The organism is Pseudoxanthomonas sp. GW835-FHT14C01 (assembly GCF_058793715.1).
The window spans coordinates 874901-986450 of sequence record NZ_JBXAGB010000002.1 but is presented as its reverse complement, the minus strand read 5'-3'; the positions used below and the strand labels follow the sequence as shown (position 1 = coordinate 986450).

Below are 111550 nucleotides of genomic sequence, written 5' to 3'. Positions count from 1 at the left end.
CGCCCAGGTCCCGGCCTTTACCGGCGGCAACCAGACCAGCACCGTGTTCGACACCGCCGGCCGCGCGGCGATCAATCGCACGGGACGCACCCAACTGCGGTTGCGCTTCAATGCCAACCAAACCGCGACGAACTACCTGTGGATCGACCGGGGCGCCACCGCGAAACTGTCCATCACCTACACGCTGCCGTAAGCGAGTCGGTCCTGCCGCTGCCTCACGGCGGCGGCAGGATCTTCCAGAACATGCCGGCGCCCAGCTTCACCGACTGCAGCGGCTTGCGCTGCGCGGCAGGCTGGTTTGCGCGGAACATCTCGCGGATATCGCCCATCACCTTGTCCGATTCCATGAAGTAGGAGTGGGCCAGCATGCTCTGGTCCACACCGGACACATCGATGGTGTCCACACCGTTCACCAGCACCACGCCTTCGCTGGTGTCGCCGGCGCGCGGGCCGCGGTTGACCTGCTTGGACGCCTTCAGCGCCATGTCCTCCGATGACGCATAAAGCGTGACCCTTCTGCTGGCGGCACTCATCGCCGGTGCCAGTTCGGTGCGGAACACCTTGGCATCGATGTCCGGCGCCGCCAGGATGATGCCTCGGAACCGTCCGCGCAGATCCGGCCGCTTCGCCACCAGGTTGCGGATCGCCTGGGTGACGCCGCGCGTGCCCATGCTGTGGCCGATGATGTAGAGGTTCTGCGCACCGGACCGGTCGGCCATGTCGGCCAGGAAGCCTTCGATCAGCGGCGCCGAACGCGCGATGCTCTGCTCGTCGGTGAAGTAGCCCGCCAGGGCCGCCTGCGACGGCCAGCTGTAGAACACCGGTGCGCCATCGAAGCGCAGGTCGTAGGCCAGTTGCGCGGTGCGCCGCGCCGCGTCACGAAAGCTGACGTTGTAGCCGTGCACGAACACGAAGGCGTTGCTGCCGCGTGATTCGCCGACGCGTCCATACAGCCTGGCGAAGAACGCATCGCGCGGAAGACGGGCCACTTCCTGCAGGATCACGTGCTGCTTCGGGTCTTCCTTGAACTCCAGCAGGTACCAGCGCGGCGATTCCAGTTCGCCTGCGACATGTGACGTCGGAATGCTGATGCGCGCGGTGCCGTAGGTCAGTTCGCGAGCCAGGCCGGCGGTGAAACGGTCGTCCGCCGGCAGCGTGGCGAACGCGGGCGCCGGCATGCGGTTGGTGGCGTAGAACACGTCGACGTTGACGAAATCGGCCTTCGGCACCGGCGGCGTGACACGCGGCGTGGGCGGCGGCACGGTGCCCGACGGCGGAGGCGGAGGCGGAGGCGGAGGCGGCGGAGGTGGTGGTGGTGGTGCCGGGATGTCCTCCGGAGGCGGTGGCGGCTCGTGGACGACCCGTTTCGAACAGCCGACCAGCACCAGGGCCAGCAGGACCAGGCAGAGAACTCGCCGCATCGATCACCCCATGGAAAGACGTCCGGGGCACCCCTCCCCGGGATGCCCGACGTTTCGATGGTATAGCAGCGCCATCGGCACGCGCGAGCGCCCTGCCCGGCGACGCCCTCCGCATGCCTGCCCGCGCACCGCGACCGCTCGACGGGCATAGGCGTCGCTCATAACCCCTTGAAACACGGCCGCTCGACGGGGCCACTGCCCTCGGATGGCGGATGCGGGCTATCGTGTGCGCCTGTGGACGGCCTTCGGGCCCACGCCTACCTCCCTCTGCCGAGCACCTCCCTCCATGCCGAAACCCAACTACTCCTTCGAGAAGCGCCAGCGCGAACTGGCCAAGAAAAAGAAGAAAGACGAAAAGGACGCCAAGAAGCGCGCCGAACGCGACGCTGCCCGTCCCGACGCTGACGCCGACGCCGACGCAGCGGACCCCGATCCCGCCGGATCCGACACCGCCGAATGACCGGCGCGGTGCCCGTCCCCCAGGTCTGGGTGGATGCCGATGCCTGCCCCGGACCGGTGAAGGAGATCCTGTTCCGCGCCGCCGAGCGCGCGCAGGTGCAGGTCACGCTGGTCGCCAACCAGTGGCTGCGTACTCCGCCGTCGCGCTTCATCCGCGCTCTGCAGGTCCAGGGCGGCTACGACGTGGCCGACGACGCCATCGCCGAGCGCGCGACGGCCGGCGACCTGGTGGTCACGCAGGACATTCCGCTGGCCGCCCGCGTGCTGGCCAACGGGGCCGATGCGGTCAATCCGCGTGGCGATCGCTTCACGCCCGACAACATCGCCGAACGCCTGTCGATGCGGAACTTCATGGACGAGTTGCGCGGCGCCGGCGTGCAGACCGGCGGTCCGGCGACGTTCAATGCGCGCGACCGCCAGGCGTTCGCCAACCAGCTCGACCGCTGGCTGGCTTCGCGGCGCTGAGCCCGCCATGCCCGATGTCGAGATCCGCGCCCCGCTCCACCTGCTGCTGCACGTCCTCGTGCCGCTGGGCGTCGCGCGGCTGTGCTGGCCCAAGGACTGGAAACGCGCCGCGCTGTGGATGCTGGCCGCCTGGGCGATCGACCTCGACCACCTGCTGGCGGACCCGATCTACGCACCCGGCCGCTGCAGCATCGGCTGCCATCCGCTGCATACGTGGCCGGCGATCGTGGTGTACGCCGGATTGACGCTACCGAAGAAGACCCGCTGGTTCGGCGTCGGCCTGCTGATCCATATCGTGCTGGACGGGATCGACTGCCTGCTGATGTGACTCCCCGTGGTGGCGTGGACGCTACGTCCATGCTGGAATGCAGGCACTGATCGCAGGGGATCCCCATGTCACGACTGACGGTATGCCTGCTCATGGCAACGCTGCTGCCTGCGGCCGCCATGGCGCAGGACGGCGAGGCGAAGACCATCGCATCGCGCACCACGTTCCAGAACCTTTGCGACACCGGGGTCGCCCTCGGCATCGCCACGCTGGTGCAGCAGCAACGGCTGGCGCCGGAAGGACTGCTGGCCAAACGGCAGCAGATCAGCGCCGCGAGCTGCGCCCAGGTGCCCGTCGCGCAGATCGACGAGCTCATGGCACGACAGGGCTCGATGTCGCTGGCGCGCAACGTCGGGGGGATGGCGGCGGCGCAGGCCGTGGGGCTCGAAGGCGCGGATCGCGAAGCCTACGTCGCCGCCTATCGCGACATGCTCAAGGAGCGTGGCCAGTTTGGGCTGCGAGCGCAGGAGGGCCACCTCACCCATCTGGAAAACACCCAGGGCGGCGCGCCCAGGCCGTCCACCGCATCGGCACCCATGACCGACGCGCAGCGCCTCGACGAGCGCTTCGTGCAGATGTGCGTGGCCGGTGCGCAGGGCGCGCATCAGGTCTACCGGCTGGATGCCGTCGGACAGGTCAAACCTCCTCCCGCCGAGGATCGGCTCGATGCGGCGTGCCGCAGCCTGGTCGCGACCGCCGAGATCCGCCAGCAGTGGATCGACAGCTACCGCACGGCGGAAACACGGGATCTTTCCGCCTGCGCCACAGGCGCACTCGTGTCATGGCGCGCACTCGGCGTCGAGCCCGTTCCCGCGCAGGAAGCCGAGACACAACGCCTGTGCGTGGGTTACCGCGCGCTGCCGACCCGGGACATGTTGACGGCGCCCTCCGCCCCACGCTGACCGCCCCGGCAATCCCCAAGGCGATACCCCGCTCACGCGCCTGAGCGGCACGTTCAGTTCCAGCCCTGTGTTTCAGGCGGGATCGTGGCCAAGGGCGTAGGATGGCGGCGTTCCATCTCTTCGCGTCCCGTCCGACCGCCGACAACGTCGCCCGCTGCGCTTTCCTTCACGCGTCCTGTCTTTTCCCGGCCGGATGCCCCCACGGGAGCGCCCATGCCGGGCTACCAGGTCCGCGAGACCCGCCATGCCGTCGGCGGCCACGTCTATCGCCTGCGCGTGCTGAGCGACAAGCAGCAATACGTCGATCCCGATGGCCATGGCACGCGGATGGGCATTTCCGCCGCGCAATGGAGCCTGTTCGGACAGGTATGGCCTGCGGGCCGTCTGCTGGCGCAGGCCATGCATCGCTTCGACATCGCCGGCAAGCGCATCCTGGAACTGGGATGCGGCATCGGCCTGGCCAGCCTGGTCCTGCAGCAGCGCGGCGCCGACGTGGTGGCGTCCGATGTACATCCGCTGGCGGAGGTGTTCCTGGCCTACAACGCCGCGCTCAACGACCTGCCCGCCCTGCACTACCGGCAGCTGCGCTGGGACACGCCGCTGCCGACGCTCGGGCTTTTCGACCTGATCATCGCCAGCGATGTGCTGTACGAGCGCGACAGCGCCGACGTGCTCAGCCATGTCGTCGAACGGCATGCCGAGCGTCGCGCCGAAGTGCTGATCACCGACCCCGGCCGCGGCAACAGCGCGCGCTTCAGTCGCCTGCTCGGCGAGCAGGGCTTCGATGTCGCGTCCGAGCCGTGCCCGATGGACGACGGTGACACGCCGCCGCATCGCGGACGCCTGCTGCACTATCGCCGCGGGCTGGACGCATGAACGCCGTCGTCGCCCCCAAGCTGCCGCTGTGCGCGCGGTGCGATGCCGTGTGCTGCCGGCTGACCGTGGTGCTGCAGCCCGAAGACCGCATTCCTGCGCACCTGACCACGCACACCGGAGCCGGCCTGCACGTGATGGCGCGCGACGAGGAAGGCTGGTGCGTGGCGATCGATGGCGCGCGCATGTGCTGTTCGATCTACGACACCCGTCCGGAGATCTGCCGACGCTTCGTCATGTCCGGCGCGTACTGCCGTGACGTCCGTGCGGATTACCTGGACCGCACTTCGCGCGGCATCCCGCTCACGCTGTACTGAAGGAACTCCCGATGGGCCGTCCCCGCAAGAACGTTTCAGATACCACGCCGACCGACGCCGCGCGTGGTCCCAGCCGTGTCTTCGCGCGTCGCCCCGCAGGCGAACGCGGTGCATTGACCCATGACACCCTGACCGCCGACCTGGATGCGTTCCGCCGCGCAGGCGGCACGATCGAAGTACTGGGGACAACGCCGGTACTGCGGAAGATCGGGCAGCCGGCGGTTGCGGTCCCCTCGCCTGAGGCGCATGCCGTCAAGGCCGTCAAACCCCGTCGCTGACCACGCCCGAGGCACCGGCAAGCCGGTGAACGGCGTCAGGCCGCACACCGGCGCCGGGCCCTGGGTCATCCGCCCTCGAACACCGGCTCCAGCATCCGGAACGTCCCTGCATCCGCATCCATCTCGATCCGGCCGCCGACCGGCACGATGAACTGCTGGCGGATGTGACCGATCATCGCGCCGCGGTAGGCAGGGATCTTCAGCGGCTTGAAGTAGTCGTCGAAGATCTGCGGCAGCGTCAGCGAGCCATAGCCGCCACCGGGATCGCACTCGGTGCATTCGCCGAAGATCACGCCTTTGACCTTGTCCAGCGCGCCCATCAGCCGCAGCGTGCTGAGCATGCGGTCGATGCGGTAAGGCGCTTCGGACACGTCTTCGAGGAACAGGATCTTGCCGCTGAAGTCCGGCAGGTACGGCGAACCGGCCAGCGCGGTGAGCACGGTCAGGTTGCCGCCCACCAGTTCGCCCTGCGCCTTGCCGCCGGTGATGGTCACCGTGCGGTTGCGACGCTGCACGAGTTCGTCGCCCTTGTCGGCGCTGTTGGCATACTGCATCCGCTCGCGCTGGAAGAACACGCGGCGGAACTGGTCGGCATTGAACGCATTCCAGCTGCCGATGCCGATGGGACCATGGAAGCTGACCAGCCCGGCCTGCGACAGCAGCGCGTTGTGCAACGCGGTAATGTCGGAGTAGCCGAGCAGGATCTTCGGGTTGCGACGGATCGTCGCGTAGTCGAGCAGCGGCAGCAGGCGCGCGGCGCCGGAACCGCCACGCGCGCAGACGATCGCCCTGACTTCGCGGTCGGCGAACATCGCATTGAGATCGGCCGCCCGGTCCGCATCGTGGCCGGCAAGATGGCCGTAGCGCGACGCGAGATGCGGCGCCACCTTGACCTTCAGGCCCAGCGCTTCCATCGCTTCGCGGGCGAGCTGCAGATCGAACGGTTCATCGGTGGCACCGGACGGACTGACCAGCGCGACCGTATCGCCCGGGTTGAGCGCGGGCGGCAGCACGCGCGGACGCAGCGTGGCGGCCGAGGCGCGGGAACCGATCGCCAACGGTACCGTGGACGCGGCCGCCATCAGCGCCGCACTGCCGAGAAAATGTCGCCTGTTCATGCCACCTCGATTGGACATCGCATGGATCGGACCTTCATCCTAACCGCTGCGGCCTGGCCGGCGCATGCGCTCCGCATGTCCGCCGGAAAGCCGCTTTGTCGTGAACCTCTGGTAGTCATCCGAAGGCGCAAAGGGAGGGAAGCCCGTGGCAAGGATCCAGCGACCGTTCTATCCGATCATCTATGTCCGCGGCTACGCGATGACGCGCGACGAGGTGCTGCAGACCACGTCCACGCCCTACATGGGCTTCGAGGCCGGCTCCACGAAGATCCGCCAGGCGCAGGACGGGCGCATCGTGAAGTTCGTGTTCGAGTCGCCGCTGGTGCGGCTGATGAAGGACTACGATTACCGCGACACCTATGCCGCCGGTGCGGAGAACGCCGGCAAGCTGTCGCCGCGCAGCATCGTGATCCACCGCTACTACGATGCCGCCGATCCCGCGTTCGGCGACGGCAAGGCGCTTTCGATTCCCGATGCCGCCAGGGCGCTGGCCGAGCGCATCGTCGACCTGCGCGAGCGCATCTGCGGCAACAACCAGGCCGACCGCCAGGCGTTCCGCGTCTACCTGGTCGCGCATTCGATGGGCGGGCTGATCTGCCGTTGCCTGCTGCAGAATCCCGAGGTCGCCACTGCCGAGGTGCGTGGGCTGGTCGACAAGGTGTTCACCTACGCCACGCCGCACAACGGCATCGAGGTCGGGGGCATCAACGTGCCCAGCCTGCTGTCGATCAACGACATGAACAACTTCAACCGCGGCGTGATGGCCAAGTACCTCAAGGTGCCCAAGGACAAGGTGAACACGCTCGGCGATTCCGGCTTCCCGCCGGAGCGCTTCTTCAGCCTGGTCGGCACCAACAGCCGCGACTACGCGGTGGCGCACGGCCTGTCCGCGATGGCCGCCGGGCAGATGAGCGACGGCCTGGTGCGGATCGAGAACGCCTATGTGGCGAACAGCCCGCGTGCTTTCGTCAACCGCAGCCACAGCGGCTTCTTCGGCATCGTCAATTCCGAAGAGGGCTACCAGAATCTCTCGCGCTTCCTGTTCGGCGACCTCAGCGCCACCGCCCGGCTGGACATCACCGCCCTGCCCTTCCCGCCCGAGATCGAACAGGCGCGCAAGCGCGGCAGGAAGATCGCTTCGTCGTACTACATCGAAACGACGGTCGCGCCGCGCGGCGCCTACACCTACGACCTCACCTCGCGCACCAAGGCGCACGAGAGCGCGGTGCGACGCGAGTACGCGGAGCTGTTCGACCAGGACGGCAACCTGATCCGCAACGCCCGCGCGCCGACGCTGTTCTCGGTCTATCTGGACAGTTCGAAAATCACCGCCGGCAGCGAAGTGTCTTTCTCGATCGACTTGGCGGTGTCGACCGCCGGCTACGAGGTGGACGGCGCGCTGTTCCTCAAGCAGCACATCCCCGGCGAATACCTGTTCCGCGACACCCTGGTGCTGTTCGCCAAGCGCAACGACGACGGCAGCTGGGCGCTGCGCTACGTCTGGGCCGACGAGCACTGGGCCACCGGACCCAAGAACGCGGCCGAGGTGGCGCGCATGGGCAAGAAGGCGGTCGGGGTGGCGCAGACCGCACCGACCCTGTTCGCCGTGCCGGTGGCCTCGACCAAGGGCTTCCAGGCCCAGCTGAGCATCGCGCTGTCGCCCTGGGCGTAGGCCGCGGGGCCACCCGTCGGGCACTGCCGGCGAACGGAGGCGGCGAGCGTGTCGATTCGGCCCGCGCCCGTTCGTCGCAGGGACAGGAGGCGGACATGACGATCCGCCGGGACGCACGACATGGGCAGACTCATCGCGGCCGTCATGGTCAGTCTCGACGGCATCATGCAGGCCCCGGGAGGGCCGGACGAGGACACCAGCGGCGGTTTCGCCCACGGCGGCTGGGTATGGCCCTACGCCGGTGACGACGACGCGATGGATGGCCTGTTCGCGCAGCCGTTCGCACTGTTGCTGGGGCGGCGCACCTACGACATCTTCGCCGGCTACTGGCCGCAGGTGCCGAGCGACGCCCCGCATGGCGGCATCGCCGATGCCTTCAATGGCGCCACCAAGTACGTGGCCACCCATCGTCCCGCGTCGCTCGCCTGGCAGCACAGCCATGCGCTGGGCGCCGACATCGTGTCGGCGGTGCGCGCACTCAAGCACCGCGACGGACCGGACCTGATCACGCAAGGCAGCAGCGACGTGCTGCACCAGCTGCTTGCCACCGATCTGGTCGACGAACTGCGCCTGCTGGTCTATCCGGTGCTGCTCGGACGCGGCAAGCGGCTGTTCGACGACGCCACGCGCGCGTCTGCATTCCGCCTCGACACGTCGCGCAGCACCGCCACCGGCGTGGTCGTCAGCCGCTACCTCCGCGATGGCGACGTGCGGACAGGTTCGTTCGTCCACGACTGACGGTGCGCTTCACCCTGCCTTCCCCCACGGGCGCGATGATCGCCCCCATCACCTTTCCCCTTGTCCGACAGCGGAGAACCGCATGACCCCGAAGAACACGATCTGCCTCTGGTACAACAATGACGCCGAAGAAGCCGCGAACTTCTACGCCAGCACCTTCGCCGACAGCGAAGTGAAAGCCGTGCACCGCGCGCCGGGCGACTACCCCTCCGGCAAGGAAGGCGACGTGCTGACGGTGGAGTTCACCGTGTTCGGCATTCCCTGCATCGGCCTGAACGGCGGCGATGCCTTCAAGCACAGCGAGGCCTTCTCGTTCCAGATCGCCACCGACGACCAGGAAGAGACCGACCGCCTGTGGAACGCCATCGTCGGCAACGGCGGGCGCGAAAGCGCCTGCGGCTGGTGCAAGGACAAGTGGGGTCTGAACTGGCAGATCACCCCGCGCGTGCTGACCGACGCCATGGCCCACCCGGACCGCGCGGTGGCCAAGCGCGTGTTCGACGCGATGATGACGATGCACAAGATCGACGTGGCGAAGATCGAGGCCGCCGTCCGCGGCTGAGTACCTTGTTCAGGCGTGCGTCGAGGGCAGTGCCGTTTCCGCGTCGGCGCCGGCGATATCGCCCGTCGCCCCTTCTGCCCGGCAGGCCGCGCGGTACGTGCTGGGCGTGCAGTGCATCGCCGCCTTGAACGCCCGGTTGAACGGACCCAGCGAGGCGAAGCCGGCATCGCCGCTGATGTCCAGGATGCTCGCTTCGTCGTCCGGTTTCGCCAACCGGCGGCAGGCATAGGCGATGCGATGACGGTTGATCAGCTGGTTGAAGTTCTTCTCGCCCAGCACCTGCGTGATCAGCCGGCTCAGCCGATGCTCCGGCACGCACAGGCGCTCGGCCAGGTCCAGCACTTTCAATTCCGGCTCGCGATAGACCTGCAGCACGTCCAGCTGATGCTGCAAGGCGGCGGCCAGGCGTATGTCTTCCGCCGTCATCGGGCCATGACGGGGCGGGATCGGCGGTTCCGTGCCGCTCGTTTTTTCCGCATCTTCGGCGGGCGCCGAAAGCGGCAGGCGTCGACGGTGGTGCAGCGCCACGTGCGTGAACAGCACCATCGTGATCGCGCACACCGCGATCACTCCGTGTCGCGTGTCGGCGATGGACGGCCAGGCCTTGCCCAGCGCGCCGACCAGCGTTGTCGACAGCACGCAGCCCGCGAACACCCCCATGAAGGCGAGACGCAGCCGGCGTTCAGCCCGCGGCAGCCGCGGTGACCAGCCACGCAGCGCTTCGACGAAGGTCAGCACCAGCAGGGTCGAACTGGCCAGCGTCAGCAAGCTATCCAGTACCGATGCCCAAGGCGAGGCGTCACCCTTCGCGCCCAGACTGGCGATGCGGTAGCCAGCGATCAGCAGTGCCACGCCCGCCGCCACGCCCACGTGCCGCCGGCCCACCCCGCCGTCGCCGCGGAACAATACCCGCGACACCAGCCAGAACCCGTTGCAGGTCGCGCTACCGCCGATGGCGACCGCCCACAGCATCCAGGTCGGCGCCCCGTGCATCCAGGGCGACATAAGCGAGAGCGCCATCGAGCCGCTGACCACGGCGAACAGCGTCTCGGCGTCGCGCCGGGACCGCTGCGCCAGCAGCACGAACAAGGACACCGTCGCCACCGCGACCGCGATTCCCGTCGCCATTGCCTGCCACCCCTCGTGCATCTCGCCATCCTCCCGTGGTCCTGCGCAGCGTCGGCGACGGGCCCGCCCGCGGCAAGCGCCATCGGTCATGGCCGACCCGGACGTGAACGTCGATTTTCCATGGCCGATCCGGCTGGCCGAATCGCGAATCGGCAGGACGCGCCTTCCGGCCATCGCCATCGTGCGGGCTTTCCACTCCGGAGACGTCCCGTGAATGCTTCGCTTCGTCCACCCTTGCCGTCGCGCGTGCTGTCCGCCGGCGCCACCCTCTGGTTCATCACCGCCACGCTCGGACAGCTGGCGTTCGTGGCGTTCATCGTGGCGTTCTTCGGCGGCGCGCTGGCCACCGGCGACCTCGCCGGGCTCAACGCGAAGCCGCACGTCACCGGCTACGTGTCTGGTGATGTCGTCGGCAACACCCAGTTCCTCGGCCATGCGGTGCTGGCGGGGCTGGTGACCTTCGCCGGCCTCTGGCAAGGGGTGCCCGCCCTGCGCCGACGCTGGCCCGCCGCGCACCGCTGGAACGGTCGCGTGTTCCTCGGCGTCGCGCTGGTCGTCACGCTCACCGGCTTCTGGCTGGTCTGGGTGCGCGGCTCGCGGCTGGGCATCGGCAGCGACGTGTCGATCAGCCTCAACGGCCTGCTGATCCTCTGTTTCGCCGTCCTGGCATGGCGCAGCGCCCTGCGCCGCGACGTCGCGCGACATCGCCGCCACGCGTTGCGCGCCTGGCTGCTGGTCAACGGGGTCTGGTTCCTGCGCATCGGCATCATGCTGGCGGGGCTGCTGCTGGCGCCCCTCGGCATCAAGATCGACTATCAGGGGGCGACCTTCATCCTGGTCAGCTTCGGCAGCTGGGTCGTGCCGCTCGCCGTACTGGAGCTGTACTTCCGCGCCGAGCGCTCACGCCACGCGCTGGCCAAGACCGCCATGGGCCTCGTGTTCGGCCTGCTGGCCACCGCCACGCTGGCCGGCAGCCTCGCGGCCGCAGCCTTCATGTGGTGGCCTGTGCTGTGAAAGCGCCTATCCGGCCGGCTTCGGCGGCGACAGCGTCAGGGTGAAGCGGTTCTGCGGGGCGAGGTTGCGGCAGCCCAGCACCGGCGAGTAGTCCTGCACCTGGACCGTGGTACGGTCGGGCTGGAACTCCAGCAACCGCAGCCAGCCGTCACCGCCGTTGGCGCGCATCTGGAAGTTGACCAGCAGCTGGTGCACGTCGCGACCCGCGGAAGTCTGCGAAGTCAGGCGTGCCAGGCCATCGCCGAGCACGTGCCCATTGAAGGTCAGGATGACGTTCTCGTGCCGGCTCACCAGTTCGCGCCACAGCGTTTCCCCATCGGACACATCGCCGCCGGTGGACTTGGCCACCGGATAGCTGTGCGGATTCCAGCGCTGCGCCGCGCCCTTCGTCGCCCAGTCGTAGCGGGTGCCGTCGTCGTAGAGGTATGCGTGGGTGACCAGGATCGCCTCCCAGTCGGGATGCCGGTGCAGGACCTCGTTCGCCCAGCGCACCACGTCCGCGCGCGGACCGAACTCCAGCGCCAGCACCAGCAGCCGGCGCCCCTTCACCGACAGCAGGTGGAAGCTGTTCTCGATGCGGTCCGGCTCCCGGTCGTAGGTGCCCCCCAGCGTGGCCTGCCGAGCGAAGCGCGCGACCGGGAAGTAATCGTTGATCAGGGTGGTGCGATCGGTGCAGCGCCCGCGCTCGCTGTAGTCGTGGTTGCCGGGCACCACGACGTAGGGCACCTTGCCGTGCAGCACCGCCATCGCGTCGGCGGCGCGCTGCCAGTGCTCGGGCGTGTTGTGGTCGGTCAGGTCGCCCAGGTGGAGCACGCCGACGATGTTGCGCGCCTGTTGCTGCGCGGCGATCCATTGCGTCTGCGCCATGAAGTGTTGCGGGAAAGAACGGGCGTAGTACTGCGTGTCCGGCAGCACCACCAGCGTGAAGGCACCGGTGGCGGGCGGCGGGGGTTCGCCCTCCTCCAGCACGGCATCGGTGTACGGCACGACGGGATCGTCCGCCAATGCCGGCGACGCCAGCATCGTCGGCGCCAGGAGGACGGAGGCGCCACCGGCTTTCGACAGGTCACGTGGGGGCATCGTCATACGGGCGCCTTCATCGCGCAGCATCGGGGTGGGTCCCTGGCGCTCAATCCCTCGCCAGCGCCGCCGTTATCAAGGTTACTGATAGCATGCAGCGTCACCGGTGGGGGGGCCGATGCCTGGAATTCCGCATGTTCCTTGATGCGCGGCGCACCAGCGCCTTGCTGGCCGGCATGCTGTGCGCGTTCCTCCTGCTTCCTGCACGGGCGCTCGAGCCGCAGCGGGCGATCGGCCAGTTCACCCACGTCTGGTACGAGAACGAACTGCCCCAAGGCACGGTGCTGTCCATCGCCCAGCAGGCCGACGGTGCGATCTGGCTGGCGACCTACGGCGGGCTGGCGCGCCACAGCGGCGACGGCTTCGAGACCATCGACCCGCGCGTCGCGCCGGCGCTGAAAAGCTCGGCCATCACCGCGGTCAGCGCGGATCGTCGTGGCGGCCTGTGGGTCGGCACCCTCAACGGTGGCCTGTACCACCGCCAGGGCCGCAGCCTGGAACCCGTCGCCCTGCCCGAGGGCATCGAAAGCGTGTTCGGCATCGTCGGCGACACCGCGGGTGGCCTGTGGCTGACCACCAATGCCGGCGTCGTGCGGATCGCGGACGGGAAGCCCCGCCTGCTCGGCGATGCCGATGGCTTCCCGCCGCGTGGCTTCTACCGCGCCATCGTCGCCGACCGCGCAGGCGGCATCTGGATCGCGGCCGACGGCGTGGGCGTGGTGCATTGGCGGGCCGGCAAGGCGCGGCTCTACGACGAGCACGACGGCCTGCCCAGCAACGCGGTGTACAGCCTCGCCGTGGATGCCGCCGGCACCGCGTGGGTCGGCACCCAGGCCGGACCGGCCTTCTTCCGCGACGGCCGCTTCCAGCGCGACCCGCGCGCGGCCGCGCTCGACGGACGCCGCATCTACAGCCTGTACGGCGATCGCGACGGCACCGTCTGGTTCGCACCGCTGGACATGGGCCTGTGCCGGCTGGTGGCCGGCGACTTCAGCTGCGACAACACGCTGGCGGGGCTGCAGGGCGAAACCGTGCGGTCGATGTTCGAGGACCACGAAGGCAACCTGTGGATCGGCACCACGTCGAGCGGCCTGCACCGGCTCAGTCCGTCCAAGCTGGTCACGGTGACCGGGCAGATGGTGTCCAATGCCGTGCGCGCGGTGCATCAGGTTCCCGGCGGCGCCCTGTGGATCGGCACCGACGGCGCCGGCCTGTCGCGTTACGCAGGATCGGCGCTGCAACCGGCCACCGACTACAACCGCCAGCTGCCCAGCCAGTTGGTGCGCGCCATCCTGTCGGACGCACGGGGCCAGCTGTGGGTCGCCGGCACCGAAGGCGTCACCCGCTTCGACGCCGACGGCCGGGCACGCACCTTCAGCCTGGCCGAAGGCTTGCCGGGCACCATCGTGTTCGCCTTCGCACCGGCCCGTGAGGGCGGCATGTGGACCGGCACGCTGCAGGGCGTGGCCCGGATCGACGGCAGCAAGGTCGAGGTGGTCGAAGGGACCCGCGGCGACGACACCCGCGCCCTGTATGAAGCCCCGGATGGCCGCCTGTGGATCGGGTTGCGCAGCGGCCTGCGCTGCCTGACGCGTGGCACCGTGGATACCTGCGGCACCGATGGCCTGCCCGGCGCCAGTGTGTTCGCCTTCCATCCCGACGCGGACGGCAGCCTGTGGCTGGGCACCAGTGTCGGCATCATGCGCGTGCACGAGGGCAAGGTCACCCGCTACCTGGAGCGCGCCGGCTTCCACGGCGACGCGGTGTTCGCCCTGCTCGATGACGGCCGCGGAAACTTCTGGTTCAGTTCGAACCGCGGTCTCGGCCGGCTCGCCAAGGCCGACTTCACCGCCCTCGACCGCGGCCAGGTGCAGCAACTCGCCCCCCGCTGGTACGGCACCAGCGACGGCATGCTCAACGCGCAGGGCAATGGCGCCTCGCAGACCCCGGCCGACCGCAGCGACGACGGCCGCCTGTGGTTCGGCACCGCCAAGGGCGTGGTGATCGTCGACCCGGACCGCATGCAGGGCAATCCGCAGCCGCCGCCGGTCTCGATCGAGCGCCTGCTGGTGGACGGCGGGGACGTGGATCCGCAGGCCGCAGGCCGGCTCGGCCCCGGCGTGGAGCGACTGGAACTGCAGTTCGCGGCGATGAGCTATGTGGCGCCCTCCGCCGTGCGCTACCGCTACCGCCTGGATGGCTTCGACCGTGCCTGGAGCGAACCCGGCACCGGCCGCGCCGCCTACTACACCAACCTACCGCCCGGCGATTACGTGTTCCGCGTCATGGCCAGCAACAACGACGGCGTGTGGAACGAGCAAGGCGCACAACTGCGCTTCACCCTGCTGCCGCAATGGCACCAGACCTGGTGGCTGCGCACGCTGGCGGTGCTGTTCGCGCTGGGTGCATTGGCCGCGCTCGTGCGGTTGCGCCTGCGCGCGGCGCGCGAACGCGAGCGCGCACTGACCCACGAAGTGGCCCAGCGCACCGACGCGCTGCGCGAAGCCAATGCACGGCTCGAACGGCTGGCCGCCAGCGATGCGCTCACCGGCATCGCCAACCGGCGCGAGTTCACCCGCTGCCTGCAGCTGGCCTGGGACGACCACGCCGCGCGCGACGCATCCCTGGCGGTGCTGCTGATCGACGTGGACGAGTTCAAGGCCTACAACGACAGCTACGGCCATCTGGGCGGCGACACCGCACTGGCCACGCTCGCCGCGCGGCTGGCCGCCGGACTGCGCAGCAGTGCCGACCTTGCGGCGCGCTATGGGGGCGAAGAGTTCGCGGTGCTGCTGCCGGACTGCGATGCCGACACCGCGCTCGCGCTGGCGCACCGGCTGGTCGCCGACGTGCGGCAGCTCGCGCTGCCGCATCGCGCCTCGAGCGTCGCGGACATCCTCACCGTCAGCATCGGCGCCGCCAGCCAGCACCCGGCGCGCGGCGGCACACCCGATGCGCTGCTGCATGCGGCCGATGCCGCGCTGTACCGCGCCAAGGCCGAAGGCAGGAATCGCGCGTTACCGGCGCAAACATCCCCGTAGGGCGGGCTCAAGCCCGCCATCGCGGACCGTCCGATATCGGGGCACTCCGCCGAGGAACACCACGACGGACACATCGACATGGCGGGCTTGAGCCCGCCCTACGTCACGGCCACGACCTGCCGTTCGCGGCGATGCAGGCCTGCCGTCATTCGCCCGCCCACTCCCATGGATACACGCCACGGGCCGCCCATCGCCGGAACGAGGAATGCGGCCAGTCGCGGGCAAGCGCCACATGGCCGTGCTTCACCGGATTGAGATGGACATAGTCGACGTGACGGCGCAGATCGTCCTCGTCGCGGATCAGGTGCTCCCAGTAACGGCGTTGCCAAAGACCGCGTTCACGCCGAGCGGCCTGCTGCTGCGAGCACGATTCGCGCTTCGGCAGCCGACGACCGACATGCGATTTGATCTGCGCCCAGCGGTTCGCGTTGTCGGCATCGCCTTGCGGCAATCGCCAGATGCAGTGGAGGTGCTCGGGCAGCACGACGATCGCCAGCATGTCGAAAGGACGCGCACGCCGTGTCTCACGGAATGCCGTCCGATGTGCTCGACCAGCAGGCAGCGACGCCGATCCAGCAGATTCACGGTGAAGAAGTACGTGCCTCCGGGCACCCCCATGCGGCGATAGTTCGGCATGCGGGGAGCGTGGCGCATCACTGGGCGCGCGCACCTGGTCCGATGCCGCGATGCTTCGTCGGGGAATCCCTCGGCGGATGCATCGAGATAGCGGGCTTGAGCCCGCCCTACGGATCACAGCCTTGGGACGGGCTCAAGGCCACCGTCGCGCACTTCCCTTCGAAGGATCAGAACCCCGGGGGCACGACCAGCGCCACCGCACGCGGACGGGCACAGAATTCGCCGCAGGTCGGTCAGGGAAGGTCGGCATCGAAGGGGGTTGGCGCCCTGCCACACCTGGCTGGCCATACGCGCCGACCAGGTGACTTCCGGCAGGTCAACGGCATGACCTCTGCGCCATGAAGCTGTCGTATCGCTCTGTATACTCGATCACACTCGGCGGGTACCCCTACCCGTCCACGAATCACGGAGCGATGTCATGGGTCTTGTGCAGGCGGTGGTGGGTGCGGTCGGTGGCGTGCTGGGCGACCAGTGGAAGGATTTCTACACGGTGCCTCAGGGCCTGCCGTCCACGGCGGCGCTGTTCGCCGCGGTGCCGCAGGGCACCAATGCCGGTCGCGGATCCAATACCAGCGGGTCGACCAACATCATCACCAACGGCTCGAAGATCGTCGTGCCCGAAGGCTACGGCCTGCTGCTGATGCAGGACGGCGCGATCACCGCGTTCGTCGCCGAGCCGGGCGGCTACGAGTGGCGTTCGGACGACATCAACTCCAAGTCGATCTTCGCCGGCGACGGCATCGTGTCGACCTTCATCACCCAGAGCTGGGAGCGCTTCAAGTTCGGCGGCCAGCCGGGCTCGCAGCAGGCGGCGTTCTTCGTCTCGCTGAAGGAACTGCCGGACAACCGCTTCGGCACGCAGTCCGAGATCTACTGGGACGACGGCTTCCTCAACACCCAGGTCGGCGCGGTCACGCGCGGCTCGTACACGCTGAAGATCGTCGACCCCATCCTGTTCGTGAAGAACTTCGTGCCGGCCGCTTACCTGCAGCCGGGCAAGGTGTTCGACTTCACCGACCTGGACAATGCCGCCGCCACCCAGCTGTTCAACGAAGTGGTCGGCTCGCTGGCGCCGGCCTTCAGCCTGTACACGAACGATCCGTCCAAGGGCAACCGCATCACCAAGCTGCAGCAGGATTCGCTGGGCTTCGCGCAGAGCCTGTCGGCGGCCGTCGAACAGGGCTACCAGTGGAGCTCCAGCCGCGGCCTGGCCATCGTCAAGACCGCCATCGTCTCCATCGAGTACGACGCCAACACGCGTGAACTGCTGAAGACCGTGCAGCGCGCCGATGCGCTGTCCGGCTCGCGCGGCAACTCCAACCTGCAGGCCAGCGTGGCGCAGGGCATCCAGTCGGCCGGCGAGAATGGCGGTGCGGCGGGCCTGATGGGCATCGGCATGGCATCGGGGATGATGGGCGTGGGCGGGCTGCAACAGCCGGCCACCCCGGCCGCTCCCGCGGCCGACGATCCGGTCGCCAGGCTGAAGAAGGCCAAGGAGATGCTCGACCTCGGCCTGATCACGCAGTCGGACTACGACGCGCTGAAGGCGAAGGCCCTGGGCCTGTAAGCGGAAGCACGCATGTCCACCCCGCACCGTCCGGCGCCACCGCCGTTGCCGCCGGTGCCTCCCGCGCTGGGCCCTGGCTCGCCGCAGGAGGTGCCGCCGTTGCCCGGGAGCTTCCCGGTCGACCCGTCCACCCTGCCCGCGTCGATCCGGGCGGAAATCGAAGCGCCCGATCCGGTCGCCCTCGATACCGCGTCGGCCGAACTGAAGGACGGGCAGAACCGCTGCCCGAAGTGCGGCGCCACCGACATCCGCCACAAGCCGGGCACCGACGTGCTGGTCTGCCTGTACTGCCGCAACGAATGGGTCGGCGAGCGCGTCGAGGAGGCGTTCGGCTTCGGCGAAGGCATCGCCGACCTGCGCGGCACGGTCATTGCCTCCGGCGCACGCGATATCCAGGCCGACGCCGCCGTGCTGATGACGTTCAAGTGCACCGGCTGCGGCGCCGAGGTCACGGTGAATACCGAGAACGCGATGACGGCGCGCTGCCACTGGTGCCGCCACGTCTTCGGCGTCAACGAGCAGATCCCCAACGGCGCGGTGCCCGATGCGGTACTGCCGTTCCACATCAGGAAGGACGACGCGGTCGCGCGCATCCGCCAGTTCGTCGGCAAGCGCAAGCTGTTCGCGCTGAAGGCGTTCAAGGACGAGTTCTCGCCGGAGAACGTCGTCGGCGTCTACCTGCCCTACATGATCGTCGACGGCAACGCGAGCGCGAGCGTCAGCGGCAAGGGCGAGATCCAGACACGCAAGTACACCCGCGGCACCGACAACAACAAGAAGACCTACTACGACGCCGACATCTACCGGGTGGAACGCGCGGTGGACTTCACCGTCGATGACCTGCCGCTGGAATCCTCGCGCGAGCGCGGGAACCTGGACACCAAGGTCAACACGCAGAACATCATCAACACGATCCTGCCGTTCGACACCAAGAACGCGGTGAAGTGGAACGCGTCCTACCTGTCCGGCTTCACCTCGGAGAAGCGCGACACCGACGTGGAGCAGCTGCGGCCGCGACTGGAAGACCAGCTGCTGTCGATCGCGCGCGCGCAGGTCGAGGGGTCGGTACGCCGCTACGACCGCGGCGTGCGCTGGGAACAGGAACGCCTGGACGTGCACGGCACGCGCTGGGTGTCGATGTACCTGCCGGTGTGGCTGTACTCGTACCACCAGCCCGGCAAGAACGGCGGCCTGCTGCATTACATCGCGGTCAACGGCCGTACCGGCGAGACGATGGGCAGCGTGCCGGTGCAGCAGTGGAAGCTGCTGCTCACCGCGCTGACCGTGGGCACGTTCCTGGAGGGCATCGCCCTCTGGATCATCTGGGCAGGATCATGAGCGACGACAACGGCCTATGGCTGCTGGCCCTCGGCCCCACCGGGGCCGCGGCCCTGTACTGGGCCATCTACCGGTACTACCGCAACACCGACAAGTCGCACGCGTTCGAGCATGAGACCGACGTCGTCGCCAAGCCGGTCACCGGCGACGACCGCAAGGTCGACACCGTCACCGGCACCCAGCGCACCCGCATCGACGGCGACAACGTGCGCGCGTACCGGCAGCGGGTGCAGCGGGTGAAGCGCGACTCCTCGTAGGGCGGGCCTTGGCCCGCCGTCGTACGCCATCACTTTCCTGGCCACTCTCCTGCGCCCAGGATCGCCGACGGATCGGCCGCCCAATCTTCCGGATACGCGCCGCGCGCGACCCAGCGCCGGAACGATGAGTGCGGCCAATCGATGGCTCGCACTGCATGGCCATGCTTCACGGGATTTAAATGCACGTAGTCCACATGGCGACACAGATCGTCTTCGTCGCGGATCAGGTGTTCCCAATACCGGCGCTGCCAGATGCCGCGCTCGCGTCGATCGATACGCGGCGATGATCGATCTTCCCGTGCTGGCAGTCGTCCGGTGAAGACCCCTTTGATCTGTGCCCAGCGCCTCGCGTTGTCGGCATCGCCCTGCGGTAGCCGCCACACGCAGTGAAGGTGGTCCGGCAGCACCGCAATGGCGACAAGATGGAACGGCCGCGCCGCCCTGGTGATCCGGAAGGCTTCACGCAGCGAGTCGACGTGATCCACCAACAGGCCGCGATGACGTTCACGCAGGTTCACGGTGAAGAAGTACGTGCCGCCCGGCACAAGCACGCGACGATAGTTTGGCATGCAGGAAGATTGCCGAAGCCCTCCTCGACATAATGTAGGCGCATGCCACCGGCGCTTGTCAGGATACCGAGCCCAGGATGGTTCGCGGCGCGGTGGGCCAAGGCCCACCCTACGATGCACTGCCTCGCATCCCGTAGGTCGGGCCCTGGCCCGCCATCGCACGGCCGGACGTCGCGCCGGCGCCCGCCCTCCACCCACCGCCCGTGCAACGTAATGCATGTACCGGACGCCGGTCCCTGCACGCCGCGCCCGGTTCGGGCACACTGCGCGCCCATCGCGCGCTCCCGCCGCGAGCCCGTTCACGCAAGGAATCCGTGAAGACCCCTCCCAGCCTGCTGATGCTGATCGACGAAGGCGTCATCGACGAGGTGCTGCGTCCGCTGAAGAGCGGCAAGGAAGCGGCCGTGTACGTGGTGCGTTCCGGCGACGATGTGCGCTGCGCGAAGGTCTACAAGGACATGGCACAGCGCAGCTTCCAGAAGCGCGCGCAGTACCAGGAAGGCCGGACGTCGCGCGGCAGCCGCGAGGCGCGTGCGGTCGCCAGCGGCAGCCGCTATGGCCGCAGGCAGCAGGAAGCCGAATGGAAGAACGCCGAGGTCGACGCGCTGTACCAGCTGCGTGAGGCCGGCGTGCGCGTGCCCGAGCCGTATGGCTTCTTCCACGGCGTGCTGGTGATGGAACTGGTTACCGATGCCGACGGCTTCTCGGCCCCGCGCCTGGGCGAGGTGGAACTGACGCCCGAGCAGGCGCGCGACTACCACGCCGTCCTCGTGCGGCAGGTGGTGCGGATGCTGTGCTGCGGCCTGATCCACGGCGACCTGTCGGCGTACAACGTGCTGGTCGGCCCCGACGGTCCGGTGGTGATCGATTTTCCGCAGGTGGTCAGCGCCGCCGGCAACAACGCCGCGCGCACCCTGCTGCTGCGCGACGTCAACAACCTGACCGCCACGCTGGGCCGCTGGGCGCCGGAACTGCTCGATACCTGGTACGGCGAGGAGATGTGGGCGCTGTTCGAGGCCGGCACGCTGCTGCCGGATAGCGTGCTGACCGGGCAGTTCACCCCGGACGAACGCAGCGTCGACCTCGACGGTGTGCGCGATGCGATCAACGACGCACGCGAACTGGCACTGATCCGCCAGCAGGGCCGCGAGGCGCAGGACGAGGATTGATCGCGCGGATGCCGTAGGGCGGGCTCAAGCCCGCCATCGCACGCCACGACGACATCCGTAGCGCCGATCGAAACGACCCGATCAGGCTTACGCCTGACCCGCCCTCACCGCATCCGCCAGCCGCGGATACACAGGCTGGAAGCCGAGGTCGTCGCGGATGCGGCGCCCGTCCATCACTGCGGAGAACGCCTTCGCACGTTCCGGATCGGTGCCGTCGGGCGCCGTTTCGCCGACCGAGGCGAACAGCGTCGCCAGATCCGGCGCTTCCTCGTCCACCACGTTGTAGATCCGGTGCGCCGGCGACGGCGCTGCCAGCAAACGGATCACCGCCTGCGCCACGTCGGCATGGTGGCCGATCGACATGCGCTGCGCCGGCGAAAACGTGCGCATGAACGGCACCACGTCCCGGATGTGCGGGTCGCCATCGCCATAGACGAACGGCAGGCGCAGGATGCGCACGTCGAGCCCATCGATCGCCAGCAGCATCTGTTCCGCCGCCAGCTTGCTCTGCGGGTAGGCGTCGATGGGCGCACAGGCGTCGTCTTCACGCGACAAGGCGCCGCCGTTCGGCCCATAGACCAGGCCGGTGCTGGTGAACACGAAACGCCCCACGCCCGCCTCGCGCGCGGCCTGCGCTAGGTACTGCGTACCCAGATTGTTCACCGCATGCGCCTCGTCCGGTGTCGCGCCACGGAAGAATGCGGCGCAGTGCACCACCGCATCCACACCTTGCATCGCCGCCGGCAGGGTCGTTGGTTGCAGCAGGTCACCGGTTATCAAGGTGACGCCGTGATCCGACAGGTCTGTGGCACGGGCAGCATCGCGCACCAGGGCACGCACGGCGTGCCCCTGCTGCACCAGCCGCTTGGCGAGTCTGCTTCCCACTTTTCCGGTCGCGCCGGTGATCAGTATGTGTTTGTTCATGCCGGCTACGATAATCGGCGACGATCGCGGCGCATTGGAAAAATCGGCCATCGGCGCCGGGTTGCGGCCTGCCGGAGGCGACGGCCACAATGGCCGCATGCCCCTGCTCTCGCCCGCGCCTCCATGATCGCTGCCGGTGCTTCACTGCACCCGATCGTGGCGATGACGGTGAGCGACTACCTTTGCGACAAGCAGCGCGTGGCGATCCCGCAGGTGGAAGCGCAAATCGTCGTCAGGTTCGGCCCGACCTTGCCGGACGGCGTCGACGTGCATGCGATGGGACCGCGCCGGCAGGTCCATCGCAAGTTCATCCGCGGCGGACAGCGTGCGGTGATCGCGCGTCTGCGACCCGGCACCTACGAAGCGGCCTTGGGTGTCTCCGCGATGGAACTGCAAAGCGCGCCGGTGCCGCTGGAAGCGTTGTGGAGCCCTGCTCGCGTGCAGCGATTGCGGGAGCAATTGGCAGAAGCTGCGGATACGCACGCCGCCGGCACGCTGCTGGACGCCGCCGTGTCGGCACGTGCATCGCGGCAGACGACCGTGGGTGTTTCGCCGGCCTTTCTCCATGCGGCACTGGAAAGACTGCAGGTCGGTAGCGTCGGTCAGGCTGCGCGCGCGTTGGGCGTCAGCGAACGCCATCTGCGTCGCGTGCTGCACGACGCGCTCGGCCTCAGCCCGAAGACGTATACCCGCCTGAAGCGCTTCACGTCCGCGGTGCACGCCGCGCAGTCGCACGACGACGCCAACTGGTCCGCGATCGCCGCCGATACTGGCTACTACGACCAGGCCCACCTGATCGCCGACTTCCACGCCATCGCCGGCAGCACGCCGCGCGCCTTGCTGGCGGAGTTGCGCCAAGGCGATATCACGGGATAGCCCGCACCGGTTCTCCACGACGGCGCCGTAGGGCGGGCTCAAGCCCGCCCTGTGGATGTATCCGCCAAGGTGTTGCTGAATATCGCGATGCCGGACGCTCCGCGGCGGCGGGCTTGAGCCCGCCCTACGCCCGCCCTACGCCCTGCGCTTGCGCGGCGCGCTCTTCCGCCTGCTGTTGCACGGGCGTCTGCGGTTCGTGCTTCTCCAGGAACGCGACGCCCTCGGGCGATCGCGTGTAATCGCGCAGGGCGCGATCCGCCGCCGCCTCGTCGCCCGCGCTGACGGCGGCCAGCAGGCGGTTGAGGTACGGACTCTCGAAGGTGGGCGTCGGCACGTTTTCCGCGTGCCGCACCGGTGCGTCCGCGCCGGGAACGGCCGGATCCTGCAGCGTGCCTGCATCGGCACGCAGCGCCGGTGTGCGGGGATCCACGCGCAGCAAGGGTTCCTGTCGCCCGTTTTCGTCGATGGTCAGCGTCGTGGTGCCGTCGGCGTTGCGCGTCCGCGTCACGTTGTCGGGATCGATGCTGCGCCATTGCCCGCCGATATAGGCCTGGCCCTCGCCGTTCCGGTTCCAGTGCACGAAATCGTTGCCCGACACATAGAAGCCCGCTTCGCGGCGGCCATTGGCATTCGGCTGCGGATTGCCTTCGGCGAGCGAGCCGCCGTTGTCAAGCGCGGTGATGAAGCGTTGCGAGGCTTCCGGCGTGAGGAACAGCGAGCGCACGGTGTCGTACTCGTGACCGAGATTGGGATTCTCCGCGTTGGGCTGGTGCGCGGCGACCGGTCCGATCAACGGATTCGCCGACACGTTGGTCCACGCACGCGACAATGGACTCTCCGGATCGGCACCGCGCAAGGCATTCAGCACCTCAATGCCGCGCAGCGTGTTGTCCGCCCCGCTCTCCAGATAATCTGGATTGCCATTGCGCTGATTGGGCAGGAAGCCATCGATGGCCGTCTTCACCTCGTCCGGCGAGGTCAGCGTGCCCGCTTCCACCTGGTCCAGCAGCCCCGGCCAGCGGTTACGGCCAGCCTGGTTCTGCAGCTTCATCATCATGCCGGCCAGTTCGGCCTGGTCGTCGCCGGTGCTGTTGCGGTACAGGTCCGTGCGTTGCAGACGTTCGAGTGCCGAATCGCGATTGCCGACGACCTCGTCCGTCGCGGTGACGCCGTTGACGTGCTCGGTGTCGAGACCATGCACGAACGTGCGCCCCGCATCGGACGCCAGGAAGCGGTTGATGCGCGAGCGGTCGATGTCCACCGCGTTGTCCGCGCGCATCTCGCGCCCGGTGCGCTGCAGCGACTGCAGCGTGGTGCCGTATGCGTTCTGTCCCAGCTCGAGCGTGGCGCGGTCGGGCTGCGTGCGCGCCCAGGTCTGGTAGCTGTCCAGCAGGTCGCGCGCCACGTCGGGATGTTGTCCCAGGTCGATCTGCAGCGTGCCGAACGAGTAACCGCTGTTGGCCACCGGTTCCATGCGACCACCGGCGCCGACGTTGCCGGCGAAGCTCAGGCGATAGGCGACGTCACGGCCCGCGATGCTGCCTTCCGAGGTGACGCCGACGGCGAAGTACGCCGCGGCCTGCAGTTCGTTGTCGGTCAGGGGATTCGGATTGGTCATGATTCCGCTCCTTTGGGTGCCACGTCAGGGTCGCGCGCCAGGCATTCCTGTACCCAGGGCGCTGCCTGCAAGGCGTCGCGTACTTCGTTGGCCAACGGCACGGCCCGGTAGTCGGCGAAGCAACTGCCATCGGCGCGCGTCAGATCGCCGAGCTTGCCATCGCAGATCCGCAACGGCTTGTCGATGGTTTGCCAGCCGTCTTCGCATTCGGTGTCGGTCTCGGAACCGGGACGGCCACAGACATGCGTGCGTCGTGCCTCGGTGGGCGACGTAGCGCGCGCGATGACCCTGCCCTCGTATGAGTCGTTCGTGGCGAAGTAGGACCAGGTACCGCAGATGCGGTCGCCCTGTTGCAGCAGCACGTAGCGGCTGCATTCATCCGGTGAGGTCGTGCCTTCGCACGCCTCCCATTGCCCGGCAAACGCACCGCTCGCTTGCGGTGCTTCAGGTACTGCGGCCACTTCCTCCGCCACGGGTGCCGCGGACGCCTCCGCTTCGCTGCCCGCCTGCCCGTTGCTGACGCCCGTACAAGCCACCAGACCCAGCAATACCAGCATCATCGAACTACGCATCCAGAATCCCTCCCGACCGGCGTTGTCCGATGCTACGACGCGACTCTCTCACCCACAACCGCATGCATTCACGGTCGTGATGAACCGCTTCAGATTGATGATGACGGCGACGCGTCATCACGCGCGTTGCTGCATGCGTTTACCACGGCGGATGGTTGTCCTTCACGAACACGATGCTCGTAGGGCGGGCCTTGGCCCGCCATCGCGGACCGTCCCGCATCGTGAAAGCTCATCGACGAACGCGCGCGATGTTCCGCCGACCAACATCGAAACGGACACATCCACATGGCGGGCTTGAGCCCGCCCTACGCGGGGTGTTTACGTCACGGTTCGCCCGACAGGCATTCCTGCATCCACGGCTCCGCCAGCAAGGCATCGCGCGCATCGTCGGCCAGAGGAACGGATTGGTAGTAGGCGAAGCAGCTTCCATCGGCGCGCGTGCTGTCGCTGAGTTTTCCATCGCAGATCCGCAGCGGTTTGTCGATGGGCTGCCAGCCGTCGTCGCATTCGGTATTGGACTCGACGCTCTGACGACCGCAGACGTGCGTGCGCCGCGCCTCCGTGGACGAGTCCGCGTGCGCGACGATCCTGCCTGTGTACGCTTTTCCAGTTGCAAAATAGAACCAAGTACCGCAAATGCGGCTGCCACGTTGCAGCAACAGGTAACGGCCACATTCCTCCGGCGCGGTCGTGCCTTGGCACGCCTCCCACTCACCCGCGAACGTGCCGCTTGCACCATCGGAGGCAGCTGCCGCTTCATCGCCCGCCTGCCCTGCGCGCATTCCCGTACATGCCACCAGACCCAACAGCGCCACCATCGTCCATCTACGCATACAGAATCCCTCCCGACCGGCGTTGACCGATGCTACGACGCGATCCGATCGCCCACAACCGTACGCACTCATGGTCGTGATGATCTGCTTCAGATTGATGATGAGGGCGGCGCGTGTGACACACGTTGCTGCACGCATTTACCACGAAGGATGTTTGTCCTTCTCGAACACGATGCACGTAGGGCGGGCCTTGGCCCGCCATCGCGGTCTCTCCGATATCGGGATGACACGTCTAGGAATACCTCGAAGTAAACATCAACACGGTGGGCCAAGGCCCACCCTACGTCAGCGCCCGAACAGCTTCATCGCATTGCCGCTGCGGATCTTCGCTTTCTCTTCATCGCTCAGGTCGAGGCGGTCCAGCGCGTTCGCGGTGACGCCCAGGCCGATCTGCGGGTAGTCGGAGCCGAGCAGCACGTGGTCGAGGCCGACGTTGCGCAGGGTCCACAGGAACTCTTCTTCGACGGGCGAATCGGCCACCACCAGCACGGTGGCGGAGATGTCGAAGTAGAGGTTCTCGAAACCGAAACCGTCGGCGGTGCGTGCAAGGGCGAGGATGTTCCAGAAGCGGAAGTTCAGGCCGCCGATGTGGGCGAGGATGAACTTGGTCTTCGGCACGCGCACCACCAGGTTGAACAGCTTTTCGCTGTCGCCGGGCAGGATGTTGGCGTTGTCCATCAGCACGGCCACGCCGAGTTCACCGGCGCGGCGCGCGAGGGTTTCCACGCGCGGATCGGACACGTCGAAGCCCTGGGTGTGGGCGTGGATCTTCAGCACCTTCACGCCGGCCGCGGCGACGCGCGCCAGTTCGGCCAGCGCGGCGTCGCCGTCGTAGGGGTGCACGGTGGCGATGGGCAGGACGTCGGGACGCTTGGCCGCCAGGGCGATGACGCGGTCGTTGCCGGCGCGGATCTTGTCCAAGTCGCCTTGCCTGGCCTGATGCGGGCCGCCGAACCACATCACGCCGATGCCGGACAGTTCCAACCCGGCGGCGCGCACATCGTCGCGGTACTGCTGCAGCGAGGTTTCGCCATCGCGCAGGTGGACGTGGACGTCGAACACGGGATCGGCAGCGACAGCCACCGGGGATATCAGGCAAAGCGACAGGACCAGCGTGCGCAGCATGCGTCGTCTCACAACAAAGGGAAGGCGCGCATGGTGCCACGGCACACTCCGACGGACGGCGATTGACACATTTCGATGTTTAGCTAACTATCGCATCATGAGCCAGGTCTTCCGCGCCCTTTCTGACCCCACCCGCCGCCAGGTGCTGCAGTTGCTGCGCAAGGGGCCGCTGAGCGCGGGCGAGCTGAGCGACCAGTTCGACGTGTCGAAACCGACGATGTCGGCGCACTTCGCGGTGCTGAAGGAGGCCGACCTGGTGCATGCGGAAAAGGTCGGCAAGTCCGTGATCTACCACCTGAAGCTGTCGGTGCTGGAAGACGCACTGCTCGGCTTCGTCCACTCGTTCGGTGCGGGCACTGCCGCGCCGGCGTCCAAGAAGGGGTCCGTGAAATGAACAGAGAAGTGACGACCAGCCTGGCCTGGGGCATCGGCATCGTGGTGCTGGCGCTGTGCGCCACGTTCGCCCGCTCGCGGGGATACATCGAGGGCGCGACGGTCGACCGCATCGTGATGGGCGCGATCGGCTTGATGGTGGCGTGGTTCGGCAACCAGATGCCGAAGCGGTTCGTGCCCAGTGCCCGCGCGCGGCAGGCGCAGCGGGTGGCCGGCTGGTCGATGGCGCTCAGCGGGCTGGTCTACGCGGGGCTCTGGATCGCGGCGCCGAAGCACGTAGCGGTGATCGGCGGTTCGCTGGCGATCCTGCTGGGCATCGGCGTGACGGCCGCCTACTGCCTGTCGCTGCGGAACAAGGCGCGAGTGTCGGGTGCCTGAGGCGGGCGCCGGCGGACAGTGTTCCGCGCCAACGCGCAGAGCACCCGGTCGCCGCGGCCCTCAATGTGAAATGAACCGCCCGATCCGCCGCCTCACCCCGCCTGGGCGGGCGGGTCGCTGGGGGTCCCGGTCGTCACAGGGTCGTTTTGAGCCGGCATTGGATCTTTCCGATGCAACGCTGGATCGTTTCGATGGTGCGTTCGATCTTTTCGATGGAACGTCGGGTCTCAGTGTTAGACGAATGCCTGTGTTCGATCCAACGTTGCATCGTTTTGATGGAACGTCGGGCTTTCCTGTTAGATGAGCCGATGTTTTTGATCCAACGTTGGATCTTTTTGATCGAACGTTGGATGTTTTTGATGGAACGTCGGGTCGCGGGGATGGACGACGCGCCGGTCAACGGGCGACGGGGCGTCTTTGTGTGAGACGCGACGAGGCGTCCGATCAGCAGGACAGGCGCGTCCCCGTCACGCGGCAGGGCGTGGTGTCAGCGCGCGGTGCGGGGGTGAGGCGGCGGCGGGCCGAGGCCCGCGCTACGCGACATTTGGCGTGGCGTCGCCCGCACGCGGGTCAGCCGCTCGCCTGCCCTGCCCCTCTCGTTCACTGCGCACGGTCAGCGGCAGATGAAGAAGCAACCCAGCATCGACTTGTCCAACGTCACCTGCAGGGTCTCGCCGTCCTTGAGGTGCACGGTCTTGGAGAAGGTGGTGTTCTTCCTGACGTCCTCGAACCAGTAGGCGACCTAGTCGTTGGAGCCGATGTACCGGTTGCCGGCGTACACGTCCGTGCGGCCCGTCACTTCGCTGCGGGTCACCGTCTCCTGGTAGGAGAAGTCGGCGATCAGCAGGTACTCGCCGGGCGGCAGTCTGGTGAAGCGGAAGCCGCCCTGGTCGTCCAGGATCGTGGCGAACATGAAGTGCCTGGCGATGCGCTCGGGGATCCGGTCCGGCATCTTCTGGCTCTGCTTGACCGCCTCGAACCACTGCTTGAACGCGTCGCTCATGTGGATCAGGCCCACCCGCTGGCTGCCCTTGGGCGGGTACTGCTTCCTGGCCAGTACCGCGCCCTTGTAGAAGGCGGTGCCGGCGATGGCGCCGGTGCCCACCAGGCGGATCTCCGCGGTCGCCTCGGCCAAGCTCTTGCCGCCGGTGAAGCGCTTGCCGGCCAGGCAGTCGAGCATCGCGCTGCGTGCCTGGTCCAGGCCGTCGTAGGACAGGCCGAATACGTCCACGCCGTCCACGCGCACGGTCATGCCGGTTTCCTTGGGACGCATGGAGGCCATGGTCTGCTTCAGGTCGCCGACCGGGACCATCAGGAACCCGCCGCGCTGGGCGCCGCTGGCCGGCATCAGCGCGCCGCGCATGGTCGCGGGCGGCAGGCCGTCCTGCTGCAGTTCGAGGGTGACCTCGCGCGCGGCCGGGGGCGTGGTGATGCGGGGGCCGTGCATCAGGATGGCGGCGGTGGGCGATGTCGCGGTGGGGCCGACGAGGGCCAACTGGGACGCGTCTTTCTTCGCGGTGGTGAAGCGGGCCACGCAGCCCTTGCCGGATGCGCCCTCGGGTTGCTGCAGGAACCAGGCGCCGTCGGTGTTGCGGGTGATGAGGCGGCCTTCGTCGTCGGCGCCGGGGGTGGCGGCGTGGGCGGCAAGGCCGCCGCCTGCGGTCAGCAAGCCCAGCAGCGCGGTGCGCAGGAAGGGTGACGTCATCGCGTTCGTCCGGGGTGCAGAGGGGCTCGATTGTGCGGCTTCCGCGGACGGGTCACGGGGCCGTTGGTGGCCTGTTGCGGGGCGTTGGTCACTGGAACGAGGGTCGGGGTGCAAACGGTGGGTGATCGCTCAGGTAAGCGATGTCTTCCAGCGGGTGCCGACGCGGGCCGCCACGTCGGGGTGGTGGCGGTAGTAGATGGCGTTTTCGTGCAGGTCGTCCCAGCGTTGGTGGTCGTCCAGCAGGCTGGCCAGGTGCAGGTTGAGGTGGAGGACGCGGTCGCAGGCGTCGGCCGGGGGCGTGCGCATCAGCAGCATGCCGGTGCAGTCCACCAGGCAGCGGATCAGGTCCAGGCAGTCCTGGCTTTTGCGTTGGGCGGCGGTGGCGACGCGCTGCAGCTGGTCGGCGGGCAGCCGGGCGAGTGCGGCGTCGGGGCACTCGTGGTCCTCGCCTTGGAGGAGGTCGAGGATGGTCGTCAGTGGGGTGTCTTCGATGTTGCGTGCAGCGGCCGCATCCTGCGGCGGCGTTTCAGTCGCGGTGAAGTCCGTCATTCCTTTGCTCCTTGCCGCTTTGGGCGTTGGTTTCCTGCCCTCCAGCACAGCGGCTGGAAGGCAGGGCAAAGGTCTTATGGAAACTTTGGTGCGTCTACTACGAAGTTCGTAGCAAGTCCGCAGACTGCGTGAAGCGCGAGAGATCAAGAACGTCTCTCAGAAGGCATGGGATCGAAGTACATCGCGACGAATTCATCGCGAATCGGCCTAGGTGCAAAAAAATTGCAATTAGCCGCGACTGAGCAATCCAGAGGCATGAGCGGCAATGAAAGGAGGCGGGAGTGCGTTACCTATCATCAGCGCTATCGACTCTTTTCCATGACGCACATCAAACAGATAAGAAGCAGGAAAACCTTGCAATAGCGCTGCCTCTCTCAATGTGATGGTTCTATCCTCGGACGGATGGAGGAAACGCCCCTTTGAAGGATTGTGGCAACCACTTGTAATCGTAGGGGCGACCCAGCGGAGGAGGCGATGGCAAGGGAGCCATGTCATCACCGGCAACAATCTTGGTCGGCTCCCAGTAGTCGAGTTTGGTCCCACTCTTCACCCTGGCCTTTCGTGTCTCGACGTAAGCGCCGATGCCAGCGTTCCAATGCGAGTAGATGTAGCGCGAGGGGCCAAGCCCCTTACCCTCTAAGATGGGATCTAGCTCGGTGGAGAACCAGAAGTCCCGAGTTGTTTGATCCTTGGGCGCACCATAGAGCGCATGCAGAATTGAACTTTTGCCACTTCCGTTTGCTCCCACCAGCACTGTTAGTGGGAACGGAAAGTTGATCTCGGTGCCTGGCTCTATGTTCTTGAAATTTGGAAAGCGAATCTTGCCGATGTAAGCCATCAAAGGCTTACCTGGCTCGAACTTACGAATTTTCTCAACCAACTCCTCAATGCTGTGCATCCTGCCCCCTTCCTCGGACTCTCCACGCGCACATCTTGACGTTACACACCCCAAACACCTCACGCAGCAAATTTAATGCCTCGCCGCCACATTCTCCTCGCCGAGTACGCCACGAATCTCTACAGAACAGCGCACCTATAATGGCATCAACGCCTCACATCTTCTCCCCATGAAGCCCCCCACCCCCGCCCTCCCCCAAACGCGAGCGACGCGCCACCCCGCATGCCCGCCGCGTTGAATCGCCCGCTAGACAGGGAAGACGTCTACATCAAACGGAACGAGCGCAGCATCGCCTCCCTGGTGAGCCTGCTGGTGCACCTTCTGTTCCTGGCGGCCCTGCTGTACTCCTCCAAGATGGAACTGTCGCAGCCCGAAAGCGCCAGCGCCGGCGGCGCGCGCGTCAAGGTCGACTTCCTGGGCGACCCCACCGACGCCACCCCCAATCCCCCCGTGCCCCCGACCGGCACCCAGAACCCCAGCGAACGCCCCAAACCCCTCAAACCCCTGGTCACCACCCCCGTCACCTCCCCGGTGGACGCCACCCGCGTGACCGAGGCCGAGAACCCCGTCGCCCCCGACGAAGCCCAACCCCAGCCCCCCGCCAGCCAACAGGCCATCGCCCCGCCCCAAGACCGCGCCCCGTCCAGCCCACCCGCCTGGCGCCGCTCCGCCCGCTGGGGCCAGCCCCCCGGCATGCTCGCCCAGGACACCGCCCCCGAAAACCTCGGCCCCACCGTCGGCGCCGGCCAACGCCAGGGCAACAACCAGGGCAACGCCGCCACCCCCAGCATGGAAGTGGACGGCCACCAGATCTATTACGACCTGCGCAACGAACGGAAGATCGCCGAATGGCAGCTGCAGGGCATGAAGGAGATCTTCTTCCCCCTGCCCGGCCGCGCCGACCTGATGGTCTGCGCCCTGGAGATCGTCGCCACCCGCGGCTCCGGCGGCTGCCGCCTCGTCCAGCCCGGCGACCCGCAACTGGAAACCATCGGCGACGCACGCGACGTGGTGGACGTGATGCGTATCTACCGTCGCGGCGAACTGATCTGGCGCGGACCGGGCGTATACCGATAGATCCGTTAGCCGTCGCTATTCCCTTCTCCCTGCGCAGCGGGGGAGCAACGACGCACCTCGGCCGGCGGACTCACTCGCCGTCGGCGCGCACCGTCACCCGCATCTCGCGCGCGAACACGCGCTCATAGCCGTGGTACGGCAACGGACTGGCCGCCCACACCGCGTCCTCCACCGATCGCCGGCCGGCCTCGTCGAACGCGCAGTCGCGATGCGCTTCCACATGCAGCACGTCCCCACCGGGCAACTGCCGTACCAGCACCGGGCACGTACCGGTGACGCCTGCTGCCGGCGGCATCCAGTGCGCACGGATGGCCTGCCGCACGGCCTGCGAATAGGCGCGATGCAGGTCGGCGTCCTCGGAGACGGGTTGGGCCGTGGCGGCGCTGGCGAACAGCAGCACCAGGGCGGCGGCAAACGTCCGACGGGAGACAGGCGTCATGGCGGGAGGTTCCTTCTTGCGGGGCGCCGCCGGCACGGCGCCCGGCCGATCACATGTTCCGCCGGTACTCGCCACCCACGTCGTACAACGCGTGGCTGATCTGCCCCAGGCTGTGCGTCTTCACCGCCTCGATCAGCGCGGCGAACACGTTGCGGCGCTCACGCGCCGTGCGCTGCAGATAGACCAGGCCGTGGCCGTCATGCACCTCGGGTTCGGCGTGTTCTTCCAGCGCCGAGGCGTGGCTGTGGTCGGTCTCGCCTTCCGGCGCCAGCGCATTGCGCGAGGCCTGCCAAGCACGCACGTTGGCGATCTGCTGGCCCTTCTCGTCCTCGGTCGAACGGATCAGTTCGATCTCGGTGGCGATCTCGCCGCCGTGCTCGCGCGGCAGGAAGGTGTTCACGCCCACCAGCGGCAGGCTGCCGTCGTGCTTCTTGTGCTCGTAGTACAGCGACTCTTCCTGGATCTTGCCGCGCTGGTACATGGTGTCCATCGCGCCGAGCACGCCACCGCGCTCGCTGATCGCCTCGAACTCCTTGTAGACCGCCTCTTCCACGATGTCGGTGAGCTGGTCGACGACGAAGCTGCCCTGCCACGGGTTCTCGTTGAAGTTCAGCCCCAGCTCCTTGTTGATGATCATCTGGATGGCGACCGCACGGCGCACGCTCTCTTCGGTCGGCGTGGTGATCGCCTCGTCGTAGGCATTGGTATGCAGGCTGTTGCAGTTGTCGAACAGCGCGTACAGCGCCTGCAGCGTGGTGCGGATGTCGTTGAACTGGATCTCCTGCGCGTGCAGCGAGCGGCCGGAGGTCTGGATGTGGTACTTCATCATCTGGCTGCGCTCGTTGGCGCCGTAGCGCTCGCGCATCGCGCGCGCCCAGATGCGGCGGGCGACGCGACCGATGACGGTGTACTCCGGGTCCATGCCGTTGCTGAAGAAGAACGACAGGTTGGGCGCGAAGTCGTCGATCTTCATGCCCCGCGCGAGGTAGTACTCCACAATCGTGAAGCCATTGCTCAGCGTGAAAGCCAGCTGGCTGATCGGGTTCGCCCCGGCCTCGGCGATGTGGTAGCCGCTGATCGACACCGAGTAGAAATTGCGTACGCCGTTGTCGACGAAGTACTGCTGGATGTCGCCCATCATGCGCAGGGCGAATTCCGTGCTGAAGATGCAGGTGTTCTGCGCCTGGTCTTCCTTCAGGATGTCGGCCTGCACCGTGCCGCGCACGGTGGCCAGCGTCTCGGCCTTGATGCGCGCGTACGTTTCCTCATCGAGCAACTGGTCGCCGGTGATGCCGAGCAGGCCCAGGCCCAGGCCGTCGTTGGTCGGCGGCAGCTCGCCGTGGTACTGCGGGCGCTCGCGGCCCTGGAAGAACGCGTCGATCTTCTGCTGCGCCTCGGCCCAGCGCGCGTCGTCGGCCTTCAGGTACTTCTCCACCTGCTGGTCGATGGCGGTGTTCATGAACATCGCCAGGATCATCGGCGCCGGGCCGTTGATCGTCATCGACACCGAGGTGGTGGGCGCGCACAGGTCGAAGCCGGAGTACAGCTTCTTCATGTCGTCCAGCGTGGGAATGTTGACGCCGGAGTTGCCGATCTTGCCGTAGATGTCCGGACGCGGCGCGGGGTCTTCTCCGTACAGCGTGACGCTGTCGAAGGCGGTGGACAGGCGCGCGGCCGGCTGGCCGACCGACAGGTAGTGGAAGCGGCGGTTGGTGCGCTCCGGCGTGCCTTCGCCGGCGAACATGCGGATGGGATCCTCGCCGGTGCGGCGGTACGGATACACGCCGCCGGTATACGGATAGCTGCCGGGTAGATTCTCTTTCTGCAGGAACGTCAGCAGTTCGCCCCAGCCCTGGTACGGCGGCGGCGCGATCTTCGGGATCTGCTGGTGGCTGAGCGAGGTGGTGTAGTTGTCGATGCGGATGGTCTTGCCGCGCACCTGGTACTCGTTGACCGGATCGGTCACCGCCTTGTGGCGGGCCGGCCATTCGCGCAGCAGCTTCAAGGCTTCGGACGACAGCGACTGGATCGCGTCGTTGTAGCGCTGGCGGAGGGTGAGCAGCGAGCGGTCGACGTGCCCTGCCCCTTCCCCCGCCTGCGGGGGAAGGCTGGGATGGGGGCCTGCGTCATCGCGATTGCCCCCATCCGCCCTCCGGGCACCTTCCCCCGCAGGCGGGGGAAGGAGGCTGTCAGCCGAGTACAGCTCCAACGCCTTCGGCAGCGCCGCATCCTCCAGATCCTTCAGCGCATTCCAGTAATGCTGCGCGCGGCTGGCGGTCTCGGCTTCGGTCTCGATGCGACGGTTGATGCCGCGGCCCTGCTCGGCGATCTCGGCCAGGTAGCGCACGCGGCTGCCGGGAATCAGCACGGTGGCGCGCGGCTCCTTCAGCTCGGTGTCGAGCGCGGGCGTCCACTTATCCGCGGGGAGCTGCAGCTTCTCGCGCAGCAGGCGGCACAGGTTGGCGAACATCCAGCTGACGCCGGGGTCGTTGAACTGGCTGGCGATGGTGGGATAGACCGGCACGTCGGCGTCCGGCGTCTGGAACGCCACGCGGTTGCGCTTCCACTGCTTGCGCACGTCGCGCAGGGCGTCCTCGGCGCCGCGCTTGTCGTACTTGTTCAGCACGATCAGCTCGGCGAAGTCGATCATGTCGATCTTCTCCAGCTGGCTGGCCGCGCCGTAGTCGCTGGTCATGACGTACATCGGGAAGTCGACCAGGTCGACGATCTCCGAATCGCTCTGGCCGATGCCGGCGGTCTCGACGATCACCAAGTCGAAGCCGAGCGACTTGAGGAACGCGATGCAGTCCTTCAACACCGCGTTGGTCGCCACGTGCTGGCGGCGCGTGGCCATCGAGCGCATGTAGATGCGCTCGCTGCGCAGCGCGTTCATGCGGATGCGGTCGCCGAGCAGCGCACCACCGGTGCGGCGACGGGTGGGATCGACCGAGATCACCGCGATGTGCATCTGCGGGAAGCAGGACAGGAAGCGGTTCATCAGTTCGTCGGTGACCGACGACTTGCCGGCGCCGCCGGTGCCGGTGATGCCGACCACCGGCGTGGGCCGTGCGGGAAACGGCGCATGCGGGCCCTTGGCCCACTGCGCGCGCAGCTTTTCCAGTTCGGCCTCGGTGTAGCGGCCGTCCTCGATGGCGCTGAGTACGCGGCCGATGCCGGCTTCGTCGGTCAGCTTCGGTGCGGTGGGTGCGGCGTCTCGCTCGGTCGCGGTCTGCACGCGACCTTCCTCGGCGCGCTTCACCACGTCCTGGATCATTTCGACCAGGCCCATCTTCATGCCGTCGTTCGGGTGGTAGATGCGCTCCACGCCGTAGGCCTGCAGTTCGGCGATCTCCTCCGGCGTGATGGTGCCGCCGCCGCCGCCGAACACGCGCACGTGGCCGGCGCCGCGTTCCTTCAGCATGTCGACCATGTACTTGAAGTACTCGACATGCCCGCCCTGGTAGCTGGACAGCGCGATCCCGTCGGCGTCTTCCTGCAGTGCGGCGCGGACGACGTCCTCGACGCTGCGGTTGTGGCCCAGGTGGATGACTTCCGCGCCCTCGCCCTGGATCAGGCGGCGCATGATGTTGATGGCCGCGTCGTGCCCGTCGAACAGGCTGGCGGCGGTGACGAAGCGCAACGGCGTGGCGTCGGCCTGTGCGGCGGGAAACTGGCTGGCGGGTGTGCTCACGCGTGCCCTCACTCACGTGCTGATAGACCCGGGATTGTAGCCGCTCGCGTGTCGGCACCTCACCAAAGGCATACCAGTGGGCACGAACCGCACACCCTACGGGGGCGTGCGGTGGCGCGTATCAGCACAGGCCGAACGGCAACTCGCGCGTGGAGACGACGCGCTGGCCGACCGATTCGCCGCGCAAGAAACGCAGCGACGCGTCCAGCGTTTCCGGCGCGATGGTCACGCGGTGGTGGCCCAGACCGGTGGTGCTGACCAGCCTGGCCTGCGGCCAGTAGCGCGCATAGCGTTCGCCTTCGCACCACGGCACGTCGGTGTCTTCCAGGTCGTGCACGATCAGGCCCGGCCGCGCGATCTGCGGCGCGGTCGCTTGCGCGTGCAGGTCGCGGATGTCGTGGGCGGTCAGTTCCTGGTATTCGTCGAACAGGCGCCGGCTGAGGAACTGCGCCAGTCCGACCATGCCGCCGAAGCGACGCGCGGCATCGAAGGGATCGGCCGCCGGCGCGAGCAGGATCACCCGCTGCGCCTGCAGGCCGCGCGCCATCGCGATCGCCGTCGCGGCACCGCCCAGCGAATGGCCGACGATGGCGGCGAGCGGGCCGACGCTGTCGGCGACGCGTCGTGCGGCCTCCGCGAACATCGGCAGCGTGGCGCGCCGTCCGCTGCTGCGGCCGTGCGCCGGCTGGTCGAAGGTCATCACCGCATAGCCGGCACGGCGCAGCGGCTCCACCCACGGCAGGAAGCGCAGGCCGAAACTGGACCAGCCGTGTACCAGCAGCACCGTCGGCTGGCGCTGCGGATCGCCCCAGGTGTAGGTGGCCAGGCGCTCGCGCCCGAAGGCGAGTTCGCCGAGGCGCGCGCCGCCGGTATCGGCCTGGCGTGCGCGGCTACGGGCGCCGGGCATGGGGGTGCAGAACACCTGGAAGGCGCGCGCCAGTGTGCTGCGCGGCGCGACCCAGCTGCCGACGGTGAAGCGGGCGCTGAGCAGGGACAGCCTCCATGATTTGCGAACGGTCGTGCTATTTCTCGGGGCAGAGACAGCGGCCATGGCGGAGACCTCGGGGGGAATCAGGCGGGGGTGGAAACAGCGGGGGCGCCGTAGGACGCCAGCAGGCGGTCCAGCGAACGGCGGGCGAGCAACGGCGCCTGGGCGGCGTCGTAGAGGCGGGCGTCATGCAGGCCCTGTGCGATGGCGAACAGTTCGAACGCCAGCAGCAGCGGATCGGTGGTCGGCGCGAGTTCGCCGGTATCCACGCACATGCCGATGGCCTTGATCAGCTGCTGGCGCAGCTGCAACAGCCAGTCGACGATGCGGTCGTGCAACAGGCCCGGGCGGGCGTCGTACTCGTGGGCGGCGGCCAGGATCACGCAGCCGTCGGGGTTGTCGCAGACCCAGCGGAACCAGTTCTCCATGATGGCGCGCAGCCGCGGCAGGCCGCGCGGCAGCCCCACGACCGGGACGATGACGGTCCGGGCGTAGCGCTCGGCGGTCCACTCCAGCACGGTCAGCTGCAGGTCCTCGCGCGAGCCGAAATGGGCGAACACACCGCTCTTGGACATGCCGGCCGCCGTGGCCAGCTCCCCGATCGACAGCCCTTCCAGGCCATGCTTGGCGGCGATGTCGTAGGCGCGCGCGACGATCATCTCGCGCGTGGCATTGCCCTTGTGGGTGGCGGCTTGCGGGGTCATGTACATACGAATAGCACGGTCGTTCTATTCCGGCAATAGCTCGGGCGCCTCCCGTGCGGGTGCCCCTGTGTCATCTCGGCGCTCGGCGACTTGGATTAGACTGGCGCCCTGCGACGACCACGGTGTGATCCGGAAACGTCGCTTTTTTCTTTTCTGACCACCCGTTAGCCGCCCAGCAGGCAAGCCCGCGCCGGTCCCCACCCGCGCACCGGAGCCCACCCATGATCTTCGAAACCCTCGACACCTCCGGCCACGAACAGGTCGTCTTCTGCCACAACCCCGATGCCGGGCTGAAGGCCATCATCGCCATCCACAGCACCGTGCTGGGCCCTGCGCTGGGCGGCGTGCGCATGCGCCCCTACGCCGACAGTGCGCTGGCGCTGACCGACGCGCTGCGCCTGAGCCGCACGATGACCTACAAGAACGCACTGGCCGGCCTGAACGTCGGCGGCGGCAAGGCGGTGATCATCGGCGACAGCAGCGCGGACAAGACCGAGGTGCTGTTCCGCAGCTTCGGCCGGTACGTCGACTCGCTGGGCGGACGCTACATCACCGCCGAAGACGTGGGCACCGACGTCAACGACATGGAGAACGTCTACCGCGAGACCGAGTACGTGGTCGGCGTGCACCAGGTGCACGGCGGTTCCGGCGACCCGGCCCCGTTCACCGCCTACGGTGCGCTGCAGGGCCTGATGGCCACGTTGAACCGCAAGTTCGGCAACGAGGAGATCGGCAAGTACAGCTTCGCCGTGCAGGGCCTGGGCCACATCGGCATGGAGTACGTGAAGCTGCTGAAGGAACGCGGCGCCAAGCTGTTCGTCACCGACCTCAATCCGGCACTGGTCGAGCACGCGGTAGAGGAGTACGGCGCCGAGGCGGTCAAGCCGGACGAGATCTACGACCTGCCGGTGGATGTCTTCAGTCCGTGCGCGCTGGAGTACGCCGTCAACGAGCAGACCCTGCCCCGCCTGAAGGCCAAGGTGATCTGCGGCACGGCCAACAACCAGATGTCGCATGTCACCGGCGTGGAAGCGGCCAAGCGCGGCATCCTGTATGCGCCGGACTACGCGGTGAACGCGGGCGGCGTGATGAACGTGTCGCTGGAGATCGACGGTTACAACCGCGAGCGCGCGATGCGCATGATGCGGACGATCTACCACACGGTCGGCAAGATCTTCGACCTGGCGGAGAAGGAAAACATCGCGCCGCAGTACGCCGCCGACCGCATCGCGGAAGCGCGCATGACCGCAATCGGCAAGCTCAAGCTGCCGCTGGGCCGCACCGCGCCGCGCTTCATGGGACACCTGCGCGGCGAGCACTGAGGCGCGTCAGGCCATACCTTCGACGCTGCACGCTCGCCCTCCCGTCGCAAACCGCCCTTCCCCCCTTACGTGGGGCAAGGAGCGCATCACGCCTTTGCGGCCTCCATGTCCGTCGAGGCGATCACCTGCATGCTGCGGTGCAGGCCGGCATTTGCCGCGCCGCCCGCTACACTTCGCGCAGGGCCGCACGCAGCGGCCGTACTTTTGGGCATGAGGACGGGGAAGCCATGCAGGCATTCGCACTGGGGGAAGACATCGATGCGCTGCGCGAAGCCGTGCAGCGGTTCGCGCAGACCGAGATCGCGCCGCGGGCCGCGCAGATCGACCATGACAACGCGTTCCCGCAGGAGCTGTGGCCCAAGCTGGGCGAACTGGGCCTGCTGGGCATCACCGTCGACCCCGAGTTCGGCGGCAGCGGCATGGGCTACCTGGCCCACCTGGTCGCGATGGAAGAGATTTCGCGCGCTTCGGGTTCGGTCGGCCTGAGCTACGGCGCGCACTCCAACCTGTGCGTGTCCAACCTCTACCTCAACGGCAATGCCGCGCAGCGCGCGAAGTACCTGCCGAAGCTGTGCAGCGGCGAATGGAAGGGCGCGCTGGCGATGAGCGAGCCGGGCGCCGGTTCGGACGTGGTCGGTTCGATGAGCTGCCGCGCCGAATTGCGCGATGGCGTGTGGGTCGCCAACGGCAACAAGATGTGGATCACCAACGGGCCGGAAGCGGACGTGCTGCTGGTCTACATGCGTACCGCTGGCAAGGACGCGGGCAGCAAGTGCATGACCGCCTTCATCGTCGAGCGCGGCATGAAGGGATTCTCCACGGCGCAGAAGCTGGACAAGCTGGGCATGCGCGGCAGCAACACCTGCGAACTGGTGTTCGAGAACTGCGAGATCCCTGCCGAGAACGTGCTGGGCGAGGTCAACCAGGGCGTGCGCGTGCTGATGAGCGGCCTGAATACCGAGCGGCTGGTGCTGAGCGGTGGTCCGATCGGCCTGATGCAGGCCGCGCTCGACATCACCCTGCCCTATGTGCGCGAGCGCAAGCAGTTCGACGCCGCCATCGGCACGTTCGGCCTGATGCAGGGCAAGCTGGCCGACATGTACACCGCGCTGCAGTCCAGCCGTGCGTTCGCCTACCAGGTGGCGCGCGGCTTCGACGAAGGCCACGGCTCGCGTGCCGCGGCGGCGGGCTGCCTGCTGCACGCGTCGGAAGCGGCCGTGCAGGTGACGCTGGAAGCGATCCAGTCGCTGGGCGGCAATGGCTACATCAACGAGTACCCGGCCGGTCGCCTGCTGCGCGACGCCAAGCTGTACGCCATCGGCGCCGGCACCAACGAGATCCGCCGCATGCTGATCGGGCGGGAACTGTTCGACGGCCGAGGCTGATCGACCCGGCGATACCGTAGGGCGGGCTCGGCCCGCCCTCCCGTACGTCCATCCACCGCAGGGCGGCTCGAGCCCGCCCTGCGCAATCCGTCGCGAAGCCGTCAGAACCCTACGCGCAGCCGCGACGACCATTGCCGGTCGCTGCGCTCGTCGCTGCCATTGCGCAGGTCGTAACCGAACGACAGCATCGCTTTCTGCCAGGGCGACAATTCCACCGCCACGCCCATGTGCGTGCTGGTGCGCTCCTGCAGGGCCAGCGGCGCCCAGCTGTCGACGCCGACGAAGGTGGCGTCGACGTCCAGGCCGCGCCCGTCGAGCGTACGCTGCCACTCGGCATACGCCTGCAGCGAAACGCTACCCCACCGCGATGTTTCCCAGCCGTGGTGCGCACGCGCGCCCGCCAGCGCCTGCCACCGGTCCGTGCGGCTGTCGCGCGTGGTCAGGCCGAAACCTTCCGCGCCCCGCTCCATGAAACCGTCGCGCTGCAGTCGGGTGAACTCGAGCCCTGCATACGGTGTGACCCACGCGCGCTGGCCGCCCATGCGATGGCCCGCTTCCACGCTCGCACTGACATAGCGTCCCGCGTAACCGGTAGCGACACCCTGCATCCTGTCGCCGAGCAACAGGCCGCGATCGACCTGCCGATCGAATCGCCCTGCCCCGAACAGGCCCAGCACATGCGTGCCGTTCCAGTCGGCGCCCGCATACGCCATCGCCTGGGTCTGGCGATCGCGCCCGCGATCGCGGCCCGCTTGCGCACCGCCGCTGGCCCGGGCCTCCCCGAACGCCATGCCGGCAAAACCATGGCCCCCCAGTTGCCCTCGCTGCCCAGCAACCAGCCGTCGGCCTGGTAGCGGGCAACACCGAGTGCCCCCTGGCCGGGCGCGCCCAGGACCTGGTACCAGTCGTGACCGAGGGCATCCCCCGAGGCATGGCGTTCGGCGCGCGCACCCACCGCCCGGCGGCCGGCCCCGATCACGTCGTAGGTCATCGCGTCGGCGACGGCATGCAGGTCGCCGGACAGGCTCCGCAGCGAAGCATCGGCCGAGGCCACGGTGTCCGCGCGCTGGATCGCGCCGGCCGCATCGATGAAGCCCTGTCCGATCCCGTCGTGCTGGCTGGCCAGTTGCCGGTCGATGGCCGACATGGCCGCTTCGACACGGACTGCGGATGCCTGGCTGGGCCGGGGCAATGCCAGCGCCGCGACCGCGCGCGAGACATCGATGCGATTGATGTTGAGGAAGACGTTGTTCGGATCGTAGGACAGCGACGCATCGAGGAACACGTTCGGCGCCCCGCGCAGACTGCTGAACGTCCCGCTCACGCCACCGAACGCGGTCAGCAGGGTTTCCCTGGCCTGCGTGACGTAACCGCTTCTGACGCCTAGCACCGAGAGCTGCCCGTTGAGGCTGGCGGCGCCCCCGACCCTCAGCGGGCTGCCCAGCCAGATGCCCAGGTTGCCCGTGGCCGACTGGGTGAAGCCGTGCCCGTTGTCGATGGAGGCGACGTTTTCCGCGCCGTTGAGGAACAGGCCGCTGTTCTGCACGTTGCCGTTGATGCCACCACGTGCCCACACCGTGGCGCCGCTGGCGATGCTGAGGTTGGAAGACAGTCCGTAGCGGATGTCCAGCCCGCCCTGCCGCACCTGCGTGTCGCCGGTGTAGGACTGGTAGTTGAGCAGCGTCAGCACGCCACTGCCCGACTTGATGAGGCCACCGGCACCCACGATCTCGTTGCGCCACACCGAATGGCCGGAGAACGACACGCTGACGTCGCCCCAGGCGAAATTGCCCGGGCCGTTCGCCGCGCGGCTCACGTCCAGCAAGCCCCAACCGAACTCGGGATCGACGCCGGCGGCTCCCATGTCGCGCGCGGTGCCGAGCAGCGTCTGCCGCACCAGGTCGTTGGTGAAGTACGGAAACGCCGACCAGACCACGGCCGCGGCCCCGGACACCTGCGGTGCCGCGTAGGAGGTGCCGCCGCCCCGGTATAGGTCGTAGCTGGCATCGCCCGTGCGCGCATCCGGATCGACGAACACCACGTTGCCCGGCGCCGCCAGGCAGTAGTTCATGGCGATGCCGCAGGCCTGCGAGTAGTCGGTCAGGCGAAGGGGGTTGTCCGGATCCAGGGCCGCGACGGTCAGCCATCCGCGCTCCAGGTCCGCCGCCGCGGCGGACAGGCTGGGCAAGGCGGCGTTGTCGGACGGATTGGCGCGCAGTGCGGGGATATCGCCGGCGTTGCCGTTGGCGAACACGATCAGGCCACCGCGGCCGATGACGAAATCGCGATAGGCGGACGCCAGTTCGGTCGTCAACGCCGCGTCGTTCCAGTACAGCCCGCCCCACGAGTTGTTGATGATCCGTGCGCCCGCGCCGGCCAACTGGCTGTTGATGCTGCGGAAGAAATCGCCGTAGCCCTGGCCGGCACGGATCTCGTTGCCCTCGCCCGTGCCATCGTCGTCCGGGCGCGTGTCGTTGATGATGCGCGAGGACACAATGGTCGCGCCCGGCGCCACGCCGCCGCCCCAGCTGCCGATGCCGCGTCCGGCGGCGATCTGCGCCACGACGGTGCCGTGCCCCACCACGTCGTCGACGCTGGTGTTGTTGGTCGCGGGATTGACGTTGACGAAGTTGGCGTTGACCCGTCCACTGAGCGCAGGATGGTTGCGGTTGACGCCGGTGTCGACGAAACCGATGGTCACGCCCTGCCCGGTCAGGTTGTTGCCCAAGGCACCGGCAGCGCGGATCAGCTGCAGGTGCTGGCTGTACTGCGGCAGGCTGGCCGGGGGATTCTGGTTCGCCACCGCCGGGGCATTCACCTGGGTCAGCGAACTGTCGATGACCACGTTGGGCGTGAATCCCACGCCCGTCGGCGGTGGCGGATCCGGCCGCACGGTCGAACCTCCGCCGCCGCCCCCACACGCGGCCAGCGACCATGCCAGCATCCCCGCGGCTGCCGCGCACACACGGCCGTGCATTCCGCCCTGCGTTCCCTTCATCCCCGTTCTCCCTGCCGGTGGCGACGCACCCCTGCCTCGCCCGGACCGACTTTACCGCGCGGCCTACTCCAGTGCAGCCCAGGCGGACGCATCGAGCGTTTCCCGGTAGCCGTGCCAACTGGCGTACGCCAGCCAGGGCATGAGGATGCCCAGGCCCAGCAGTGCGGTGGCGAATCCGATCGCCGTCAGCGCCACCAGCAGCAGGCCCCAGACGACCATCACCCGCCTGTTGCGCATCACCGCGTGCACGCTGGAGACGGCGGCCGTGACCATGTCCACGTCGCGGTCGGCGATCATCGGCAGCGAGAACGCGGTGACGGCGAAGGTGAGCGCGGCGAACACCGCACCGACCGCCGAGCCCAATGCCAGGAACTCCCGGAACGCCGTCGGATCACCGTCGTCGAACGGGAAGAACGCACTGACCATCATGCCCGCGCGCGACCACAGCAGGATGATCACGCCCTGCCCCAGCGCGTACACGCCGGCTTGGCCTAGCACGCGCTTGGCCAGCACGAACGAGTCGCGCAGGCGTGGCGTGCGTCCCTGTTCCAGACCGCGGCTGACGCAGTACAGGCCCACGCAGATCAGGGGCGCCACGAACACGAACCCCGACAGCAGCGTCGCCAGCAGGGCGAACCGCCCAAGCAGGTAAGCCAGCCAGGAGATGCCCAGGCTGAGCAGGACGATCGCCGTCCCGAACAGCAGGGTGAGTCCGGGCGCGCGGCGCACGTCCCGCCACCCCGCGCGCAGCCATCGCCAAGGCGCAGCCGCATCCAGATGCGCGCACGGCACGACGAAGGGCCGTGCGCCCGGTTCCGTCGATGATCGTTCCGTCATGCTCCCTCCCCTGCCGGCAGCATACGCCCGGGGTCATCGCGGAGCGCCCCTGTACCAACGGCCGATTTGCCGCGCGTCATCCCGGGGCGGGATAATCGGGATCTCACTCCACGCGGGAAGCCTCCATGTCCGACATCGTCATCGCCGCCGCCAAGCGCACCGCCATCGGTTCGTTCCTTGGCCAGTTCAACGGCGTCCCCACCCCGACGCTGGGCGCCACCGCCATCGCCGCCGCGCTGGCGCAGTCCGGCATCCCCGCAGACGATGTGTCCGAAGTCATCATGGGTTGCGTGCTGCCCGCCAACCTGGGCCAGGCACCCGCCCGCCAGGCCTCTCGCGCCGCCGGCATCCCGGACGTGGCGGGTGCCACCACCATCAACAAGGTGTGCGGCTCGGGCATGAAGGCCATCATGCTGGGCCATGATCTGATCAAGGCCGGTTCGGCCAGCATCGTCGTCGCCGGCGGCATGGAATCGATGAGCAATGCCCCGCACCTGATTCCCAACTCGCGCACCGGCAACCGCTACGGCAACTTCCAGGCGGTCGACCACATGGCGTGGGACGGCCTGACCAGCCCCTACGATGGCCAGCCGATGGGCGTATTCGCCGAAGCCACCGTCGCCAAGTTCGGTTTCACCCGCGAGGAGCAGGACGCCTATTCGATCGAATCGGTCACGCGTGCGCAGGCCGCGCAGGCGTCCGGCGCCTTCAACGACGAAATCGTCCCGGTCAAGGTCGCCACCCGCAAGGGCGACATCGAGGTCGCCACCGACGAACAGCCCGGCAAATCCGACATCGCCAAGATCCCCACGCTGAAGCCCGCCTTCAAGAAGGACGGCAGCGTGACCGCCGCCAGTTCGTCCAGCATCTCCGACGGCGCCGCCGCCACCGTGCTGCTCAGCGCGGACGAGGCCGCCAGGCGCGGCCTGCAGCCGCTGGCCAGGATCGTCGGCCACGCCACGTACTCGCAGGCGCCGGAATGGTTCACCACCGCGCCGGTCGCCGCCATCGACAAGCTGCTCAAGCAGGTCGGCTGGACCGTGGACCAGGTGGACCTGTTCGAAGTCAACGAGGCGTTCGCCGTGGTCGCCATGGCGCCGATCAAGGAACTGGGCATCCCGCATGCCAAGGTCAACGTCAACGGCGGCGCCTGCGCACTGGGCCATCCGATCGGTGCCTCCGGCGCGCGTCTGGTGGTGACCCTGATCAATGCACTGCGCGTGCGCGGTCTCAAGCGCGGTGTCGCCACGCTGTGCATCGGCGGTGGCGAAGCGACCGCGATCGCGGTCGAAATCGTCTGACCGGTTTGCGCACTTTCCGTGGGCGGCGCGCGCCGTTTTCGTTCCGCCCATAGGGTTTAACAACGGATTGACAAAGATAACCGGCCAACCGCTTGACACGGGTAACGGGCTTGTCATCATGTTGCAGGCGCGCAATTGCGCGTTGCCTAACTAACGACGAGGAAATGCAACGATGACCATGAACAAGGCTCTGATCGCGCTGGCTCTGGGTTTCGCCCTGGCTGCGTGCTCGAACCAGGAACAGGCCGCCGACGCCGCTGCTGACGCCGCTGCGACCGCGACCGAAGCCCAGGCTGCCGCTGACGCCGCCGCTGCCGCTGGCGAAGTGACCGCCGACGCCGCCCAGCAGTCGGCCGACGCCGCTGCCACCGCCGCCGACGCTGCCGCCACCGCCGCGACCGACGCTGCCGCCGCCACCACGACGGAAGCCGCCGACGCTGCTGCCGACGCCGCTGCTCAGGCTGCCGACACCGCCGAAGCCGCGACCGACGCTGCCAAGGAAGCCACCAAGCAGTAATCTGCTGGTAGCCGCCTTGTTTGGCGTTACACTGAAGAAGCCGCCAGTTCGCTGGCGGCTTTTTCTGTATCCGGGCCTGGCTCCCCGGTTCGCCACTCTTCCGAGAACGAACGGACGTCGCCGTCCCGGCGCCACCTTTCTTCCACACCTATCGATTTGGGGATCCACATGAAGATCAAGACCACCGTCCTGCTGGCTGCCGCCGTCCTGGCCCTGAGCGCCTGCACCAAGAGCGAGAACACCGACGCCGCCGCTGCGGACGCCGCCGCTGCCGCCGACCAGGCCGCCGCCGCTGCGGGTGATGCCGCCTCGGCCGCCGGCGACGCCGCTTCCGCTGCGGGCGATGCCGCCGCTGCCGCGACCGCCGACGCCGCTGCTGCCGCGACCGCCGCCGCTTCCGACGCCGCTGCCGCCACCCAGGCCGCTGCCAACGACGCCACCGCCGCTGCCGCTTCGGCCACCGCCGACGCTGCCCAGGCGACCGCCGACAAGGCCGCCGAAGTCGCCGACAAGGCGGAAGCCAAGGCTGAAGAAGCCAAGAAGTAATCGACTCGCGTCATCGCGAATCGGACAGGGCCCGCGCAAGCGGGCCTTGTCGTTTGCGGGCGTGCGCGTCATGGATGCCACGCTCCGGTCCGTCGACATGCAACGGTGGCGGGTACCGCCTGCTTTTTTGCACTGCGGTTTGGCGCATGCGGGGCTTTGTGGTCTGATGCCGCCTTCCCCGCATCGTCCTGCCGCATGCCTGCCATCGCCTCGCAACTCGATCCTCGCTCGCCGGATTTCACTGCCAACGCGGCCTACCATCGCGTACTCGTACAGGAGCTGGATCGCCGGCTGGCGCGTGCCGCCGACGGCGGCGGCGAGAAGGCCCGCCACAAGCACACCGAACGCGGCAAGCTGCTGGCACGCGACCGTATCACCGCACTGCTCGATCCCGGTTCGCCGTTCCTCGAGATAGCACCGCTCGCCGCCGAAGACATGTACGACGGCGCCGCGCCCGCGGCCGGCATGGTCTGCGGCATCGGCCGCGTGATGGGGAACGACGTCGTCGTCGTGGCCAACGATGCGACCGTCAAGGGCGGCACCTATTTCCCGATGACGGTGAAGAAGCACCTGCGCGCACAGGAGATCGCACGCGAGAACCGCCTGCCATGCGTCTACCTGGTCGACTCCGGCGGCGCCTTCCTGCCCCTGCAGGATGAAGTCTTCCCCGACAAGGAACACTTCGGCCGCATCTTCTACAACCAGGCGCGCCTTTCCGCCGAGAACATCCCACAGATCGCCGTCGTGATGGGCAGCTGCACCGCGGGCGGCGCCTACGTGCCGGCGATGTGCGACGAAAGCGTCATCGTCAAGGAACAGGGCACGATCTTCCTCGGCGGTCCGCCGCTGGTGAAGGCGGCCACCGGGGAAGTGGTCGATGCCGAAGCGCTGGGTGGCGCCGACGTGCACACGAGCGTTTCCGGCGTGGCCGATCATTTCGCCGAAGACGACCGCCACGCGCTAGAGATCGCGCGCGGCATCGTCGGCCATCTCAACCGCAGGAAGACGGTGCCAGTCGCCGTGCGCGAAACGCGCGAGCCGCTCTACGCGGCCGATGAACTCTACGGCATCGTGCCGAAGGACACGCGCCGTCCGTTCGACATCCGGGAGGTGATCGCGCGTATCACCGACGGCAGCGAACTGGACGAGTTCAAGGCCCGCTACGGCAGGACGCTGGTGACCGGCTTCGCCCACCTGCACGGCTACCCGGTCGGCATCGTCGCCAACAACGGCATCCTGTTCGGCGAAAGCGCACTGAAGGGCGCGCACTTCATCGAGCTGTGCAACCAGCGCGGCATCCCGCTGGTGTTCCTGCAGAACATCACCGGCTTCATGGTCGGCCGCAAGTACGAGAACGCGGGCATCGCGAAGGACGGCGCGAAGATGGTGACGGCGGTGGCGTGTTCCAGCGTGCCGAAGTTCACCGTGGTGATCGGTGGCAGCTTCGGCGCGGGCAACTACGCGATGTGCGGCCGTGCGTACGGCGCGCGCTTCCTGTGGATGTGGCCGAACGCACGCATCAGCGTGATGGGCGGCGAACAGGCGGCCAGCGTGCTGGCGACCGTGAAGCGCGATGGCATCGAGGCCGCAGGCAGGACGTGGGCCCCTGAGGAAGAGGATGCCTTCAAGGCCCCCATCCGCGACCAGTACGAATCGCAGGGCAGTCCGTGGTACGCCACCGCACGCCTGTGGGACGACGGCATCATCGATCCCGCCGATACCCGGCGCGTGCTCGGCCTCGGCATTTCCGCCTCGCTCAACGCGCCGATCGAACCGGCGAAGTTCGGCGTGTTCCGGATGTAACCGTGGCGCGGCAGATCGTGCTGGTCACCGGAGGAAGCCGTGGCATCGGCGCGGCGACGGCGCTGCTCGCGGCCGGACGCGGTTACGCAGTAGGGGTGAACTACCGCCGCGATGCGGAGGCGGCGGCCTCCGTCGTGCAGCGGATCACCGCCGTCGGCGGGCACGCCGTTGCCGTGCAGGCCGATGTCGCGGACGAAACGGACGTGCTGGCGATGTTCGAGCGGCTCGACGACGCACTCGGGCCGGTGACGGCGCTGGTCAACAACGCCGGCATCCTCGAAACGCAGATGCGCGTGGATGCCATGGACGCCGCGCGCATCGGCCGCATCCTCGCCACCAACGTCACCGGTACCCTGCTCTGCTGCCGCGAAGCCGTGCGGCGCATGTCGACGCGCCATGGCGGCGGCGGGGGCGCGATCGTCAACGTGTCGTCGGTTGCGGCGAAGACGGGTTCTCCGGGCGAGTACGTCGACTACGCGGCGTCCAAGGGCGCGATGGATACCCTGACCGTCGGGTTGGCGCAGGAAGTCGCGCAGGAAGGCATCCGTGTCAATGCGGTCCGGCCGGGCTTCATCTACACCGGCATGCACGCCGATGGCGGCGAGCCAGGACGGGTCGACAGGGTGAAGGCCTTCGTGCCGATGCGACGCGGCGGGCAACCGGAAGAGGTGGCGGAAGCCATTCTGTGGCTGCTGTCGCCACAGGCGACCTATACGACGGGGACGTTCATCGATGTCGCGGGCGGACGCTGATATCCACGCAACTTCAGGCATGTGAGCGGATATAGACAATCCCGGCTGGGACATGAACCAGCATGTCGCTTGCGGCATCGCGTCGCCATTTGGCAGGCGTGATCACAGCGTGAGGTCCGCAGGATTGGCCATAGTCCAAGGCCCTGCCACGCCGGAGCATCCCCTGCATGTCCATCTGGAAAGACCAAGGCGCCGTCAAGAAAGACGGTGTTCCGCCGCCGCCCGAGCCGGTGGCGACCCCGCCGCGCGATGCGCCGGCCGCCGACTTCTCGCCCGCCGTGACCGCGCCTCCGGGGACGCGTCCGGTCGAGCGTGCCGCGCCGCAGGAGGCGCTCAAGGAATCGCTGATCGCCGCGGACCTGACCATCGAGGGCAAGATCGAGGGCACGGGCCACATCCGGATCGCCGGCAAGTTCAAGGGCGACGTCAACGTGCAGGGCGATCTGACCATCGAGACCGGCGCCAAGCTCAACGGGGGCGTCCGCGCGAAGAAGGTCACCATCGCGGGCGAACTGGAAGGCAACATCGAATCCGCATCGCGGGTCGAACTGCTGTCGTCCGGCGTGCTGGTCGGCGATGTGAAGGCCGGAGCGCTCACGGTCGCGGCCGGTTCGCGCATGCGCGGCAACGCCGAGTTCGGCTGGGATGACGTCCCGGCCAAGAGCGGCAAGGCCAACGGCACGGAGCCCGGCGCCGCCGCATGAGCCAACCGCGCCCCGGCAGCGCCGGCGCCACCCGCACCTGCCCGCACTGCAAGGCGACCATTCTGGAAAGTGCGGCGGTCTGTCCGGGCTGCCGCCATCACCTGCGCTTCGAACCCGGCGCGGGTGCCCAGGCGGCGCCCGCGCTTACGCCGTTGCGTATCGAGGGCACGCTGCAGCCACCGGCCGAGGGAGCTGCCTGGGAATACAGCGTGGTGCTGTCGATCCGCAACGATCGTGGCGAAGAAGTGACGCGCCAGGTGGTGGGTGTAGGCGCCATGCAGCCCCACGAACAGCGCAGCTTCGTGCTGTCGGTGGAGCTCAATCCCGCCACGGGCAAGGCGGCCAGACGTACGCGACACTGACGCGGTGGCGGGCGCCTAACGCTTCCTGTTGCCAGTATCGCAGCTGTCGCATCCGCCACAGGCCGCACCGGTACCCGAGGCGGGCGGCGCGACCCACCTCCCGAGACGGCGCCGCCATCCCGCATTGCCCTCCCGCAACAGCGGCAACGCCAGCGCCATGCGCAGCTTCCGCAGCGGACCCGGGAACTGCTTCTTCAGCACCACCCACGCACTGACCACCACCGCGATCGCGATGACGGCGTACTGCAGAGTGAGCGAAGCGTCCATCGATCAGCCCGCACCGAGTGCCCTGGCGACCTGGTAGGTCACCAGCGAAGCGAGATACGCCAGCGCGAACAGGTAGAACGCCGCGAAGCCCATCTGCTTCCACGAGCCGGTTTCGCGCTTGATCGTGGCCAGCGTCGAGATGCACATCGGCGCGTAGATGAACCACACGAGCAGCGACAGCGCGGTGGCCAGCGACCAGCCGTCGCTGATGACCGGCGTCAGCGCCTGGATGGCCGCATCGTCGTCCGCCGCCGACAGGGCGTAGATCGTCGCCAGCGAGGCGACCGCCACTTCGCGCGCCGCAAGTCCGGGGATCAGCGCGATGCAGATCTGCCAGTTGAAACCGAGCGGCGCGAAGAACACCGCCATCGCATGGCCGATGCGGCCGGCAAAGCTGTAGTCGATCGCCGGACCGACCGCGTCCGCCGGCGCCGCCGGGAAGTTCAGCAGGAACCACAGCAGGATGGTCAACGCCAGGATGATGCCGCCGACGCGCTTGAGGAAGATCATCGCGCGCTCGTACAGACCGATCAGCAGGTCGCGCGGATGCGGGATGCGGTAGGACGGCAGTTCCAGCAGCAGCGCATGCTCGCTCTTGTCGCGACGCCACTTCTTCATCACCCACGATACGAGCAGTGCGCTGGCGATGCCGGCGGCATACAGGCCGAACAGCACCAGGCCCTGCTGGTTGAAGATGCCGACCTTCTCGTTCGGCACGAATGCGCCGATCAGCAGCGCGTACACCGGCAGCCGCGCCGAACACGTCATCAGCGGCGCCACCAGGATCGTCGCCAGGCGGTCGCGAGGATCCTGGATGCTGCGCGTGGCCATGATGCCGGGGATGGCGCAGGCGAAACTCGACAGCAGCGGAATGAAGGAGCGACCCGAAAGGCCGGCCGAAGCCATCATGCGGTCGAGCAGGAACGCCGCGCGCGGCAGGTAGCCGCTTTCCTCGAGCGCGAGGATGAAGGCGAACAGGATCAGGATCTGCGGCAGGAATACGATCACGCCACCGAGACCGGCGATGATGCCGTCGACGAGCAGGCTGGAAAGCGGACCTTCCGGCAATACCCCGCCCGCCCATGCGCCCAGTGCGCCGGTGCCGGCCTCGATCAGGTCCATCAGCGGTGTGGCCCAGGCGTACACCGCCTGGAAGATCAGGAACATCACCACCGCCAGTGCCAGCAGACCGAAGACGGGATGCAGCAGCCAGCGGTCCAGCGCATCGTCGATCTTCGCCGTGCGCGTCGGCATGGTGACCGCCATCGACAGCAGGCGGCGGGTTTCCGCATGCAGGTCGGCGCCCTCCGCCAGGCGCGTGCGGGGCTCGTGCGGCTGCGCGGCGACGGCGTCGATGCGCTCGACCAGCGCGCGCGCGCCGCCGTGCTTCACCGCGATCGTCTCCACCACCGGCACGCCCAACTCGCGCTCCAGCGCGGCCAGATCGATGGCGATGCCGCGGCGCTGCGCGGCGTCCATCATGTTGACCGCCAGGATCATCGGCCTGCCGAGCTCGCGCACTTCCAGTGCGAAGCGCAGGTGCAGGCGCAGGTTGGTGGCATCCACCACGCAGACCAGCACGTCCGGCGCCGGCTCGCCCGGATAGAAGCCGCGGCAGACATCACGCGTTACCGCTTCGTCCAGGCTGGCGGCATGCAGGCTGTAGGCGCCGGGCAGGTCGAGCACGGCATAGCTGCGCCCCGACGCCGACGATTGCAGGCGACCTTCCTTGCGCTCGACGGTGACACCGGCGTAATTGGCGACCTTCTGGCGGCTGCCGGTCAGCTGGTTGAACAGCGCGGTCTTGCCGCAGTTCGGATTGCCCACGAGCGCAAGCCGCAGGGTCGATGCCTCGGCGGCGCTCATGCCCCCACTCCCTTGCGCAGTCGCACGCGGGCCGCTTCGGACCTGCGCAGCGCGAAGCGGGTGAACCCCACCTGCACCAGCAGTGGCTCGGCGCCCAGCGGCCCCTTTGCCACGATCTCGACCTCCTCGCCGTTGACGAAGCCCAGTTCGCGCAGGCGACGGGCGATTTTGTCCTGCGGTCCGTGGTCCTCGACGGCGTCGACGATGGCGGGGGTGCGCCAGGGAAGGTCGGTCAGGATCACGAGCAGCCTCAAATGCGAACTGTTCTCATTGTAGCATCGCCGCACTGCACGACGGCCGCAACGGACTGTGCCGCTATCATTCCGGGACTTCGCAGGGAAAACGGCAGGAATGGCGGCATCACCGCAGGAACACCCCCTCGTACTGGATCGCACGGGCGCCGTGGCACGCATCCGGCTGGATCGGCCCGCTCTCCACAATGCCTTCGACGCCGCCCTGATCGCGACACTCACCGAGACGCTGGATCACGTGGCGGCCGACGACGACATCCGGGCGGTCGTGCTGGAAGGCAGCGGCGTCTCGTTCTCCGCCGGCGCGGACCTCAACTGGATGCGCGGCATGGCCGCCGCCAGCGAGGCGGCGAACCGGGACGATGCCCTCGCCCTCGCCCGCCTTATGCGCACGCTGGACGAACTGCCGAAGCCGACCGTGGCACGCGTGCACGGCGCCGCGTTCGGCGGAGGCGTGGGCCTGGTCGCATGCTGCGACATCGCCATCGGCGTACCCGAGGCGAAATTCGGCCTGACCGAAAGCAGGCTCGGTCTGCTCCCGGCGGTGATCTCGCCCTACGTCATCGCCGCCATCGGCCCCCGCGAGGCACGCCGCTGGTTCGCCACCGCGGAGATCTTCGATGCCGCCACCGCACTGCGGATCGGCCTGCTGCACGAGGTGGTCGCCGCCGACGCGCTGGATGTCGCCATCGAACGCCAACTGGCCCTCCTGCTGAAAGCCGGTCCCCGGGCGGCGGCCGGGGCGAAGCAGCTGGTCGCGCGCGTGGCGGGCAGCACGGACCGCGACCGGCTGGATGCCGACAACGCCGGCCTGATCGCCGGACTGCGCGTGTCGCCGGAAGGCCAGGAAGGGCTCGCCGCGTTCCTCGACAAGCGCGCACCGGCGTGGACCACCAAGGAGTGAACCGATGATCGACCACCTGGGCATCGAAGTCGCCGACTACGCGCGCAGCCGCGACTTCTACGACCGCGTACTGGCCACGCTCGGCCATGCTGTCGTCATGGAAGTGACCCTCGAGATGACCGGACATTACGAAGGCTGCGGCTTCGGGCCAGCCGGCCGGCCGCATTTCTGGGTCGGCAAGGGGCGCGGCACGCCCAGCGGGGGCTCCCACATCGCCTTCAGCGCGCAGACCCGCGCGCAGGTGGATGCCTTCCACGCCGCCGCCCTCGCCGCCGGTGCGCGCGACAACGGCGCCCCCGGCCTGCGCCCGCATTACCACCCCCACTATTACGCCGCCTTCGCCATCGACCCGGATGATCACAACATCGAAGCGGTGTGCCACGTCCCGGAATGACAGGCCGCCGCGATCCAGAGTCCTCCCCTTCAAGGGGTCAGGTTTTGGAACAATGACGTTTTCGACAACATCGAAGGGGTGGTTGAAGTGATGCTCGACTCGTTGATCCCGCAAACAGCCGCGCCATCCCCACCCAACCCTCCCCTTGAAAGGGAAGGCTGACCGCATGTTCTCCAAGATCCTGATCGCCAACCGCGGCGAGATCGCCTGCCGCGTCATCCGCACCTGCCGGCGACTCGGCATCCGCACCGTCGCCGTGTATTCCGACGCCGATGCCGATGCGCAGCACGTGCGCCAGGCGGACGAGGCCGTGCGGATCGGCGGCCCGCGTCCGGCCGACAGCTACCTGCGCGGCGACGTCATCATCGAGGCGGCGAAACGGACCGGCGCCCAGGCCATCCATCCCGGCTACGGCTTCCTGTCCGAGAACGCCGACTTCGCCGATGCCGTCACGGCGGCCGGCATGGTGTTCATCGGGCCTTCCGGCGCGTCGATGCGCAAGATGGGCAGCAAGGCCGGCGCCAAGGAACTGATGGCGGCCGCCGGCGTACCGGTGGTGCCCGGCTACACCGGGGAGGACCAGTCCCCGAACACGCTGTCGCGCGAAGCCGCGCGCATCGGCTTCCCGCTGATGATCAAGGCCGCGCATGGAGGCGGCGGCAAGGGCATGCGTGTGGTGCATCGGCTGGAGGACTTCATCGCCCAGCTGGAGAGCTGCCAGCGCGAAGCCGCCAATGCGTTCGGCCGTGACCGCGTGCTGCTGGAACGCTACGTGCAGTCGCCGCGCCACATCGAGATCCAGGTGTTCGCCGACACGCATGGCCACACCCTGCACCTCAACGAGCGCGAGTGCTCGGCGCAGCGCCGCTACCAGAAGGTACTGGAAGAATCGCCCTCGCCGTTCCTGACCCCTGCCCTGCGCATGGCGATGGGCGACGCCGCGGTGCTGGCGGCGCAGGCCATCGATTACGCCAATGCAGGCACGGTGGAATTCATCGTCGATCCCGATGGCCGGTTCTATTTCATGGAGATCAACACCCGCCTGCAGGTGGAGCATCCGGTCACCGAGATGGTGACGGGTCTCGACCTGGTGGAATGGCAGCTGCGCGTGGCCGCGGGCGAACCGTTGCCGCTGGCGCAGGACGCCATCGCGCAGCGCGGCCACGCCATCGAAGTCCGCCTGTATGCGGAAGATCCGGAGGCCGGCTTCCTGCCCGGCTCCGGACGGCTCGAATCGCTGGTGCTGCCGACGCCCTCGGCGCACGTGCGCCTGGACGCCGGCGTGGTGGAAGGCGACCTGGTCACGATCTTCTACGACCCGATGATCGCCAAGCTGATCGTCTGGGGCGAAGACCGCCCCACCGCGCTGGCCCGTTTGCGCGACGCCCTGGCGGACTGCGACATCGTCGGGCCGAAATCGAACATCGGCTTCCTCGAACAACTCGCCCGGCACCCTGCGGTGGTGGAAGGCCGCATCGATACCGGGTATCTCGACCGCCATCTGGACGAGTTCATGCCGGCGCCTACCCTGACGACGGAGCTGCAGGTCGGTGCCGCCGTGGCGGCGCTGCTGGACCAGGAAGCCTCCGCCCGCCGCGCCGCGGCGGCATCGGCAGACCCCGGATCGCCCTGGGCCATCGCCGATGGCTGGCGCCTGGGCCATGCCGGCCGCCGGCCACTGGCCTTCCAGCACCGCGATCGGCGCTGGGAAGCACGGGCTCATGGCCACCACGGACGCTATGCCATCGAAATCGACGGCGCGACGCACCCTGTCGAGGGCGCACGGTTGACCGCCGGGCTGCTCGAATTGCGTATCCATGATCAGGCACGACGCCTGCGCGTCCATCGCCGTGGCCATCGGCTCACCCTGCACGACGGCGACCGGCGCGCGACGCTGGAGACGGTGCCGGCGTATCGGCGGACGGCGGGCGGGGATGGTGGCGGCGACAGCCGCATCATCGCGCCGATGCCGGGCCGCGTGGTCATGGTCAAGGCGCAGGTGGGGGACAGCGTGGAGGCAGGACAGGAGCTGCTGGTGATGGAAGCGATGAAGATGGAACTGGCCGTCAAGGCGCCGCGTGCCGGCGTGGTGGCGGAAGTGCGTGCGGCGGCCGGCGATTTCGTCGAAGCCGACACCGTGCTGGCGGCGCTGGAGTGAGGTCGGCCCTGCATGCGTCATGGCGCGTCGCCGCCGCGCTGCTGGTAGCCGGCGCACTGGGCGGCTGCGTGATGTTCGAACAGCCGCCGGCACCGCTGGCCTGCGATCCCGCGCTGGTCGGGCGCTGGATTCCCCTGCCTGGCAGCCCGCAGGACCGCGTGCCGTTGGGCAAGGACGACTACGCCGAGGTCGATGCTGCCTGCCGCGTACGCCTGCACGATGCCGGACGCGCCGATGCGCCGCAGTTCGACGCGCTCGGCTTCGAACTGGACGGCGACCGCTACCTCGCGCTCGGTTTCAAAGATCTGGAAGGCCTGTTCGGCACCGGCAAGGCCGCCGCACCGCCCATCCCGGACGGCATGCCGGCCGCTGCGGTCACGCTGCTGAAGTACCGCATCAGCGACGATACGCTGCAGATCGCGATGCTCGACACGGTGGACATCATGCAACGCGTGCAGCAGGGTTCGTTGAAGGCGCGCGAGGCCGATGCGAGCAGCTACGTCTTCGAAGGCGCGCCGGCGCAGCTGCGCGCGCTGCTGCAGTCCGAGCCCGACCTCTTCGACGCCTTCGATGGCCGCGACAAGACGTTGCGCATGCGCCGCGCCAAGGAAGGGAAGCGCTCATGAGTTCCCTTCCCTCCTCCAGCATGGATTTCGTCCGCATCGTCGAGGTAGGACCGCGCGACGGCCTGCAGAACGAAAAAAACCTTGTGGCCACCGCCGACAAGGTGGAACTGATCGACCGGCTGTCGCGTACCGGCCTGCTCAGCATCGAGGCGACCAGTTTCGTCAGTCCCAAATGGGTGCCTCAGCTGGCCGATGCCGCCGAGGTCTTCGCCGCCATCCAACGACGGCCGGGGACGGCCTATCCCGTACTGGTGCCGAACGAGACGGGCTACGACCGCGCACGCGGGGTCGGGGTCGAGGAAGTGGCGGTGTTCACCGCCGCGTCCGAAGCCTTCACCCGCAAGAACATCAACGCCTCCATCGACGAATCCATCGAACGTTTCCGCCCGGTGCTGGAACGCGCGGCGGCCGATGGCGTGAAGGTGCGTGGCTACGTCTCCACCGTGCTCGGTTGCCCGTACCAGGGCGAGGTCCCGGTGACGGACGTGGTCCGCGTGGCCCGCCAGCTGCACGCGCTCGGCTGCTACGAGATCTCGCTGGGCGACACCATCGGCGTCGGCACCCCGCGCAAGGCCGCCGAGATGCTGGCGGCCGTCGCCAGCGAGGTGCCGATGCCAGCGCTGGCGGTGCATTTCCACGACACCTACGGGCAGGCGCTGGCGAACATCCTGGCCTGCCTGGACGGGGGCGTGCGGGTGGTGGATTCCGCCGTGTCGGGCGCGGGCGGCTGCCCCTACGCGAAAGGCGCCAGCGGCAACGTCGCCAGCGAGGACGTGGTGTACCTGCTGCACGGCCTGGGCCTGCGCACCGGCGTGGACCTGGATCTGCTGGCGGACACCGGCCGCTGGCTGGCGGCGAAGCTGGGGCGCGAAACCGGCAGCCGCGTCGGCAAGGCCCTGGCGGCCGCATGAGCCACGGCCCGGCCAGCGACGTCGACGTGAGGGCGTTGGCCGCTGCACTCGAACACGCGGCCGGGGCCAACGGCGCCGATCCGGAAACGGCGGACCTGCTGCTGCAGGCACGCGACGCGATCGTCGCCAAGCAGCACGAAGCGGACACGGAACGCTCGCGCTACCGCAACCTGTTCGACGCCGTCCCGGACCCGGTCAGCATCATCGCCGAGGACGGCACCATCCTCGACCTCAACCGCGCCGGGACGACGGCGTACAAGCGGCCACGCGACGAAATCGTCGGCCGCAACATCAACGTGCTCAACCCCGATCTGCCGCGCGACCACCTGGTGCCGGTCTGGGAAACGCTGAACCGTGGCGAGACCTACGTCATCGAGGTCACCAACATGCGCGGCGACGGCACGCGCTTCCCCGTCGAAGTGCATTCGGCCAACATCAACTTCGATGGCCGCAAGAGCATCGTCGCCGTCGCTCGCGACATCAGCAGCCGCCGGCTGGCGGAGATGCGCTACCGCGAGTTGATGGAGACGATCGACAAGGGCATCGTGGTCCAGAACCGCGACCTGGAAGTGCAGTACTGCAATGGCGCCGCCATGCGCATCTTCGGCATCCGCGAGGACCAGCGCGCCGACCAGGAACTGGCGCTGGGCCGCTGGCACATCGTCGACGAGCACGGGCGCGAGATGGCGCGCCACGAACTGCCCGCCCAGCGCGCGCTCGACAGCGGGCAGATGGTCGAAAGCGTGCTGCTCGGGCTTTACCACCGCGAGAAGAAGCAGTTGCTCTGGCTCACCGCCACCTCCGTCCCGCAGTTCGCGCCGGGCGCGAGCGTGCCGGCACAGGTGAGCACGCTGTTCAGCGACGTCACCGAACTCAAGCGCGACAGCGCGCTGTTCGACCGCGCGCAGTCGCTGGCGCACATCGGCGGCTGGGAATGGGACCTCGGCCGCGACCGCATGTACCTGACCGACGAAGCCCAGCGCATCCTCGGCGCGGCACGGCCGCTGGTCACGCTGGCCGACATGCTGTCGTGCCTGCGCGAGACCGACCGGCGGCGCCTGCGCAGCGCGCTGGACCTGATCACCGCCGGTGGACAGGGCTTCGATCTGGAATTGCAGGGCACGCAGGCCGATGGCCATCCGTTCTGGATCCGCGTGATCGGCGATGCCGAGCCGGGCGATCCGGGTGCGTCGCGCATCACCGGCACCATGCAGGACATCTCGCAGGACAAGCAGGCCGAGGAAATGCTGCGCATCCAGGCGCGCACCGACCCGCTGACCGGGCTGATGAACCGCGACGCCGTGCTGACCGAACTCGGCGCGCGGCTGTCCGATCCCGAACGCTCACGCGTCGCCGTGCTCTACATCGACCTCGACCGCTTCAAGATGGTCAACGATGTGCTGGGCCACAACGCCGGCGACGAACTGCTGGTGCAGGCCTCCGACCGCATCCGCGGCGCGGTCGGCACCGACGGCATGATCGCGCGCTTCGGCGGCGACGAATTCCTGGTGATCTGCGACGCCGGCGACGACCCGCACCTGCCCGAGGCCATGGCGCATGCGGTGCTCGGCGCGTTCGCCGACGCCTTCCGCTTCGGCAAGGACGAATTCGCCATCACCGCCAGCATCGGCCTGGCGGTGGCGCCGGGCGACGGCCTGCGGCCGCAACAGCTGATCCAGAACGCCGACATCGCGATGTACGACAGCAAGCATCGCGCACGCAACGGCTGGCAGAGCTTCACCCAGGAGCTGGCGCAGCGGCAGCAGGACCGCCTGCAGATCGAGACCCAACTGCGCCGTGCGGTGGACAACGAGGAATTCCGCCTCGTCTACCAGCCGCAGGTCGACCTGCGCAACGGCCGCATCATCGCGGGCGAGGCGCTGATCCGCTGGCAGAACCACCAGCTGGGCGAATTGCGGCCTGACGTGTTCATCAGCCACGCCGAAACCACCGGCGACATCGTGCGCATCGGCAGCTGGGTGTTGAGCGAAGCCTGCCGGCAGATCGCCGCGTGGCGCGACCAGGGCCTGGGCATCGTGCGGGTGGCGGTGAATGTGTCGTACCGGCAGTTCGCCGGCGACGACCTCGCCGATCGCGTGCGCACGATCCTCGCCGAGTTCGACCTGCCCGGCAGTGCGCTGGAACTGGAGTTCACCGAGCGCGTGCTGATCGAGGACGCCCCGGCCACGCTGCGCACCTTCGCCGACCTGCGACAGCTGGGCGTGCTGCTGACCATCGACGATTTCGGCGAGGGCTACAGCGCACTGAACTACCTGCGCCGCCTGCCCATCCACGGCCTGAAGCTGAGCCCCTTGTTTACCGAAGGCGTACCGAACAACCGCTCCGACGTCGCGGTCTGCCAGGCCGTCTCGGCCATCGCACGCAGTCTGGGCCTCGGACTGGTCGCCGAAGGCGTGGAATCGGAAGCCCAGCGCCAGTTCCTGCTCAACCTCGGCGTACCCGTAGGCCAGGGTTTCCTGTTCGCCCCCGGCCTGTCGCCGGACGAATTCGCGCGCCGCCTCGCCGATGCCCCGCTGGAGCGGGCGTTGCACGCCTGAAGGTTGGCAGACCCTGTAGGAGCGACGTGAGTCGCGACCGCAGCCCCTCCGCCCCAGCGTCCTCAACCGCAAGGCATCGACACTGGATGGCCATGGTTTCCGCGCGGACAAAAGACCATGCCTGCCATGGCTCGCGGTCGCGACTCACGTCGCTCCTACACCTGGATCATGGCACCGCTGCCCCCGCCATCGCGTAAAATGCGGCCCTTTCCGCAGCAGGTCCGCCGCATGCAGCTTTCCGATACCCGCGCCGTCATCACCGGTGGCGTTTCCGGCCTCGGCCTGGCCGTCGCCCGCCATCTGGTCGCCCATGGCGGCAAGGCCGCGCTGTTCGACGTCAACGACGACAAGGGCGCCGCCGCCGTCGCCGAACTCGGCGAAGCCAACGCCCGCTACGTCCGCACCGATGTGACCGATGAGGCGGGGGTGGCGGCAAATGTCGCGGCGGCGAAAGCCTTCCTCGGCGGCCTGAATGCGGCGATCAACTGCGCCGGCATCCTCGGCGCGGGCCGCGTGCTGGGCAAGGAAGCGCCGATGCCGCTGTCCACGTTCCAGACCACCGTGATGGTCAACCTGGTCGGCAGTTTCAACGTGGCCAAGGCGGCCGCCGACCTGATGCAGCACAACGCGTCGAATGCCGACGGCGAGCGCGGCATCATCGTCAACACCGCCAGCGTGGCCGCCTATGAAGGCCAGATCGGCCAGGCCGCGTATTCGGCATCGAAGGGCGGCGTGGTCGGCATGACGCTGCCGATGGCGCGTGAACTATCCCGCTTCGGCATCCGCGTGATGACGGTGGCGCCGGGGATCTTCTGGACGCCGATGGTCGACGGCATGCCCGAGGCCGTGCAGCAGTCGCTCGGCGCGTCGATCCCGTTCCCGTCGCGCCTGGGCAAGCCGGAGGAATTCGCCGACCTGGTCGCCTACATCCTCGGCAATCCTTACCTCAACGGCGAAACCATCCGCCTCGATGGCGCCGTGCGGCTCGCACCCAGGTAAGCAGACGCGAGTGGGGAGGAGTGAGGTACAGCCGCTCCCGCCCTTCCGCTCAATCCTCACTCCTCTCCACTCACTCCTCGCACCCATATGAAAGCTTTCGACATCAAGAAGGGCAACGTCGTCGAACACAACGGCGGCGTATACCAGATCCGCGACATCGAGCGCAGTTCGCCGCAGGGCCGCGGCGGCAACGTGCGCTTCCGCTTCATCATGTACAGCGTGCCCGGCGGCAACAAGCTGGATGCCAGCTTCGACGCCGACGACAACCTGTCCGAAGTGGAGCTGCTGCGCCGCCAGGCGACGTATTCCTACAAGGACGGCGATGCGTTCGTGTTCCTCGACGACGAGGACTACACCCCCTACACGCTGGACGCCAATGTCATCGGCGACGACGCCGGCTACATCACCGACGGCCTCGCGGGCTGCTACGTGCAGGTGATCGACGAACTGCCGGTCGCGCTGCAGCTGCCGCAGCACGTGACGCTGGAAGTGATCGAGACGCCGCCAGAGCTGAAGGGCGGCACCGCCACCAAACGCCCGAAGCCGGCCAGGCTGAGCACCGGCATCGAGATCATGGTGCCGGAGTACATCACCAACGGCGAACGCATCCTGGTCAACACGACCACCGGCGAGTTCGGCGGCCGCGCCGACTGAGCCACGGCTACGACGCGCCTGCCGCATCCCCTGCGCGCAGGCGCGCACCGATCGTTCTGAGGTTCGCCTCGATCCCCCGCAGCACCTCGCGCTGCTCGGCGGGCAACCAGCGCTCCAGTTCTCTCCTCAACGCACCGTCCTGTTCGCGCAGGCGCGTCACGCGCACGCGCGCCACCTCGGCGACCCGTGCACGCTCGTCGGACTGGGGAAGCCCGTATCCCTCCGGTACCAGCTCGGAAGGTCGACTGACGAAGCCGGTGTCGCCCAGCCACGTCCGTAGCGCATCCAACGCCTGCGCGATGTCGTCCGGCGCGTTCCTGCCCAGATAGCGCCGCTTCAACGCATCGCGCAGCCGCAATTGCTGGCGACGCTGCGCGGCGTTCTCCAGCACCAGCAGGGCCGCACTGGCACGCAGGCCGGCCTGCGGCAACCAGGCGGCGCGCTCGGTCGGCGACAACGACAGCCAGGCCTGCGCATCCGGCTGCGGCAGCGACAGTGCCTCGCGTGCGACGGCGAACAAGGCGTCGTACCGCGCGCTCATCGGCTCGAAGTAGTAGCCGAGCCGGCGTGCGTCGTCCGCATTGTCCAGCACACGGGCATCCGCGATGCCATGCCGCTCCAGCTTCCTGAGCAGCCCGGTCGGCGTGATGCTGGCCAGCGGCTCGGCGGCCAGGCGTGGCACGCCGTCGTGCAGCAATTTCCACGTCTCCACGGCGCAGTTGTTGCTGATGAAGTAGTAGCGACCGTCATAGCTCCAGTGCAACTGGGCGGCGCGTTCCAGCAACGAGCCGACTTCACCCGTGTCCAGGTGCAGCGGAATGGACTGCAGGCCGCGCAGCTCGATCCGGGTGTACTCCTCGATCACCTGGTCCAGCGGCAGCAGGAACAGGCGCGACGGATACGAACCGGTCAGCCCTCGCCAGCCGGAGATCTGCACGTCGCCGACGAAGGCACGAAACGACAGGATGCGATGGTGCGCCAGATCGAAGCGGCAGTCTGGTCCGGGCTCACGCCCGGGCGCGCAGATCACCAGCCGCAGCATGCTGTGGCCCCAGCGGCTCATCGCCTGCGTGTTGCCCTCGGCCAGCAGGTAGTCGACCGCGTAGACGCGCGACGGGTCCAGGGCCAACAGCGAGGCCTCGCCCGCTTCGGCATCCACGTCCAGGAACGGCAGTCCCTGCGCACATGCATCCTTCGTGGCCGATACATCGAAGTGCATGGCGAAATGCCGGTGCAGGGCCGGACGCCGGCAGCCGTAGCCGGGATCGAGCACGAAATGCTCCAGGTTCACCGCCACGAATTCGGAGGGACGCTCCAACTCGTAGGGGTCTGGCGTGCGCGCGACGAAGTCGTTGCGCGAGCGCCGGCCCGCCAGAGCGAAGACGCTGCGCTGCCATCCGGCGAGATCGCGCAGGCGTGGGTCACCGGAAAGTACGTTGCGCTGCTCGCGGTCGTAGCTGTGGGCGAGTTCGTGTACCAGCGCCGCACGGACCGCCTGCACCGATGCATCGTCCGGAGACGCCTTGTCTCGGGTCTTCCATGCGTACAGCAGATGGCGCGGCAGGAGAATGTGACTGCCCAGCCGTCGACCCGCGACATGCTCAGGCAGATCATCGCGCCATTGCAGGATGAGATCGGAGGGCACGCCAGCGCGCCATGCCGCAGGCAGTTGCGCCAGCACGTCGTCGACCAGCGCCTGGGTGGCCATGAGATCGTCCGGCGCGAGTCCGGCGGAATCGATATCGAGCGCGGCCGCCGTCGCGGCCTGCCCGAGCCATGCCCACAGCAGGAGCACGGCGATGCGCCGGCCCCAGGGCCGACGCGCCGCCATCAGCGGGCCAGGATGGCCTGCGCCAGTTGCATGTCGCTGGCCTTGCGCGCGGCTTCGTCCTTCTCGCGCAGGTGGCGCAGCGCGGCTTCGAGCTGGGCACCGCGGATGCGACCATCGCTGGCGACGAAGCTGGCGGCGTCTTCGCGTGCCTGCACGACGATCTTGTCGTCACCGGACGAACTGTCGGACGACGCCGACGAGCCGGCCGACGAAGCACCGGCGGAAGAGCCGGCGAAGCTACCGGCGAAGGCCGGCACGGAAAACGCCAGCAACGTGCCGGCCAGGATCAATCGGGACATGGAATTTCCAGACAGGGGAACGCCCTTAGCGGCGCGGTGCGCAAAGACTACCCGCATTCGATGCCGCGAGGCTGAATCCGCCACTATTGTCAGCTGTCGAAGAGCTTGCCCGGATTCATCAGCCCATTCGGATCCAGCACCTGCTTGATGCCGCGCATCACGGCGATTTCTTCGGTGCTGCGCGTGCTTTCCAGATAGCCCTTCTTGACCAGGCCGATGCCGTGCTCGGCCGAGATGCTGCCCTGATGGCGCTTCAGCGACGCGGCCAGCAGTTTCGTCACCTGCTCGCATTGCGTGACGAAGTCCGCGTTCTCCATGCCATCGGGCTTCAGGACGTTGATGTGCAGGTTGCCGTCGCCGATGTGGCCGAACCACACCACCTCGAACTGCGGGTACGCCTCGCCCAGCAACGCCTGCGTTTCGGCGAGGAAGGCCGGCATGGCGGAAATGCGCACGGACACGTCGTTCTTGTACGGCACCTGGCGCGCCAGCGATTCGGTGATGCCTTCGCGCAGGCGCCACAGCTGTGCGGCCTGCGCGTCGGACTGGCTGATCACGCCATCGCTGACCCAGCCCTGCTCCATGCAGGCCTCGAACGCCGCCATCGCCGCAGCTTCCTTCGCTTCGTCGCCGATGGCGAACTCGGTGACGACGTAATACGGATGGATCTCGTCGAACGGCTTCTGCGCGCCATGCGCCAGCACGTGGTGCAGCGCGCGGTCGGTGAAGAATTCGAACGCCTCCAGCTGCAGGCGCTCACGGAACGCGGCGAAGACCTCCATCAGGACCTCGAACGACGGCAGCGCCAGCAGCATGACGTTGGTCGGCGGCGGCGGATCGGTCAGCCGCACCGTCGCTTCGACGACGATGCCCAGCGTACCCTCGGAACCGATGAACAGATGGCGCAGGTCGTAGCCGCTGGAGTTCTTGATCAGCGCCTTGTTGAGCTCGAGCACGTCGCCGGCGCCGGTGACCACCTTCAGGCCGGCGATCCATTCGCGCGTGTTGCCGTAGCGGATCACGCGGATGCCGCCGGCATTGGTCGCGATGTTGCCGCCGATCGCGCAGGAGCCGCGTGCGGCGAAGTCCACCGGATAGACCAGGTTGTGCTCGCGCGCGGCGTTGTGCACCGCTTCCAGCGGCATGCCGGCCTGCACGGTCAGCGTGCGGTCCACGGCATTGAAATCCAGCGCCTGGTTCATCCGTTCCAGGCTGAGCACCAGTTCGCCGTTCGCGGCGACGGCGCCGCCCGACAGACCGGTACGCCCGCCCGACGGTACGATGGCAACGCGATGCGCATTGGCCCACTGCACGACCGCCTGCACTTCATCGACGTTGGCAGGCAGTGCGATCGCGAGCGGTGCCGGGTTCCAGCGGCGGGTCCAGTCGCGGCCGTAGTGCTCCAGATCGGCGGGATCGGTCTTCAGGCGCAATGCCGGAACGGCATGCTGCAGGGCTTCCAGGCGCGGATCGCTCATTGCGGGGCAGGACTTTCGGGGGCGCCCAGCGTGCCAGCGATGCCGTGCCGCGTCCAGCCGACACCGCCTTGGTTTCAGGGGCAACCAAGCCAAAAAAACGGCAACCGAGCTTTCCATGGCGCGCCGCACCATCGATGTCGTCCATCTGGCATAGTGACGACCCTTTCCCCTCCGCTGCGACCTTTCCGGCAATGTCGATCAAGAAGACCTCGTACCCGAAGCAGGACATCCGCGTGCTGTTGCTGGAAGGGGTCAGCCAGACGGCTGTGGAGACGTTCCGCGCGGCGGGCTACTCGCAGATCGAATTCCACGAGAAGTCGCTGCCGGAAGCGGAACTGAAACAGCGCATCGCCGACGCCCATATCGTCGGCATCCGTTCGCGCACCCACCTGAGCGAGGACGTGCTGGCGCAGGCCCGCCGCCTGATTGCGGTGGGCTGCTTCTGCATCGGCACCAACCAGGTGGACCTGGACGCGGCGGAACTGGCCGGCATCCCGGTCTTCAATGCGCCCTACTCCAATACCCGCAGCGTGGCCGAGCTGGTGATCGCGCAGGCCATCCTGCTGATGCGCGGCATTCCGCAGAAGAACGCCGAATGCCATCGCGGCGGCTGGAGCAAGTCGGCCGCCGGCAGCCACGAGGTGCGCGGCAAGACGCTGGGCATCATCGGCTATGGCCATATCGGCACGCAGGTCGGCGTGCTGGCCGAGGCGCTGGGCATGCAGGTGCTCTTCCACGACATCGAGACCAAGCTGTCGCTGGGCAATGCCCGCGCTGCCGTGAGCCTCGATGACCTGCTGGCGCAGAGCGACGTGGTGACGCTGCACGTGCCGGAGACGTCGGCCACCAAGGACATGTTCGGCGCGACGCAGATCGCGAAGATGAAGCGTGGCGCGCACGTCATCAATGCCTCGCGCGGCACGGTCGTGGACATCGATGCGCTGGCCGACGCGCTGAAATCGGGCCGGGTGGGCGGCGCGGCGGTGGACGTGTTTCCCGTCGAGCCGAAGGGCAACGCCGACGCCTTCGAATCGCCCCTGCGCGGCCTCGACAACGTCATCCTCACGCCGCACGTCGGCGGCAGCACGCTGGAAGCGCAGGACAACATCGGCATCGAAGTGGCGGCCAAGCTGGTGCGCTACAGCGACAACGGCAGCACGCTGTCGTCGGTGAATTTCCCCGAAGTCACCCTGCCCGGCCACGACGGCAGCCGCCGCATCCTGCACATCCACCGTAACGTGCCGGGCGTGCTGTCGCAGATCAACGACATCTTCCGCGACCGCGGCATCAACATCGACGGCCAGTTCCTGCGCACGGACCCCAAGGTCGGCTACGTGGTCATCGACGTGACCGCCGACGAGGAACAGACGACCAGCCTGCGCGAGGCGATGGCGGCGATCCCGGGCACGCTGCGGGTCCGCGTTCTCTATTGAGTCGCGAGAAGCGGCGGGCCAAGGCCCGCCCTATGCGTCGGCGTTGCGCGCCAGCCACTTGCGGGCCATCCGGCTGATCGACACATCGTCGTCGGCCACCATGGGCGCGATGTCGCGCCACGCCAGGTCCAGCGACTCCTCGCTGACCGCATAGTCCTCGCTGCCGTTGGCCCGGATCACGTAACGCACGTCGTAATGCCAGTGGCCGGGCACGTCCTTGCGCTCGGGAATCCAGTGGCGGTCCAGGTCGAAGATGCCGCCCTCGACGGCCAGGTCCGCCAGCCCGGATTCTTCCTCCGCCTCCTTCAACGCCACCCGCGCCATGTCGGTATCGCCGTCGGCGTGACCACCGAGCTGCAGCCAGCGGCCGAGCTTGCGATGGTGGGTCATCAGGATGCGCCGGCCGTCGCCGCTGACCAGCCAGCAGCCGCCGGTCAGGTGGCCCTCCCGCCGCTCGCGGCGGAAGGGATCGGCCGGGTCGTCGAGCAGCGCCAGGAACTGTTCCGCCACGGCCTGTTCCATCGGCCAACGTCCGACGTAATCGATGATCTGGGCGCGGAGATCGTTGTAAGCGACTGACATGGCAGAGATTTGTTCTGAGGGCGGGGCGGACGGCCCCGCATTATCGCTTCCCATGCTGCGGTCGCGCTTGTGATCGACAAGCCGGTTTGGCAAGGTACGGCGGATAACCCCCTGCCGGCCGGCAGGGGACAGCCGTTCAGCTATGGGGACCACACGATGCTCTTTTGGCGCGTCAAGCCGCTCGACAAGATTCTTGAAACGGCAGAGAAGAAATCTCTGAAACGCCAACTGGGCGGCTTCCAGCTCACCATGCTGGGCATCGGCGCCATCATCGGTACCGGCATCTTCGTCCTCACCGCCGAAGCGGGCCAGAAGGCCGGCCCCGGCATGATGATCGCCTTCGTGATCGCCGCCGTCGTCTGCGGCCTGGCCGCGCTGGCCTATTCGGAACTGGCGTCGATGGTGCCGGTCTCCGGCTCCGCGTACACCTATACCTATGGCGTGCTGGGCGAAGCGATCGCCTGGACCGTCGGCTGGGCGCTCGTCCTCGAGTACGCGGTCGCCGCAGGCGCGGTGTCCGTCGGCTGGTCGGGCTACGTCAACGGTCTGCTCAGCAGCGCGGGATGGGAACTCCCCCGGGCACTGCAGAGCGGCCCCATGGACGGCGGCACCTTCAACCTGCTCGCCTTCACCATCGCACTGGCGGTCACCGGCCTGCTGGTGATCGGCACGTCCAAGTCGGCCAAGGTCAACGCGATCCTGGTGCTGGTCAAGGTCGCGGCGCTCACGCTGTTCATCGCCATCGCGGTGCCGGCGGCGAAGGACGTCAACTTCCAGCCGTTCTTCCCGACGGGCTGGGGCAGCCCGATGGGCGGCATCGGTGTGCTGGGCGCGGCCGCTTCGATCTTCTTCGCCTACGTCGGCTTCGACGCGGTGTCCACCGCGGCCGAGGAAACCAAGAACCCGAACCGCAACATCCCGATCGGCCTGATCGGTTCGCTGGCGGTCTGTACCATCTTCTACATGCTGGTCAGCTACGGCGCGGTCGGCGCGAATGGCGCGCAGCCGATGTTCGACGCCAATGGCGTGGCCTTCCATCCCGGCACGCCGGAACTGGCCGCGGCCTGCGTCGGCAGCGACGCACTGGTCTGCAGCAAGGAGCCGCTGGCCCACGTACTGAAGGTGATGGGCTTCGCGGGCATCGGCAATGCGATCGGCATGGCCGCCGCGCTGGCGCTGCCGTCGGTCATCCTGATGATGCTGTACGGCCAGACCCGAATCTTCTTCACCATGTCGCGCGACGGCCTGCTGCCGCCGGTGCTGTCGAAGGTGCATCCGAAGTTCCACACGCCGCACGTGGTCACCCTGATCACGGGCGCGTTCGTGGCGCTGTTCGCGGCGCTGTTCCCGGTCGGCATCCTGGCCGACATCTCCAACTCGGGCACGCTGTTCGCGTTCATGGCCGTCGCGGCGGCGGTGCTGATCCTGCGCAAGCGCGATCCGCTGCGCCATCGTCCGTTCCGCACGCCGATGGTGTGGCTGATCTGCCCGCTGGCGATCGCCGGCTGCCTGCTGCTGTTCCTGAACCTGTCGATGTACACCATCGGCCTGTTCTTCGGCTGGGCGATCCTGGGCCTGATCATCTACTGGGCCTACGGCTATCGGCACAGCGACCTGGGCAAGGGCCTGAAGGGACCGGACGGTGGTCCCCGGATCGATCCCGAGCCTCCGTTCCACGAAGGTCCCCAGGCCTGACCACGGCTGAGGCACTCCCGGATGGCGCGGAAACGCGCCATCCTTCGTTTGGGCGCGGGAAAATCCGCTCCCGCCTTCCACCGTTCTCGACGACACCGCATGACCGACGCCACGCCCCGCAAGATCGGACCAGTCCTGGCGACCTTCTCGGTCGCCAACAACATGATCGGCTCCGGCTTCTTCCTGCTGCCCGCCACGCTGGCGCGTTCCGGCGGCGTGACGGCATTGAGCTGGCTGCTGGCGACCGTCCTGGCGGTCCTGCTCGGCGCGACCTTCGCCCGGCTGGTGCGCGACTACCCCCAGCTGGACTGCCCTGACGACTATGTGCGGCCGGCGCTCGGCCGCGACATGGGCTTCCTGTCGGCCACGCTGTACTGGATTTCGTCGTGGATCGGCAACAACGCCATCGCGGTGGCGGCGTTCGGCTATCTCGCGCTGCTGCTGCCGGTCGGCGACGGCACGATGACGCGGGTGCTCGGTCAGATCGCACTGATCTGGCTGATGTTCGCGCTGAACCTGTTCGGCCCGCGCGCCATCGCACGCTTCCAGTCGCTGTGCGTGGTGCTGGGCCTGCTGCCCGTCGCCGCGATCCTGATCTGGGGCTGGGGCAGTTTCGACGCCGACATCTACCGTGCGGCCTGGAATGTCTCCGGGGAGTCGGATGCGCACGTCGTGTTCGGCTCGCTGGCACCGATCTTCTGGGCCTTCGTCGGCCTGGAAACCGGCGCGATGGTCGCCGGCGTGGTGCGCGACCCGGCCCGCAACGTGCCCATCGCCACGCTCGGCGGCATCGTCATCGCCGGCCTGGTCTATCTGGCGTCGTCGGTGCTGATGATGGGCATCGTGCCGGCCGCCGAACTGGCCGATTCCGGCGCTCCGTTCGCGCTGGTCGCAGGACGCATGTTCGGCGAATGGGCGATCCCCGTGATCGCCGCCGCCGCCGCACTCAAGGCCACGGGCACGCTCGGCGGCTGGATGCTGGTCACTGGCGAGTCCGGCGCACGCGCCGCGCAACGCGGCTTCCTGCCCGCCATCTTCGGTCGCCTGCGCGCGAACGGGTCGGCGGGCTGGGGCCTGTTGATCATCACGCTGTCGATGACGGTGCTGGCGGTGCTGACGCTGTCGCCGACGGTGTCCGGCCAGTTCGAAACCATCATCAACATGGTGGTGACGCTGGTGGTGATGGCCTATGTCGCCGCCGCGCTCAGCCTGATGCTGGGCACGCCCGCGCGTCCCGCCTCGCGGGGCGACCGCATCATCGGCATGGGGGCGTTGCTGGCCTGCGGGCTGCTGGTGTACTCCACGCCGGTGAAGACGCTGGTCGGCGGCATCGTGGTCGCCCTGCTGGCCCTGGCGGCATACCGCGGTTTCGCGCGACGCCCCGCGCACGCCGGCCCGTGAACCGGCGCAGGCGGTAAACTGGCGGGCATGAACGCCCTGCCCTACGACGCCGACCAGTTGCGCGACCGCGCGCACTCCATCATCTCCAACGTGCGCGAACTGGCGCAGCTGGGCTGGACGCCGGCGACCAGCAGCAACTTCTCGCAGCGCCTGGACGAGCGGCATGCCGCGATCACCGTGTCAGGCCGCGACAAGGGCCGGCTGGTGGAAGCGGACATCATGGTGGTGGATTTCGACGGCAAGGCGGTCGGCAGCGAGCATCGTCCGTCGGCGGAAACGCTGCTGCACACGCAGCTGTACCGTCGTTACCCCGAGATCGGCTGCGTGTTGCACACGCACTCGCTGGTGCAGACCGTGGCGTCGCGCCTGTTCGCCGGCGCCGGCCACGTCCGCCTGGAGGGTTTCGAACTGCTGAAGGCTTTCCACGGCAACAGCACGCACGAGATGGCGATCGACGTGCCGGTGTTCGCCAACACGCAGGACATGCCCACGCTCGCCGCGCAGGTGGACGCCCTGCTCGACAGCCAGCCGTTGTGGGGTTACCTGATCGACGGCCACGGCCTGTACGCCTGGGGTCGCACGATGGCCGAGGCGCGCCGCCACTTGGAAGCCTTCGAATTCCTGTTCGCCGCCGAACTGGAACTGCGCAAGCTCGGTTGCCGCCGCTGATAACCGGCGGTTATCGCAGCGTTCCGTTTCCGCAACAGGCTGCGCGGGCACGTCTGGTACCCTAACCGCCCCTCGCCGCCTCACGCCCTGCCGCCATGAGCCGTCTGCGCATCTTCCGCGAATCCGACCCGGCCACGCCGGAGTTCGCCAGCTACGATCCCGATTTCATCGCCACCGAACTGAAGAAGATCGGCGTGACGTTCGAGCGCTGGAAGGCGACCAAGGCCATCGCGCCCGGCGCGACGCCGGAAGAGGTGATCGACGCCTACCGCGCCGACATCGACCGGCTGGTCGCCGAGCGGGGCTTCAAGACGGTGGACGTGGTCAGCATCGCGCCGGACAACCCGCAGCGCGAGGCGATGCGCGCCAAGTTCCTCGACGAGCATTACCACAAGGAAGACGAAGTGCGTTTCTTCGTCGCCGGCTCCGGACTGTTCACCTTGCACGTGGGCGACAGGATCTACGAGATCGAGTGCGTGAAGGACGACCTGATCGGCGTGCCCGACAGCACGCTGCACTGGTTCGACATGGGACCGGAACCGAGCTTCGTCGCCATCCGCTTCTTCACCGAGCCGGACGGCTGGGTGGGCCATTTCACCGGCACCACGCTGGCACAGCAGTTCCCGCGCTACGACGGACTGACCGACGGGCATTGACCCATGCGTAGAGCCGAGCTTGCTCGGCTGAACAACCATCCGAAAAAGAGCAGCGGAGCAAGCTCCGCTCTACAAGTAACACCGAAGACCACCATGCCCGTTTCCGCCATCCTCACCGACATCGAAGGCACCACCAGCAGCATCTCCTTCGTGAAGGATGTGCTGTTCCCGTACGCGCGCCGCGCCCTGCCCGGCTTCGTGCGCGCGCATGGCCAGGAGCCGGAGGTACGCCGCTGGCTGGATGCGGTGGCCGCCGAACACGGTAGCATCTGCAGCGACGATGTCATCGTCGAGACGCTGCAGGGCTGGATCGACCAGGACCGCAAGCACACGGCCCTGAAAGCGTTGCAGGGCATGATCTGGCAGGCAGGGTATCGCGATGCCGATTTCACCGCCCACATCTACCCCGACGCCGCGCCGACGCTGCGCGACTGGCACGCGCAGGGTTATCCGCTGTACGTGTACTCGTCCGGCTCGGTCCCGGCGCAGAAGCTGTTCTTCGGCCACAGCGACGCGGGCGACCTGACCCCGCTGTTCTCCGGCTGGTTCGACACCGAAATCGGCGGCAAGCGCGAGGCGGACAGCTACCGCGCCATCGCCGAGCGCATCGGCGTAATCCCGGAAGACATCCTGTTCCTCTCCGATGTGGTGGAAGAACTCGATGCGGCGCGCGAAGCGGGCCTGCAGACGCGACTGATCGACCGGCTGGACGACTATCCGCAACCGCGCACGGGTGATGCCGCGCGCGGCCACGCGCGCGTCGACACGTTCGCCGGCATCCAGCTACCCGCCGCATGAGCGACGCCGCCGCACTGCGGCGGGCCACGCTGATCGGGCTGGTCGCGATCCTGCTGTGGGCGTCGCTTGCCCTGCTCACCACCGCGACGGGCACCCTGCCCCCTTTCCAGGTACTCGCGATCGGGTTCGGTATCGCGGCGGCGCTTGGCCTGCTGCGTGCGGCGCTGCGCGGCCGCAACGGCTGGCGCGAGTTCCGCCAGCCACTGCCGGCGCTCGCGCTGTCGACGCTGGCGCTGTTCGGCTACCACGCGCTCTACTTCATCGCGCTGAAGCGCGCGCCGGCCGTGGAAGCCAATCTGCTGAACTACCTGTGGCCACTGCTGATCGTGGTGTTCGCGGGACTGATCGGCGGAGTCTCGGTGCGTCCCGGCCAGTGGCTGGGCACCGCGCTCGGCCTGGTGGCGGCCGTGCTGCTGGTGACGCGGGGACGCGGCCTGCAGGTGGAGCCGGCCCATGTCCCCGGCTATCTGGCCGCACTGGGGGCGGCGCTGATCTGGTCGCTGTACTCCGTGCTCAACCGGCGTTACGCCGATGTGCCCACCGCCGCCATCACGCTGGCGTGCGCGGGCGTCGCCGTGCTCGGCGCCATCGCCCACCTGTCGGGCGAACGGACCGTCGTGCCGACGGCGGGCCAGTGGGCGGTACTGGTACTGATGGGCATCGGCCCCGTCGGCGCCGCATTCTGGCTCTGGGACTACGGCACCAAGCATGGCGACATCGCGCTGCTGGGAAGCCTGTCCTATCTGGCGCCGCTGTTGTCCACGCTGCTGCTGGTAGCCTCGGGTCGCGCGCAGGCGCACCCGATCCAGGCCATCGCCATCGTCCTGCTGCTGGCGGGCGCGTGGCTCAGCGTCAGTACGCGCCGCCCGCAGGGCTGAGCCTGCGGGCGGACGGGTTTCAGATGCCCAGCATCGCCGCCATCGGACCTTCCACCCACGGCGCCATCGCCACCATGGCGGACGCGCCTACCGCCGGCTGCTTCCGGCGCAGCCAGTTCCTGACCCTATGGAAGGCGGCTCCCGCACCGGACACCGCCGGCAGCAGGCGCGCCTTCATGTCGTCGCGCGCGGCGGACAGACCCACCGGATGGGGCGAAAACCCCAGCGGCCGGCCCCATTTGCGAAGGCGATGGTTCATCTGCATGGCGTTGGACCAGCGCAGGGTCTCGTCGGTCTGGAAAAAGAACGACAGCGAGATCGATACGTCCTCGGCGCCGTTCTTGACGTAATGGCCCGCGATGTACGGGATGTGCAGCGCATCGCCGGGCTGGAAGTCGAACTTCTCCGCGTGCAGGTCGAGTGCGTCCCGCCACAGCGGCACCGACGGTTCCCGCGCCATGTAGGCCTCGCATACGTCGTTGGGCACGATGTCGTCGCGGAAATTCGGGAACACGGCGACCTGCTTGCTTCCTCGGATCTGCATCAGGAAGTTGGAATAGCGGTCGAAGTGGAACGGCGTCATCGCGTTGGGCGAGGCGATGAACAGCCACATGCGCGGCTCGTAGACCGCGCGCGACTTGCCGCCCTGCCGCAGCAGGTCGGTGACTTCGGCGCGCAGGTCTTCGTACAGCCCGCGGAAGGCGGGATCGTCCTCGGGATCGCGCACGGCGATGTAGGAACTGGAGGTGCGGATCGTTTCGATCGTCTGCTCCAGGCTCAGTTCGTTGCGATGATCGATATGGGCGCGGTCGAAGTCGATCGCCAGGTCCGACAGGCCTTTCGAGAACATGACCTTGTCCCGCGGCAGCCGCGGCAGGGACTCGGCCAGTCCCTCGATGGTCAGTGCCGGATGGCCCACGAGCTGATGCTGGAACTTGAACGGCGAACGGTCCATCCGTGCCGCCGGCACGTCGGCTGAAAAACAGCTACCCATGACTCCCCCTGTACCCCGGTGCCAGCGCACCCCTTGCGCGCGGCTTCCCCGTGTCCATGAACGCCGGCCCCGGCGCGTACCGGCCACCCCCGGCGCGGCCGACGGGGGGTGGCCGATCGCCTGGCGGGTTCCCGTTGACCGGTGAGGCCCACCCGCCGATGCCGGATGCACGCGCATGACCCGCTTCCGCTGCCTTGACGACGATGCCGGCGAACTCGCGCTGGATCGTCGCGCCTCCGTCTGCCGGCACCGCCTGCTGGAGCATCCCGCCCTCTCGCTGGAGAACCTCACGCGGGCGATCCCGGCGCTGCCGAAGGGCCAGGTCTTCCACTCCAACGGCCGTCTTCAATTCGGGGACAACTTCGACCGGGCCCATATCGAACATCGCCCGGAACTGGGCCTGCAGGCGGCGCTGGAGCAGTTGCGCACCACCGACGCCTACATCATGGTGCGCCAGCCCGAATCCGATGCCTCTTTCCGTCCCCTGCTGGAGGACCTCAAGCAGGACGTGGAGGCGCTGGTCGGGATGGCCGGCGTCGCCCACGGCATCGACGACGCGATGCTCTACCTGTTCATCGCGTCGCCCGGCAGCGTCACACCGTTCCACATCGACCGCTACTCGACGCTGCTGTTGCAGTTCCGCGGCAACAAGCAGGTCACCGTCTTCCCGCCCTGGGACCCGCGCGTGGTGTCGGACGAAGACACCGAGCACTTCTTCGCCAAGACCGGCCAACGGCCCGGCTGGCGCCCCGAAGCGGAGGCGCTGGGCACCACGTTCGATTTTTCGCCCGGCGAGGCGCTGCACATCCCGTTCGTGTCGGGGCATCACGTCCGCAACGGCGACGACGACATCTCGATCTCGCTGTCGATCATCTTCAACACACCACAGACCCGGGCGCTGATCCGCGCGCTCGCCTTCAACCACCTGACCCGGCCGCTGATGCGGCGCGTGGGCCTGCGACCCCGGCGCGTGGCCATGGATGGCGGCGGCGTACCGTTCAAGTCGATGGCCTGGCGAGCGGGAAGCCGGTTGCGGCGCCTCATGCCGTCGCCCGCATGACGCGGCGGGCTCAACCGTGGATCTTTTCGCCGCGCGCGAGCATGGCGACCAGCTTCTCCACCCGCGCCTGCTTCGTCTCGGGCTTGACCGCGGTCTGCACGCGCCAGCACACCGCGTAACGGTTGGTCTTGTCCAGGCTGTCGAAGAAGGCCTTCGCCTTGCGGTGCCTGGCCAGCGCCAGTGCCTTCGCGAGTTCGGGCGGCACGTCCATCGACTTCGCACCGTCATAGGCCGCGTCCCAGCGCCCGTCAGCCTTGGCGGCCTCGACTTCGCGCTGCCCGGCCGGCCGCATGCGGCCGGCGGCTGTCAGCATGTCGATCTTCGCCACGTTGACCTTCGACCAGGTGCTGCGCGCGCGGCGCGGGGTGAAGCGCTGAAGGAAGAACCGGGCATCGAGGCCCTTCTTCTGTCCGTCGATCCATCCATGGCATAGCGCGACGTCGAGCGCTTCCGCGTAGGTCACCGAGGGAACGCCGGCGTCCTTCTTGGCGATCTTCAGCCATACGCCTGCAGATGCGGAGTGCCGCTCCAGCCAATGTTCCCAGGCCGCGGCGTCGGCGAAATGTTCGGTCGGGAGGTCGGGCGCGGCCATGCTCAGGGCTCCGCGGTCTGCAGACGGTAAGTCGTGTGCGTGGTCGTTTCTCCGCGCCAGCGATCGGATGCGCGCACGTCCACGCGATGCTCGCCCTCGGCGAGGTCGGTGGGCAGCGCACCGCGCCACAGGTGGTGCGAGGGTTCGGCCTCTGGCGAGCGATCGTAGCCGCGCAACGCATCGGCCAGATCGTCGCGCACGTTTTCCACTTGCAATGACGGATCGGGCTGCTCGACGCGCTTCATCGCTTTCCATTCGCCGCCATCGACACGGAACTCGACGCGGGTATCCGCGTCCCCCATGTAAACGTTGGCATAGACGCCCCACGCGGGGTATGCGCCCCGTCTGAGCACCTTCGGCGCATGCAGGCCGATGCCGCTGTCGTCCGCGGCACGCGCCGGATGCCAGGACAGCGCGTACTCGCCGCCCGCGCCCACGCGGAGTCGCGCGTAGCCGTTCGGCGTGCCGTCGGCCATCGTCGCGGCGGGAATGCCCTGCGCATCCTTGACGCCGGACCAGTACGCGCCACACGCGGCGCCGACGTTGTACTCGTGCAGCGGCTGCAGGCCGTGCCAGCCGGTGGCGGCATCGTGGTACCAGTGCCGCTGCGTATGGGTATGCCCGCTGAGCAGCAGCACGTGCGGAACGTCCTTCAGCAGCGCGAACAGCCGTTCACGGTCGGCAGCGCGGAATCCGCGCGGGCCTTCCTCGAAGAACGGGATATGCACGCCGATCACCAGCAGCCGGTCCTTGCGCACGGTCGGCAGGTACGCCTGCAGGAAGGCGAACTGGTCCTCGCGCAGGCCGCCGAAGTACGAGGGCGACGCGCCGGGCCGGTAGATGATGTCGTCCAGGCCGATGAAGGTTACGGCGTCTTCTTCCCAGGCGAACGTGTCGGGCCCGAGGCGGTGGCGGAAGGTACGCAGCGATTCCTCATCGCTTGCCGCGTCGAAATCGAGATCGTGATTGCCCGGGATGAACAACCAAGGCACCTGCAGGCTCATGGTGGTGCGCAGGATCTCGGGATACAGCGCCAGGTCGTCGTTGACGATGTCGCCCAGCGTCAGCCCCAGCGATGCGTCGTGCTTGCCGACCAGGGGCTGCACGATGTCGCGCCAGTAGTAGTCCACGTCCTGCACCGACGCGGTCTGGCTGTCGGCGAGCAGCAAGGCCTCGAACGCGCCGCCGTTCGGTCTTCCACCGTGGGGACGCAGACCGAAATGCCTGCAGCCCGGCAAGCGCTGCGGGATGCCGCCGTACTTCAGCGCCGGGCCCCGGTGGTACTGCCGGTTGTGCCAGAAATCCGGCGTGCCGTCGGGCCGGACCGACAGGTCGTAACCCGCTGGCTTGATGACGAACAGCGTGCGCCCGTCTTCATAGGGCACGTCGTATTCGCCGTCCGCATCGGTGGTCGCCAGATGCACGCCGTCGGACACCTTCACACCCGGAATGCCGGGTTCGCCTGCATCGCGCACGCCGTTGCCGTTGCGGTCCTCGAAGACCTGGCCGCTGCTGCAGGGGGCGGCAACGCGTGGGCGGGGACGGCCAGACAGGCCAGCAGCAGGGCGATCAACGAGGCGCGCACGGGAACTCCGGCTGGGGCGACCGGCGGATTATGGCGCAGCCGCGATGACAGCGACGGCCCCTCTGTAGGAGCGACGTAAGTCGCGACCGCACGGTCAAAGAACCATTAGCCGGCGCAAAGGGCGATGGAGCTACCGTTGGCTCCCGATCCACGGTCGCGACTTACGTCGCTCCTACATGAAGCGAATCCGCGTCATGGGGATGCATGGCGAGCGCGCAACACCTCGATGGCATCCGCCAGGGATAGGCCCCGTGCCCGCAGCAGTACGGTCAGGTGGTACAGCAGGTCGGCGCTTTCGCCCAGCAGCGCCGCCTCGTCCTGCACCACGGCGGCGAGCGCGGTCTCGACCCCCTCCTCGCCGACCTTCTGCGCGATACGACGGACGCCGGCGTCGAACAGGCGCGTGGTGTAGCTATCGGCAGGCCGCTCGCGTTCACGCTGCGCGACCAGGGCATCTAGTTCCGAAAGAAAGGCCAACGGTGCCGACGGGAAACAACTGGCCCGCTGCAGATGGCAGGTGGGCCCGTGCGGGTGCGCCAGGACCAGCAGCGTGTCGTCATCGCAGTCGGCATCGATGGCGACCAGGTCGAGCACATGGCCGGAGCTCTCGCCCTTGGTCCACAGGCGCTGCTTGCTGCGGCTGAAGAACGTCACGCGCCGGCTGGCCAGCGTCGCGTCCAGCGCCTCGCGGTTCATGTAGCCCAGCATCAGCACGCGCAGGTTCGCCGCATCCTGCACGACGACCGGCAACAGGCCATCGCCCTTGTCCCAGTCCAGCCGCGCCGGATCGAAGGTGGATCGTTCGTCGTCAGTCGCCACGTCGCACCTCGATGCCCTGCCCTGCCAAAGCCTGTTTCAGTGCCGGAATCCGGATGTGCCCGCTGTGGAAAACGCTGGCCGCCAGCGCACCGTCCACATCCGCCTGTCCGAAGACGTCCGCAAAGTGCTCCACTTCGCCCGCCCCGCCGGAAGCGATCAGCGGCACCTCGCAGAGGGCGCGCACGGCCTGGAGTTGCACGAGATCGTAGCCGCGACGCACGCCATCCTGGTCCATGCAATTCAGCACGATCTCGCCGGCGCCCAGCCGCTGCGCCTGCACCACCCAGTCCAGCGTCCGCAGGCCAGCGCCCTGCATCTTCGAGGGGTCGCCGGTGTAGCGGCGCACGCGCCATTCGCCATCCGCTTCGAGGATCGAATCCACGCCAACCACCACGCACTGCACCCCGAAGGCTTCGGCCAGTTCGCCGATCAGCGCGGGACGTTCCAGTGCCGGCGTATTGACCGACACCTTGTCCGCACCGCTGTACAGCACGCGCCGCGCGGTCTCGACATCACGGATGCCGCCGGCCACGCAGAACGGGATGTCGAGCAGGCGCGACACCCGTTCGATCCAGGCGTAGTCCACCGAGCGCCCCTCGGGACTGGCGCCGATGTCGTAGAACACCAGTTCGTCCGCGCCTTCGTCGCGGTAGCGCAACGCAAGGTCGGCGATATCGCCCATGTCCACGTGGTCGCGGAACTTCACGCCCTTGACCACGCGTCCTTCGCGCACATCCAGGCACGGAATGATGCGCCGGCTCAGCATGCCAGCGCTTCCGGCAGTGTGAAGCGTCCTTCCAGCAGCGCGCGGCCCAGCACGATGCCGGCGCAGCCCGCGTCGCGGGCGCCCTCGACGTCGGCGACGGCACTGACACCGCCCGAGGCCTGCACCGCCAGCGACGGGACGGTGTCATGCAGGTAGGCGTAGAGCGCCAGGTTGGACCCGGTCAGCATTCCGTCGCGCGCGATGTCGGTACACAGCAGGTGGCGCAGGCCGGCGCCGGCGTAACGCAGCGCCAGTTCGTCCAGCGTCTCCGAGGCCGTCTCGGTCCAGCCATGCACCGGCAACCGCCAGATGCCGTCGCGATCGCGGCGCGAATCCAGCGCCACGGTGATGCGCTGGCTGCCGAATTCGGCCAGCCAGGCCAGCACGGTGTCCGGTTCGCGGACCGCCAGCGAACCGATCACTACGCGGTCCGCACCCGCATCGAGGATGCGGGCCACGTCGTCGCGCTGGCGGACGCCACCGCCGGTCTGCACCTTCAGCCGCGTGTGCCGTGCGATCTCGCCCAGCAGCGGCGCCAGCGTATAGCCCCCGGCACGCGCGGCGTCCAGATCGACCAGGTGCAGCCACTCCGCGCCCTGCTCGGCATAGCGTGCCGCGACGTCGAGCGGTGCGCCTTCATAGCGCGTCTCGCGCGCGTAGTCGCCCTGCGCCAGGCGCACGACACGGTCCTCGCGCACATCGATGGCGGGATAGACGATGAAACCGGTCATTGCAGTCCGTACTCGATGAAGTTCTTCAACAATCGCGCCCCCACCACACCCGAGCGCTCCGGATGGAACTGCGCGCCGGCGACGTTGCCCCGCTGCACCACGGCCGCGAAGCGCTGGCCGTGGTCGCTGCTGCACAGGCAGTCGTCGCCGACCGCCGCCGCATAGCTGTGGACGAAGTAGGCGTGGTCACCGTCGGCGATGCCTTCGAGCAACGAGGCATCGCGGGTGCGATACAGGGTGTTCCAGCCCATGTGCGGTACGCGGATGCCTGGCGACGCCTCGAGCTTCCGGACCAGTCCTGGCAACAGGCCGAGGCAAGGGGTGTCGTCTTCTTCGGAGTGCGCAAACAGCAGCTGCACGCCGACGCAGACCCCGAGCAGCGGCTTGTCGAGCGTGCGCAACACGTCGACCAGATCCCGTTCTTTCAACCGCGCCATGCAGACTGCGGCGGCACCCACGCCGGGCAGGATCACCCTGTCCGCCGCGCGGATGGCGTCAGCCTCGCCTGTCAGCTCCGCCTCCACACCGAGACGCTGCAACGCATAGCGCACCGAACCGATGTTGGAGCCACCGGCATCGACCAGGACCACCTTCATCACAGCGCACCCTTGGTCGAAGGCAATTCGGCGCCTTCGCGCCTGACGGCCTGGCGCAGCGCCCGCGCCAGCGCCTTGAAGCTGGCCTCGACCTTGTGGTGGTCGTTGTCGCCTTCCACCTTCAGGTTGAGGTTCAACCCGGACGCGTCGCAGAGCGAGCGGAAGAAGTGCGGCACCAGCTCGGTCGGCAGGTCGCCGACGCGCTCGCGCTTGAAGTCGCCGCTGAAGACGAAGTACGGCCGCCCGCTGAAGTCGAGCGCGGCGCTGGCCAGCGTCTCGTCCATCGGCAGGGTGAAACCGTAGCGGCCGATGCCGCGCTTGTCGCCCAGCGCTTCCTTCAGTGCCTGGCCCAGCGCCAGGCCGGTGTCCTCGACGGTGTGGTGCTCGTCAATGTGCAGGTCGCCCTCGGCGCGTATGTCCAGCGCGAAGCCGCCGTGCTTGCCGATCTGCTCCAGCATGTGATCGAAGAACGGCAGGCCGGTCTGCGCCACCGGTTCGGCGACGCGGTCCAGGTCCACTTCGACGCGGATCTTCGTTTCCTTGGTGTTGCGCTGGACGACGGCCCGCCGCGGCGCGTCCGCCAGCGCATGCGCGATGCCGGCCCAGTCCCACTCGCCGCCGAACTGCGCGGTCTTCAGCTGGAAGCCGCGGATCTTCAGGTTGTCGGCGAACGCGATGTCGGTCGGCCGGTCGCCGACCATGCCCGAGCGCGCCCAGTCGATGCTGCGATCCTGCAGGTACGGGACCATCAGCCCGATACCGGGCTTGCGCGTAGGCTTGTTCTCGTGCGGCCAGCTCTCGTCGATCAGTACGTCGCGGAAGCGGATGCCCTGGCTCTCGAACACCTGCATCATCAACGCCTGCGGACCGTCGAAACTGGCGCGCGGATACTGCTCGCTGCCTAGGCCATCCTGGTTGCTTACGATGACGAACTGGTAGCCGGCGTCGCGCAGTTTCAGCAGCGCCGGAATCACGCCGGCGACGAAGCGCACTTTCTCGTACGCGTCGATCTGGAAATCTTCGGGCTCCTCGATCAGGGTGCCGTCGCGGTCGATAAAAAGGATCGGCGTCACGCGGCCTGCTCCTGGGCATTGAGGGCCGCGATGACGCGGTCGTTCTGGGGGGGCGACCCGATGGTGATGCGCAAGGCATCACCCAGTTGGGGGGCCGCACGCTGGTCGCGCACCACGACGCCGGCGGCGAGCAGCGCGCGGAACGCGCCTTCGGCATCGTCGAAGCGTGCCAGCAGGTAGTTGCCCTGCGACGGATAGACACGGCGGACACCGGTCGTTCGCTCCAGCGCGGCTTGCAACCGCACACGTTCGCTGCGCACCAGCGCCACACGCTCGCGTGTCTGCGCCAGCGCAGCGTCGGACAAACCTTCCAGCGCCAGATCAGCGCATGGCGTCGGCACCGGATACGGCGCCTGGCAGCGCTGCAGGACGGCAACCAGGTCCGTATCGCCGATCACGACACCGATGCGCGCCGCCGCCAGCGCATGCGCTTTCGACAGCGTACGCAATACGGTAACGTTGGCGTGCGTCTCCAGCAGCGTCGTCGCGGACGGGCCATCGGCGAACTCGCCGTACGCTTCGTCCACGACGACCAGCGCGCGCCCCTCCAGCGCGCGTGCCAGCGCGGCGATGCCATCGAGCGGGATCGCCGAGCCGGCCGGGTTCGATGGCGAGCACAGGAATACCAGTTTCGCACTCCGCGCCAGGGCCGCCTCGCGGATCGCGTCGAGATCGGCGACCAGACCCGTTTCGCCATCACGCAGCGGCACTTCAACGACGGGTGCACCCTGCAGGCGCGCACAGACGGCATACATGCCGAACACCGGCGGCGTCACCACGATGGCGTCCTGTCCCGGCACGCACAGCGCGCGCACCAGCAGGTCGATCGCCTCGTCGCTGCCGCGCCCGACCAGCACCCGATCCGGTGCCACGCCGTAAAGCTGCGCGAGCCGCGCACGCAGCGCCGGCGGTTGCGGATCGGGATAGCGGCGGCTGCGCCCCTGGCCGTCCGCCGGGTTGGCCCAGGCGGATTCGTTGGCGTTCAACCACACCTCGCCACGCAGCGCCTCACTGCGCGCCGACTTGTAGCCGGCGAAGTCGCGCAGGTCCGCGCGGACGAGAGCGAGGACGGCGCTCATGCGGCCGCCTTGCGCAGGCGCAGCGCGACGGCGTTGGCGTGCGCGTCCAGTCCTTCGGCGCGTGCAAGCGTCAGGGCGCACTCACCAATGGCGGCGATACCCGCGCGATTGGCCGACTGCACGCTGACGAAATTCTGGAAGCTCGCCACGCTGACGCCACTGTAAGCCCGCGCCGCGCCGCTGGTCGGCAGCACATGGTTGGTGCCACTGCAGTAGTCGCCCAGCGCCTCCGGCGTGTAATCGCCGAGGAACACGGAGCCGGCCGCCTCCACCTTGCCCAGCCACGCGCGCGCCTCGCGCAGCGCCAGGATCAGGTGCTCCGGCGCATAGCGGTTGCTGATAGCGAAGGCGTCGTCGAGCGTCGCGACCTTGACCAGCCGCGACGCCGACAGCGCCTGCCGCGCGATGTCGGCGCGGTCGAGTGCGGCGAGTTGGGTCGTGAGTTCGGCTTGCACGCGTTCGATCAGGGCTTCGTCGTCGGACAACAGCAGCACCTGCGAATCGGGGCCATGCTCGGCCTGCGACAGCAGGTCGGCGGCGACGAAGGACGCGTCCGCGCCGGCATCGGCGATCACCAGCACTTCCGACGGGCCCGCCGGCATGTCGATGGCCGCGGCGCCGGACTGAGCGACCTGTTGCTTGGCTTCGGTCACGTAGCTGTTGCCCGGACCGAACAGCTTGTCGCAGGCCGGCACGCTCTCGGTGCCGAACGCCATCGCGGCGATCGCCTGCGCGCCGCCCAGCTTGAACACGCGGCGCACGCCGGTCAGCTGCGCGGCGACCAGCACGGCCGGATCGGCAGTGCCGTCGCGGCGCGGCGGCGTGCACAGCACGACCTCGCGACAACCGGCCAGCCGCGAGGGAGTACCCAGCATCAGGGCGGTCGACGGCAGCGGCGCGCTGCCGGCCGGCACGTACAGGCCCACGCGCGGGATCGGCAGGATCATCCGCTCGCACACCACGCCCGGGGCCGTCTCCACGGCGTACGGTTGCGCCATGCCGGCGCGGTGGAACGCCTCGATGCGGCTCGCGGCTTCCTGCATCGCCTGGCGCAGTTCGGCGGGCACGGCGGTGTGCGCGGCAGCGAATTCCTGTTCGCTGACCTCGAACGTGGCGAGTTCAACGCCATCGAAGCGCGCGGTGACCTCGCGCAGCGCGGCATCGCCGCGCGCCCGCACATCGGCCAGCAGGGCGGTAACGGCATCACGCGTGCGTTGCGCGATGGCCTGCACCGGACGCGCGAGCAGCGCGGTGCGCGCAGCTTCGTCCAGCAAGGTCCAGTCGTACACGGGAGCGGGCGATGCGGTCATGCCAGCGACCTCTCGACCGACAGCACCATCAGGCCTTGCGCACCGGCGCGCTGCAGTTCCTCCAGCCGCTGCCAGGTGACCGCGCCGTGGCACATCGCCTGCAACGACAGTGGGCCTTCGTCGCCGCCCGGCAACGTGATCAGGCCATCGCTGTCGCCCAGCAGGCGCGACAGCGCCGGCACCGTGTCGCGCTCGGCGCGGAACATCAGCAGCTTGCTGTCCTTGAGCTTCAGCACGCCGTCCAGGCGACGCAGCAGCATGTCGGCCAAGCCGGCACGGGCATCGTCGAATTCGCGCGCCGGGCCCGCGAGGACGGCTTCACTGTCGAGCAGGGTTTCCACCGGCTTCAGCTGGTTCGCCGCCAGGGTGGCGCCACTGGAGACGAGATCGCAGATGAGGTCTGCGGTGCCCAGCTTGGGCGCGATCTCGACCGAGCCGGACAGTTCGACCACCGCGGCATCGATGCCGCGTGCCTGCAGCCACTGGCGCAGGATCGACGGGTAACTGGTCGCGATGCGCAAGCCCTGCAGCTGCTGCGGACCTTCCCACTCCCAACTGTCGGGGACGGCCAGCATCAACCGGCAGGTGCCGAAGCCCAGCGGACGCAGCTCGCGATAAGCCTGCGGCAGGCCATTGAGCGCGCGCTCGCCCGCCTGCTCGTCCAGTTCGTTGCGGCCGACGATGCCGAAATCGCAGACGCCGTCGGCGATCAGCCCGGGGATGTCGTCGTCGCGGACCAGCAGCAGGTCCACCGGCAGGGACTCGCCGTAGCAGAACAGCTTGTCGCGGCTTTCGCGCCAGCTCAGGCCGCAGGCGGCCAGCAGCGTGCGCGCCGGCTCGGCCAGCCGCCCGCTCTTCTGGATGGCGATGCGCAGACGCTCGCGCGTCGCGGGGGTCAGGGAGGGACTCATGGAGGAACTCAGTGGGAAGCGGACGGCGTGGCGGCCTGCTGGCGCTGCACGGCGGCGGCATAGCCGCCGGCGCCGCGCTCCAGCGTGCGGGCGACACGGCCGATGGTGGTCACGCTGACCTGGGTCAGGTCGTGGATTTCGCGGTACGGCACGCCCTTGAGCAGCAGCGGCACGACCCGCCAGCGATCGGACATGGCCTCCAGCTCGGCGGGCGTGCACAGGTCCTCGAGGAAGGCCCGCACCTCGTCCGCCTGGCTCAGGGCCGCCAGCGCCTCGGCCAACGCCTGCAAGGGGGCGTCGGGGACGGCATCTTCGTTGGCGGAACGGCGCTTCATGGAGGCGGGGCTCGTTTCAATGTATTAATGCGTTAGTACATTAATCGGATTGCTGCAGAGCGTCAACCCACCTGCTGTCTGGATGCGCACGTGGATTGCGTTGTCTTGGGCAGGACAGGGCGGGGACCGGCAATGGACGGGAGTGGACACGGACGATGAGTACACTGCCAAGGACGCCCGAACGCCGGACCGGAAATGCCGACGGTCTTCCGGGCACCCGGGGGGGGACGGGCATGCCGCCATCACGCAAGTCGCCATTCGTGTACCGCGGGCCGGCAGGCTGGCTCCTGCTGCTCCTGCTCTTTCCGCTGCTGGCGACCGCCGACACCCCGGCCCGCATCACGCCCGGCACCAGCTACCTGCCGCTCGCGCCGCAGACCACCTACCTGCACGACACCGGTGGCGCCGCGACGCTGGACGACGCGCACCGCCAGCTCGACAGCGGCGGCTTCGGTCCCCTGCCCAACGGCGACGCCTCGTTCGGCTTCCAGACCGGCGCTTACTGGTTCCACGTTCGCGTGACCAACGACAATCCGCGCGAGCAGCGCTGGCTGCTGGTGCAGCAGTACGCACTGAGCGACCGTATCGACGTGTATGCGCGTTATCCGGACGGGCGCACGGTGCATCACGCCGGCGGCGACACGTTCCCGTTCGAGCAGCGCAGCATCCGTTACCGCCACCCGAACTTCTGGCTCGACCTGCCCACCGGCGAGGAGGTCGACCTGCTCGTCCGCGTGCAGAGCCAGAGTTCGATGCAGGTTCCCCTGTTCCTGTACACGCCGGCCGCCTTCGCGGAGCTGTCGCGCGACGGCCAGCTCGGCATCGGCATCTACTACGGCATCCTGCTGGCGCTGTTCTTCTACAACCTGGTGCTGTGGCTGGTGCTGCGCGACGGCAGCTACTTCTGGTACCTGTTCCACATCAGCGCGTTCGGGCTGGTGCTGTTCACGCTCAATGGCCTGGGCTTCGAATACCTGTGGCCGCATTCCACCTGGCTGGCGGACAAATCCGTGCCGCTCTCGGTCTGCCTGGCGCAGATCGGCATGCAGCAGTTCGCGCGGACGTTCCTCGACCTCAATACGCGATGGCGGCTGGGCGACCGCATCAGCAAGGGCATCATCGCGTTCTTCGTGCTGCTGGGCATCGCCGCCACGCAGCTGCCCTATCACGTGGCCACGCCGATCGCGTCGGCGGCCGTGTTCCCCAGCATCGTCTGGATCGCCGTGATCACGCTGATGGTGGTGCGTACCGGCTACCGGCCGGCGAAGGTATTCCTGCTGGCCTGGGCGATGTTCCTGCTCGGCACCGGCATCTTCGTCGCGCTGGCGTTCGGCCTGCTGCCCAAGACCTTCCTGACCGAGTACGGCGTGCAGATCGGCTCGGCGCTGGAGATGCTGCTGCTGTCGGTGGCGCTGGGCTACCGCTACGCCGCCCTGCGCAACGAGAACGAACGCATCGTGCGCGACGCCAAGAATTCGCTCGAAGCGCAGGTGATCGCGCGTACCGGCGAACTGCGCCAGGCGATGTCCGAACTCGAGAGCGCGCACCACCGGCTGCGCGAATCCAGCCGCCTGGACGGCCTGACCGATCTCTACAACCGCACGCACTTCCGCGAAGCTTTCGAGCACCTGCTGTCGCAGTCGCGCAACACCCAGCGGCCGATCTCCCTGTTGATGATCGACCTGGACCACTTCAAGCGCATCAACGACACCTACGGCCATCTGGTCGGCGACGACTGCCTGCGCTGCACGTCGAACACGCTGGCCGAAACGCTGCGCCCGCATAGCGCACTGCTGGCCAGGTTCGGCGGCGAGGAATTCATCGCTGCCCTGCCCGGCATGGGCCTGGGCGAAGCCAGCGTGGTCGCCGAAGAACTCCGGCAGGCATTGCGCGCGCAACCGTGCCGCAGCGGCGAACTGGTGATCGCGGTATCCGCCAGCATCGGCGTGCACTGCGTCGACCTCGAGGCGCGCGACAGCCTGGAATCGGCGCTGCAGGTCGCGGACCAGGCGCTGTACGCCGCCAAGGCCGAAGGGCGGGATTGCGTAAGGACGCTGTAGGGCCCGGAAGTTTCTGGCCTGGGATTTCAGGTGTGGGAGCGACGTAAGTCGCGAGCTTTTTAAAGCTATCGCGACTTACGTCGCTCCCACACCTACCCTCCCCTGGGCTCAGCGATTTCGGACGGCGGCGAGGATCTCGCCCGACTCCACCAACCGCACCGCCGTCGCTACTTCGCCATCCAGCGCACGATCGCGCTCGAGGAACGGGATCTTCGCGCGGATCGCCGCATGCGCGGCCGCGACCGCGTGACCGGGATGGAAGGCCTCGCTGGACGCCAGCGCCGCACGCAAGGCTTCGACTTCGGAAAGGAATTCGTCACGCCCTTCCGTGTCGGCCTGCGGACCACCCGCCACCTTCACGGCCAGGCCCTCGGCATCGGTGCGATCCGACAGCGCACGGGCGGCGTTGATCATGTCGCGCCGCAAATCCAGCGCCTGCGCGGCGGTATACAGCTCCAGCGCCAGCACCTTGCCCAGGTCCTGCACCATCGCCAGCACGTGACGCGCCTCGTTGGCGCCCATCGACACATGGTCTTCCGCGTTCGCGCTGGTCGGCACCGAGAACACGCTGGCCGGATGCGCACGGCTCGCCAGATCGTTGACGATGGCGGCCGCCGAGTACTGCACGATCATGTGGCCCGACTCGGTGCCGTCCTCGTTGCCGATCAGGAACGCCGGCAGGCCGTCGTTGGTCGACGGATCGACCAGCTTGTTGAGGCGGCGCTCGGAAATCGAGGCGAGTGTCGGGATGGCCGCCTTCACGTAGCTCATCGCCAGCGCCAGCGGCATGCCGTGGAAGTGGCCGGCCGAGATCACCTGCTCTTCGACGTGCTCGGCCTGCTTGTCGGGGAACACCAGCGGGTTGTCGGTGACCGCGTTGAGTTCGATCTCCAGCACGCGCTTGGCCTGGTCGACCGCATCGCGCACGGCGCCGTGCACCTGCGGGATGCAGCGCAACGAATAGCTGTCCTGCGGCTGGTGCTTCTTGCCACCGCGGAACGGCATGAAACGCTGGTAGAACTTCTCGCGGCCGTGGCGCTGGTCGGTCGGCACCCAGTCCCAGCCGATATCGAAACGCAGCGCCTGCGCTTCGGCGGTGTCCCAGCTGCGCGGCAGCCAGGGCCGGAACCTCGGCACCAGGTGGTACGGGATATCGGCCAGCGTCGAACCGTCGAGCAGGTCGCGCAGACGCGCGGCAACGTGCACCTGGCCCGGATGCGGGCGCAGCGCATGCACTTCCTCGGCGAACGCGCCCAGGCGGCCGGCGAACGCATCGATCGTCATCGCCGCGGCGAGGTCGGCGGTGTCCAGCAACTGGTCCAGCCGGTAGGTCGCCAGCACGCCCATCGCCAGCATCTGCGCGGTGCCGTTGTTGAGCGCCAGGCCTTCCTTGTACGACAGGCTGACCGGCGACAGGCCCGCGCGCTTCAGCGCCTCGGCACCGGTCATGCGCTCGCCTTCATGGAACGCTTCACCGCCGCCCAGCAGCACGATGGCCAGGTGCGACAGCGGCGCGAGGTCGCCCGACGCGCCGACCGAACCCAGCGACGGCACCACCGGCACGATGCCGGCATTGAGCATCGCCGCCAGCGCCTGCAGGGTTTCCACGCGGATGCCGGAGTGCCCCTTCAGCAGCGTGTTGATGCGGATGCCGAGCATCGCGCGCACGATCTCCGGCGCCATCGGCTCGCCGACGCACACGGCATGCGTGACGATCAGGTTGTACTGCAGTTCCTCGTGCAGCGAGCGGCCGGACTTCACCGCACCCGGCAGTTCGTCGCGCAGCGGATGCGCGCCCAGCAGCTTGTCGGCGTTGCTGCCGAAGCCGGTGGAGACGCCGTAGATCGGTTCTTCGCGACGGACCTGCTCGGCCAGGAAGTCGGCGGCGCGCGCCACAGCCTTCAGCGCGCCCTTGTCCAGTTCGACGCTGGCCCCGAACGCGATCTCGACCAGTTTGTCGCGGGTCAGCGATTGGCCATCCAGCAGGATCGGCTTCATGTCAGCGCCCCGCCAGTACGCGGGCCTGCTCCAATCGGGCTTGCTCCAGCTCGACCTTCAGGCTGCTGGCCAGCTCCTCGCGTTTCACTTCGAACTGCTGCTCGCGCAGCAGGTCCTTGACCGTCACCACGCCACGCGCCAGTTCGTCCTCACCGGCCAGCACCACGAAACGGATGCCGGCGCGCGAGGCGTACTGGAACTGCTTGGCCAACTTGCGGCCTTCCATCTGCACTTCGGTGTTGATACCGGCCGCACGCAGCCGGCGCGCGATGTCCAGCGAGCCAGCCAGCTGGCCGTCGTCCATCAGCGCGACCATCGCCTGCACGCTGCTTTCGTCGCTGCCGGCGATCAGGCCGGCCTCGCGCAGCTGCCAGAACAGGCGGGTCAGGCCGATCGAGATGCCGACGCCTGGCAGCTTCGACTTGGTGTAGTGGCTGGCGAGGTCTTCGTAGCGACCGCCCGAGCAGATAGAGCCGATCTGCGGGTAACCGTCCAGCTGGGTCTCGTAGACGGTGCCGGTGTAGTAGTCCAGGCCGCGCGCGATGGAGAAGTTCAGGCAGTACGCGCTCTCGGGCACGCCCAGCGCCCTGACCAGCTCCAGCACTTCGCGCAGTTCGGCGATGCCCTGGTTGAAGGTGTCGCTGCCCTGCCCCAGCGCATCGAGCCTGGCCAGCGCGTCGGCATGGCCGGTGCTGCGCACGGCGACGAACGCGAGGATACGGTCGACGCTTTCGGCCGACATGCCGAAGCCTTCGCCGGTCAGCGTGTCGCGCACGTAGTCGGCGCCGCGCTTGTCCAGCTTGTCGACTTCGCGCAGCACCAGCGCCTGCTGTTCGCCGTCGGTGACGCCCTGCGCCTCGAAGAAGCCGCGCATCAGCTTGCGGTTGTTGAGCTGGATGGTGAACTCGCCGATGCCCAGTTCGCTGAAGACGGCGTGGATCACGGCCAGGATCTCGGCATCGAAGCGGACGCTCAGCGCGTCCTTGCCGATGACGTCGATGTCGCACTGGTAGAACTCGCGGAAGCGGCCGCGCTGCTGGCGTTCGCCGCGGTAGACGCGCTGGATCTGGTAGCGGCGGAACGGGAAGGTCAGTTCGTGTTCGTGCTCGGCCACGTAGCGGGCCAGCGGCACGGTCAGGTCGAAGCGCAGGGCCAATTCGGGCAGGCCGTCGCCTTCCTTGGCCAGGGCGCCGGTGGACTGGACGAAGTAGACCTGCCGTTCGGTCTCGCCGCCGGACTTGGTCAGCAGGGTCTCGGACAGTTCGAAGACCGGGGTTTCCACCGGCAGGAAGCCGAAGCGCTCGTAGTTCCGGCGGATGGTGTCCAGCATGCGCTGGAACGCGATCTGCTCGCGCGGGAGCAGTTCCATGACGCCAGGCGGGGTACGGGGCTTGATCAAGGGAGACTCCGGCTTTCGTGAACGGCGCATTTTACGTGGCCGCCGCAGGGGCCGCAGCTTTTACCGGGGCCCGCCGGACCGAGGGCCGGATCCGGCATCCGAGTCTTGCCTCGGCCGGGCGGCTTCACTACAATGTCGCGCTCAGTCGGGGTGTAGCTCAGTCTGGTAGAGCGCTACGTTCGGGACGTAGAGGTCGCAGGTTCGAATCCTGTCTCCCCGACCAATAGATTCAGAGTGTTACGACGAAACCGCCCTAGTGGCGGTTTTTTCATGCCAGCAGGGTGCCAGCATTTCCCGCTCGCCTGCCGCCGCAGTCGATGACGTCTCGATGCTCGCCATTGCTCACGCTCGTATCGCGCATTTCCTGATCAGAGCACTACGATCTCCAGTCACTCGTTGCCATCAGAGAGGACTGTCCCGTGAGCGAACCCGTGTACTCCGGCACCTGGCTTACCCCAGATGAGGTGGGACAGCTGACCGAGCTCAAGCCGACGAGCTACAAGGCTCAATGTCGCTGCTTGGCGAGGATGGGCATTCCATTCCGCCCGAACGCTGGCGGCCTTCGAGATGATTTCCGATCTGTCCCATCGCTTGAGCTTGGTCGTGCCGTCAGCGGCGATGCTCGCCGCGCAGCCGTACCTGAGAAACAGGCAGCTGCTGCCATCGGGTGAATCGGCCCATCTGTAGGCGTCGGGTAGTGGCATGCGGCCATCGTACGAGCCGCCATCGCAAGAGGTGAGACCGACGTCAGTATCGAAGTCGGCAAGGAACAGCGAGCAACGACGGCTCTCCCTGAACTACCTTGCCGTCAGAATCCAAACAGCTTGCTCTCGATCGAATCCTCGGTGGCGTCACCCCTGCCAACAACTTGCTTCACTATGGCTCGAAGAAGGTTCGGCGATAGTTCCCTTTCTCGAGGTATCGTGATCAGCGTCCCGCTTGCTGGGCGATAGAACTTCGCATGGCGTGTTCCACCACGGTCTTCAAAGCCAAGTTGGTTCAGGGCTTTAATAACTTCATGAGATTTAAGGGGCCGATACTTCACTTTTTTAGCTCCTTAAGTAGCTTCTTGACGATCCCATTCTTCCTTGTCTGCCACACCAATGGTGTCTTGGTGGTGACAACATTAGCCAATGGAAGATGCACGTTATGAGTTTTTCCGGAAGCAGTGGACGGGTCTAAATTCACCCCTTTGAGATAGCTTTGAATCTCCACCCAGAATGCCTTTTCATTCTTGGCATCGAAGAAAACTAGGTAGACCGGATAGAGCTCATCATTCCATTGTTCCAAATCGCCAAGGCTAATCGGGTACGAGTAGCCGTCCTGGATCTCGTATCTGTGGGGCGTATCCGTGGCTTTGAACTGAAGCGTTATGAGGCCATTTTCTTGATAGCCACTCGCGTCAAAGGTTGTGACTAGTCCGTCCGTTCCGTAGTCATGGATAGGTGCTTCGATAGTGAATCCTGCCTTGTACACGTGATAGCCAACGTGATTTGCGCTTAAGTCTGCAAGCTCGTGTTTGCGGACTCTTTGCTTTCTCTTCGCCATAGACGGTCCATGTGGGCTGACTACTAGTCGATACTAGAACATGGCGCCAATCTGAGCATAGATGCAGCCAAGTTTGGGTCTGGGTGCGCAAAGCTTTCCGGCACAAGCCCAATGGCGCCGATTGCTACTTGGCGCCGTTGCCCCACAGAGGGGTGGCGGCCCACCGAGCGGAAGAGACCGGAGAGTCCTGCAGCGAGGCCCACGGGGCAGAAGGGTCGATCGCGTGAGGCGGGACAGCGGATTCGCAGGGTTTCATCAAACCATGCGGACTCAGTCGGATTCATAAGACCTCTTACTCAGGCCTTCAAAAGGTTGGGATGCCGCACCTGCCCTTTCCCATGCACAACAAATCGCTCCACCGTCAACGCCTCCAGCCCCATCGGGCCGTACGAATGCAGTCGTGTGGTCGAAATACCGATCTCAGCGCCCAGCCCCAGTTCGCCGCCATCCGAGAACCGCGACGAGGCATTGACCATCACCACGGCTGACCGCAGTGCGTTGAGAAACTTCTCCGCATGGACGGAATCGCGAGTGACGATGACCTCGGTATGGTCCGACGTGTAGCGACGGATATGCGCGATGGCGGCATCCAGATCGTCCACCACGCCGACCGCGATCACCAGATCGAGGAACTCGGCGGCGAAATCCTCTTCGGTCGCGGCGACCGCACCCGACATCAGCGCCTTGGCGACCGCATCCGCCCGCACCTCGACGCCGCGCGCACGCAGCGCCTCAGCCGCACGCGGCAGGAACGTCGGTGCGATATCGCGATGGACCAGCAGCGTCTCCAGCGAATTGCAGGCCGACGGACGCGACACCTTGCCGTCCAGCAACAGGGCCAGCGCCAGATCCTCGTCCGCGCCCGCGTCGACGTACTGGTGGCAGACGCCCTTGTAGTGCTTGATGACCGGCACCCGCGCGTGTTCGCCGACGAAGCGGATCAGCCCCTCGCCACCGCGCGGGATTACCAAGTCGACGATATCGCTGAGCTGGATCAACTCCAGGATGCTCTCGCGACGCAGGTCCTCGACCAGCGTCAGCACGGCCTCCGGCAAACCGGCCTCGCGCAAGGCGCGCTTCAACGACGCCGCGATGGCGGTGTTGGAATGGATCGCTTCCGAACCTCCGCGCAGGATCACCGCATTGCCGGCTTTCAGGCATAGCGCCGCTGCATCTGCGGTGACGTTCGGGCGCGCCTCGTAGATCATCGCGATCACGCCCAGCGGCACGCGCACGCGCTCGACGTGGATGCCGTTCGGCCTGTCGTAGGCACGGGTCACCTGCCCGACCGGATCCGGCAACTCCGCCACTTCGCGCACCGCGCTGGCGATCCCTTGCAGCCGCGCTGCATCCAGACAAAGACGGTCCAGCATGGCGCTGCTGATGCCTTTGGCCGCAGCGGCCTCGATGTCCTTCGCGTTGGCTGCCAGGATCGCGGCCTCATCGGCCAGCAATGCATCGGCCATCGCCTGCAGCAGCGCGTTCTTCGCGTCGGTCGGCAGGGAGGCGATGGCGTGGGCCGCATCGCGGCACTGCAGGGCTTGCTGGGTGATCTGGCCGGTCATGGGGTTTCCGTCTGCGTGCTTACACCAGCACCAGGTCGTCGCGATGGACGACGTTCTCGCCGTAGGTGTAACCGAGGATGCCTTCGATGTCGCGCGAATGGCGGCGCGCGATGCGGCGGATATCGACCGCCGAGTACTGGCTGACGCCGCGCGCGATGCGCCGGTCGCCGCCGTCGTCGCGCAGCACCAGCTCGACCATGTCGCCGCGGCGGAAATCGCCCTCCGCCGTGGTCACGCCGCCGGGCAGCAGCGATGCGCCCTTTTGACCCATTGCGTTCGCCGCGCCGGCATCGACCACGATGGCCCCGGACTCGACAGGCACATTGCGCAGCCAGTACTTGCGCGCCGCCAGCCGGTTCTGCGCCGGGCGGAAGCGCGTGCCCAGCAGCGCGCCGCGCGCCAGCGTGGCCACGGTCGCCGCTTGCGTGCCGTTGAACAGGAACGTCTCGATGCCGGCCGCAGCCGCCTTGGCCGCGGCCTCCAGCTTGGTATGCATGCCGCCGGTGCCGACGCCACTGCCGGCACCGCCCGCCATGGCGAAGAATTCGGGCGTCAGCGCCTCGACATCCAGGATCGGCCGCGCATCGGCGTGCGTGCGTGGATTGGCGGTATAGAAGCCGTCGATGTCGGTGGCGATGAACAGCGCATCGGCATCGATCAGGGCCGCAACGACCGCGGCGAGGTTGTCGTTGTCGCCGAGCTTCAGTTCGTCGACCGACACCGTGTCGTTCTCGTTGACCACTGGCAACGCACCCAGCGCCAGCAGTTCCTGCAGCGTGGCGCGCGCGTTAAGGTAGCGGCGGCGGTTGCGCAGGTCGTCGTGGGTCAGCAGCACTTGCGCCACCGGCCGGTCGAAGAACCGCTGCCACAGCGCGATCAGCTGGGCCTGTCCCAGCGCCGCCAGCGCCTGCCGCTCCGCCATCGCCACACCGGCTTGCGGCTTCCGATGCAGCAGACCGCGCCCGGCGGCGACCGCGCCGGACGACACGATCACCACTTCGCGCCCGGCGGCGATGCTGGACGACACGAACTGCGCCAGGTTCAGCGCGTGGCGTGGGCTCAGCCCCTCGCCGTCGGCCGCCAGCAGGCTGCTGCCGACCTTGAGCACGGCGCGACGCCAGGCCGGCAACGGGTGTTCGGAGAACGGAAGCGGCGTGGCGTGCGTCATGGGGTCAGCTCAGCGGGTGTTCCATTCGTGGACAGTGAGGTCGGATGTGCCGGTCAGCGCCAGGGGATCGCGCGCCGCGATCGCTTTCGCCTCGTCCAGCGACGCCACGTTCACCAGCACGTAGGCGCCGCCACGCTTGTTGCTGAAGCCGCCGGTCATCTCCAGTTGGCCGGCGGCACGCAGCTCGTCGAGGAACGCGAGGTGCGGCACGATGACGGCGTCATCGAACGACGGACGACGCATCGCCATGACGAGGTAGCGGATCACAGGGCGTCCCAGCGGGCGAGCAGTTCGTCCAGCCGCAGATCGGCCGCCGCGCCGGGCGAGACGCGCGCGGCGAGACTGCCTTCCGGCGTCCGTCCCTGCCCCGCGCTGTCGGCCGACGCCGCAGCGGCCTTGTAGGCCTCGCGGAACGGCACGCCCGCGACCGCCGCCTCGACCGCGACGTCGGTGGCGTACATGCCCGAATCGATCGCCGCGCGCAGCCTGTCTTCGCGCCAGCTCAGGTTGGCTAGCAGCGCCGGCAGCAGTTCCAGCGCCGGCAGGCCGCGACCGAAACCGTGGAAGATCGCACCCTTGCTGGCCTGCAGGTCGCGGTGGTAACCCGACGGCAGCGACAGCAGTTGCTCGATCTCCATGCGCGCGGCGGCGACGCTGGCGTGGGTCGCGCGCATCAGCTCGATGACATCGGGATTGCGCTTGTTCGGCATGATCGAGCTGCCGGTGGTGTACTGCGCCGGCAACGCGACGAAGCCGAACTCGGCGCTGGTGAACAGCGACAGGTCCCAGGCGATGCGGCGCAGGTCCAGCGTGGCGGCGCCGAGGGCTTCGAGCGCGGCCAGCTCGAACTTGCCGCGCGAGAGCTGCGCGTAGATCGGGCTGACCTGCATGCGCGCGAAGCCGAGCGCTGTCGTGGTGTGCTCGCGGTCCAGCTTCAGGTTGACGCCGTAACCGGCGGCGGTACCGAGCGGATTGGCGTCGACCAGCTTCAGCGTGTCGCGCGCGCGGATCGTGTTGTCGATGAAGGCTTCGGCCCAGCCGGCCCACCACATGCCGGCCGACGACACGACGGCACGCTGGATATGGGTATAGCCGGGAATCGGCAGGTCGCGTTCGGCCTGCGCGCGGTCCAGCGCGACCTTGGCGATCTCGCGCGACAACACGGCCACGCGCGCCAGCTTTTCCTTCAGCCACAGGCGCGTGGCGACCAGGATCTGGTCGTTGCGGCTGCGCCCGGTATGGATCTTGCCGCCGGCATCGCCCAGCCGTTCGGTCAGCCGCGCTTCGATGGCGGAATGGCCATCCTCGAAGCGCTCGTCGAGCACGAAGTCGCCACGGCGGAAGTCCTCGGCCAGGATCGTAAGCTCGCGCTTCAGGCCGGCCAGTTCGTCGCCCGAGAGGATGCCGGTGCGCTGCAGGCCTTCGGCATGCGCGGCGCTGGCCTGGATGTCATGCAGGAAGAACTCGCGGTCCAGCACCACGTCGTCTCCGGCGAGGAAGCGCTGGATCTCCGCGTCCACCGCCACGCCGGGCTTCTGCCACAACAGGTCGCTCATGCCGTCGTCTCCTGCGGAATGCTTTCCAGCTCGTCGAAGCCGAAAGCGAGATTGAGGTTCTGCATCGCCTGGGTGGCGGCGCCCTTGAGCAGGTTGTCCAGCGTGGCGACCACGACCAACCGCTTGCCGCCTGGCGCCAGGGTGAAACCACCGATCTCGACGCCATGCTGGCCGGCGATGCGGCTGACCCACGGCGCCTCGTCGAGGATGCGGATCAGCGGCTCGGCCGCGTAGCGCGCGCGGTAGAGCGCGCGGACGTCCTCGATCCTCATCGCCTGCCGCAGCCAGAGATTGACCGTCATCGTGATGCCGCGGAAGTGGGGCGCCACATGCGGCATGAACTCCACCGGCACGCCCAGCTGCCGGCTGACCTCGCGCTCGTGCATGTGGTCGGTCAGCGCGTACGGCATCAGGTTGTCGCGCAGCAGTTCGGTGTTGTTCTTGTCCGACGGCGAGGTGCCCGCACCGGAGTAGCCCGACACGCCGAAGCACTGCGGCGGCCCGGCCAGGCGATCCAGCAACGGCGCGATCGCGAGCTGCATCGCGGTGGCGTAGCAACCGGGATTGCTGATGCGCTTCTGGCCGGCGTACTTCTGCCGGGTCAGTTCGGGCAGGCCGTAGTACCAGTGCTCGTCGAACCGGTAGTCTGCCGACAGGTCGACGACGACGGTGTCCGGCGCCTGCGCGTCGATGGCCGCGACCAGGTCGGCGGCCTTGCCGTTGGGCAGCGCCAGGATCACGGCATCCGCACCCTTGCCGCCGACCTGCTCATGGCTGAGGTTCTCGTAACGCAGTTCGCCGTCGAATCCGGCGATATGGTCGCTGACCTGCTGGCCGTCCAGCTCGCGGGAGGAGACGAACGCCAGCTCGAGATGCGGATGGCGGGCGATCAGGCGGATCAGTTCCGCGCCGGTGTGGCCGCGGGCGCCGACGATGCCGACGGTTCGGTGATGGGGATTTGACATGGCTACTGTGCAGGCTCGTGGTGCGCCAGCCGCGCGAGCAGGTTGCTGCGCACGGCCGGCCATTCGGTGTCGAGGATGGAGAAGATGACGCTGTCGCGGATCGTGCCGTCGGCATGCCGGCGATGGTTGCGCATCACGCCGTCCTGGCGTGCGCCCAGGCGCGCGATGGCCGTACGCGAGCGGTGGTTGAACCAGCTGGTCTCGAGTACCACGCTGATGCAGCCCAGGGTGTCGAAGGCGTGCCCGAACAGCAACAGCTTGGCCTCGGTGTTCAGCCCGGTGCGTTGCACCCGCGGCGCGTACCAGGTGTAGCCGATGCTGAGCCGCGGCACCCCGGCGTCCATGTCGTAGAAGCGGGTGGTGCCCACGACTGCGCCGGCCGCATCGCGCACCACGAACGCCAGCCACTTGCCCCGCGCCTGCTGCGCCAGCACGTCCGCCAGCCAGCCGTCGACCTCGGCCGCGCGCGGCACGTTGGTGTACCAGAGCGCCGCCAGTCCATCGCCGGCCAAGGCCTCGCGCAGGCCGTCGGCATGCTCGGCGCGCAGCGCTTCCAGCCGGACATGGCGGCCCTGCAGGGTGGGCGCGGTGCGCCAGGGGTCGGGCGATGCGCTCATGGGCTCAGTCCTTCAAGGTGGGCAACCGCGTGCGGCAGTGCGCAACGCAGCGTTCGATGTCGCCGAAATCCTCGATGCCGTACCAGAACACCTTCCACTTCTCCTGCTTGTAGCAGCCGTCCGACTCGGCGTAATAGAAGATGTTGACCTGGTTGTTGTGGCGGGAGCGCCAGAACAGCTGCGGGTTCTCTTCCCGCATCACGTGCCAGACCGCGCGACCGAGGCCCTCGCCCTGCGCGTCGTCCAGTACGGCGAACTTGTCGAGATAGGCGAAGCCTTCTTCCTGCGTCAGGATCAGCGCGGTGCGGTAGTTCTCGCTGATGTAGACGCGGTAGGGCATCGTGCGTTCGAAGTAATCCGGCAGCAGCGTGCGACCGAAGCTGGATTCGATCAGTGTCTTCAGCCGCGGCAGGTCCACGCCGTCCCAGCCGTTCTCGAAGCGCAGCACGCGCTCGCCGCGGCGCACTAGGGTGCCGGAACCGCGATGCGTGAACAGTTCCTTGGCCAGTTCGGCGGGCTTGGTGATCGAGACGGACGAGGTCAGCGGCAGACGGTCCAGCAGGTCCTTGATCTGTTCGATCTTCACCCGCATGCCGCCATTGATCCAGGGCTGCGCCATCAACTCGTCGTACTCGGTGGACAGGTTGATCGAATCGATCACCCTGCCCTCCGCATCCAGCAAGCCGCCAGTGCCGGTCAGGAAGATGATCTTGTACGGTTGCAGCACCTGCACCAGCTCGTTGGCGGCGAAGTCGGCGTTGATGTTGAGGATCTGGCCGCCGACGGTCTCGCCCATGCTGGCGATCACCGGGATGGAGCCCGCCTTCAGGCTCGCTTCGATCGGCGCCTGGTTGATCCGGGTGACGTCGCCGACCAGACCGTAGGTGGCCTGGTCCTTGTACTCGGCCTCGAACACGCCGGAGACGATCGACGTCGCGCGCGCGCCGACCTGCTGCAACGCTTCAACCAGCGCCAGGTTCTGCTGCAGGAACACCTTGCGCACGATGGCCAGCACGTCCGGCGTGGTCACGCGCAGGCCGTTGACGGTCTGCTTGGTGATGCCGGCGGCGGTCATCTCCTCGTCCAGCTGCGGACCGGCACCGTGAACGACGATCGGGGTCAGGCCGACTTCCTGCAGGAAGGTCAGCGATGACGTCAGCGCTTCCAGGTCGTCGCGCAGGACCGCGCCGCCGACCTTGACCACCGCGAAACGCTTCGCGTCCAGCTGCGAGAAGCGCTTCACGTACTGCGAGATCTCCTTGGCGCTGGCCATGCTGGACAGCAACCGGATGATGGTCTGGCGGGTTTGCTTGTTCGATTCCATGTCTTCTTGCTTTGTAGGGTGGGCCTTGGCCCACCGTCGTCATCGTTCCGCATGGCGGGCCAAGGCCCGCTATGCGCAGTTACTGGAGGATCCGCGCCACGCTATCGGCGTATCGCTGCAATTGTTCGAGCGACACCCACTCGTCCGCGGTATGCGCCTGGGCGATGTCGCCCGGGCCGTAGACGAACGCGGTGAGGCCGGCGGCCGAAAACAGCGACGCTTCGGTCCAGAAGTCCACCGCATTGCCGATCGGCAGACCGAGTTCGTCCGCCAGATCGCGCGCCGCCAGGCGACGCTCTTCCGCGCGGGCGACGTCGCCAGACGGCAGCGATGGACCGCGGAAGGTCTCCTCGTACTCGGCCAGCGCATCGGCATTGGCGAAACCGCGGAACGTGGCGTGCAGCTGATCCATGTCCTGGGACGGGAGTGGACGGAACCCGAAACGGACTTCGGCACTGGGCGCGATCATGTTGGCCTTGATGCCCCCCTCGACCCGGCCGATGTTGAAGCGCAGCCCGGTCAGTCCACCGAAGCGCAGGTGATGCTGGTCCTGCACGAAGTCCAGCGCCGTCGTACCCCAGCGCATCGCGTTGTGCAGCGCGCTGAGCGACAGCGCGTTCTCGGCCGACGCGTGGCCCGCCTGGCCGGTGAACGCCATGCGCACCGCGCTGATGCCACGGTGCGCGAGCACCGCTTCGCAGCGGGTCGGTTCGGCGATGATCGCCTCGCCGAAGCCATGGTCGCGTGCCAGGAACGCCGCGATGCAGCGCGCGTCGTTCGCTTCTTCGTCGGTGGTGAACAGGAACGCCGCATCGCCCTGCGTCACCTGCGCGGCCGCGACCAGCGCCGCCGCCGCGCCCTTGATATCGCAGGCGCCCAGGCCGATGGCGCGATCGCCTTCGATCCGCAGCACATGCGGACTGGCGCTCCACGCCGGCGACGACGGCACCGTGTCCAGGTGCACGTTGAACAGCCGCTTCGGCTGGCCGCGCACGGCGAAGAACGACACCGCACCGGCGCCGTGGTCGGTCACCTCGATGCGGAAGTCCGGCAACTGCGCGCGCAGGTAGTCGAAGATTCCGTCCGTGCCGATGTCGCGCGGCGGGTTGCGGGTGTCGAACGACACCAGCGCTTCCAGGTGCTGGAGGGTGGTAGCGAGCAGGGTCATGCGGCTTTCGTCTCGGTGTAGATATCGGGTTGCACGACTTCCATCAGCGTCTGCGGCCTGGCCGGCGCGACGAAACCGTACTGTGCGTACAGCCCGTGCGCGTCGGAAGTGGCCAGCATGAACCGGCGCAACCCCTGCAATTGCGGATGCGCCATGACCTCGGCGACCAGCTGCTTGCTGTAGCCGCGACCGCGATGCGCCGGCAGCACGAACACGTCGGCCAGGTAGGCGAACGTGGCGAAGTCGGAAACGACCCGCGCGAACGCCACCTGTCCGACGCCGTCGACGTGGCCGCCGAAGCACAGCGAGCCCGCGACCGCGCGCGCCACCGTCTCCTCCGGGATCCCCAGGCTCCAGTAGGCCTCGGTCGAGAGGAAACGATGGATCAACGGGAGGTCCAGCTCCGCCTTGTCCGTGCTGACGCGCAGGGCGCTCATCAAACCGGTCCGATCAGCGATTGATCTCGGCCCACAGGGTCGAGCTCATGCCGAACAGCTTGATGAAGCCTTCCGCCTCCTCCACGCCCCAGTCGGCCGATTGCGCATAGGTCGCGCCCTTGGCGTTGAGGATGTGCGGCGACGTCACCGCCACTGCATCGACGCGGCCGCCACGGGTTTCCAGCACCACTTCGCCGTTGACGATGGACTGCGACGACTGCAGGAAGGCTTCCAGGTCCGCTTTCAGCGGATCGTGGTAGAAGCCTTCGTACACCAGCTCCACCCACTTGCGCGCGACCTCGGGCTTGAAGCGGTTCTGCTGCTTGGTCAGCACGGTCTCTTCCAGCGCGCGGTGCGCGGCCAGCAGCGACACCAGGCCCGGCGCCTCGAACACGATGCGGCCCTTCAGGCCGATCACGGTGTCGCCGGTATACACGCCACGGCCCACGCCGTACGGCGCGAACAAGGCATTCAACTTCGCCAGCAGCGCGGCGCCCGCGACAGGCTGCCCGTCCAGGCTGACGGCTTCGCCGTGCTTGAAGCCGATCGTCACCCGCAACGGCGCGTCGGGCCATTCGGCGCGCGGCGCGCACCAGCCACGCGCGCCTTCGCCGGGCGCTTCCCATTTGTCGATCTCGCCGCCGGACATGGTCAGGCCCAGCAGGTTCTCGTTGATCGTGTAGCTCTTCTGCTTGGCGCGCACGCCGAAACCCCGCTCTTCCAGGTAGGCCTGTTCGTAGGCGCGGGTCTGGGTGTGCTCCTTCTGGATCTCGCGGATCGGCGCCACGATGCGGTAGTCGCCGCTGGCCTTGACCGCCAGGTCGAAGCGCACCTGGTCGTTGCCCATGCCGGTGCAACCGTGCGCGATGGCGTTGGTACCCAGTTCGGCGGCACGCTTCAGCGCGGCGTCGACGATCAGGTAGCGGTCGGACACCAGCAGCGGGTACTGGCCCTGGTAACCCTCGCCCGCCCACACGAACGGCTTGACGAAGCCGTCCCAGATCGCGGGACCGCCATCGACGGTGACGTGGCTGGCCACGCCCAGCTCGGCGGCGCGCTGCTCGATGAAGGCGCGCTCTTCCGCATCCACGCCGCCGGTATCGGCGAACACGGTATGCACGTTCCAGCCGCGCTCCTTCAGGTAGGGCACGCAGAAGCTGGTGTCGAGGCCGCCGGAGAAGGCGAGGACGATGTCTTTGGAGTCGGAAGCGGTCATTTCTGAGGTCTCGAGTGATGTGCCCCCTCCCCCGCTTGCGGGGGAGGGTTGGGGTGGGGGCGATGGGACGAGGTCGAACTTTCCGGAGGCCGTTCGCCCCCATCCCAGCCATCCCGCAGGCGGGGGAAGGGGCAGAACCGGCTTACTTCACCAACGCGGCCATGATCGCCTTCTGCACGTGCAGGCGGTTCTCGGCTTCGTCGATGGCGATGCACTGCGGCGAATCCATCACGCCGTCGGTGGCCTTGACGTTGCGGCGCAGCGGCAGGCAATGGCTGAAGACGCCGTTGTTGGTCAGCGCCATCTTCCGCTCGTCGACGATGAAGTGCTTGTACTGGTCGCGGATCGGCTTCTCGGGCTCCCAGTTGCCGAAGAACGGCAGCGCGCCCCAGCTCTTGGCGTAGACCACGTCGGCGCCGGCGTAGGCGCTGTCGATGTCGTGGCTGACGGTCAGCGAGCCGCCGCTCTCGGCGACGTTCTGCTCCGCCCACCCCATGTAGCGCTCATCCAGCACGTAGTCCGGCGTCGGGCACAACAGGGTCACGTCCATGCCCCGGCGGGTGGCGATGGTCAGCGCCGAGTTGGCCACGGCGGTGTTCAGCGGCTTCGGGTGGTAGGTCCAGGTGAGCACGTACTTCTTGCCACGCAGGTCGGAGGTGCCGAAGTGCTCCTGCAGCGCCAGCGCGTGGGCCAGCTCCTGGCAGGGATGGGTGATGGTCTCCATGTTGATCACCGGCACCGGCGAGTATTTGGCGAACGACTTCAGCACGATGTCCTCGCGGTCGTAGGCCCAGTCGACGAACTTGGGGAACGCGCGCACGCCGATCAGGTCCACGTAGCGGCCCAGCACCTTCGCCACTTCGGCGATGTGCTCCTCGGTGTCCCCATCCATCACCGTGCCCAGGTTGAACTCGATCGGCCACGCATCCTTGCCCGGCTGCAGCACCACCGCATGGCCGCCCAGCTGGAACGCGCCCAGCTCGAAGCTGGTGCGGGTGCGCATGGACGGGTTGAAGAACACCAGCGCGATGGACTTGCCCTTCAGCGCGTCGCCCAGCTTGTGCTGCTTGTAGAGGGCGGCCTGCGTCAGCAGCGCATCGAGGTCGCTGCGGCTCCAGTCCTGCGTGTTCAAGAAGTGCTTCATTACGGCATCCTGGTTTCGGGAATGTGGCAAACGGGCTTCGGAAACGAAAAAACCCAGCCTCTGGCTGGGTTTCCGGTGAACAGGCGACGACGTCCGGGTACCCAGCTAGAAGCAGGATTCCGGTCGACGCGCACGCGACGTCATGCTCGAGGCCTGGGAGGCCGCGCTGTCAGCATGGGCATGTGCGTTCATCTTCATGGGCGCGAATGCTCGCATGTGCTGCGGCGCAGCGCAAGGACGGATTCGGTTGCGTGTGCAACCGTGCACGGGATCAGGGGCCGCTTGCCGTGGACTGGGCGGGCGCGATGTAGGGCACGACCGAGATGCGGATGCGCAGGCGGTTGCCCGGATCTTCGGCGAGCCGGGAGCGGTACTTCACACCTTTGTAGATGTAATCGACGTCGTACGCGATCGGGCGCTGGAACTCGCGCTCGATGGGCACGACGCGGCAATTGACCTTGACGGCGGGCAGCGTCACCGGGGGCGCCTGCGCCGGCTCCTCGTCGCCACCGAACCAGCCGCGCACCGAGCTGACCATCCGGCTCCAGCGCCCCTCGTCCTTGGCTTCCGGCACTGGTGCCTCGGCCTTGGTCGCGGGCGCTTCATCGCAACGCTGCTCGGTGCGGGTCGCCCGCAGGGTCTGGTACACCGGCTCGACACTCAGCACCTGCGCATAGTCCAGACGCACGTTTTCCGTCGGAATCACCCGCTCCTGCGCGACGACGGGCGCGGCGAGCAGGAGGCAGGACAGGAAAAGGGCGGTGCGGAGGCGGAACATGTGGCCTGCAAGCGGAATCCAGGGGCCTCAGTGTAGGGACCGCGCCTTGAGTGGGGCTGAATATCGGCCACCACGATGCCGCCAGACCCTCGCACGCGGCGCAGGCGTTAGAATTCCACGGCTCTCCCCCGCCCTGTCGCCATGACCCTGCGCCTGCACAACAACCTCACCCGCCGGGTCGAGGACTTCGAACCACTCGGCCCCGTCCCCACGATGTACGTCTGCGGGCCCACCGTCTACAACTACGTCCACATCGGCAATGCGCGCGGCCCGGTCGTGTTCGGCGTGCTGGCGGCCCTGCTCCGCCGCCGCTTCGGCCAGCTGCGCTATGCGCGCAACATCACCGACGTGGACGACAAGATCAACGCGGCGGCCAAGGCGCTGGGCGTGCCCATCGCCGCCATCACCGACCGCTATGCCGCCGCCTACCGCGACGACATGGCCGGGCTGGGCGTGACCGGCGAATTCGCCCCGGACATCGAACCGGCGGCCACCGACCACATCGGCCACATCATCGCGATGATCGAGCAGCTGATCGCCGGCGGCCATGCGTACGCGGCCGAAGGCCACGTGCTGTTCTCGGTCGGCAGCTTCGCCGAGTACGGCAAGCTCTCGCGTCGCGACCCGGAGGAGATGCTGGCCGGCGCGCGCGTGGAAGTCGCCCCTTACAAGCGCGATCCGGGCGATTTCGTGCTGTGGAAGCCGTCCACGCCGGACCTGCCGGGCTGGGACTCCCCCTGGGGTGTCGGCCGTCCGGGCTGGCATATCGAATGCTCGGCGATGGCGGCTGCCCACCTCGGCGAGACCATCGACATCCATGCCGGCGGCGTGGACCTGCAGTTCCCGCACCACGAGAACGAAGTGGCGCAGAGCGAGTGCGCGCACAAGCATGCCGACGGCTCGCACAAGACGTTCGCCCGTTTCTGGCTGCACAACGGCATGCTCAACTTCGGCGGCGCCAAGATGAGCAAGTCGCTGGGCAACATCGAGAAGGTCCACGACCTGCTGCAGCAACACCCGCCGGAAGCGTTGCGCTATGCCCTGCTCTCGGCGCACTACCGGCAGCCGCTGGACTGGTCCGAGACGCTGGTGGAACAGTCGAAGAACACGCTGGACCGGCTGTACGGCACGCTGCGCGATCTCGGCGATGTCGATGCCGCCGGGGTGACGCCGCAGGTCGTCGAAGATGCGCTGGACGACGATCTCAACACGCCGCAGGCTCTGGCCGAGGTCGCCCGCATCGCCGCCGAAGCACGCAAGGCCGCCAGCGAGGCAGACAGGCAGCGCCTGAAGCGCGAACTCCTCGGCGCCGGCCGCGTGCTCGGCCTGCTGCAGCAGGATCCGGCCGAATGGTTCGGTCGCGGCACCTCCACCGACGACGATGCCCGCATCCAGGCCCTGATCGATGAGCGCGCCGCGGCTAAGAAAGCCCGCGACTTCGCCCGCTCCGACGCGATCCGCGATCAGCTGGGGGCCGAAGGCATCCTGCTGGAAGACACGCCGCAGGGCGTGCGCTGGAAGCGCGCGTGATGGATCGCTCCGTCACGCGGATGGAGCCGACACCCCACGTAAAATGCCCGTTCGCCGCGCAACTGCATCTCCGCCGCGCGGCAAGCCCCTTCGACAAGATGTTCCCGTGACCGACACGATCTTCCCGCTCGAACCCACCGCCGCCGACGCGCAGGCGGCGATCAAGGACGAATTCGCCTTTTTCGGCGACTGGTCCGAACGCTATCAGTACCTGATCGACCTGGGCCGCAAGCTGCCCGCCTTCCCTGAAGACTGGAAGCGCGAGGAGAACCGTCTGCTCGGCTGCCAGTCGATGGTCTGGATCGTGCCCGAAGGCGATGCGGCGAAGCTGGATTTCCACGCCGTCAGCGATTCGGCGATCGTGTCGGGCCTGATCTTCCTGGCCCTGCGCGTGTACGCCGGCCGGCCGGCGACGGAAATCCTGGCCACCTCCCCGGACTACATCGCCGACATCGGGCTGGCGAAACACCTCTCGCCGACCCGCTCCAACGGACTGGCGTCGCTGCTGGCCTTCATCCGCGAGACGGCCGCGAACGCGACATGAGTCCGAAGTGAGCGGCACGGCAGCCCCTTCCGCTTTCTCGCTGCTCCGCAACCGCGGCTATGCCGCGGTGCTGGCCTACCGCATCTGCGCGCTGCTGTCGTACCAGATCGTCGCCGTCACCGTCGGCTGGCATATCTACGAGCTGACCCGCGATACCTTCTCGCTGGGCCTGGTGGGCCTGGCCGAAGTACTGCCCTTCTTCTGCGTGGCGCCGTTCGCCGGCTACCTGGTCGATCACCTGCCGCGGCGGAGGGTCGGGATCGTGGCCTGCGCCGCATTGGCGACCACGGCGGTGATCCTGGTCGCGGTGTCCGCTGGCGGGCTGCCTTTCCACGGCACCTGGCCGATCTACGCCGCCATCGCGCTGACCGGCATGGCGCGTTCCTTCCTCAGCCCGGTCTACAACGCGCTGTTCGCGAAAGTACTGCCGCGCGAGGATTTCGTGCGTGCGGCGGGACTGGGCAGCGTGATCTTCCAGGCCTCGCTGGTCACGGGGCCGGCGCTGGGCGGCCTGCTGGTCGGCTTCGGCGGCAAGACGCTGTCCTACGCGATGGCGGTGGTGTTCGCGCTGCTGGCGGCTACCGTGCTGGCCCGCTTGCGCGTGGAAGAACCCGGACCGCCCGCGGTCAGCCTGCCGGTGTTCGCCAGCATCGCGCAGGGCGCGCGCTTTGTGCTGAACAACCAGATCATGCTGGGCGCGATGGCGCTGGACATGTTCTCCGTGCTGCTCGGCGGCGTGGTGGCGATGCTGCCCGCCTTCATCCACGACATCCTGCACTACGGCCCCGAGGGCCTCGGCATCCTGCGCGCGATGCCGGCGGCGGGATCGGTCTGCGTCGGCCTGTGGCTCGCGCGCCACCCCCTGCAGAAAAACGCGGGGCGGGTGCTGCTGTTCGCGGTGGCGGGCTTCGGCCTGGCGGTCATCGCGTTCGGCCTGTCGCGCAGCTTCTGGCTGTCGGCCGTCATCCTGTTGTTCTACGGGATGTGCGACGGCGTCTCGGTCGTGGTCCGCTCGACCATCCTGCAGCTGTCCACGCCGGACGAAATGCGCGGGCGCGTGTCGTCGATCAACGGCATCTTCGTCAGTTCGTCGAACGAACTGGGCGCGTTCTATGCCGGCACGATGGCCAAGCTGCTGGGACTGGTACCGGCGGTGATCCTGGGCGGTTTCGCGATCCTCTCGGTGGCGGGGGTGACCGCATGGAAGGCGCCGCGCCTGCGGCGGCTGGACCTGCGCGAGCTGCAGTAGCGTCGCGGGCGCGCCGGGCCGGCAAAGAAAAACCCCGCCGGGGCGGGGTTTTTCGTGTGCGGACCTGGCGGGAACTCAGTCGCCCTGCTGCTTCTGCAGGTGTTCCCAACGCTCCTGGGCATCGATGGTGCGCTCGGCGGTCAGGCGTGCCTCCAGGCGGTCCAGGCCGATCTCTTCGCCGGTGTCGACGCAGTAGCCGTAGTCGCCTGCTTCCAGGCGCTTGAGCGTGCTGTCGATCTTGCCGATCAGCTTGCGGTAACGGTCGCGGGTACGCAGTTCCAGCGAGTTCTCGGTCTCGCGGGTCGCACGCTCGGCTTCATCGCCGATGTCGCGGACTTCGTCCTTGAGGTTCTCGATGGTCTGCTTGGATTCCTCGACCAGATCGGCACGCCACTGCAGCAACCGCTGGCGGAAATACTCCAGTTGCAGCGTGCTCATGTACTCCTCGTCGGACGAGGGCTTGTAGCCGGTCGGCACGATCGGGCGGCCGGTGGCTTCATCGATCTTGTAGGGCACTTCTTTCACCTTGCCGCGCACGACCGGCGCCGCAGGGCGGGCAGCCACGGCGACCGCGACCTTGCCCACGGGGCGGGCAACGGCGGGACGGGGGCTCACGGGCGCTTCGACGGCGGTGGAGGCTTTGGCGTTCTTGGTATTCGGTTTCGGGGCTGGCACAGGCTTCGGGGGGGACGGAACCTTGGCGGCGGGCGCCGGAGCCGGTGCAGCCGCCTTGGGGGCGGGCGCAGGCGCAGGAGTCTTGGTCGCAGCCGCGGTGGGGGCGGACTTTGCCGGAGCCGGCTTGGCGGCGGGCTTCGGTGCGGGGGCAGGAGCGGGCTTCGCGGCCTTGGCCGGCGCCTTCGCCGGTGCCGCCTTGGCGGCAGGCGCCTTGGTGGCCGGAGCGGGCGCGGGTTTCTTGGCGACTGCGGGCTTGGTCGCCTTGGCGACCGCCTTCTTGACCGGTGCCGCCTGTTTCGCCGCCGGCTTCTTCGCCGGGGCAGCCGCTTTCTTGGCCGGAGCGGCCTTCTTGGCGGCCGGCTTCTTGGCGACAGGCTTGGGGGCCGCTTTCTTCGCTACCGGCTTGGGGGCCGGTTTCTTGGCGACAGCCTTCTTCACGACAGGCTTCTTGGCGACGGTCTGAGCGGGTTTCTTGGCGGCCTTGGCGGCCTTCTTCGCAGGTTTCTTTGCAGCCACGAACAGCGCTTCCTTGTTCTTCCCGAGCATCGGGAAAGCGCGCTTTTATAGCCTACCCGGCGGGCAGCGGCAACCCGACGCGGTATCATCGGGCCATGCTCGCCCGCCTGCTCATCCTGCTGCTGAAGGGCTACAAGCGCTTCATCAGTCCCATGCTGGGGCCGCGTTGCCGCTTCGTGCCGTCCTGCTCCGAGTACGCCATGGAGGCCATCGGCCGCTTCGGCCCGCTGAAGGGCGGCTGGCTGGCGCTTCGCCGGATCGGCCGCTGCCATCCCCTGCATCCCGGCGGATTCGATCCTGTACCGTCGTGCGACCACGAGCACCCCTCCTCCCCCTGCCCCTCCAGGAACCCCTGATGCCCGCTACCGTCATCGTCAACGCCCGTCTGGTCAACGAAGGCCGCGTCACCGAGGGTGACCTGCGCATCGAGAACGGGCGCATCGCCCGCATCGCCGCCGAGATCCGTCCGCAGGGCGAGGACGCGGTGATCGACGCCGCCGGGCGCTGGCTGCTGCCGGGGATGATCGACGACCAGGTGCACTTCCGCGAACCCGGCATGCCGCACAAGGGCGACATGGCCACCGAGTCGGCGGCGGCCGTGGCCGGCGGCCTGACCACCTTCATGGACATGCCCAACACCAACCCACCGACGCTCGACGCGGCGGCGCTGGAAGACAAGTACCAGCGTGCGAAAGGCCGGGCCTGGGGCAACTACGGCTTCTACATGGGCGCCAGCAACGACAATCTGGAGGCGATCCGCACGCTGGACCCGAAGACGGCGCCGGGCATCAAGGTGTTCATGGGCGCGTCCACCGGCAACATGCTGGTCGACAACCCGGAGACGCTGGACGCGATCTTCCGCGAGGCGCCCACGCCGATCATCACCCACTGCGAAGACACGCCGACCATCGACGCCAACCTGGCGGCCTTCCAGGCGAAGTACGGCGACGCGCTGAGCGCCGAACACCATCCCGACATCCGCAGCCGCGAGGCCTGCATCAAGTCGACGCGGCTGGCGATGTCGCTGGCGCGCAAGCACGGCACGCGCCTGCACGTGCTGCATATCTCCACCGCCGACGAACTGGCGCTGTTCACGCCGGGTCCGTTGATCGCGGCCGACGGCACGCGCAAGAAGATCACCGCGGAGACCTGCATCCACTTCCTGCGCTTCGACCGCTCGGATTACGCCGCGCTCGGCAACCTGATCAAGTGCAATCCCGCGATCAAGGACGCCAGCGACCGCGAGGCCCTCATAAAGGCCCTGGTCGACGACGTGATCGACGTGCTGGCCACCGACCATGCGCCGCACACGCTGGAAGAGAAGGAAAAGCCCTACGTGCAGGCGCCATCCGGCCTGCCGCTGGTGCAGTACGCGCTGGTGGCCGCGCTGGAACTGGTGCACGAGCAGCGCATGGACGTGACCCGCGTCGTGCAGAAGTTCGCGCACGCCCCGGCGCAGCTGTTCGACGTGAAGGAGCGCGGCTACCTGCGCGAAGGCTACTTCGCCGACCTGGTGCTGATCGACGATGAACCGTTTACGGTGAAACGCGAAGACGTGCTGTCGAAGGTGGGCTGGTCGCCATTCGAGGGCCGCCGCTTCCGTTCGCGCATCGGCGCCACCTGGGTCAACGGCCGCATGGTCTGGAACGGCGAGCACCTGGTCGGTACGCCCAATGGCCAGCGACTGGAGTTCGCACGTTGAAACTGGCGGTCGCGGCGCTGTTCGCCGCAGTGTGTGCAGGATGGATCCCGCTGGCCGCCGCGCAGGACGCGGTGCCGGCCAGGCCGGTGTCGCAGGAAGACCGCGTCGTGTTCCCGGCCAGCGTGTCGCAGGGCGCCCTGGTGTTCGGCAAGGTACCGGCGGGCAGCCAGGTGCGTTACCGCACGCGCCCGCTGCGCACCACCGGCTACGGCACCGTCGTATTCGGCGTGGGCCGTGATGAAACGGGGCCGCTGAAAGTCGATGTCACCACGCCTTCCGGTCGCGCCGAATCCGACAGCATCGTCGTGACGCCACGCGACTGGCCGGTCGAACGCGTCAACGGCGTGCCACCGAAAACGGTCAACCCTCCTCCCGAGATCGCCGCACGCATCGAGCGCGAACAGGCCATGGTCACTGCCGCACGCGCTCGCGACGACGAACGCGCCGATTTCGCCCTGCCCTTCCAGTGGCCCGTGCAAGGCCGCATCAGCGGCCGCTTCGGCAATGCGCGTGTCTACAACGGACAGCCGGGTGCCGGCCATTCGGGTATGGATATCGCAGCCGCGAACGGCACGCCCGTCAAGGCGCCTGCCGGCGGCATCGTGACGTTCGCCTCGCCCGATCTCTACCTTACCGGCGGCACCGTACTGCTCGACCACGGCCACGGCGTCAGCTCGAACTTCCTCCACCTGTCGCGCATCGACGTGAAGGTGGGTGACCGCGTGGAGCCGGGCCAGGTGATCGGCGCGGTGGGCGCGACCGGGCGGGCGACGGGGCCGCACCTGCATTGGGGGATGAACTGGTTCGATGTGAGGATCGATCCGCTGCTGGTCCTCGAACGCGGGAAGTAACCGCCCACCGTTTGCCAGCCGGGCGCGTTGCGACGCGTTTGAGCACCCTTACGCGTCAGGTTTCAGGGCGCGCGGTTCGATGTGAGGATCGATCCGCTGCTGGTCCTCGAACGCGGGAAGTAACCGCCCACCGTTTGCCAGCCGGGCGCGGT

At 67.9% G+C, this 111550-nt stretch carries 111 protein-coding genes, 1 tRNA gene and 1 pseudogene (1 of these 113 only partly in view); 55 read left to right on the top strand and 58 right to left on the bottom strand.

Going from position 1 to position 111550, the window contains the following annotated elements:
* Positions 1 to 193, top strand: partial view of an extracellular catalytic domain type 1 short-chain-length polyhydroxyalkanoate depolymerase gene (locus tag AC1Q5B_RS11510; RefSeq protein ID WP_492631794.1) — the 3' portion only. Its footprint begins 1634 nt before the window's first position; the window shows 193 of its 1827 coding nt (coding positions 1635–1827); its start codon lies off the left edge, out of view; it ends in the stop codon at positions 191 to 193.
* Positions 194 to 215: 22 nt separating this feature from the next.
* Here the strand turns inward: AC1Q5B_RS11510 and AC1Q5B_RS11505 are convergent, their stop codons facing one another.
* Positions 216 to 1421, bottom strand: coding sequence for an alpha/beta hydrolase (locus AC1Q5B_RS11505; protein WP_492631793.1), 1206 nt, complete (start codon positions 1419 to 1421; stop codon positions 216 to 218).
* 286 nt (positions 1422 to 1707) lie between these two features.
* Here AC1Q5B_RS11505 and AC1Q5B_RS11500 point away from each other — a divergent pair, with 286 nt between their 5' ends.
* From AC1Q5B_RS11500 to AC1Q5B_RS11470, 7 genes are all read left to right on the top strand, one after another.
* The gene (locus AC1Q5B_RS11500; RefSeq protein ID WP_492631792.1) at positions 1708 to 1881 is read left to right on the top strand and encodes a hypothetical protein; all 174 of its coding nucleotides are present in this window, start codon (positions 1708 to 1710) and stop codon (positions 1879 to 1881) included.
* Positions 1882 to 1889: 8 nt separating this feature from the next.
* Positions 1890 to 2345, top strand: coding sequence for a YaiI/YqxD family protein (locus AC1Q5B_RS11495; RefSeq protein WP_492631791.1), 456 nt, complete (start codon positions 1890 to 1892; stop codon positions 2343 to 2345).
* Positions 2346 to 2352: 7 nt separating this feature from the next.
* A complete protein-coding gene (locus AC1Q5B_RS11490; protein WP_492631790.1) occupies positions 2353 to 2673 on the top strand; it encodes a DUF6122 family protein in 321 nt (106 codons plus the stop codon).
* A gap of 65 nt (positions 2674 to 2738) precedes the next feature.
* Positions 2739 to 3575, top strand: coding sequence for a hypothetical protein (locus AC1Q5B_RS11485; protein ID WP_492631789.1), 837 nt, complete (start codon positions 2739 to 2741; stop codon positions 3573 to 3575).
* Between the two features lie 213 nt (positions 3576 to 3788).
* Positions 3789 to 4451, top strand: coding sequence for a class I SAM-dependent methyltransferase (locus AC1Q5B_RS11480; protein WP_492631788.1), 663 nt, complete (start codon positions 3789 to 3791; stop codon positions 4449 to 4451).
* Positions 4448 to 4765 (top strand): YkgJ family cysteine cluster protein, encoded by a 318-nt coding sequence (locus tag AC1Q5B_RS11475; protein WP_492631787.1) that lies wholly within the window; start codon positions 4448 to 4450, stop codon positions 4763 to 4765. Before AC1Q5B_RS11480 ends, AC1Q5B_RS11475 begins: the two co-directional genes overlap by 4 nt.
* Before the next feature lie 11 nt (positions 4766 to 4776).
* On the top strand, positions 4777 to 5043 hold the full coding sequence (locus tag AC1Q5B_RS11470; protein ID WP_492631786.1) for a hypothetical protein: 267 nt from the start codon (positions 4777 to 4779) through the stop codon (positions 5041 to 5043).
* Between the two features lie 65 nt (positions 5044 to 5108).
* On the opposite strand, the gene AC1Q5B_RS11465 is transcribed toward AC1Q5B_RS11470, so the two are convergent.
* On the bottom strand, positions 5109 to 6161 hold the full coding sequence (locus AC1Q5B_RS11465) for a S66 peptidase family protein (RefSeq protein WP_492631785.1): 1053 nt from the start codon (positions 6159 to 6161) through the stop codon (positions 5109 to 5111).
* A gap of 145 nt (positions 6162 to 6306) precedes the next feature.
* On the opposite strand from AC1Q5B_RS11465, the gene AC1Q5B_RS11460 reads away from it, so the two are divergent.
* From AC1Q5B_RS11460 to AC1Q5B_RS11450, 3 genes are all read left to right on the top strand, one after another.
* The gene (locus tag AC1Q5B_RS11460) at positions 6307 to 7833 is read left to right on the top strand and encodes an esterase/lipase family protein (RefSeq protein WP_492631784.1); all 1527 of its coding nucleotides are present in this window, start codon (positions 6307 to 6309) and stop codon (positions 7831 to 7833) included.
* A gap of 120 nt (positions 7834 to 7953) precedes the next feature.
* A complete protein-coding gene (locus tag AC1Q5B_RS11455) occupies positions 7954 to 8571 on the top strand; it encodes a dihydrofolate reductase family protein (RefSeq protein ID WP_492631783.1) in 618 nt (205 codons plus the stop codon).
* 82 nt (positions 8572 to 8653) lie between these two features.
* A complete protein-coding gene (locus AC1Q5B_RS11450) occupies positions 8654 to 9133 on the top strand; it encodes a VOC family protein (RefSeq protein WP_492631782.1) in 480 nt (159 codons plus the stop codon).
* Positions 9134 to 9142: 9 nt separating this feature from the next.
* Here AC1Q5B_RS11450 and AC1Q5B_RS11445 read toward each other — a convergent pair whose 3' ends face one another.
* The gene (locus tag AC1Q5B_RS11445) at positions 9143 to 10261 is read right to left on the bottom strand and encodes a helix-turn-helix domain-containing protein (RefSeq protein WP_492631781.1); all 1119 of its coding nucleotides are present in this window, start codon (positions 10259 to 10261) and stop codon (positions 9143 to 9145) included.
* 210 nt (positions 10262 to 10471) lie between these two features.
* Here AC1Q5B_RS11445 and AC1Q5B_RS11440 point away from each other — a divergent pair, with 210 nt between their 5' ends.
* On the top strand, positions 10472 to 11275 hold the full coding sequence (locus tag AC1Q5B_RS11440) for a DUF2306 domain-containing protein (RefSeq protein ID WP_492631780.1): 804 nt from the start codon (positions 10472 to 10474) through the stop codon (positions 11273 to 11275).
* Positions 11276 to 11281: 6 nt separating this feature from the next.
* On the opposite strand, the gene AC1Q5B_RS11435 is transcribed toward AC1Q5B_RS11440, so the two are convergent.
* Positions 11282 to 12355, bottom strand: a complete 1074-nt coding sequence (locus AC1Q5B_RS11435) for a metallophosphoesterase (protein WP_492631779.1) — start codon at positions 12353 to 12355, stop codon at positions 11282 to 11284.
* Between the two features lie 134 nt (positions 12356 to 12489).
* Here AC1Q5B_RS11435 and AC1Q5B_RS11430 point away from each other — a divergent pair, with 134 nt between their 5' ends.
* A complete protein-coding gene (locus AC1Q5B_RS11430) occupies positions 12490 to 15396 on the top strand; it encodes a ligand-binding sensor domain-containing diguanylate cyclase (RefSeq protein ID WP_492631778.1) in 2907 nt (968 codons plus the stop codon).
* Positions 15397 to 15541: 145 nt separating this feature from the next.
* On the opposite strand, the gene AC1Q5B_RS11425 is transcribed toward AC1Q5B_RS11430, so the two are convergent.
* On the bottom strand, positions 15542 to 16066 hold the full coding sequence (locus AC1Q5B_RS11425; RefSeq protein ID WP_492631777.1) for an REP-associated tyrosine transposase: 525 nt from the start codon (positions 16064 to 16066) through the stop codon (positions 15542 to 15544).
* A 384-nt stretch (positions 16067 to 16450) separates the two neighbouring features.
* Here AC1Q5B_RS11425 and AC1Q5B_RS11420 point away from each other — a divergent pair, with 384 nt between their 5' ends.
* The 3 genes from AC1Q5B_RS11420 to AC1Q5B_RS11410 are packed head-to-tail and all read left to right on the top strand — an operon-like array spanning position 16451 to position 19194.
* On the top strand, positions 16451 to 17599 hold the full coding sequence (locus AC1Q5B_RS11420; RefSeq protein ID WP_492631776.1) for an SPFH domain-containing protein: 1149 nt from the start codon (positions 16451 to 16453) through the stop codon (positions 17597 to 17599).
* Between the two features lie 12 nt (positions 17600 to 17611).
* Positions 17612 to 18937, top strand: a complete 1326-nt coding sequence (locus AC1Q5B_RS11415; RefSeq protein ID WP_492631775.1) for a TFIIB-type zinc ribbon-containing protein — start codon at positions 17612 to 17614, stop codon at positions 18935 to 18937.
* Positions 18934 to 19194 carry a hypothetical protein gene (locus tag AC1Q5B_RS11410; RefSeq protein WP_492631774.1) on the top strand — a complete coding sequence of 87 codons (261 nt, stop codon included), beginning with the start codon at positions 18934 to 18936 and terminating at the stop codon, positions 19192 to 19194. The genes AC1Q5B_RS11415 and AC1Q5B_RS11410 overlap by 4 nt, the downstream gene beginning before the upstream one ends.
* Before the next feature lie 29 nt (positions 19195 to 19223).
* On the opposite strand, the gene AC1Q5B_RS11405 is transcribed toward AC1Q5B_RS11410, so the two are convergent.
* Entirely contained in the window at positions 19224 to 19745 is a 522-nt protein-coding gene (locus AC1Q5B_RS11405; RefSeq protein WP_492631773.1) for an REP-associated tyrosine transposase, read from the bottom strand.
* A gap of 332 nt (positions 19746 to 20077) precedes the next feature.
* Between AC1Q5B_RS11405 and AC1Q5B_RS11400 the strand changes: the two genes are divergently transcribed.
* Positions 20078 to 20932: a PA4780 family RIO1-like protein kinase gene (locus AC1Q5B_RS11400; RefSeq protein WP_492631772.1), complete on the top strand. Its 855-nt coding sequence runs from the start codon at positions 20078 to 20080 to the stop codon at positions 20930 to 20932.
* Between the two features lie 87 nt (positions 20933 to 21019).
* Here the strand turns inward: AC1Q5B_RS11400 and AC1Q5B_RS11395 are convergent, their stop codons facing one another.
* Entirely contained in the window at positions 21020 to 21856 is an 837-nt protein-coding gene (locus AC1Q5B_RS11395; protein ID WP_492631771.1) for an NAD-dependent epimerase/dehydratase family protein, read from the bottom strand.
* 168 nt (positions 21857 to 22024) lie between these two features.
* Here AC1Q5B_RS11395 and AC1Q5B_RS11390 point away from each other — a divergent pair, with 168 nt between their 5' ends.
* Positions 22025 to 22732 (top strand): helix-turn-helix domain-containing protein, encoded by a 708-nt coding sequence (locus AC1Q5B_RS11390; protein ID WP_492631770.1) that lies wholly within the window; start codon positions 22025 to 22027, stop codon positions 22730 to 22732.
* A 124-nt stretch (positions 22733 to 22856) separates the two neighbouring features.
* Here the strand turns inward: AC1Q5B_RS11390 and AC1Q5B_RS11385 are convergent, their stop codons facing one another.
* The 4 genes from AC1Q5B_RS11385 to AC1Q5B_RS11370 form a co-directional block, all read right to left on the bottom strand.
* Complete coding sequence (locus AC1Q5B_RS11385) at positions 22857 to 24350, bottom strand: XVIPCD domain-containing protein (RefSeq protein WP_492631769.1); 1494 nt, start codon at positions 24348 to 24350, stop codon at positions 22857 to 22859.
* On the bottom strand, positions 24347 to 24922 hold the full coding sequence (locus tag AC1Q5B_RS11380; RefSeq protein WP_492631768.1) for a hypothetical protein: 576 nt from the start codon (positions 24920 to 24922) through the stop codon (positions 24347 to 24349). The genes AC1Q5B_RS11385 and AC1Q5B_RS11380 overlap by 4 nt, the downstream gene beginning before the upstream one ends.
* Positions 24923 to 25245: 323 nt before the next feature.
* On the bottom strand, positions 25246 to 25740 hold the full coding sequence (locus AC1Q5B_RS11375; protein ID WP_492631767.1) for a hypothetical protein: 495 nt from the start codon (positions 25738 to 25740) through the stop codon (positions 25246 to 25248).
* 300 nt (positions 25741 to 26040) lie between these two features.
* Positions 26041 to 26880: an amidohydrolase family protein gene (locus AC1Q5B_RS11370; protein ID WP_492631766.1), complete on the bottom strand. Its 840-nt coding sequence runs from the start codon at positions 26878 to 26880 to the stop codon at positions 26041 to 26043.
* Between the two features lie 97 nt (positions 26881 to 26977).
* Between AC1Q5B_RS11370 and AC1Q5B_RS11365 the strand changes: the two genes are divergently transcribed.
* The 3 genes from AC1Q5B_RS11365 (at position 26978) to AC1Q5B_RS11355 (ending at position 28076) form a co-directional block, all read left to right on the top strand.
* Positions 26978 to 27274 carry an autorepressor SdpR family transcription factor gene (locus AC1Q5B_RS11365; RefSeq protein ID WP_492631765.1) on the top strand — a complete coding sequence of 99 codons (297 nt, stop codon included), beginning with the start codon at positions 26978 to 26980 and terminating at the stop codon, positions 27272 to 27274.
* Positions 27271 to 27651 (top strand): hypothetical protein, encoded by a 381-nt coding sequence (locus AC1Q5B_RS11360; RefSeq protein WP_492631764.1) that lies wholly within the window; start codon positions 27271 to 27273, stop codon positions 27649 to 27651. The genes AC1Q5B_RS11365 and AC1Q5B_RS11360 overlap by 4 nt, the downstream gene beginning before the upstream one ends.
* 170 nt (positions 27652 to 27821) lie before the next feature.
* The gene (locus AC1Q5B_RS11355; protein WP_492631763.1) at positions 27822 to 28076 is read left to right on the top strand and encodes a hypothetical protein; all 255 of its coding nucleotides are present in this window, start codon (positions 27822 to 27824) and stop codon (positions 28074 to 28076) included.
* A 317-nt stretch (positions 28077 to 28393) separates the two neighbouring features.
* Here the strand turns inward: AC1Q5B_RS11355 and AC1Q5B_RS11350 are convergent, their stop codons facing one another.
* The 4 genes from AC1Q5B_RS11350 to AC1Q5B_RS11335 form a co-directional block, all read right to left on the bottom strand.
* Positions 28394 to 29356, bottom strand: coding sequence for a carboxypeptidase-like regulatory domain-containing protein (locus tag AC1Q5B_RS11350; RefSeq protein ID WP_492631762.1), 963 nt, complete (start codon positions 29354 to 29356; stop codon positions 28394 to 28396).
* 129 nt (positions 29357 to 29485) lie between these two features.
* Entirely contained in the window at positions 29486 to 29905 is a 420-nt protein-coding gene (locus AC1Q5B_RS11345; RefSeq protein ID WP_492631761.1) for a hypothetical protein, read from the bottom strand.
* A 228-nt stretch (positions 29906 to 30133) separates the two neighbouring features.
* Entirely contained in the window at positions 30134 to 30400 is a 267-nt protein-coding gene (locus AC1Q5B_RS11340) for a DNA cytosine methyltransferase (RefSeq protein ID WP_492631760.1), read from the bottom strand.
* A complete protein-coding gene (locus AC1Q5B_RS11335) occupies positions 30294 to 30803 on the bottom strand; it encodes an AAA family ATPase (RefSeq protein ID WP_492631759.1) in 510 nt (169 codons plus the stop codon). The genes AC1Q5B_RS11340 and AC1Q5B_RS11335 overlap by 107 nt, the downstream gene beginning before the upstream one ends.
* A gap of 234 nt (positions 30804 to 31037) precedes the next feature.
* Between AC1Q5B_RS11335 and AC1Q5B_RS11330 the strand changes: the two genes are divergently transcribed.
* Positions 31038 to 31880 (top strand): type II toxin-antitoxin system RelE/ParE family toxin, encoded by an 843-nt coding sequence (locus AC1Q5B_RS11330; protein ID WP_492631758.1) that lies wholly within the window; start codon positions 31038 to 31040, stop codon positions 31878 to 31880.
* 70 nt (positions 31881 to 31950) lie between these two features.
* Here the strand turns inward: AC1Q5B_RS11330 and AC1Q5B_RS11325 are convergent, their stop codons facing one another.
* The 4 genes from AC1Q5B_RS11325 to AC1Q5B_RS11310 form a co-directional block, all read right to left on the bottom strand.
* The gene (locus AC1Q5B_RS11325; protein ID WP_492631757.1) at positions 31951 to 32319 is read right to left on the bottom strand and encodes a TonB C-terminal domain-containing protein; all 369 of its coding nucleotides are present in this window, start codon (positions 32317 to 32319) and stop codon (positions 31951 to 31953) included.
* A gap of 49 nt (positions 32320 to 32368) precedes the next feature.
* Positions 32369 to 36010: a methylmalonyl-CoA mutase family protein gene (locus AC1Q5B_RS11320; protein WP_492631756.1), complete on the bottom strand. Its 3642-nt coding sequence runs from the start codon at positions 36008 to 36010 to the stop codon at positions 32369 to 32371.
* A 121-nt stretch (positions 36011 to 36131) separates the two neighbouring features.
* Complete coding sequence (locus AC1Q5B_RS11315) at positions 36132 to 37061, bottom strand: alpha/beta hydrolase (RefSeq protein ID WP_492631755.1); 930 nt, start codon at positions 37059 to 37061, stop codon at positions 36132 to 36134.
* 20 nt (positions 37062 to 37081) lie between these two features.
* Positions 37082 to 37702 carry a TetR/AcrR family transcriptional regulator gene (locus AC1Q5B_RS11310; protein ID WP_492631754.1) on the bottom strand — a complete coding sequence of 207 codons (621 nt, stop codon included), beginning with the start codon at positions 37700 to 37702 and terminating at the stop codon, positions 37082 to 37084.
* Positions 37703 to 37923: 221 nt separating this feature from the next.
* Here AC1Q5B_RS11310 and AC1Q5B_RS11305 point away from each other — a divergent pair, with 221 nt between their 5' ends.
* Together AC1Q5B_RS11305 and AC1Q5B_RS11300 are read left to right on the top strand one after the other, a co-directional pair.
* Positions 37924 to 39024, top strand: a complete 1101-nt coding sequence (locus AC1Q5B_RS11305) for a Glu/Leu/Phe/Val dehydrogenase dimerization domain-containing protein (protein WP_492631753.1) — start codon at positions 37924 to 37926, stop codon at positions 39022 to 39024.
* A 227-nt stretch (positions 39025 to 39251) separates the two neighbouring features.
* Entirely contained in the window at positions 39252 to 40409 is a 1158-nt protein-coding gene (locus AC1Q5B_RS11300) for an isovaleryl-CoA dehydrogenase (RefSeq protein WP_492631752.1), read from the top strand.
* Positions 40410 to 40510: 101 nt separating this feature from the next.
* Here AC1Q5B_RS11300 and AC1Q5B_RS11295 read toward each other — a convergent pair whose 3' ends face one another.
* The 3 genes and pseudogenes from AC1Q5B_RS11295 to AC1Q5B_RS11285 all read right to left on the bottom strand — a co-directional run bounded on the left by AC1Q5B_RS11295 (position 40511) and on the right by AC1Q5B_RS11285 (position 44244).
* Positions 40511 to 41200 carry an autotransporter outer membrane beta-barrel domain-containing protein gene (locus tag AC1Q5B_RS11295; protein ID WP_492631751.1) on the bottom strand — a complete coding sequence of 230 codons (690 nt, stop codon included), beginning with the start codon at positions 41198 to 41200 and terminating at the stop codon, positions 40511 to 40513.
* An 842-nt stretch (positions 41201 to 42042) separates the two neighbouring features.
* Positions 42043 to 43353, bottom strand: a pseudogene (locus tag AC1Q5B_RS11290) (S8 family serine peptidase); the annotation flags it as partial.
* 117 nt (positions 43354 to 43470) lie between these two features.
* A complete protein-coding gene (locus AC1Q5B_RS11285; protein ID WP_492631750.1) occupies positions 43471 to 44244 on the bottom strand; it encodes a DUF2189 domain-containing protein in 774 nt (257 codons plus the stop codon).
* 125 nt (positions 44245 to 44369) lie between these two features.
* Between AC1Q5B_RS11285 and AC1Q5B_RS11280 the strand changes: the two genes are divergently transcribed.
* From AC1Q5B_RS11280 to AC1Q5B_RS11250, 7 genes are all read left to right on the top strand, one after another.
* Positions 44370 to 45545, top strand: a complete 1176-nt coding sequence (locus AC1Q5B_RS11280; RefSeq protein ID WP_492631749.1) for a thiolase family protein — start codon at positions 44370 to 44372, stop codon at positions 45543 to 45545.
* A gap of 172 nt (positions 45546 to 45717) precedes the next feature.
* On the top strand, positions 45718 to 46062 hold the full coding sequence (locus AC1Q5B_RS11275) for a hypothetical protein (RefSeq protein ID WP_162338256.1): 345 nt from the start codon (positions 45718 to 45720) through the stop codon (positions 46060 to 46062).
* A 168-nt stretch (positions 46063 to 46230) separates the two neighbouring features.
* Positions 46231 to 46608, top strand: coding sequence for a hypothetical protein (locus tag AC1Q5B_RS11270; RefSeq protein ID WP_492631748.1), 378 nt, complete (start codon positions 46231 to 46233; stop codon positions 46606 to 46608).
* Between the two features lie 195 nt (positions 46609 to 46803).
* Positions 46804 to 48411, top strand: coding sequence for a carboxyl transferase domain-containing protein (locus tag AC1Q5B_RS11265; protein ID WP_492631747.1), 1608 nt, complete (start codon positions 46804 to 46806; stop codon positions 48409 to 48411).
* Positions 48412 to 48413: 2 nt separating this feature from the next.
* Positions 48414 to 49163: an SDR family oxidoreductase gene (locus tag AC1Q5B_RS11260; RefSeq protein ID WP_492631746.1), complete on the top strand. Its 750-nt coding sequence runs from the start codon at positions 48414 to 48416 to the stop codon at positions 49161 to 49163.
* A gap of 167 nt (positions 49164 to 49330) precedes the next feature.
* Positions 49331 to 49867 carry a bactofilin family protein gene (locus AC1Q5B_RS11255; protein ID WP_492631745.1) on the top strand — a complete coding sequence of 179 codons (537 nt, stop codon included), beginning with the start codon at positions 49331 to 49333 and terminating at the stop codon, positions 49865 to 49867.
* Complete coding sequence (locus AC1Q5B_RS11250) at positions 49864 to 50229, top strand: hypothetical protein (protein ID WP_492631744.1); 366 nt, start codon at positions 49864 to 49866, stop codon at positions 50227 to 50229. Before AC1Q5B_RS11255 ends, AC1Q5B_RS11250 begins: the two co-directional genes overlap by 4 nt.
* Positions 50230 to 50244: 15 nt before the next feature.
* On the opposite strand, the gene AC1Q5B_RS11245 is transcribed toward AC1Q5B_RS11250, so the two are convergent.
* From AC1Q5B_RS11245 to AC1Q5B_RS11235, 3 genes are read right to left on the bottom strand one after another with little or no spacing between them, the layout of a single operon-like run.
* Positions 50245 to 50496 (bottom strand): DUF6587 family protein, encoded by a 252-nt coding sequence (locus AC1Q5B_RS11245; RefSeq protein ID WP_492631743.1) that lies wholly within the window; start codon positions 50494 to 50496, stop codon positions 50245 to 50247.
* Between the two features lie 3 nt (positions 50497 to 50499).
* On the bottom strand, positions 50500 to 52362 hold the full coding sequence (gene feoB, locus AC1Q5B_RS11240) for a ferrous iron transporter B (RefSeq protein ID WP_492631742.1): 1863 nt from the start codon (positions 52360 to 52362) through the stop codon (positions 50500 to 50502).
* Positions 52359 to 52604 (bottom strand): FeoA family protein, encoded by a 246-nt coding sequence (locus AC1Q5B_RS11235; protein WP_492631741.1) that lies wholly within the window; start codon positions 52602 to 52604, stop codon positions 52359 to 52361. Before AC1Q5B_RS11235 ends, feoB begins: the two co-directional genes overlap by 4 nt.
* A gap of 109 nt (positions 52605 to 52713) precedes the next feature.
* On the opposite strand from AC1Q5B_RS11235, the gene AC1Q5B_RS11230 reads away from it, so the two are divergent.
* The 8 genes from AC1Q5B_RS11230 (at position 52714) to yeiP (ending at position 61817) form a co-directional block, all read left to right on the top strand.
* Positions 52714 to 53517, top strand: a complete 804-nt coding sequence (locus AC1Q5B_RS11230; protein ID WP_492631740.1) for an enoyl-CoA hydratase-related protein — start codon at positions 52714 to 52716, stop codon at positions 53515 to 53517.
* A gap of 4 nt (positions 53518 to 53521) precedes the next feature.
* Positions 53522 to 53911 carry a VOC family protein gene (locus AC1Q5B_RS11225; RefSeq protein ID WP_492631739.1) on the top strand — a complete coding sequence of 130 codons (390 nt, stop codon included), beginning with the start codon at positions 53522 to 53524 and terminating at the stop codon, positions 53909 to 53911.
* 166 nt (positions 53912 to 54077) lie between these two features.
* Positions 54078 to 56069 carry an acetyl/propionyl/methylcrotonyl-CoA carboxylase subunit alpha gene (locus AC1Q5B_RS11220; RefSeq protein WP_492631738.1) on the top strand — a complete coding sequence of 664 codons (1992 nt, stop codon included), beginning with the start codon at positions 54078 to 54080 and terminating at the stop codon, positions 56067 to 56069.
* Complete coding sequence (locus tag AC1Q5B_RS11215; protein WP_492631737.1) at positions 56066 to 56695, top strand: hypothetical protein; 630 nt, start codon at positions 56066 to 56068, stop codon at positions 56693 to 56695. The genes AC1Q5B_RS11220 and AC1Q5B_RS11215 overlap by 4 nt, the downstream gene beginning before the upstream one ends.
* A 20-nt stretch (positions 56696 to 56715) precedes the next feature.
* Complete coding sequence (locus tag AC1Q5B_RS11210; protein ID WP_492632091.1) at positions 56716 to 57606, top strand: hydroxymethylglutaryl-CoA lyase; 891 nt, start codon at positions 56716 to 56718, stop codon at positions 57604 to 57606.
* Complete coding sequence (locus AC1Q5B_RS11205; protein ID WP_492631736.1) at positions 57603 to 60164, top strand: sensor domain-containing protein; 2562 nt, start codon at positions 57603 to 57605, stop codon at positions 60162 to 60164. The genes AC1Q5B_RS11210 and AC1Q5B_RS11205 overlap by 4 nt, the downstream gene beginning before the upstream one ends.
* 228 nt (positions 60165 to 60392) lie before the next feature.
* A complete protein-coding gene (locus tag AC1Q5B_RS11200; RefSeq protein WP_492631735.1) occupies positions 60393 to 61163 on the top strand; it encodes an SDR family NAD(P)-dependent oxidoreductase in 771 nt (256 codons plus the stop codon).
* An 87-nt stretch (positions 61164 to 61250) separates the two neighbouring features.
* Positions 61251 to 61817 (top strand): elongation factor P-like protein YeiP, encoded by a 567-nt coding sequence (gene yeiP / locus AC1Q5B_RS11195; protein ID WP_492631734.1) that lies wholly within the window; start codon positions 61251 to 61253, stop codon positions 61815 to 61817.
* Positions 61818 to 61824: 7 nt separating this feature from the next.
* Here yeiP and AC1Q5B_RS11190 read toward each other — a convergent pair whose 3' ends face one another.
* The 3 genes from AC1Q5B_RS11190 to AC1Q5B_RS11180 all read right to left on the bottom strand — a co-directional run bounded on the left by AC1Q5B_RS11190 (position 61825) and on the right by AC1Q5B_RS11180 (position 65425).
* Positions 61825 to 63648 (bottom strand): DUF7844 domain-containing protein, encoded by a 1824-nt coding sequence (locus AC1Q5B_RS11190; protein ID WP_492631733.1) that lies wholly within the window; start codon positions 63646 to 63648, stop codon positions 61825 to 61827.
* Positions 63648 to 63947, bottom strand: coding sequence for a DUF2388 domain-containing protein (locus tag AC1Q5B_RS11185; protein ID WP_492631732.1), 300 nt, complete (start codon positions 63945 to 63947; stop codon positions 63648 to 63650). The genes AC1Q5B_RS11190 and AC1Q5B_RS11185 overlap by 1 nt, the downstream gene beginning before the upstream one ends.
* Before the next feature lie 89 nt (positions 63948 to 64036).
* Complete coding sequence (locus AC1Q5B_RS11180; protein WP_492631731.1) at positions 64037 to 65425, bottom strand: FAD-binding oxidoreductase; 1389 nt, start codon at positions 65423 to 65425, stop codon at positions 64037 to 64039.
* A gap of 191 nt (positions 65426 to 65616) precedes the next feature.
* Between AC1Q5B_RS11180 and serA the strand changes: the two genes are divergently transcribed.
* On the top strand, positions 65617 to 66858 hold the full coding sequence (gene serA, locus AC1Q5B_RS11175; protein WP_492631730.1) for a phosphoglycerate dehydrogenase: 1242 nt from the start codon (positions 65617 to 65619) through the stop codon (positions 66856 to 66858).
* 30 nt (positions 66859 to 66888) lie between these two features.
* Here serA and AC1Q5B_RS11170 read toward each other — a convergent pair whose 3' ends face one another.
* Positions 66889 to 67440, bottom strand: coding sequence for an NUDIX hydrolase (locus tag AC1Q5B_RS11170; RefSeq protein WP_492631729.1), 552 nt, complete (start codon positions 67438 to 67440; stop codon positions 66889 to 66891).
* Positions 67441 to 67596: 156 nt separating this feature from the next.
* On the opposite strand from AC1Q5B_RS11170, the gene AC1Q5B_RS11165 reads away from it, so the two are divergent.
* The 6 genes from AC1Q5B_RS11165 to yddG all read left to right on the top strand — a co-directional run bounded on the left by AC1Q5B_RS11165 (position 67597) and on the right by yddG (position 73537).
* On the top strand, positions 67597 to 69135 hold the full coding sequence (locus AC1Q5B_RS11165) for an amino acid permease (RefSeq protein WP_492631728.1): 1539 nt from the start codon (positions 67597 to 67599) through the stop codon (positions 69133 to 69135).
* Positions 69136 to 69234: 99 nt separating this feature from the next.
* Positions 69235 to 70536 carry an amino acid permease gene (locus tag AC1Q5B_RS11160; protein ID WP_492631727.1) on the top strand — a complete coding sequence of 434 codons (1302 nt, stop codon included), beginning with the start codon at positions 69235 to 69237 and terminating at the stop codon, positions 70534 to 70536.
* Positions 70537 to 70563: 27 nt separating this feature from the next.
* Positions 70564 to 71205 carry a methylthioribulose 1-phosphate dehydratase gene (locus tag AC1Q5B_RS11155; RefSeq protein WP_492631726.1) on the top strand — a complete coding sequence of 214 codons (642 nt, stop codon included), beginning with the start codon at positions 70564 to 70566 and terminating at the stop codon, positions 71203 to 71205.
* Positions 71206 to 71300: 95 nt separating this feature from the next.
* Positions 71301 to 71861 (top strand): 1,2-dihydroxy-3-keto-5-methylthiopentene dioxygenase, encoded by a 561-nt coding sequence (locus AC1Q5B_RS11150; RefSeq protein WP_492631725.1) that lies wholly within the window; start codon positions 71301 to 71303, stop codon positions 71859 to 71861.
* A 93-nt stretch (positions 71862 to 71954) separates the two neighbouring features.
* Positions 71955 to 72659 carry an acireductone synthase gene (gene mtnC, locus AC1Q5B_RS11145; protein WP_492631724.1) on the top strand — a complete coding sequence of 235 codons (705 nt, stop codon included), beginning with the start codon at positions 71955 to 71957 and terminating at the stop codon, positions 72657 to 72659.
* Complete coding sequence (yddG, locus tag AC1Q5B_RS11140) at positions 72656 to 73537, top strand: aromatic amino acid exporter YddG (protein ID WP_492631723.1); 882 nt, start codon at positions 72656 to 72658, stop codon at positions 73535 to 73537. The genes mtnC and yddG overlap by 4 nt, the downstream gene beginning before the upstream one ends.
* A gap of 19 nt (positions 73538 to 73556) precedes the next feature.
* On the opposite strand, the gene AC1Q5B_RS11135 is transcribed toward yddG, so the two are convergent.
* The gene (locus AC1Q5B_RS11135) at positions 73557 to 74492 is read right to left on the bottom strand and encodes a cupin-like domain-containing protein (RefSeq protein WP_492631722.1); all 936 of its coding nucleotides are present in this window, start codon (positions 74490 to 74492) and stop codon (positions 73557 to 73559) included.
* Between the two features lie 214 nt (positions 74493 to 74706).
* Here AC1Q5B_RS11135 and AC1Q5B_RS11130 point away from each other — a divergent pair, with 214 nt between their 5' ends.
* On the top strand, positions 74707 to 75591 hold the full coding sequence (locus tag AC1Q5B_RS11130) for a cupin-like domain-containing protein (RefSeq protein WP_492631721.1): 885 nt from the start codon (positions 74707 to 74709) through the stop codon (positions 75589 to 75591).
* Between the two features lie 10 nt (positions 75592 to 75601).
* Here the strand turns inward: AC1Q5B_RS11130 and AC1Q5B_RS11125 are convergent, their stop codons facing one another.
* The 11 genes from AC1Q5B_RS11125 to AC1Q5B_RS11075 all read right to left on the bottom strand — a co-directional run bounded on the left by AC1Q5B_RS11125 (position 75602) and on the right by AC1Q5B_RS11075 (position 85388).
* Entirely contained in the window at positions 75602 to 76183 is a 582-nt protein-coding gene (locus tag AC1Q5B_RS11125; RefSeq protein WP_492631720.1) for a YdeI/OmpD-associated family protein, read from the bottom strand.
* A 2-nt stretch (positions 76184 to 76185) separates the two neighbouring features.
* A complete protein-coding gene (locus AC1Q5B_RS11120; RefSeq protein ID WP_492631719.1) occupies positions 76186 to 77658 on the bottom strand; it encodes a calcineurin-like phosphoesterase C-terminal domain-containing protein in 1473 nt (490 codons plus the stop codon).
* A gap of 302 nt (positions 77659 to 77960) precedes the next feature.
* The gene (gene hisIE / locus AC1Q5B_RS11115; RefSeq protein WP_492631718.1) at positions 77961 to 78587 is read right to left on the bottom strand and encodes a bifunctional phosphoribosyl-AMP cyclohydrolase/phosphoribosyl-ATP diphosphatase HisIE; all 627 of its coding nucleotides are present in this window, start codon (positions 78585 to 78587) and stop codon (positions 77961 to 77963) included.
* Positions 78577 to 79353: an imidazole glycerol phosphate synthase subunit HisF gene (hisF, locus tag AC1Q5B_RS11110; protein ID WP_492631717.1), complete on the bottom strand. Its 777-nt coding sequence runs from the start codon at positions 79351 to 79353 to the stop codon at positions 78577 to 78579. The genes hisIE and hisF overlap by 11 nt, the downstream gene beginning before the upstream one ends.
* A complete protein-coding gene (gene hisA / locus AC1Q5B_RS11105; RefSeq protein ID WP_492631716.1) occupies positions 79347 to 80084 on the bottom strand; it encodes a 1-(5-phosphoribosyl)-5-[(5-phosphoribosylamino)methylideneamino]imidazole-4-carboxamide isomerase in 738 nt (245 codons plus the stop codon). The genes hisF and hisA overlap by 7 nt, the downstream gene beginning before the upstream one ends.
* A complete protein-coding gene (hisH, locus tag AC1Q5B_RS11100) occupies positions 80081 to 80680 on the bottom strand; it encodes an imidazole glycerol phosphate synthase subunit HisH (protein ID WP_492631715.1) in 600 nt (199 codons plus the stop codon). Before hisH ends, hisA begins: the two co-directional genes overlap by 4 nt.
* Positions 80680 to 81753, bottom strand: a complete 1074-nt coding sequence (gene hisB, locus AC1Q5B_RS11095; RefSeq protein ID WP_492631714.1) for a bifunctional histidinol-phosphatase/imidazoleglycerol-phosphate dehydratase HisB — start codon at positions 81751 to 81753, stop codon at positions 80680 to 80682. Before hisB ends, hisH begins: the two co-directional genes overlap by 1 nt.
* Complete coding sequence (hisC, locus tag AC1Q5B_RS11090; protein WP_492631713.1) at positions 81750 to 82832, bottom strand: histidinol-phosphate transaminase; 1083 nt, start codon at positions 82830 to 82832, stop codon at positions 81750 to 81752. The genes hisB and hisC overlap by 4 nt, the downstream gene beginning before the upstream one ends.
* Positions 82829 to 84142 carry a histidinol dehydrogenase gene (gene hisD / locus AC1Q5B_RS11085; protein WP_492631712.1) on the bottom strand — a complete coding sequence of 438 codons (1314 nt, stop codon included), beginning with the start codon at positions 84140 to 84142 and terminating at the stop codon, positions 82829 to 82831. Before hisD ends, hisC begins: the two co-directional genes overlap by 4 nt.
* Positions 84139 to 85053, bottom strand: a complete 915-nt coding sequence (gene hisG, locus AC1Q5B_RS11080) for an ATP phosphoribosyltransferase (RefSeq protein WP_492631711.1) — start codon at positions 85051 to 85053, stop codon at positions 84139 to 84141. Before hisG ends, hisD begins: the two co-directional genes overlap by 4 nt.
* Before the next feature lie 8 nt (positions 85054 to 85061).
* Positions 85062 to 85388: a YerC/YecD family TrpR-related protein gene (locus AC1Q5B_RS11075; RefSeq protein ID WP_492631710.1), complete on the bottom strand. Its 327-nt coding sequence runs from the start codon at positions 85386 to 85388 to the stop codon at positions 85062 to 85064.
* A 233-nt stretch (positions 85389 to 85621) separates the two neighbouring features.
* Here AC1Q5B_RS11075 and AC1Q5B_RS11070 point away from each other — a divergent pair, with 233 nt between their 5' ends.
* The gene (locus AC1Q5B_RS11070) at positions 85622 to 87448 is read left to right on the top strand and encodes a sensor domain-containing diguanylate cyclase (RefSeq protein ID WP_492631709.1); all 1827 of its coding nucleotides are present in this window, start codon (positions 85622 to 85624) and stop codon (positions 87446 to 87448) included.
* 108 nt (positions 87449 to 87556) lie between these two features.
* On the opposite strand, the gene AC1Q5B_RS11065 is transcribed toward AC1Q5B_RS11070, so the two are convergent.
* Both AC1Q5B_RS11065 and hisS read right to left on the bottom strand, forming a co-directional pair.
* Positions 87557 to 89446, bottom strand: a complete 1890-nt coding sequence (locus AC1Q5B_RS11065) for an HAL/PAL/TAL family ammonia-lyase (protein ID WP_492631708.1) — start codon at positions 89444 to 89446, stop codon at positions 87557 to 87559.
* A 1-nt stretch (position 89447) separates the two neighbouring features.
* Positions 89448 to 90845: a histidine--tRNA ligase gene (gene hisS, locus AC1Q5B_RS11060; RefSeq protein WP_492631707.1), complete on the bottom strand. Its 1398-nt coding sequence runs from the start codon at positions 90843 to 90845 to the stop codon at positions 89448 to 89450.
* A 146-nt stretch (positions 90846 to 90991) separates the two neighbouring features.
* Between hisS and AC1Q5B_RS11055 the strand changes: the two genes are divergently transcribed.
* Positions 90992 to 91068 (top strand) — tRNA-Pro (locus tag AC1Q5B_RS11055).
* A 585-nt stretch (positions 91069 to 91653) separates the two neighbouring features.
* On the opposite strand, the gene AC1Q5B_RS11050 is transcribed toward AC1Q5B_RS11055, so the two are convergent.
* From AC1Q5B_RS11050 to AC1Q5B_RS10985, 14 genes are all read right to left on the bottom strand, one after another.
* A complete protein-coding gene (locus AC1Q5B_RS11050) occupies positions 91654 to 91890 on the bottom strand; it encodes a type II toxin-antitoxin system HicA family toxin (protein WP_492631706.1) in 237 nt (78 codons plus the stop codon).
* Complete coding sequence (locus AC1Q5B_RS11045; protein ID WP_492631705.1) at positions 91887 to 92393, bottom strand: DUF4365 domain-containing protein; 507 nt, start codon at positions 92391 to 92393, stop codon at positions 91887 to 91889. Before AC1Q5B_RS11045 ends, AC1Q5B_RS11050 begins: the two co-directional genes overlap by 4 nt.
* Positions 92394 to 92689: 296 nt before the next feature.
* Positions 92690 to 93958: a glutamate-5-semialdehyde dehydrogenase gene (locus tag AC1Q5B_RS11040; protein ID WP_492631704.1), complete on the bottom strand. Its 1269-nt coding sequence runs from the start codon at positions 93956 to 93958 to the stop codon at positions 92690 to 92692.
* 19 nt (positions 93959 to 93977) lie between these two features.
* Positions 93978 to 95126, bottom strand: coding sequence for a glutamate 5-kinase (proB, locus tag AC1Q5B_RS11035; RefSeq protein ID WP_492631703.1), 1149 nt, complete (start codon positions 95124 to 95126; stop codon positions 93978 to 93980).
* 9 nt (positions 95127 to 95135) lie between these two features.
* Positions 95136 to 95375: a YciI family protein gene (locus tag AC1Q5B_RS11030; protein ID WP_492632090.1), complete on the bottom strand. Its 240-nt coding sequence runs from the start codon at positions 95373 to 95375 to the stop codon at positions 95136 to 95138.
* A 14-nt stretch (positions 95376 to 95389) separates the two neighbouring features.
* Positions 95390 to 96682, bottom strand: coding sequence for an argininosuccinate lyase (argH, locus tag AC1Q5B_RS11025; RefSeq protein WP_492631702.1), 1293 nt, complete (start codon positions 96680 to 96682; stop codon positions 95390 to 95392).
* The gene (argC, locus tag AC1Q5B_RS11020; protein WP_492631701.1) at positions 96679 to 97647 is read right to left on the bottom strand and encodes an N-acetyl-gamma-glutamyl-phosphate reductase; all 969 of its coding nucleotides are present in this window, start codon (positions 97645 to 97647) and stop codon (positions 96679 to 96681) included. Before argC ends, argH begins: the two co-directional genes overlap by 4 nt.
* Before the next feature lie 2 nt (positions 97648 to 97649).
* Positions 97650 to 98264, bottom strand: coding sequence for a GNAT family N-acetyltransferase (locus tag AC1Q5B_RS11015; protein WP_492631700.1), 615 nt, complete (start codon positions 98262 to 98264; stop codon positions 97650 to 97652).
* Positions 98265 to 98268: 4 nt separating this feature from the next.
* The gene (locus tag AC1Q5B_RS11010; protein WP_492631699.1) at positions 98269 to 99588 is read right to left on the bottom strand and encodes an acetylglutamate kinase; all 1320 of its coding nucleotides are present in this window, start codon (positions 99586 to 99588) and stop codon (positions 98269 to 98271) included.
* A gap of 79 nt (positions 99589 to 99667) precedes the next feature.
* On the bottom strand, positions 99668 to 100756 hold the full coding sequence (locus AC1Q5B_RS11005; protein WP_492631698.1) for an acetylornithine deacetylase: 1089 nt from the start codon (positions 100754 to 100756) through the stop codon (positions 99668 to 99670).
* A complete protein-coding gene (locus AC1Q5B_RS11000) occupies positions 100753 to 101193 on the bottom strand; it encodes a GNAT family N-acetyltransferase (RefSeq protein ID WP_492631697.1) in 441 nt (146 codons plus the stop codon). The genes AC1Q5B_RS11005 and AC1Q5B_RS11000 overlap by 4 nt, the downstream gene beginning before the upstream one ends.
* Before the next feature lie 13 nt (positions 101194 to 101206).
* Positions 101207 to 102409 (bottom strand): argininosuccinate synthase, encoded by a 1203-nt coding sequence (locus AC1Q5B_RS10995; RefSeq protein ID WP_492631696.1) that lies wholly within the window; start codon positions 102407 to 102409, stop codon positions 101207 to 101209.
* 142 nt (positions 102410 to 102551) lie between these two features.
* A complete protein-coding gene (locus AC1Q5B_RS10990) occupies positions 102552 to 103553 on the bottom strand; it encodes an N-acetylornithine carbamoyltransferase (protein ID WP_492631695.1) in 1002 nt (333 codons plus the stop codon).
* A 271-nt stretch (positions 103554 to 103824) separates the two neighbouring features.
* The gene (locus AC1Q5B_RS10985) at positions 103825 to 104331 is read right to left on the bottom strand and encodes a hypothetical protein (RefSeq protein ID WP_492631694.1); all 507 of its coding nucleotides are present in this window, start codon (positions 104329 to 104331) and stop codon (positions 103825 to 103827) included.
* 141 nt (positions 104332 to 104472) lie between these two features.
* On the opposite strand from AC1Q5B_RS10985, the gene cysS reads away from it, so the two are divergent.
* The 3 genes from cysS to AC1Q5B_RS10970 all read left to right on the top strand — a co-directional run bounded on the left by cysS (position 104473) and on the right by AC1Q5B_RS10970 (position 107654).
* Positions 104473 to 105861 carry a cysteine--tRNA ligase gene (gene cysS, locus AC1Q5B_RS10980; RefSeq protein WP_492631693.1) on the top strand — a complete coding sequence of 463 codons (1389 nt, stop codon included), beginning with the start codon at positions 104473 to 104475 and terminating at the stop codon, positions 105859 to 105861.
* Between the two features lie 106 nt (positions 105862 to 105967).
* The gene (locus AC1Q5B_RS10975) at positions 105968 to 106405 is read left to right on the top strand and encodes a SufE family protein (protein WP_492631692.1); all 438 of its coding nucleotides are present in this window, start codon (positions 105968 to 105970) and stop codon (positions 106403 to 106405) included.
* A 7-nt stretch (positions 106406 to 106412) separates the two neighbouring features.
* Positions 106413 to 107654, top strand: coding sequence for an MFS transporter (locus AC1Q5B_RS10970; protein ID WP_492631691.1), 1242 nt, complete (start codon positions 106413 to 106415; stop codon positions 107652 to 107654).
* Positions 107655 to 107729: 75 nt separating this feature from the next.
* Here AC1Q5B_RS10970 and dksA read toward each other — a convergent pair whose 3' ends face one another.
* A complete protein-coding gene (gene dksA / locus AC1Q5B_RS10965) occupies positions 107730 to 108845 on the bottom strand; it encodes an RNA polymerase-binding protein DksA (RefSeq protein ID WP_492632089.1) in 1116 nt (371 codons plus the stop codon).
* A 95-nt stretch (positions 108846 to 108940) separates the two neighbouring features.
* Between dksA and yidD the strand changes: the two genes are divergently transcribed.
* Genes yidD through AC1Q5B_RS10950 form a run of 3 tightly spaced genes read left to right on the top strand, consistent with a single transcriptional unit; the run spans position 108941 to position 111398 of the window.
* Positions 108941 to 109201: a membrane protein insertion efficiency factor YidD gene (gene yidD, locus AC1Q5B_RS10960; protein ID WP_492631690.1), complete on the top strand. Its 261-nt coding sequence runs from the start codon at positions 108941 to 108943 to the stop codon at positions 109199 to 109201.
* Entirely contained in the window at positions 109201 to 110547 is a 1347-nt protein-coding gene (locus AC1Q5B_RS10955; protein WP_492631689.1) for a dihydroorotase, read from the top strand. Before yidD ends, AC1Q5B_RS10955 begins: the two co-directional genes overlap by 1 nt.
* Before the next feature lie 44 nt (positions 110548 to 110591).
* A complete protein-coding gene (locus AC1Q5B_RS10950; protein WP_492632088.1) occupies positions 110592 to 111398 on the top strand; it encodes a M23 family metallopeptidase in 807 nt (268 codons plus the stop codon).
* Positions 111399 to 111550 lie beyond the last annotated feature (152 nt).

Bases quoted from the DNA above. Each gene is read 5' to 3' on its own strand.
- AC1Q5B_RS11505 (WP_492631793.1), bottom strand. From the start codon at position 1,421: ATGCGGCGAGTTCTCTGCCTGGTCCTGCTGGCCCTGGTGCTGGTCGGC.
- AC1Q5B_RS11500 (WP_492631792.1), top strand. From the start codon at position 1,708: ATGCCGAAACCCAACTACTCCTTCGAGAAGCGCCAGCGCGAACTGGCC.
- AC1Q5B_RS11490 (WP_492631790.1), top strand. From the start codon at position 2,353: ATGCCCGATGTCGAGATCCGCGCCCCGCTCCACCTGCTGCTGCACGTC.
- AC1Q5B_RS11485 (WP_492631789.1), top strand. From the start codon at position 2,739: ATGTCACGACTGACGGTATGCCTGCTCATGGCAACGCTGCTGCCTGCG.
- AC1Q5B_RS11480 (WP_492631788.1), top strand. From the start codon at position 3,789: ATGCCGGGCTACCAGGTCCGCGAGACCCGCCATGCCGTCGGCGGCCAC.
- AC1Q5B_RS11475 (WP_492631787.1), top strand. From the start codon at position 4,448: ATGAACGCCGTCGTCGCCCCCAAGCTGCCGCTGTGCGCGCGGTGCGAT.
- AC1Q5B_RS11470 (WP_492631786.1), top strand. From the start codon at position 4,777: ATGGGCCGTCCCCGCAAGAACGTTTCAGATACCACGCCGACCGACGCC.
- AC1Q5B_RS11465 (WP_492631785.1), bottom strand. From the start codon at position 6,161: ATGAACAGGCGACATTTTCTCGGCAGTGCGGCGCTGATGGCGGCCGCG.
- AC1Q5B_RS11455 (WP_492631783.1), top strand. From the start codon at position 7,954: ATGGGCAGACTCATCGCGGCCGTCATGGTCAGTCTCGACGGCATCATG.
- AC1Q5B_RS11450 (WP_492631782.1), top strand. From the start codon at position 8,654: ATGACCCCGAAGAACACGATCTGCCTCTGGTACAACAATGACGCCGAA.
- AC1Q5B_RS11445 (WP_492631781.1), bottom strand. From the start codon at position 10,261: ATGGCGACGGGAATCGCGGTCGCGGTGGCGACGGTGTCCTTGTTCGTG.
- AC1Q5B_RS11435 (WP_492631779.1), bottom strand. From the start codon at position 12,355: ATGCCCCCACGTGACCTGTCGAAAGCCGGTGGCGCCTCCGTCCTCCTG.
- AC1Q5B_RS11430 (WP_492631778.1), top strand. From the start codon at position 12,490: ATGTTCCTTGATGCGCGGCGCACCAGCGCCTTGCTGGCCGGCATGCTG.
- AC1Q5B_RS11420 (WP_492631776.1), top strand. From the start codon at position 16,451: ATGGGTCTTGTGCAGGCGGTGGTGGGTGCGGTCGGTGGCGTGCTGGGC.
- AC1Q5B_RS11415 (WP_492631775.1), top strand. From the start codon at position 17,612: ATGTCCACCCCGCACCGTCCGGCGCCACCGCCGTTGCCGCCGGTGCCT.
- AC1Q5B_RS11410 (WP_492631774.1), top strand. From the start codon at position 18,934: ATGAGCGACGACAACGGCCTATGGCTGCTGGCCCTCGGCCCCACCGGG.
- AC1Q5B_RS11395 (WP_492631771.1), bottom strand. From the start codon at position 21,856: ATGAACAAACACATACTGATCACCGGCGCGACCGGAAAAGTGGGAAGC.
- AC1Q5B_RS11385 (WP_492631769.1), bottom strand. From the start codon at position 24,350: ATGACCAATCCGAATCCCCTGACCGACAACGAACTGCAGGCCGCGGCG.
- AC1Q5B_RS11380 (WP_492631768.1), bottom strand. From the start codon at position 24,922: ATGCGTAGTTCGATGATGCTGGTATTGCTGGGTCTGGTGGCTTGTACG.
- AC1Q5B_RS11375 (WP_492631767.1), bottom strand. From the start codon at position 25,740: ATGGTGGCGCTGTTGGGTCTGGTGGCATGTACGGGAATGCGCGCAGGG.
- AC1Q5B_RS11370 (WP_492631766.1), bottom strand. From the start codon at position 26,880: ATGCTGCGCACGCTGGTCCTGTCGCTTTGCCTGATATCCCCGGTGGCT.
- AC1Q5B_RS11365 (WP_492631765.1), top strand. From the start codon at position 26,978: ATGAGCCAGGTCTTCCGCGCCCTTTCTGACCCCACCCGCCGCCAGGTG.
- AC1Q5B_RS11360 (WP_492631764.1), top strand. From the start codon at position 27,271: ATGAACAGAGAAGTGACGACCAGCCTGGCCTGGGGCATCGGCATCGTG.
- AC1Q5B_RS11355 (WP_492631763.1), top strand. From the start codon at position 27,822: ATGCAACGCTGGATCGTTTCGATGGTGCGTTCGATCTTTTCGATGGAA.
- AC1Q5B_RS11350 (WP_492631762.1), bottom strand. From the start codon at position 29,356: ATGACGTCACCCTTCCTGCGCACCGCGCTGCTGGGCTTGCTGACCGCA.
- AC1Q5B_RS11345 (WP_492631761.1), bottom strand. From the start codon at position 29,905: ATGACGGACTTCACCGCGACTGAAACGCCGCCGCAGGATGCGGCCGCT.
- AC1Q5B_RS11340 (WP_492631760.1), bottom strand. From the start codon at position 30,400: ATGACATGGCTCCCTTGCCATCGCCTCCTCCGCTGGGTCGCCCCTACG.
- AC1Q5B_RS11335 (WP_492631759.1), bottom strand. From the start codon at position 30,803: ATGCACAGCATTGAGGAGTTGGTTGAGAAAATTCGTAAGTTCGAGCCA.
- AC1Q5B_RS11325 (WP_492631757.1), bottom strand. From the start codon at position 32,319: ATGACGCCTGTCTCCCGTCGGACGTTTGCCGCCGCCCTGGTGCTGCTG.
- AC1Q5B_RS11315 (WP_492631755.1), bottom strand. From the start codon at position 37,061: ATGGCCGCTGTCTCTGCCCCGAGAAATAGCACGACCGTTCGCAAATCA.
- AC1Q5B_RS11310 (WP_492631754.1), bottom strand. From the start codon at position 37,702: ATGACCCCGCAAGCCGCCACCCACAAGGGCAATGCCACGCGCGAGATG.
- AC1Q5B_RS11305 (WP_492631753.1), top strand. From the start codon at position 37,924: ATGATCTTCGAAACCCTCGACACCTCCGGCCACGAACAGGTCGTCTTC.
- AC1Q5B_RS11300 (WP_492631752.1), top strand. From the start codon at position 39,252: ATGCAGGCATTCGCACTGGGGGAAGACATCGATGCGCTGCGCGAAGCC.
- AC1Q5B_RS11295 (WP_492631751.1), bottom strand. From the start codon at position 41,200: ATGGCGTTCGGGGAGGCCCGGGCCAGCGGCGGTGCGCAAGCGGGCCGC.
- AC1Q5B_RS11285 (WP_492631750.1), bottom strand. From the start codon at position 44,244: ATGACGGAACGATCATCGACGGAACCGGGCGCACGGCCCTTCGTCGTG.
- AC1Q5B_RS11280 (WP_492631749.1), top strand. From the start codon at position 44,370: ATGTCCGACATCGTCATCGCCGCCGCCAAGCGCACCGCCATCGGTTCG.
- AC1Q5B_RS11275 (WP_162338256.1), top strand. From the start codon at position 45,718: ATGACCATGAACAAGGCTCTGATCGCGCTGGCTCTGGGTTTCGCCCTG.
- AC1Q5B_RS11270 (WP_492631748.1), top strand. From the start codon at position 46,231: ATGAAGATCAAGACCACCGTCCTGCTGGCTGCCGCCGTCCTGGCCCTG.
- AC1Q5B_RS11265 (WP_492631747.1), top strand. From the start codon at position 46,804: ATGCCTGCCATCGCCTCGCAACTCGATCCTCGCTCGCCGGATTTCACT.
- AC1Q5B_RS11255 (WP_492631745.1), top strand. From the start codon at position 49,331: ATGTCCATCTGGAAAGACCAAGGCGCCGTCAAGAAAGACGGTGTTCCG.
- AC1Q5B_RS11250 (WP_492631744.1), top strand. From the start codon at position 49,864: ATGAGCCAACCGCGCCCCGGCAGCGCCGGCGCCACCCGCACCTGCCCG.
- AC1Q5B_RS11245 (WP_492631743.1), bottom strand. From the start codon at position 50,496: ATGGACGCTTCGCTCACTCTGCAGTACGCCGTCATCGCGATCGCGGTG.
- feoB (WP_492631742.1), bottom strand. From the start codon at position 52,362: ATGAGCGCCGCCGAGGCATCGACCCTGCGGCTTGCGCTCGTGGGCAAT.
- AC1Q5B_RS11230 (WP_492631740.1), top strand. From the start codon at position 52,714: ATGGCGGCATCACCGCAGGAACACCCCCTCGTACTGGATCGCACGGGC.
- AC1Q5B_RS11225 (WP_492631739.1), top strand. From the start codon at position 53,522: ATGATCGACCACCTGGGCATCGAAGTCGCCGACTACGCGCGCAGCCGC.
- AC1Q5B_RS11220 (WP_492631738.1), top strand. From the start codon at position 54,078: ATGTTCTCCAAGATCCTGATCGCCAACCGCGGCGAGATCGCCTGCCGC.
- AC1Q5B_RS11210 (WP_492632091.1), top strand. From the start codon at position 56,716: ATGGATTTCGTCCGCATCGTCGAGGTAGGACCGCGCGACGGCCTGCAG.
- AC1Q5B_RS11205 (WP_492631736.1), top strand. From the start codon at position 57,603: ATGAGCCACGGCCCGGCCAGCGACGTCGACGTGAGGGCGTTGGCCGCT.
- AC1Q5B_RS11200 (WP_492631735.1), top strand. From the start codon at position 60,393: ATGCAGCTTTCCGATACCCGCGCCGTCATCACCGGTGGCGTTTCCGGC.
- yeiP (WP_492631734.1), top strand. From the start codon at position 61,251: ATGAAAGCTTTCGACATCAAGAAGGGCAACGTCGTCGAACACAACGGC.
- AC1Q5B_RS11190 (WP_492631733.1), bottom strand. From the start codon at position 63,648: ATGGCGGCGCGTCGGCCCTGGGGCCGGCGCATCGCCGTGCTCCTGCTG.
- AC1Q5B_RS11185 (WP_492631732.1), bottom strand. From the start codon at position 63,947: ATGTCCCGATTGATCCTGGCCGGCACGTTGCTGGCGTTTTCCGTGCCG.
- AC1Q5B_RS11180 (WP_492631731.1), bottom strand. From the start codon at position 65,425: ATGAGCGATCCGCGCCTGGAAGCCCTGCAGCATGCCGTTCCGGCATTG.
- serA (WP_492631730.1), top strand. From the start codon at position 65,617: ATGTCGATCAAGAAGACCTCGTACCCGAAGCAGGACATCCGCGTGCTG.
- AC1Q5B_RS11170 (WP_492631729.1), bottom strand. From the start codon at position 67,440: ATGTCAGTCGCTTACAACGATCTCCGCGCCCAGATCATCGATTACGTC.
- AC1Q5B_RS11165 (WP_492631728.1), top strand. From the start codon at position 67,597: ATGCTCTTTTGGCGCGTCAAGCCGCTCGACAAGATTCTTGAAACGGCA.
- AC1Q5B_RS11160 (WP_492631727.1), top strand. From the start codon at position 69,235: ATGACCGACGCCACGCCCCGCAAGATCGGACCAGTCCTGGCGACCTTC.
- AC1Q5B_RS11155 (WP_492631726.1), top strand. From the start codon at position 70,564: ATGAACGCCCTGCCCTACGACGCCGACCAGTTGCGCGACCGCGCGCAC.
- AC1Q5B_RS11150 (WP_492631725.1), top strand. From the start codon at position 71,301: ATGAGCCGTCTGCGCATCTTCCGCGAATCCGACCCGGCCACGCCGGAG.
- mtnC (WP_492631724.1), top strand. From the start codon at position 71,955: ATGCCCGTTTCCGCCATCCTCACCGACATCGAAGGCACCACCAGCAGC.
- yddG (WP_492631723.1), top strand. From the start codon at position 72,656: ATGAGCGACGCCGCCGCACTGCGGCGGGCCACGCTGATCGGGCTGGTC.
- AC1Q5B_RS11135 (WP_492631722.1), bottom strand. From the start codon at position 74,492: ATGGACCGTTCGCCGTTCAAGTTCCAGCATCAGCTCGTGGGCCATCCG.
- AC1Q5B_RS11130 (WP_492631721.1), top strand. From the start codon at position 74,707: ATGACCCGCTTCCGCTGCCTTGACGACGATGCCGGCGAACTCGCGCTG.
- AC1Q5B_RS11125 (WP_492631720.1), bottom strand. From the start codon at position 76,183: ATGGCCGCGCCCGACCTCCCGACCGAACATTTCGCCGACGCCGCGGCC.
- hisF (WP_492631717.1), bottom strand. From the start codon at position 79,353: ATGCTGAGCCGGCGCATCATTCCGTGCCTGGATGTGCGCGAAGGACGC.
- hisA (WP_492631716.1), bottom strand. From the start codon at position 80,084: ATGACCGGTTTCATCGTCTATCCCGCCATCGATGTGCGCGAGGACCGT.
- hisH (WP_492631715.1), bottom strand. From the start codon at position 80,680: ATGAAGGTGGTCCTGGTCGATGCCGGTGGCTCCAACATCGGTTCGGTG.
- hisC (WP_492631713.1), bottom strand. From the start codon at position 82,832: ATGAGCGCCGTCCTCGCTCTCGTCCGCGCGGACCTGCGCGACTTCGCC.
- hisD (WP_492631712.1), bottom strand. From the start codon at position 84,142: ATGACCGCATCGCCCGCTCCCGTGTACGACTGGACCTTGCTGGACGAA.
- hisG (WP_492631711.1), bottom strand. From the start codon at position 85,053: ATGAGTCCCTCCCTGACCCCCGCGACGCGCGAGCGTCTGCGCATCGCC.
- AC1Q5B_RS11075 (WP_492631710.1), bottom strand. From the start codon at position 85,388: ATGAAGCGCCGTTCCGCCAACGAAGATGCCGTCCCCGACGCCCCCTTG.
- AC1Q5B_RS11070 (WP_492631709.1), top strand. From the start codon at position 85,622: ATGCCGCCATCACGCAAGTCGCCATTCGTGTACCGCGGGCCGGCAGGC.
- AC1Q5B_RS11065 (WP_492631708.1), bottom strand. From the start codon at position 89,446: ATGAAGCCGATCCTGCTGGATGGCCAATCGCTGACCCGCGACAAACTG.
- AC1Q5B_RS11045 (WP_492631705.1), bottom strand. From the start codon at position 92,393: ATGGCGAAGAGAAAGCAAAGAGTCCGCAAACACGAGCTTGCAGACTTA.
- AC1Q5B_RS11040 (WP_492631704.1), bottom strand. From the start codon at position 93,958: ATGACCGGCCAGATCACCCAGCAAGCCCTGCAGTGCCGCGATGCGGCC.
- proB (WP_492631703.1), bottom strand. From the start codon at position 95,126: ATGACGCACGCCACGCCGCTTCCGTTCTCCGAACACCCGTTGCCGGCC.
- AC1Q5B_RS11030 (WP_492632090.1), bottom strand. From the start codon at position 95,375: ATGGCGATGCGTCGTCCGTCGTTCGATGACGCCGTCATCGTGCCGCAC.
- argH (WP_492631702.1), bottom strand. From the start codon at position 96,682: ATGAGCGACCTGTTGTGGCAGAAGCCCGGCGTGGCGGTGGACGCGGAG.
- argC (WP_492631701.1), bottom strand. From the start codon at position 97,647: ATGTCAAATCCCCATCACCGAACCGTCGGCATCGTCGGCGCCCGCGGC.
- AC1Q5B_RS11015 (WP_492631700.1), bottom strand. From the start codon at position 98,264: ATGAGCGCATCGCCCGACCCCTGGCGCACCGCGCCCACCCTGCAGGGC.
- AC1Q5B_RS11010 (WP_492631699.1), bottom strand. From the start codon at position 99,588: ATGGAATCGAACAAGCAAACCCGCCAGACCATCATCCGGTTGCTGTCC.
- AC1Q5B_RS11005 (WP_492631698.1), bottom strand. From the start codon at position 100,756: ATGACCCTGCTCGCTACCACCCTCCAGCACCTGGAAGCGCTGGTGTCG.
- AC1Q5B_RS11000 (WP_492631697.1), bottom strand. From the start codon at position 101,193: ATGAGCGCCCTGCGCGTCAGCACGGACAAGGCGGAGCTGGACCTCCCG.
- AC1Q5B_RS10995 (WP_492631696.1), bottom strand. From the start codon at position 102,409: ATGACCGCTTCCGACTCCAAAGACATCGTCCTCGCCTTCTCCGGCGGC.
- AC1Q5B_RS10990 (WP_492631695.1), bottom strand. From the start codon at position 103,553: ATGAAGCACTTCTTGAACACGCAGGACTGGAGCCGCAGCGACCTCGAT.
- AC1Q5B_RS10985 (WP_492631694.1), bottom strand. From the start codon at position 104,331: ATGTTCCGCCTCCGCACCGCCCTTTTCCTGTCCTGCCTCCTGCTCGCC.
- cysS (WP_492631693.1), top strand. From the start codon at position 104,473: ATGACCCTGCGCCTGCACAACAACCTCACCCGCCGGGTCGAGGACTTC.
- yidD (WP_492631690.1), top strand. From the start codon at position 108,941: ATGCTCGCCCGCCTGCTCATCCTGCTGCTGAAGGGCTACAAGCGCTTC.
- AC1Q5B_RS10955 (WP_492631689.1), top strand. From the start codon at position 109,201: ATGCCCGCTACCGTCATCGTCAACGCCCGTCTGGTCAACGAAGGCCGC.